The 115343-nt window shown below is 66.6% G+C and carries 108 protein-coding genes, 3 tRNA genes and 1 pseudogene (1 of these 112 cut by a window edge); 83 read left to right on the forward strand and 29 right to left on the reverse strand.

Translation table 11 applies throughout. From position 1 onward, the window contains the following. Positions 1-762 carry an alpha/beta hydrolase gene (locus QFZ33_RS08545; RefSeq protein WP_307026581.1) on the reverse strand — a complete coding sequence of 254 codons (762 nt, stop codon included), beginning with the start codon at positions 760-762 and terminating at the stop codon, positions 1-3. A gap of 53 nt (positions 763-815) precedes the next feature. Between QFZ33_RS08545 and QFZ33_RS08550 the strand changes: the two genes are divergently transcribed. From QFZ33_RS08550 to QFZ33_RS08575, 6 genes are all read left to right on the forward strand, one after another. Continuing rightward, the gene (locus QFZ33_RS08550) at positions 816-2300 is read left to right on the forward strand and encodes a YibE/F family protein (RefSeq protein ID WP_307026583.1); all 1485 of its coding nucleotides are present in this window, start codon (positions 816-818) and stop codon (positions 2298-2300) included. Positions 2301-2424: 124 nt separating this feature from the next. Further along, positions 2425-3606 (forward strand): tRNA dihydrouridine synthase DusB, encoded by a 1182-nt coding sequence (dusB, locus tag QFZ33_RS08555; RefSeq protein ID WP_307026585.1) that lies wholly within the window; start codon positions 2425-2427, stop codon positions 3604-3606. Further along, positions 3590-4903, forward strand: coding sequence for a deoxyguanosinetriphosphate triphosphohydrolase (locus QFZ33_RS08560; protein ID WP_307026587.1), 1314 nt, complete (start codon positions 3590-3592; stop codon positions 4901-4903). Before dusB ends, QFZ33_RS08560 begins: the two co-directional genes overlap by 17 nt. 73 nt (positions 4904-4976) lie before the next feature. Next, a complete protein-coding gene (gene dnaG / locus QFZ33_RS08565; protein WP_307026589.1) occupies positions 4977-6956 on the forward strand; it encodes a DNA primase in 1980 nt (659 codons plus the stop codon). Positions 6957-7068: 112 nt separating this feature from the next. After that, a tRNA-Asn gene (locus tag QFZ33_RS08570) sits at positions 7069-7141 on the forward strand. Between the two features lie 124 nt (positions 7142-7265). Further along, positions 7266-7338 (forward strand) — tRNA-Asn (locus QFZ33_RS08575). Positions 7339-7443: 105 nt separating this feature from the next. Here QFZ33_RS08575 and QFZ33_RS08580 read toward each other — a convergent pair. Together QFZ33_RS08580 and QFZ33_RS08590 are read right to left on the reverse strand one after the other, a co-directional pair. Continuing rightward, positions 7444-7851 (reverse strand): hypothetical protein, encoded by a 408-nt coding sequence (locus tag QFZ33_RS08580; protein ID WP_307026591.1) that lies wholly within the window; start codon positions 7849-7851, stop codon positions 7444-7446. A 79-nt stretch (positions 7852-7930) separates the two neighbouring features. Continuing rightward, the gene (locus tag QFZ33_RS08590) at positions 7931-9373 is read right to left on the reverse strand and encodes a multidrug effflux MFS transporter (RefSeq protein ID WP_373427245.1); all 1443 of its coding nucleotides are present in this window, start codon (positions 9371-9373) and stop codon (positions 7931-7933) included. A 179-nt stretch (positions 9374-9552) separates the two neighbouring features. On the opposite strand from QFZ33_RS08590, the gene QFZ33_RS08595 reads away from it, so the two are divergent. From QFZ33_RS08595 to QFZ33_RS08620, 6 genes are all read left to right on the forward strand, one after another. Continuing rightward, the gene (locus QFZ33_RS08595) at positions 9553-10434 is read left to right on the forward strand and encodes a phage holin family protein (RefSeq protein ID WP_307026593.1); all 882 of its coding nucleotides are present in this window, start codon (positions 9553-9555) and stop codon (positions 10432-10434) included. 56 nt (positions 10435-10490) lie between these two features. Beyond that, on the forward strand, positions 10491-11114 hold the full coding sequence (locus QFZ33_RS08600; protein WP_102970805.1) for a CDP-alcohol phosphatidyltransferase family protein: 624 nt from the start codon (positions 10491-10493) through the stop codon (positions 11112-11114). Then, complete coding sequence (locus QFZ33_RS08605; RefSeq protein WP_307026596.1) at positions 11114-12022, forward strand: DMT family transporter; 909 nt, start codon at positions 11114-11116, stop codon at positions 12020-12022. Before QFZ33_RS08600 ends, QFZ33_RS08605 begins: the two co-directional genes overlap by 1 nt. Before the next feature lie 107 nt (positions 12023-12129). Continuing rightward, positions 12130-13326, forward strand: a complete 1197-nt coding sequence (locus QFZ33_RS08610) for a glycosyltransferase (RefSeq protein WP_307026598.1) — start codon at positions 12130-12132, stop codon at positions 13324-13326. Positions 13327-13473: 147 nt separating this feature from the next. Next, positions 13474-13547: transfer RNA gene (locus QFZ33_RS08615), tRNA-Ile, on the forward strand. A gap of 137 nt (positions 13548-13684) precedes the next feature. Beyond that, positions 13685-14875, forward strand: a complete 1191-nt coding sequence (locus QFZ33_RS08620; protein ID WP_307026600.1) for an acyl-CoA dehydrogenase family protein — start codon at positions 13685-13687, stop codon at positions 14873-14875. A gap of 1 nt (position 14876) precedes the next feature. Here the strand turns inward: QFZ33_RS08620 and QFZ33_RS08625 are convergent, their stop codons facing one another. Beyond that, complete coding sequence (locus QFZ33_RS08625) at positions 14877-15410, reverse strand: M23 family metallopeptidase (protein ID WP_307026601.1); 534 nt, start codon at positions 15408-15410, stop codon at positions 14877-14879. Positions 15411-15831: 421 nt separating this feature from the next. Here QFZ33_RS08625 and rpsB point away from each other — a divergent pair, with 421 nt between their 5' ends. From rpsB to QFZ33_RS08655, 6 genes are all read left to right on the forward strand, one after another. Continuing rightward, on the forward strand, positions 15832-16755 hold the full coding sequence (gene rpsB / locus QFZ33_RS08630; RefSeq protein WP_214850571.1) for a 30S ribosomal protein S2: 924 nt from the start codon (positions 15832-15834) through the stop codon (positions 16753-16755). Between the two features lie 126 nt (positions 16756-16881). Beyond that, entirely contained in the window at positions 16882-17718 is an 837-nt protein-coding gene (gene tsf, locus QFZ33_RS08635) for a translation elongation factor Ts (RefSeq protein WP_307026604.1), read from the forward strand. 125 nt (positions 17719-17843) lie between these two features. Beyond that, positions 17844-18581: a UMP kinase gene (gene pyrH / locus QFZ33_RS08640; protein WP_190606905.1), complete on the forward strand. Its 738-nt coding sequence runs from the start codon at positions 17844-17846 to the stop codon at positions 18579-18581. A 99-nt stretch (positions 18582-18680) separates the two neighbouring features. Beyond that, positions 18681-19238 carry a ribosome recycling factor gene (gene frr / locus QFZ33_RS08645; protein WP_307026607.1) on the forward strand — a complete coding sequence of 186 codons (558 nt, stop codon included), beginning with the start codon at positions 18681-18683 and terminating at the stop codon, positions 19236-19238. Continuing rightward, on the forward strand, positions 19238-20161 hold the full coding sequence (locus QFZ33_RS08650; RefSeq protein WP_307026609.1) for a phosphatidate cytidylyltransferase: 924 nt from the start codon (positions 19238-19240) through the stop codon (positions 20159-20161). The genes frr and QFZ33_RS08650 overlap by 1 nt, the downstream gene beginning before the upstream one ends. Positions 20162-20279: 118 nt before the next feature. Beyond that, on the forward strand, positions 20280-20867 hold the full coding sequence (locus QFZ33_RS08655) for a DivIVA domain-containing protein (RefSeq protein WP_373427246.1): 588 nt from the start codon (positions 20280-20282) through the stop codon (positions 20865-20867). Between the two features lie 48 nt (positions 20868-20915). On the opposite strand, the gene QFZ33_RS08660 is transcribed toward QFZ33_RS08655, so the two are convergent. From QFZ33_RS08660 to QFZ33_RS08675, 4 genes are read right to left on the reverse strand one after another with little or no spacing between them, the layout of a single operon-like run. Then, positions 20916-22382, reverse strand: coding sequence for a sodium/solute symporter (locus tag QFZ33_RS08660; RefSeq protein WP_307026611.1), 1467 nt, complete (start codon positions 22380-22382; stop codon positions 20916-20918). A 22-nt stretch (positions 22383-22404) separates the two neighbouring features. After that, entirely contained in the window at positions 22405-22767 is a 363-nt protein-coding gene (locus QFZ33_RS08665; RefSeq protein ID WP_307026613.1) for a hypothetical protein, read from the reverse strand. Beyond that, positions 22764-23483 carry a LytR/AlgR family response regulator transcription factor gene (locus QFZ33_RS08670; protein WP_307026615.1) on the reverse strand — a complete coding sequence of 240 codons (720 nt, stop codon included), beginning with the start codon at positions 23481-23483 and terminating at the stop codon, positions 22764-22766. Before QFZ33_RS08670 ends, QFZ33_RS08665 begins: the two co-directional genes overlap by 4 nt. Before the next feature lie 60 nt (positions 23484-23543). After that, on the reverse strand, positions 23544-24740 hold the full coding sequence (locus tag QFZ33_RS08675) for a sensor histidine kinase (RefSeq protein WP_307026617.1): 1197 nt from the start codon (positions 24738-24740) through the stop codon (positions 23544-23546). A gap of 162 nt (positions 24741-24902) precedes the next feature. Between QFZ33_RS08675 and QFZ33_RS08680 the strand changes: the two genes are divergently transcribed. Together QFZ33_RS08680 and QFZ33_RS08685 are read left to right on the forward strand one after the other, a co-directional pair. After that, on the forward strand, positions 24903-25286 hold the full coding sequence (locus QFZ33_RS08680) for a DUF485 domain-containing protein (RefSeq protein ID WP_307031727.1): 384 nt from the start codon (positions 24903-24905) through the stop codon (positions 25284-25286). Further along, positions 25283-26899, forward strand: a complete 1617-nt coding sequence (locus QFZ33_RS08685) for a solute symporter family protein (RefSeq protein ID WP_307026618.1) — start codon at positions 25283-25285, stop codon at positions 26897-26899. Before QFZ33_RS08680 ends, QFZ33_RS08685 begins: the two co-directional genes overlap by 4 nt. Positions 26900-27014: 115 nt before the next feature. Here QFZ33_RS08685 and QFZ33_RS08690 read toward each other — a convergent pair whose 3' ends face one another. From QFZ33_RS08690 to QFZ33_RS08705, 4 genes are all read right to left on the reverse strand, one after another. Next, positions 27015-27623: a hypothetical protein gene (locus QFZ33_RS08690; protein WP_307026620.1), complete on the reverse strand. Its 609-nt coding sequence runs from the start codon at positions 27621-27623 to the stop codon at positions 27015-27017. 22 nt (positions 27624-27645) lie between these two features. Further along, positions 27646-28050 carry a DUF4383 domain-containing protein gene (locus tag QFZ33_RS08695; protein ID WP_307026622.1) on the reverse strand — a complete coding sequence of 135 codons (405 nt, stop codon included), beginning with the start codon at positions 28048-28050 and terminating at the stop codon, positions 27646-27648. A gap of 128 nt (positions 28051-28178) precedes the next feature. Then, positions 28179-28742: a hypothetical protein gene (locus QFZ33_RS08700; protein WP_307026624.1), complete on the reverse strand. Its 564-nt coding sequence runs from the start codon at positions 28740-28742 to the stop codon at positions 28179-28181. A gap of 159 nt (positions 28743-28901) precedes the next feature. Then, positions 28902-29375, reverse strand: coding sequence for an Lrp/AsnC family transcriptional regulator (locus tag QFZ33_RS08705; RefSeq protein ID WP_307026626.1), 474 nt, complete (start codon positions 29373-29375; stop codon positions 28902-28904). A 196-nt stretch (positions 29376-29571) separates the two neighbouring features. On the opposite strand from QFZ33_RS08705, the gene pdhA reads away from it, so the two are divergent. From pdhA to QFZ33_RS08720, 3 genes are read left to right on the forward strand one after another with little or no spacing between them, the layout of a single operon-like run. After that, positions 29572-30747, forward strand: a complete 1176-nt coding sequence (gene pdhA, locus QFZ33_RS08710; RefSeq protein WP_373427340.1) for a pyruvate dehydrogenase (acetyl-transferring) E1 component subunit alpha — start codon at positions 29572-29574, stop codon at positions 30745-30747. Then, positions 30747-31757: an alpha-ketoacid dehydrogenase subunit beta gene (locus tag QFZ33_RS08715; protein WP_307026628.1), complete on the forward strand. Its 1011-nt coding sequence runs from the start codon at positions 30747-30749 to the stop codon at positions 31755-31757. The genes pdhA and QFZ33_RS08715 overlap by 1 nt, the downstream gene beginning before the upstream one ends. After that, a complete protein-coding gene (locus QFZ33_RS08720; protein WP_307026630.1) occupies positions 31754-33202 on the forward strand; it encodes a dihydrolipoamide acetyltransferase family protein in 1449 nt (482 codons plus the stop codon). Before QFZ33_RS08715 ends, QFZ33_RS08720 begins: the two co-directional genes overlap by 4 nt. Positions 33203-33283: 81 nt before the next feature. Here QFZ33_RS08720 and QFZ33_RS08725 read toward each other — a convergent pair whose 3' ends face one another. Beyond that, complete coding sequence (locus QFZ33_RS08725) at positions 33284-33958, reverse strand: SACE_7040 family transcriptional regulator (RefSeq protein ID WP_307026633.1); 675 nt, start codon at positions 33956-33958, stop codon at positions 33284-33286. 145 nt (positions 33959-34103) lie between these two features. On the opposite strand from QFZ33_RS08725, the gene QFZ33_RS08730 reads away from it, so the two are divergent. The 7 genes and pseudogenes from QFZ33_RS08730 to QFZ33_RS08760 all read left to right on the forward strand — a co-directional run bounded on the left by QFZ33_RS08730 (position 34104) and on the right by QFZ33_RS08760 (position 42095). Further along, a complete protein-coding gene (locus QFZ33_RS08730; protein WP_307026634.1) occupies positions 34104-35711 on the forward strand; it encodes a carboxyl transferase domain-containing protein in 1608 nt (535 codons plus the stop codon). A 7-nt stretch (positions 35712-35718) separates the two neighbouring features. Continuing rightward, a complete protein-coding gene (locus tag QFZ33_RS08735) occupies positions 35719-37956 on the forward strand; it encodes an ATP-binding protein (RefSeq protein WP_307026637.1) in 2238 nt (745 codons plus the stop codon). A gap of 2 nt (positions 37957-37958) precedes the next feature. Beyond that, positions 37959-39134 carry an acyl-CoA dehydrogenase family protein gene (locus QFZ33_RS08740; protein WP_307026639.1) on the forward strand — a complete coding sequence of 392 codons (1176 nt, stop codon included), beginning with the start codon at positions 37959-37961 and terminating at the stop codon, positions 39132-39134. Positions 39135-39189: 55 nt separating this feature from the next. Further along, positions 39190-39981, forward strand: a complete 792-nt coding sequence (locus tag QFZ33_RS08745) for a CoA transferase subunit A (protein WP_307026641.1) — start codon at positions 39190-39192, stop codon at positions 39979-39981. Between the two features lie 2 nt (positions 39982-39983). Next, positions 39984-40724 carry a CoA transferase subunit B gene (locus QFZ33_RS08750; protein ID WP_307026642.1) on the forward strand — a complete coding sequence of 247 codons (741 nt, stop codon included), beginning with the start codon at positions 39984-39986 and terminating at the stop codon, positions 40722-40724. After that, entirely contained in the window at positions 40721-41248 is a 528-nt protein-coding gene (locus QFZ33_RS08755; protein ID WP_307026644.1) for a MaoC family dehydratase, read from the forward strand. The genes QFZ33_RS08750 and QFZ33_RS08755 overlap by 4 nt, the downstream gene beginning before the upstream one ends. 15 nt (positions 41249-41263) lie before the next feature. After that, positions 41264-42095 (forward strand): annotated as a pseudogene (locus QFZ33_RS08760) (HpcH/HpaI aldolase/citrate lyase family protein). A gap of 52 nt (positions 42096-42147) precedes the next feature. On the opposite strand, the gene QFZ33_RS08765 reads toward QFZ33_RS08760, so the two are convergent. Next, entirely contained in the window at positions 42148-43593 is a 1446-nt protein-coding gene (locus tag QFZ33_RS08765) for a lipase maturation factor family protein (protein WP_307026646.1), read from the reverse strand. Between the two features lie 282 nt (positions 43594-43875). On the opposite strand from QFZ33_RS08765, the gene QFZ33_RS08770 reads away from it, so the two are divergent. From QFZ33_RS08770 to QFZ33_RS08785, 4 genes are read left to right on the forward strand one after another with little or no spacing between them, the layout of a single operon-like run. Beyond that, on the forward strand, positions 43876-45297 hold the full coding sequence (locus tag QFZ33_RS08770; protein WP_307026648.1) for an extracellular solute-binding protein: 1422 nt from the start codon (positions 43876-43878) through the stop codon (positions 45295-45297). Continuing rightward, entirely contained in the window at positions 45294-46268 is a 975-nt protein-coding gene (locus QFZ33_RS08775; RefSeq protein ID WP_373427247.1) for a carbohydrate ABC transporter permease, read from the forward strand. The genes QFZ33_RS08770 and QFZ33_RS08775 overlap by 4 nt, the downstream gene beginning before the upstream one ends. 8 nt (positions 46269-46276) lie before the next feature. Beyond that, positions 46277-47179: a carbohydrate ABC transporter permease gene (locus tag QFZ33_RS08780; protein ID WP_307026650.1), complete on the forward strand. Its 903-nt coding sequence runs from the start codon at positions 46277-46279 to the stop codon at positions 47177-47179. 34 nt (positions 47180-47213) lie between these two features. Beyond that, positions 47214-48671: a glycoside hydrolase family 32 protein gene (locus QFZ33_RS08785; protein ID WP_307026652.1), complete on the forward strand. Its 1458-nt coding sequence runs from the start codon at positions 47214-47216 to the stop codon at positions 48669-48671. A gap of 47 nt (positions 48672-48718) precedes the next feature. Here QFZ33_RS08785 and QFZ33_RS08790 read toward each other — a convergent pair whose 3' ends face one another. Continuing rightward, complete coding sequence (locus tag QFZ33_RS08790) at positions 48719-49828, reverse strand: LacI family DNA-binding transcriptional regulator (protein WP_307026654.1); 1110 nt, start codon at positions 49826-49828, stop codon at positions 48719-48721. 141 nt (positions 49829-49969) lie between these two features. On the opposite strand from QFZ33_RS08790, the gene dxr reads away from it, so the two are divergent. The 10 genes from dxr (at position 49970) to QFZ33_RS08840 (ending at position 60667) form a co-directional block, all read left to right on the forward strand. Then, a complete protein-coding gene (gene dxr, locus QFZ33_RS08795; protein ID WP_307026656.1) occupies positions 49970-51184 on the forward strand; it encodes a 1-deoxy-D-xylulose-5-phosphate reductoisomerase in 1215 nt (404 codons plus the stop codon). Positions 51185-51203: 19 nt separating this feature from the next. Further along, entirely contained in the window at positions 51204-52535 is a 1332-nt protein-coding gene (locus QFZ33_RS08800) for a M50 family metallopeptidase (protein ID WP_307026658.1), read from the forward strand. An 87-nt stretch (positions 52536-52622) separates the two neighbouring features. Beyond that, a complete protein-coding gene (locus QFZ33_RS08805; RefSeq protein WP_307026660.1) occupies positions 52623-53318 on the forward strand; it encodes a MarR family transcriptional regulator in 696 nt (231 codons plus the stop codon). After that, complete coding sequence (locus tag QFZ33_RS08810) at positions 53315-53836, forward strand: hypothetical protein (protein ID WP_307026662.1); 522 nt, start codon at positions 53315-53317, stop codon at positions 53834-53836. Before QFZ33_RS08805 ends, QFZ33_RS08810 begins: the two co-directional genes overlap by 4 nt. A 25-nt stretch (positions 53837-53861) precedes the next feature. Continuing rightward, positions 53862-54155 (forward strand): YciI family protein, encoded by a 294-nt coding sequence (locus QFZ33_RS08815; RefSeq protein WP_307026665.1) that lies wholly within the window; start codon positions 53862-53864, stop codon positions 54153-54155. A gap of 39 nt (positions 54156-54194) precedes the next feature. Beyond that, complete coding sequence (gene ispG, locus QFZ33_RS08820; protein ID WP_003805892.1) at positions 54195-55361, forward strand: flavodoxin-dependent (E)-4-hydroxy-3-methylbut-2-enyl-diphosphate synthase; 1167 nt, start codon at positions 54195-54197, stop codon at positions 55359-55361. After that, a complete protein-coding gene (locus tag QFZ33_RS08825; protein WP_307031733.1) occupies positions 55324-56211 on the forward strand; it encodes a GNAT family N-acetyltransferase in 888 nt (295 codons plus the stop codon). The genes ispG and QFZ33_RS08825 overlap by 38 nt, the downstream gene beginning before the upstream one ends. A 290-nt stretch (positions 56212-56501) precedes the next feature. Continuing rightward, positions 56502-58313 carry a proline--tRNA ligase gene (locus tag QFZ33_RS08830; protein ID WP_307026667.1) on the forward strand — a complete coding sequence of 604 codons (1812 nt, stop codon included), beginning with the start codon at positions 56502-56504 and terminating at the stop codon, positions 58311-58313. A gap of 15 nt (positions 58314-58328) precedes the next feature. After that, positions 58329-59123, forward strand: a complete 795-nt coding sequence (locus QFZ33_RS08835; protein WP_307026669.1) for a sulfite exporter TauE/SafE family protein — start codon at positions 58329-58331, stop codon at positions 59121-59123. Positions 59124-59200: 77 nt separating this feature from the next. Then, complete coding sequence (locus QFZ33_RS08840) at positions 59201-60667, forward strand: pyridoxal phosphate-dependent decarboxylase family protein (RefSeq protein WP_307026671.1); 1467 nt, start codon at positions 59201-59203, stop codon at positions 60665-60667. A gap of 22 nt (positions 60668-60689) precedes the next feature. Here the strand turns inward: QFZ33_RS08840 and QFZ33_RS08845 are convergent, their stop codons facing one another. From QFZ33_RS08845 to QFZ33_RS08855, 3 genes are all read right to left on the reverse strand, one after another. After that, positions 60690-61760, reverse strand: a complete 1071-nt coding sequence (locus QFZ33_RS08845; RefSeq protein WP_307026673.1) for an aminoglycoside phosphotransferase family protein — start codon at positions 61758-61760, stop codon at positions 60690-60692. Between the two features lie 99 nt (positions 61761-61859). Continuing rightward, entirely contained in the window at positions 61860-62603 is a 744-nt protein-coding gene (locus QFZ33_RS08850; protein ID WP_307026675.1) for a VIT1/CCC1 transporter family protein, read from the reverse strand. Positions 62604-62682: 79 nt separating this feature from the next. Then, a complete protein-coding gene (locus QFZ33_RS08855) occupies positions 62683-63966 on the reverse strand; it encodes a DUF4439 domain-containing protein (RefSeq protein WP_307026677.1) in 1284 nt (427 codons plus the stop codon). A gap of 30 nt (positions 63967-63996) precedes the next feature. On the opposite strand from QFZ33_RS08855, the gene rimP reads away from it, so the two are divergent. From rimP to rbfA, 5 genes are all read left to right on the forward strand, one after another. Then, positions 63997-64614 carry a ribosome maturation factor RimP gene (rimP, locus tag QFZ33_RS08860; protein WP_307026679.1) on the forward strand — a complete coding sequence of 206 codons (618 nt, stop codon included), beginning with the start codon at positions 63997-63999 and terminating at the stop codon, positions 64612-64614. Next, a complete protein-coding gene (gene nusA / locus QFZ33_RS08865; RefSeq protein WP_307026681.1) occupies positions 64614-65591 on the forward strand; it encodes a transcription termination factor NusA in 978 nt (325 codons plus the stop codon). The genes rimP and nusA overlap by 1 nt, the downstream gene beginning before the upstream one ends. Positions 65592-65856: 265 nt before the next feature. Further along, entirely contained in the window at positions 65857-66189 is a 333-nt protein-coding gene (locus QFZ33_RS08870; protein WP_307031735.1) for a YlxR family protein, read from the forward strand. 152 nt (positions 66190-66341) lie between these two features. Then, entirely contained in the window at positions 66342-69254 is a 2913-nt protein-coding gene (gene infB / locus QFZ33_RS08875) for a translation initiation factor IF-2 (protein ID WP_307026683.1), read from the forward strand. A gap of 141 nt (positions 69255-69395) precedes the next feature. Next, the gene (rbfA, locus tag QFZ33_RS08880; protein ID WP_307026685.1) at positions 69396-69905 is read left to right on the forward strand and encodes a 30S ribosome-binding factor RbfA; all 510 of its coding nucleotides are present in this window, start codon (positions 69396-69398) and stop codon (positions 69903-69905) included. A gap of 106 nt (positions 69906-70011) precedes the next feature. Here the strand turns inward: rbfA and QFZ33_RS08885 are convergent, their stop codons facing one another. Further along, positions 70012-71133, reverse strand: a complete 1122-nt coding sequence (locus tag QFZ33_RS08885) for a ScyD/ScyE family protein (protein ID WP_307026687.1) — start codon at positions 71131-71133, stop codon at positions 70012-70014. A 226-nt stretch (positions 71134-71359) separates the two neighbouring features. Here QFZ33_RS08885 and QFZ33_RS08890 point away from each other — a divergent pair, with 226 nt between their 5' ends. Then, on the forward strand, positions 71360-73051 hold the full coding sequence (locus tag QFZ33_RS08890) for an HNH endonuclease signature motif containing protein (protein WP_307026688.1): 1692 nt from the start codon (positions 71360-71362) through the stop codon (positions 73049-73051). A gap of 49 nt (positions 73052-73100) precedes the next feature. Beyond that, complete coding sequence (locus QFZ33_RS08895) at positions 73101-73586, forward strand: nucleoside deaminase (protein ID WP_307026691.1); 486 nt, start codon at positions 73101-73103, stop codon at positions 73584-73586. Positions 73587-73592: 6 nt separating this feature from the next. On the opposite strand, the gene QFZ33_RS08900 is transcribed toward QFZ33_RS08895, so the two are convergent. Continuing rightward, positions 73593-74753: a pyridoxal phosphate-dependent aminotransferase gene (locus tag QFZ33_RS08900; RefSeq protein ID WP_307026693.1), complete on the reverse strand. Its 1161-nt coding sequence runs from the start codon at positions 74751-74753 to the stop codon at positions 73593-73595. Positions 74754-74824: 71 nt separating this feature from the next. Here QFZ33_RS08900 and truB point away from each other — a divergent pair, with 71 nt between their 5' ends. From truB to QFZ33_RS08950, 10 genes are all read left to right on the forward strand, one after another. After that, complete coding sequence (gene truB, locus QFZ33_RS08905; RefSeq protein WP_307026694.1) at positions 74825-75835, forward strand: tRNA pseudouridine(55) synthase TruB; 1011 nt, start codon at positions 74825-74827, stop codon at positions 75833-75835. Between the two features lie 2 nt (positions 75836-75837). Continuing rightward, the gene (locus QFZ33_RS08910) at positions 75838-76191 is read left to right on the forward strand and encodes a hypothetical protein (protein WP_307026696.1); all 354 of its coding nucleotides are present in this window, start codon (positions 75838-75840) and stop codon (positions 76189-76191) included. Position 76192: 1 nt separating this feature from the next. Continuing rightward, positions 76193-76648 carry a hypothetical protein gene (locus QFZ33_RS08915; RefSeq protein ID WP_373427248.1) on the forward strand — a complete coding sequence of 152 codons (456 nt, stop codon included), beginning with the start codon at positions 76193-76195 and terminating at the stop codon, positions 76646-76648. Positions 76649-77088: 440 nt separating this feature from the next. Beyond that, a complete protein-coding gene (locus tag QFZ33_RS08920; protein ID WP_307026698.1) occupies positions 77089-78072 on the forward strand; it encodes a bifunctional riboflavin kinase/FAD synthetase in 984 nt (327 codons plus the stop codon). A 69-nt stretch (positions 78073-78141) separates the two neighbouring features. Next, the gene (gene kynA, locus QFZ33_RS08925) at positions 78142-78996 is read left to right on the forward strand and encodes a tryptophan 2,3-dioxygenase (RefSeq protein WP_307026700.1); all 855 of its coding nucleotides are present in this window, start codon (positions 78142-78144) and stop codon (positions 78994-78996) included. Positions 78997-79001: 5 nt separating this feature from the next. Further along, on the forward strand, positions 79002-80258 hold the full coding sequence (gene kynU, locus QFZ33_RS08930; protein WP_373427341.1) for a kynureninase: 1257 nt from the start codon (positions 79002-79004) through the stop codon (positions 80256-80258). A gap of 190 nt (positions 80259-80448) precedes the next feature. After that, the gene (rpsO, locus tag QFZ33_RS08935) at positions 80449-80718 is read left to right on the forward strand and encodes a 30S ribosomal protein S15 (protein ID WP_214850821.1); all 270 of its coding nucleotides are present in this window, start codon (positions 80449-80451) and stop codon (positions 80716-80718) included. A 238-nt stretch (positions 80719-80956) separates the two neighbouring features. After that, complete coding sequence (locus QFZ33_RS08940) at positions 80957-83221, forward strand: polyribonucleotide nucleotidyltransferase (RefSeq protein ID WP_214851281.1); 2265 nt, start codon at positions 80957-80959, stop codon at positions 83219-83221. A 196-nt stretch (positions 83222-83417) separates the two neighbouring features. Then, entirely contained in the window at positions 83418-84761 is a 1344-nt protein-coding gene (locus QFZ33_RS08945) for a M16 family metallopeptidase (protein WP_307026704.1), read from the forward strand. 30 nt (positions 84762-84791) lie between these two features. Beyond that, positions 84792-85253: a DUF1579 family protein gene (locus tag QFZ33_RS08950; protein WP_307026706.1), complete on the forward strand. Its 462-nt coding sequence runs from the start codon at positions 84792-84794 to the stop codon at positions 85251-85253. Positions 85254-85281: 28 nt separating this feature from the next. Here the strand turns inward: QFZ33_RS08950 and QFZ33_RS08955 are convergent, their stop codons facing one another. The 4 genes from QFZ33_RS08955 to moaA form a co-directional block, all read right to left on the reverse strand. Continuing rightward, positions 85282-85563, reverse strand: coding sequence for a hypothetical protein (locus QFZ33_RS08955; RefSeq protein ID WP_307026707.1), 282 nt, complete (start codon positions 85561-85563; stop codon positions 85282-85284). 171 nt (positions 85564-85734) lie between these two features. Beyond that, positions 85735-87063: a DDE-type integrase/transposase/recombinase gene (locus QFZ33_RS08960; protein ID WP_307026709.1), complete on the reverse strand. Its 1329-nt coding sequence runs from the start codon at positions 87061-87063 to the stop codon at positions 85735-85737. 145 nt (positions 87064-87208) lie between these two features. Further along, complete coding sequence (locus tag QFZ33_RS08965) at positions 87209-87475, reverse strand: MoaD/ThiS family protein (protein ID WP_307026712.1); 267 nt, start codon at positions 87473-87475, stop codon at positions 87209-87211. Between the two features lie 3 nt (positions 87476-87478). Then, complete coding sequence (gene moaA, locus QFZ33_RS08970; protein ID WP_307026714.1) at positions 87479-88705, reverse strand: GTP 3',8-cyclase MoaA; 1227 nt, start codon at positions 88703-88705, stop codon at positions 87479-87481. A gap of 271 nt (positions 88706-88976) precedes the next feature. Between moaA and QFZ33_RS08975 the strand changes: the two genes are divergently transcribed. The 7 genes from QFZ33_RS08975 to QFZ33_RS09005 all read left to right on the forward strand — a co-directional run bounded on the left by QFZ33_RS08975 (position 88977) and on the right by QFZ33_RS09005 (position 94609). Next, positions 88977-90395 carry a molybdopterin-dependent oxidoreductase gene (locus QFZ33_RS08975; RefSeq protein ID WP_307031737.1) on the forward strand — a complete coding sequence of 473 codons (1419 nt, stop codon included), beginning with the start codon at positions 88977-88979 and terminating at the stop codon, positions 90393-90395. An 18-nt stretch (positions 90396-90413) separates the two neighbouring features. After that, positions 90414-91766, forward strand: coding sequence for a molybdopterin molybdotransferase MoeA (locus QFZ33_RS08980; RefSeq protein ID WP_307026716.1), 1353 nt, complete (start codon positions 90414-90416; stop codon positions 91764-91766). Continuing rightward, the gene (gene moaC, locus QFZ33_RS08985; RefSeq protein WP_307026718.1) at positions 91754-92248 is read left to right on the forward strand and encodes a cyclic pyranopterin monophosphate synthase MoaC; all 495 of its coding nucleotides are present in this window, start codon (positions 91754-91756) and stop codon (positions 92246-92248) included. Before QFZ33_RS08980 ends, moaC begins: the two co-directional genes overlap by 13 nt. Further along, positions 92245-92772 (forward strand): MogA/MoaB family molybdenum cofactor biosynthesis protein, encoded by a 528-nt coding sequence (locus QFZ33_RS08990; protein ID WP_307026719.1) that lies wholly within the window; start codon positions 92245-92247, stop codon positions 92770-92772. The genes moaC and QFZ33_RS08990 overlap by 4 nt, the downstream gene beginning before the upstream one ends. Continuing rightward, positions 92762-93262, forward strand: coding sequence for a molybdenum cofactor biosynthesis protein MoaE (locus QFZ33_RS08995; protein WP_307026721.1), 501 nt, complete (start codon positions 92762-92764; stop codon positions 93260-93262). The genes QFZ33_RS08990 and QFZ33_RS08995 overlap by 11 nt, the downstream gene beginning before the upstream one ends. Positions 93263-93357: 95 nt before the next feature. After that, positions 93358-94116: a 4-hydroxy-tetrahydrodipicolinate reductase gene (dapB, locus tag QFZ33_RS09000; protein ID WP_307026723.1), complete on the forward strand. Its 759-nt coding sequence runs from the start codon at positions 93358-93360 to the stop codon at positions 94114-94116. A gap of 4 nt (positions 94117-94120) precedes the next feature. Further along, entirely contained in the window at positions 94121-94609 is a 489-nt protein-coding gene (locus tag QFZ33_RS09005) for a hypothetical protein (RefSeq protein WP_307026725.1), read from the forward strand. 13 nt (positions 94610-94622) lie between these two features. Here QFZ33_RS09005 and QFZ33_RS09010 read toward each other — a convergent pair whose 3' ends face one another. The 3 genes from QFZ33_RS09010 to QFZ33_RS09020 all read right to left on the reverse strand — a co-directional run bounded on the left by QFZ33_RS09010 (position 94623) and on the right by QFZ33_RS09020 (position 97635). Next, a complete protein-coding gene (locus tag QFZ33_RS09010; RefSeq protein ID WP_307026727.1) occupies positions 94623-95858 on the reverse strand; it encodes a heparan-alpha-glucosaminide N-acetyltransferase domain-containing protein in 1236 nt (411 codons plus the stop codon). Positions 95859-95896: 38 nt separating this feature from the next. Then, on the reverse strand, positions 95897-96109 hold the full coding sequence (locus QFZ33_RS09015; RefSeq protein WP_307026729.1) for a dihydrofolate reductase family protein: 213 nt from the start codon (positions 96107-96109) through the stop codon (positions 95897-95899). Between the two features lie 194 nt (positions 96110-96303). Further along, entirely contained in the window at positions 96304-97635 is a 1332-nt protein-coding gene (locus QFZ33_RS09020; RefSeq protein WP_307026731.1) for a hypothetical protein, read from the reverse strand. 174 nt (positions 97636-97809) lie between these two features. Here QFZ33_RS09020 and QFZ33_RS09025 point away from each other — a divergent pair, with 174 nt between their 5' ends. From QFZ33_RS09025 to QFZ33_RS09060, 8 genes are all read left to right on the forward strand, one after another. Continuing rightward, the gene (locus QFZ33_RS09025; protein WP_307026733.1) at positions 97810-98229 is read left to right on the forward strand and encodes a hypothetical protein; all 420 of its coding nucleotides are present in this window, start codon (positions 97810-97812) and stop codon (positions 98227-98229) included. A gap of 9 nt (positions 98230-98238) precedes the next feature. Then, positions 98239-99075 (forward strand): carbon-nitrogen hydrolase family protein, encoded by an 837-nt coding sequence (locus tag QFZ33_RS09030; protein WP_307026735.1) that lies wholly within the window; start codon positions 98239-98241, stop codon positions 99073-99075. An 81-nt stretch (positions 99076-99156) separates the two neighbouring features. After that, on the forward strand, positions 99157-100065 hold the full coding sequence (gene dapA / locus QFZ33_RS09035) for a 4-hydroxy-tetrahydrodipicolinate synthase (RefSeq protein ID WP_214850936.1): 909 nt from the start codon (positions 99157-99159) through the stop codon (positions 100063-100065). 42 nt (positions 100066-100107) lie between these two features. Then, positions 100108-101799 carry a ribonuclease J gene (locus QFZ33_RS09040; protein WP_307026738.1) on the forward strand — a complete coding sequence of 564 codons (1692 nt, stop codon included), beginning with the start codon at positions 100108-100110 and terminating at the stop codon, positions 101797-101799. 84 nt (positions 101800-101883) lie between these two features. Beyond that, complete coding sequence (locus tag QFZ33_RS09045; protein ID WP_307026740.1) at positions 101884-104760, forward strand: FtsK/SpoIIIE family DNA translocase; 2877 nt, start codon at positions 101884-101886, stop codon at positions 104758-104760. A gap of 54 nt (positions 104761-104814) precedes the next feature. Further along, entirely contained in the window at positions 104815-105474 is a 660-nt protein-coding gene (gene pgsA / locus QFZ33_RS09050; RefSeq protein ID WP_307026742.1) for a CDP-diacylglycerol--glycerol-3-phosphate 3-phosphatidyltransferase, read from the forward strand. After that, positions 105471-105956 carry a CinA family protein gene (locus QFZ33_RS09055; RefSeq protein WP_307026744.1) on the forward strand — a complete coding sequence of 162 codons (486 nt, stop codon included), beginning with the start codon at positions 105471-105473 and terminating at the stop codon, positions 105954-105956. The genes pgsA and QFZ33_RS09055 overlap by 4 nt, the downstream gene beginning before the upstream one ends. A 192-nt stretch (positions 105957-106148) precedes the next feature. Then, a complete protein-coding gene (locus QFZ33_RS09060) occupies positions 106149-106601 on the forward strand; it encodes a helix-turn-helix domain-containing protein (RefSeq protein ID WP_003798764.1) in 453 nt (150 codons plus the stop codon). 90 nt (positions 106602-106691) lie between these two features. On the opposite strand, the gene QFZ33_RS09065 is transcribed toward QFZ33_RS09060, so the two are convergent. Continuing rightward, positions 106692-107198, reverse strand: coding sequence for a MarR family winged helix-turn-helix transcriptional regulator (locus QFZ33_RS09065; RefSeq protein ID WP_307026746.1), 507 nt, complete (start codon positions 107196-107198; stop codon positions 106692-106694). A gap of 42 nt (positions 107199-107240) precedes the next feature. Here QFZ33_RS09065 and QFZ33_RS09070 point away from each other — a divergent pair, with 42 nt between their 5' ends. From QFZ33_RS09070 to dapF, 6 genes are all read left to right on the forward strand, one after another. Continuing rightward, on the forward strand, positions 107241-107480 hold the full coding sequence (locus QFZ33_RS09070; RefSeq protein WP_307026748.1) for a DUF3046 domain-containing protein: 240 nt from the start codon (positions 107241-107243) through the stop codon (positions 107478-107480). A gap of 208 nt (positions 107481-107688) precedes the next feature. Further along, positions 107689-108741: a recombinase RecA gene (gene recA, locus QFZ33_RS09075; RefSeq protein ID WP_307026750.1), complete on the forward strand. Its 1053-nt coding sequence runs from the start codon at positions 107689-107691 to the stop codon at positions 108739-108741. A gap of 100 nt (positions 108742-108841) precedes the next feature. Then, the gene (locus QFZ33_RS09080; RefSeq protein WP_307031739.1) at positions 108842-109357 is read left to right on the forward strand and encodes a regulatory protein RecX; all 516 of its coding nucleotides are present in this window, start codon (positions 108842-108844) and stop codon (positions 109355-109357) included. 22 nt (positions 109358-109379) lie between these two features. Next, positions 109380-110930, forward strand: a complete 1551-nt coding sequence (gene miaB / locus QFZ33_RS09085) for a tRNA (N6-isopentenyl adenosine(37)-C2)-methylthiotransferase MiaB (RefSeq protein ID WP_307026752.1) — start codon at positions 109380-109382, stop codon at positions 110928-110930. 4 nt (positions 110931-110934) lie between these two features. Beyond that, on the forward strand, positions 110935-111834 hold the full coding sequence (miaA, locus tag QFZ33_RS09090) for a tRNA (adenosine(37)-N6)-dimethylallyltransferase MiaA (RefSeq protein ID WP_307026754.1): 900 nt from the start codon (positions 110935-110937) through the stop codon (positions 111832-111834). A 206-nt stretch (positions 111835-112040) separates the two neighbouring features. Further along, positions 112041-112985 (forward strand): diaminopimelate epimerase, encoded by a 945-nt coding sequence (gene dapF, locus QFZ33_RS09095; RefSeq protein ID WP_307026756.1) that lies wholly within the window; start codon positions 112041-112043, stop codon positions 112983-112985. Here dapF and QFZ33_RS09100 read toward each other — a convergent pair. Next, positions 112966-113580, reverse strand: coding sequence for a class I SAM-dependent methyltransferase (locus QFZ33_RS09100; protein ID WP_214851031.1), 615 nt, complete (start codon positions 113578-113580; stop codon positions 112966-112968). The genes dapF and QFZ33_RS09100 overlap by 20 nt on opposite strands. Before the next feature lie 380 nt (positions 113581-113960). Between QFZ33_RS09100 and hflX the strand changes: the two genes are divergently transcribed. Continuing rightward, positions 113961-115343, forward strand: partial view of a GTPase HflX gene (gene hflX, locus QFZ33_RS09105; protein ID WP_307026759.1) — the 5' portion only. It continues 195 nt past the right edge of the window; the window shows 1383 of its 1578 coding nt (coding positions 1-1383); the start codon lies at positions 113961-113963; the stop codon falls past the right edge of the window.

The following is a 115343-nucleotide window of genomic DNA, read 5'->3' on the forward strand; positions in this document are numbered from 1 at the left end:
CTAGAGGACAACGGGCAGTGCCTCGCCGGACGGGGGCAGCACCCTGTCCAGGGCTGCGGCGGACGCAGAGGACCCTGCCTCGGAAACTCCGGACTGTTCCAGGAAGGCCTTCATCAGGAACCCGGTGGCCAGCCTGTGCCACAGCCGGACCCGCCGGAACATGAAGTGCCCGGCCCCGCGGAGTGAGACGTACCGCATCTCCGCCGCTCCCGGCGCCGCGCGCCGCGCGAACCGCAGCGATGCCGCCGGACTCGTCCACCGGTCCTCGTCCCCGTGCACGATGAGGACTTTCCGTCCGGCCACTGGAGTTGCGGGAGTGGCCTCGTCGAGCCACGGAGCCAGCGCCACCACGGCGTCGACGCCCGGTTCGTCCGCCGCGCAGATGGCGGTGAGGCCGCCCATCGAATGCCCCAGCAGGTAGACGGGCACGCCGGGGTGCTCCGCGCGGATTTTGGCCAGCGCCCAACGCGCATCCTTTAGCGGGGTCATGTCCTCGCCGTTCCAGCCGCGCACGCTGTTCCGCAGGATCCAGACCTCCAGGCCGTGCTTTTTTCCGGCACCGTGCAGGTGTCGGGCGAACGGCACCATCCGCGCCGGGCTCAAGTGCCGGGCCTGGACGGGCTCAAAGCTGCGCGACTTGCCGCCATGCAGCACCAGGGCCACACCGCGGGTGGTACCGGATGGGGCCAGAACCGTCAGCACCGCTTCGTGGTCAGTTCGGCGTTGGCTCACTGCCTCATCCTCCGACACTTCGTCGTTCATTTATCAACCCTATGGCGGCCGCCGTAGAGTTCAAGCATGAGGTTTAGCTGCTGATGGGTGCAGGTCACTCCCACGGTCACACAGGGCATTCGGAGCCAACCGCTGAAGCGATGGCCGCCCGCAGGAAAGCAAACAGGATTCTGGCTGCGGTGCTAATCCCGCTGACCCTGCTGACCCTTGCGGCCATGGCGGCTCTCTGGCCCTCGGGCAGCAAGGAAGGCCTGACCCTGGCTAACCCGTATGCCGCAGCTCCGGGCGTCACTTTCGACACCGGGCGGATCCAGCGCGTCGTCACCGAGAGCTGCACGCAGGCGTCGTCAGCCGGAGAGAGCCCAGGCGGAGACACGACGGGCCAAGACGGCACGGCCCAGGGCAACACAGACGGCGGCTCGCAGTGCACCTTCGCGTTCACCGAGCCGGACAAGGGCGGCAACCCGGTCAAGGTGGTGATCAACCCGGACATCGCCAAGTCGCACGGCGTCAAAGTGGGCGACAACATCCGCTACCTGAACCTGTCCCACGCCCAGGCGGCTGCCACCGGCGCCGATGCTCCGGCGGCCCAGGGGTCGCCGTCGTACATCTTTGTGGACTTTGTCCGCACCATGCCGATCATCCTGCTGGCCATCCTCTACGCCGTCGTGGTGGTGGCTGTGGCGCGCTGGCGCGGGCTGCGCGCCCTGATTGGCCTCGTCGGCGCCTACTTTGTGCTGGGCAGCTTCATGCTCCCGGGCCTCGTGGAGGGCAAGCCGCCGCTCCTGCTGGCCCTGGTCGGCTCGACGGTGATCATGATCGGGGTGTTGTACTTCGCGCACGGATTCTCGGCGCGGACCTCGACGGCGCTGCTCGGCACCATTTTCGGGCTGGGCATCACCGCATTGCTCGCGGCCTGGGCCACTGACGCGGCGAATCTCGCGGGCGTGGGAAGCCACGACGCCGCCACGCTGACGAACATTTCGGGCAGCATCTCCATCTCCGGCATCATCCTGTGCGGCCTCATCATCTCCGGGCTCGGCGTGCTGAACGACGTCACCATCACCCAGTCCTCCGCGGTGTGGGAACTGTATGAACTCGCTCCCAACACGAGTGCGCGGAAGCTGTTCTCTTCGGCCATGCGGATCGGCCGCGACCACATCGCCTCCACCGTCTACACCATTGCGTTCGCCTACGCGGGCGCTGCCCTGCCCATCCTCATCATCGTGATGCTCTACAACCGTCCGCTGGGGGAGGCGCTGACCAGCGCCGAACTGTCCGAGGAGGTCATCCGCACGCTGGTCGGCTCCATCGGCCTGGTCCTGGCGATTCCGGTCACCACGCTGATCGCCGTGCTCGTGGTCAAGGCCACCGGCGTCCGGTCGGCTGAACTGCCCCGCCCGTCGGACGCTGGTTCCCACCCGGGCGGCCAGGCCGCCATAACGGCCGACGACGTCGACGACACCGGCGCGCTCGCGGCGGCCGCGGCGGTGGCTGGCCGGGAACGTGCCGAAGCCGACGCGCCGCCGGCGACCCGGCGGGGACGGCGTGCCGCGCCGCGTGAATGAGTACAGCGGGATTGGGCAGAGCGGGATCACGCGCAGAGGGATTAAATATCGCGGGACTGAGTGCCGGCGTCGGCATCCCACCCGGAATTCTGCCCGATTTGCCCGACTTTGAGACAATGGACGGGTGACTGTTGTAGCAACGCCTCCCGCCCCCCGGCTGGAACTTCCGCCGCTGAAACTCGGCCCCATCACCGTGCACACCCCGGTGGTGCTCGCCCCCATGGCCGGAATCACCAACACCGCCTTCCGCAGGCTCTGCCGTGAATACGGCGGCGGCCTGTACGTGGCGGAGATGGTCACCTCCCGCGCACTTGTGGAGCGCACGCCTGAATCGCTGCGCATCATCTCCCACGACGACGACGAGAAAGTCCGGTCCGTCCAGCTCTACGGCGTGGACCCGGTGACCGTGGGTGCTGCCGTCCGCATGCTGGTGGAGGAGGACCGGGCGGACCACATCGACCTCAACTTCGGCTGCCCCGTGCCCAAGGTCACCCGGCGCGGCGGCGGTTCGGCCCTGCCCTGGAAGATTGACCTCTTCACGGCCATCGTGCAGACCGCAGTGAAGGAGGCGTCCAAGGGCGGCATCCCGCTCACCATCAAGATGCGCAAGGGCATCGACGATGACCACCTGACCTACCTCGACGCCGGCCGGATCGCGCGCGATTCCGGGGTTTCCGCCGTCGCCCTGCACGGCCGCACGGCGGCGCAGTTCTACTCCGGCCAGGCGGACTGGTCCGCCATCGCCCGCCTGCGCGAGACCCTTCCGGACATTCCGGTGCTGGGCAACGGCGACATCTGGTCTGCCGAGGATGCCGTCCGCATGGTCCGCGAAACCGGAGTCGACGGCGTAGTTATCGGCCGCGGGTGCCAGGGGCGGCCCTGGCTGTTCGGCGACCTGCAGGCAGCGTTCGAAGGCAGCGACCAGCGGCACCGTCCCGGCCTGCGCGAGGTGGCCGAGGGCGTCTACCGGCATGCCGAACTCATGGTCGAAACCTTTGGCAACGACGAATACAAGGCGCTGCGGGAGATCCGCAAGCACATGGCCTGGTACTTCAAGGGCTACGTGGTGGGCAGCGAACTGCGGACGAAACTGGCCACCGTGCCCACGCTCGAAGTGCTCCGCGAACTGCTGGACCAGCTGGACACGGACCTGCCGTATCCCGGCGTCGATTCCGAAGGGCCCCGGGGGCGGGCGGGTTCACCCAAGAAACCGGCCCTGCCCAAGGACTGGCTGCTCAGCCGCCAGCTGAACGAGGACCAGTCGCGGGACATCGCCGCGGCGGAACTGGATGTGTCCGGTGGCTGAAAGCCGGTTGGCGGAAGCCCGCACCACCCCGCAGGCGCTGCCGGGCTATGAAGCCCGCGATACCGCCCGGTGGGTGGAGGAGCCGCCCAAGAGCACGTACCGCTCCGACTTCGAGCGCGACCGCGCTCGTGTGCTGCACTCCTCGGCGCTGCGCAGGCTCGGCGCTAAGACGCAGGTGGTGGCCCCGGACACCGACGACTTTGTCCGCACCCGGCTGACGCACAGCCTCGAAGTGGCGCAGGTGGGCCGGGAACTGGGCCGCGCCCTCGGTTGCGACCCCGATGTGGTGGACACCGCCTGCCTCAGCCATGACCTCGGCCACCCGCCGTTCGGGCACAACGGTGAATCGGCACTCAATGAGATGGCCCACGCGATCGGCGGGTTCGAGGGCAACGCCCAGACCCTGCGGCTGCTCACCCGTCTGGAACCGAAGGTGCTCGACCCGGAAGGCAGGCCAGCCGGCCTGAACCTCACCCGGGCCAGCCTTGACGCGGCCGCGAAGTACCCGTGGTCCGCCCTGGACGCCCCCGTGATCCACGGCCAGCGGACCAGCAAGTTCGGCGCGTATGAGGACGACCTGCCCATCTTCAACTGGATCCGGGAAGGCGCCCCGGAACGGAGGTCCTGCCTCGAAGCGCAGGTCATGGACCTGGCAGACGACATCTCGTACTCCGTGCACGACGTTGAGGACGCGATCGTGGCCGGGCACTTCCAGCTGCGGTGGATGGACAACCCGGACCACAGGGCGCGCGTAGTGGGCTACGCCAAGCAGTGGTACCTGCCGCACAACGATCCTGCCGCCATCGATGCGGCCCTCGCCCGGCTGGAAGCCACCGATGTCTGGGTGCGCGAGGCGGACGGCAGCCGCAAGTCGATGGCGGCGCTGAAGGACATGACCAGCCAGCTCATCGGCAGGTTCTGCCAGAGCGCGTTGGAAACCACCCGTGCCGTCTATGGCCCGGCGAACCTGACCCGCTACAACGCCGAGCTCATGGTCCCGGACGAGACCGTCCTGGAGATCGCGGTGATGAAGGGCCTGGCCACCACGTTCGTGATGACCACGGACCACCGGCAGCCCATCTACGAGCGCCAGCGCGAGGTGCTCCACGCCCTGGTGACGGCGCTTAAGGCCTCCGGTGACCGGCACCTTGAGCCCATGTTCGCTGCGGACTGGCGCGAAGCAGCCGACGACGCCGCCCGGCTCCGGGTGGTCATCGACCAGGTGGCATCGCTGACGGACGGCTCCGCGCTGGCTATGTACGAACGGCTCGTGGGCAGCCTGCCGTCCCTGTGGTGAGATTGGACGCACCAGTCCACATAAGGCCCGGAAGCGCTGCCCGAGGCAGTGCGCCAGAGACTAGGATTGCTTCGTGGCTGGGCTGATTAAACGGGAAGACATCGATGAAGTCCGCCAGCGCACGGACATCAAGGAAGTCGTCGACGGCTACGTCACGCTCAAGGGCGCCGGCCTCGGCTCCTACAAAGGCCTGTGCCCCTTCCACGACGAGCGCTCGCCGTCGTTCACCGTCCGCCCGCAGGTAGGCCGTTACCACTGCTTCGGCTGCGGCGAGGACGGCGATGTCATCTCCTTCGTGCAGAAGCTGGACCACACCTCCTTCCATGAGGCCGTGGAGAAGCTGGCCGCGCGGATCGGGTACGAGCTCCGCTACGAGGACGGCGGCACCGGTCCCAGTCGCGAGGAAGTCGGCAAGCGCCAGCGGCTCCTCGACGCCCACAAGATCGCTGACGAGTTCTTCCGCGCCCAGCTGCTGACAGCCGGTGCCGCCGAGGGCCGGAAGTTCCTGCAGCAGCGGGGCTTCGACCGGGCAGCAGCCGACCACTTCGGCGTCGGCTACGCACCCCAAGGCTGGGACGCGCTGCTTAAACACCTGCGCGGCCGGGGCTTCACCGATCCGGAACTGAAGCTCACCGGGATGTTCTCCGAAGGCAACCGGGGCATCTACGACCGCTTCCGGGGCCGCCTGATCTGGCCCATCCGGGACATCGCCGGCGACACCATCGGCTTCGGCGCCCGCAAGCTCTACGAGGACGACCAGGGCCCCAAGTACCTCAACACCCCGGAAACCACGCTCTACAAGAAGTCCCAGGTGCTGTACGGGATTGACCTTGCCAAGCGGAACATCGCCAAGGACCGGCAGCTGGTGGTGGTGGAGGGCTACACGGACGTCATGGCCTGCCACCTTGCCGGAATTCCGACGGCGGTTGCCACCTGCGGTACGGCGTTCGCCGCCAACCACATCAAGATTGCCCGCCGCCTGCTCTCCGACGACGGCACCGGGGGAGAGGTCATCTTCACCTTCGACGGCGATGCCGCCGGCCAGAAGGCGGCCCTGCGGGCCTTTGAAGAGGACCAGCGCTTCGTGGCCCAGACCTACGTGGCCGTCGAACCCACCGGTGCCGACCCCTGCGACCTCCGCCAGATGCGAGGTGACGCCGCCGTCCGCGACCTTATCGCCTCCCGGCGGCCGCTCTTCGAATTCGCCATCCGCGCCACCTTGCGGCGGCACAACCTGGACACCGTAGAGGGACGGGTCGCCGCGCTGCGAGAGTCCGCCCCCGTGGTGGCCCAGATCCGCGACGCCGGGCTCCGGCCTGGCTACGCCCGGGAACTGGCCGGGTGGCTGGGAATGCCCATCGAGGACGTCACAAGGGCTGTGGGGGCGGCCGCGAAGCGCGGGGCAGCACCCGGTGCCCAGGCGCCTGGGCCGCACGCTCCCGGCGCACCGGCGGGCGGACCGCAAGCCAGCGGGGCCGGCCGATCCAACAGTGCCGGATTCAACTCAGCCCCGGGGAACGGCAACAACGTGCCCGGCGTAGCGGCGCTCCCGCCGTCGGGCGTCCTTCCATCCTTCCACCGTCCCGACCCCCGCGACCCGGTGGCGTCCATGGAGCGGCAGGCCCTCGAGGTGGCGCTGCAGGAACCGGCAATGCTGGGTGGTGCGGCCTGGGAGCGGTTCGCGACAGCCCGGTTCGCCACGCCCGCCTACCAGGCCATCCACGACGCCATCCGCGCCACGGCTCCAGGCTTCTCCGGCGATGCCGTGCAGTGGGTGGAAGCGTTGCGCCAGGAGGTTCCCGAGCCGCTGCAGCCACTGGTTTCGGAGCTCGCCGTGGTTCCGCTGCCTGCGAACACCGCTGAAGCAGTGCAGAAGTACTGCCGGGACATCCTCGCCAGGCTGTTCGAGCTGCAGATCACCCGGGTGAAGGCAGACAAGCTGGGGCAGTTGCAACGGCTCGATGCCGGCGCCCATCCCGAGGAGTTCCAGCAGCTGAACCGGGAACTCATGATGCTCGAAATGGAGCGCCGGTCGCTGCGCTCCGATGCCTAGGTTGCGCCTGCCAGCGCCTCCAGGCCGGGCCGCCAGGGCCGGGTCGCCGGGACAGCAAAAACGCCGATTTCGTTTCCGGGCCGGGTATTTGCTAGGCTAGTACCCGCTTCATTCCTCCTTAGCTCAATTGGCAGAGCATTCGACTGTTAATCGAAGGGTTGCTGGTTCAAGTCCAGCAGGAGGAGCGTACAGTCCCCGTTCCGGGTTCCGGAACGGGGACCTTTTTATACCCCGGAGGGGTATTTGTGCCAGTGCTGGCGCCGATTTCCCTTTGCGGCAGAACCTTTGCTAATGTCATACCTGCTTCATTCCTCCTTAGCTCAATTGGCAGAGCATTCGACTGTTAATCGAAGGGTTGCTGGTTCAAGTCCAGCAGGAGGAGCGCACAGTCCCGCGGTTGGCCCCAGAGCCGGCCGCGGGACTTTTTTGTGTCGTCAGTGCGGTGCCAGACTTCGCGGTGTCAGCTTCGGTATCAGACGAAGCGGCGTCACACGAAATCCATCTCCACCTGGAGGAAGCGCTCTGCCTCGGCTATGGCGGCTTCAAACGCTTCCCGCTCCGTGGGGGACTTCCGCGGCTCGCGGGGGTGCCATTCGTGGGGCGAGGAGTGCACGCGCGTGAAGCCGCCGTTGGGCGGGGCATAGAAGATGCCGAACCGCTGGACGGGCCATTCGGGAGAGGTTTCGGGGGCCACCAGCAGGGCAGCATTGAAAGCCGGGTTGAACCACTGGGCTATGGGCCGGCGCCGGTCCTCGGTGAAAAGTCCCGCCGCATAGAGCGCCGCCGACTGCGCACTGGTCTGTGTGCACAGCCGGTCCCACCACAACGGCAGAATGCCGGAGTCGCACCGCTGCCACGTGGCCGGAAGCGGGGGGTGATCCTGCCAGTGGGGCACGTAACAACTTTATCGCGCAGGTACCCCAGCGAACAGATGGCCCGGCGTCGATCGCCCCGGCCTGGAGGTACGGCGCGGCTTAGGGGAAGCGGCGGGTCAGGGCCGGTTCCACGGTCCCGGATTTACGCGGTACAGCAGAGCAGAACCGACGACGGCGCCCACCAGGATGCCCAGCGCCGCGTTGCCCATCATCCTGCCGGCGAAGAAGCCGGCCACGGCGCCGAGGATGGCTCCGAGGAACAGTCCTCGGCCGTTGCGGTGGGGTTTGCGGGTCATGGTGCCAGCCTACCCGGCGTGAAACTGAGTGGATGGAGGGCACTGTCCGGGGCCGGACCACAAGCCACAGGGCGGCTGCCGCTAGGAAGATGCAGCAGGCCTGGACCGCGCCCATGGGAGTGGCGGAATTACCTCCCAGCCACCCCACGACGGGGGAGATGATGCCCGCCATCAGGAACGTGGACGCCCCGAGCAGGGACGCTGCCGTGCCGGCCTGCGCTCCGTGGCTGGCCAGGGCCAGGACCTGCACGCAGGGAAAGGTGAAGCCGGTGCCCAGGATGTAGAACCACAGCGGGACCATGACGCCCCAGAGACCGAACCCCAGCTGGTCGAACACGACGATCAGCACGGCCATCAGGAACATCCAGGCGGTGGAGCAGGCCAGGATCCACTGCGGCGGGACGCGCCTTATCAGCCGGGAGCTTGTCTGCACGCCCGCGACGATGCCCAGTGAGTTGATGCCGAAGAGGAGGCCGTACTGCTGGGGGGAGAACCCGAAGATGTCCTGGAACAGGAAAGGGGACGCCGAGAGGTAGGTAAACAGGCCACCGAAGTTCATCCCGCCCAGCATCAGCAGCCCCACGAAGATCCGGTCGGAGAAGAGCACACCGTACCGCTGCCGGGCCGTCAGGCCGGACTGGCCCCGTTTCTCCCGCGGCAGTGTCTCCCGGACCAGCACGACGGCGGCGAGGATCACGGCGGTGCCGTAGCAGGCCAGGAACACGAAGATGCCCGGCCACGGCATGACCAGGAGCAGCTGGGATCCAATGACGGGCGCCAGGATGGGCGCGAGCCCGTTGACCAGCGCCATCCGGGAGAACATCCGGACCATGGCGTACCCGCTGAACAGGTCGCGGACCATGGCCATCGCCACCACGCCGCCGCCGGCCGCGCCGATACCCATGAGGACGCGGAACACGCCCAGGGTCGCGATGTCGGTGGAGAGCGCCGCGCCGAACGAGGCAGCGATGTGCAGGGCCGTGGCCAGGATCAGCGGGAGCCTGCGCCCGAACTTGTCGCTGAAAGGTCCCACCACCAGCTGCCCCAGGGCAAAGCCGACAGTGGTGCCGGTCAGTGTCAGCTGGACGGCAGCTTCCGTGACGTTGAGGCTCGCTTCCAGGGCAGGGAAGGCGGGCAGGTAGAGGTCCACGGTGAAGGGCCCGAGGGCGGTGAGGGCGCCGAGTAGAAGGATGTATAGGAATTTCTGCCGGCGGCTGAGCGCATCGCCCGGGTTGGTGGTGGTCACAGAGAACCATCCTAGGGCTGACAGATCAGACTTTTACAGCGTTGGAGGGCTCGCCGTGGCTAATTCCAGAAGTTCAGGCTGACCCTGAATGATAGTTTTGTCAGCGGGGGCGCGCGGACGCACCGGGATCCCCCGCAGCAGCGAAAAAAATCGACGACGGAACCAGTAAGGCGGAACCTATGAGCGGGCGTCACAGCGGGCGGACCAACCAAGGACTGCGTATCACTGCGCTGCCAAAGACAGTGAAACTGGCCCTCAAACTTGCGCCGCGCCAGCTCAATGATGAGATCGCCCTGGCCAAGATCGAAGCGAAGCGCAAAGGCAAGCAGCTTGGCGTCGCCGGAGCCTTCTTCGGCGTGGCCGGCTTTTTCCTGGCACTGCTGGTCACCGGCCTGATCGTGGCAGCCATCATGGGCCTGGCCACCATCATGCCGGCCTGGCTGGCTGCGCTGCTGGTCAGCGCGGTATTCCTGCTCATTGCACTCATAGGCGGGCTCATCGGCCTCCGGAAGTTCAAGCGCGCCATGCCGCTGATTCCGGAGGACACGGTCCGCGGCCTCAAGCATGATCTGGGCATTGCCAAGGAGGGCTCGGACTTCGACGCCGCCGTGCTTGATCCCAAATCGCCCCAGGCCAAGGCCGCGGCCGAAGCAAAGGCTGCCGAGAAGGCCCGGGCCAAGGCTGATAAAGAAGCTACGAAGGCGGCTGAAGCAGTGGACATTCCTGTGGCCACCGAGCCTGAACTCCGCCGCCGGCTGAAGCAGCGCCGTGAACACCTGACCGGCGTGCGGGACGAGCTTGGCGAGGAACTGGACGTGAAGACCCAGGCCCAGGCCCTGCTCGGCGTCGCAAAGCACCGCGCCGCGGAGGGCAACGAGAAGTTCCAGGAGGCGCGCGAACGTGCCGCAGAACGCTTCGGCGCCCTGTCGGCATCGGCCCGCTCCGGGGCTTCGGAGGCCTCGCTGCCCGGCCAGTTGGGGGCACGCTGGAAGCCGCTGCTTGCCCTCGCAGCCTCAACCGCCGTCCTGCTCGCGCTGCTGCGGAAGCTCTTCAAGAGCTGAGCCTTGCCCTGAACGAAGACTGTAAGAGGCCCGCCGGCCGTGGAGAGGGAGGCCTGATGAGATTCATCGGCGCTGGTTCCCGTCCCGGCCGGCCGCATGTCGATCGCGATCTGGTCTTTACCGTCCCCAACCTCCTTACGGTACTGCGCTTCATGGGCGTGCCGATCTTCATCTGGCTTGTGCTGGCCCAGAAGGAGTACGGATTGGCCGTGCTGGTGTTGGCCATCATGGGCAGCACGGACTGGGTGGACGGCTACGTCGCCAGGCGGTTCAACCAGGCCTCCAAACTGGGGCGCGTCCTGGACCCCATCGCCGACCGGCTGGCCCTGATTGCCGTTGCGGTCACCCTGGTGATAGCCGGCGTCGTGCAGTGGTGGTACCTGGCAGCGCTGGTGGTTCCCGATGCCGTCCTGCTGGGCATGTCCCTGTTCTATTTCCGCAGCCACCCCGACCTTCCCGTCAGCCTGGTGGGCAAGGCCCGCACCGGCCTGCTGCTGCTGGGAACTCCGCTCCTGGTGCTGTCCAAGCTGTCCATTCCGTTCGCCGGAGCATGGTTGGTCGCGGCATGGGTGGTTCTGGGGCTGGGGCTCGTTGGCCACTGGATTGCTGCCTACAACTATTTCTGGGCGATCCGCCGCAAAGGGAAAATGCAGACGGCCGACGACGGCGGGAACGGCTGATGGTCTGGGTTGCGGTTTTGCTTGCGGTCATGGGCGCCTTTTGCCTCGCCTTCGGTGCCCAGCGCCAGGGCAGTGCCGTCAAGGCGGACACCGGCGGTCTTGCGCTGAGCTCCAACGGTTTCCTGCGCCTCCTGCGGAACCCCCGGTGGGTCTTCGGCCTCCTCCTGCTCTGCATGGGTATGGCGATGAACTCCGTAGCACTGGTCACGGCACCCCTCACCGTGGTGCAGCCCATTGGCGCCATCGCCCTGGTGGTCACCACCGTGGTCAATTCCAAGGACCAGGGCCTGAGTATCAATCGTGCCACTGTGGTAGCAATCACCTTGTGCGTGACGGGATCGGCGCTGTTCGTCCTGCTGGCCGTCAACGTCACGCAGGAAAGCCACCTTGTCACGCCTGAAGACGAACTAACGGTTGTGCTGCTGCTTTCCCTGGCGGTGGGCATCTTCGGCAGCCTCGCCGCCATGTTCAAACACCATATGAGCGCGTTTATTTACATCCTGGGTGCCGGCATCCTGTTCGGCTTCGTGGCCGTGCTGACCCGGATCATCGGCAAACACCTGCTGGACCCGAACGGCCTGGTCCTGCTGAACGTACCGTGGTATTCAGTGGTTGCCATCGCAGCGGCCGGGGGACTGGGGTCCTGGTTCGTCCAGAGCGCATACTCCACCGGTCCGCCCGATCTGGTGATTGCCGGTCTCACCGTGATCGACCCTATTGTGGGCATCGCGATCGGCATCACGATCCTTGGCGAACTGCGCCCCGATGTCCACGCCGTCTTGGCTATTGCCATGGGTACGGCGGCAACCCTTGCTATCGTGGGGGTAATTGCCCTTTCAAGACACCATCCCGAGGTCACCAAACGGAAGAAGGACGTTCGGAAGGCCACGGGCAGGGCGTCCCACTAGCCGGTTTTTACTGCGGACCAGGCAAGAATGTGCCGGTGCATCACGTGCCGGCACCGGCCGGTGTGGTCAGCCGCAGCCGACCACCATGACCACCAGGAGCTTTCTACGTGACCATGCCCGACGCCCAGCGTCCACTGACCATCCTTATCGCGGCCGACACGTACCCGCCACACGTTAACGGAGCCGCCCAGTTCGGCTACCGGCTGGCCAAAGGCATGACGGCTCGCGGACACGACGTCCACGTGCTGGCCTGCCGGCAGGATAAGGGCAAGAGCTTTACGGAGTTCCGCGCCGAAGCCACTGTTCACCGACTCCGCTCGCACGGCGTTTTCACGCACGAATACTTCAGGGTCTGTTTCCCGTGGGAGATCAAGAAGGAAATCAGCCTCCTGTTCGACAAGGTCCAGCCGGACGTAGTGCACATCCAAAGCCACTACATGATCGGCGAGCACGTCCTGTATGAGGCACTGAAGCGCGGCATCCGCATCGTCGCCACCAACCACTTCATGCCGGAGAACCTCAACCCGTTCCTGCCGTTTCCGCAGTGGTTCAAGGACATCATCGGGAAGATCTCCTGGAAGGACATGGGGAAGGTCATGGGCCAGGCGGACGTCGTTACGACGCCCACGCCGCTCGCCGCGAAGGCGATGCACCAGCATGCCTTCCTGCGCAAGGTGCTGCCGCTGTCCAACGGCATCGACTCCGCAGCGTATGAGCCCAAGCCGGACGAAGGCATTGAGCCGCACGAACACCCGACGGTGCTGTTCGCGGGCCGCTTGGCTGAGGAGAAGCACGTTGACGTGCTGATCAAGGCGGTCGCCGCCACCCCTGCCGACCTGAATGTCCATCTTGAAATCGTCGGCGGCGGCGAAGTGCGCCCGTCGCTCGAGGCCCTGGTGGAACGGCTCGGACTACAGAACCGGGTGAAGTTCCTCGGCCTGGCCAGCGATGACGAACTCCGTGAGGCCTACATCCGGGCCGACCTGTTCTGCATGCCCGGTACCGCGGAACTGCAGTCGCTGGTCACGCTGGAGGCCATGTCGGCATCAACGCCGGTCCTGCTGGCGGACGCCATGGCCCTTCCGCACCTTGTGCGCGATGGCGAGAATGGCTACCTGTTCACGCCGAATGACAGCGCGGACCTCTCAGCGAAAATCACCCGCATTTTCCGCTTGCCGGCAGAGGAGCGGAAAGCCATGGGCGACGCCAGCCGCTGCATGGTGGAACCCCACAGCATCCAGGGGACGCTGCAGACGTTTGAGGATCTGTACTACGGGGCAAACTACGAGGACAAGGTCGTCTAGGCTCCAGGTCGTCTGACGGCCAGCGTTGTCTGAAGTGGTCTGAAGCCCTCCGCCGGTTTGCTAGAGTGAATCTGCCCAGCCGACGACGGGCCCCTCACGGGCCGCCGCTGGCCGGGCGCACCCTCCCGGTAGTCGGGGCCGGTGCACGGGGCTATAGCTCAGCTGGTTAGAGCGCGGGACTCATAATCCTAAGGTCCTCGGTTCAAGTCCGAGTAGCCCTACCCTCAGGGCCCTGATCTGCGTCTGCGCGGATCAGGGCTCTTTCCCTTTTCCGCTGCGCTGGGATATGTTACTGACCAGTAACTATTCCGCCGGCGCCGTGTTGTTCCGCGGCTGCCGGCCACTGCGAAGGAGCGCCATGTCCGCCGTTGAAACCGACATCAACAGCCTGCCCTACGCCGACGGCGACTTCTTCTTCTTCGAACAGCTGCTCAGTCTCAAGGAGCGGGACAGGCTGGCCGAGGTCCGCTCCTTCCTGGCCCGGGAAGTGAAGCCGATTGCTGTGGACTGCTGGAACCGCGGCGAATTTCCAATGGACCTGATTCCAAGGCTGGCCGAGCTCGACCTCGTCAGCCCGGTGCGGCGCCAAGGCTACTCCAACCTCTTCGCCGGCATCGTTCACGCGGAGGTTACCCGCGCAGACACGTCCATTGCCACCTTCATGGGTGTGCACGACGGGCTTTTCACCGGCTCCATCGAAGCCCTGGCTTCCAGGGAGCAGCAGGATGCCTGGCTGCCCGACATCTACTCGCTGCGCAAGATCGGGGCCTTTGGGCTGACGGAGCCCCTGGGTGGTTCCGACGTCGCCGGCGGCACGCGCACCACTGCAAGGCGGGACGGCGACCGCTGGATCCTCAACGGTGCCAAGCGCTGGATCGGCAACGCAACATTCTCCGACTGGGTAGTGGTCTATGCGCGCGATGTGGCCGACAACCAGGTCAAGGCTTTCCTCGTGGACACGGCGCTGCCGGGGTTTAATGCAACGAAGATCGAGAACAAGATCTCGCTGCGGACCGTGCAGAACGCGGACATCACCCTTGAAAATGTGGTGATGCCGGACTTCTTCAAGCTGGCCAACGCCAACAGCTTCCGCGATACCAACAAGGTCCTGAAGGTCACCCGCCTCGCCGTGGCCTGGCAGGCAGTGGGCCAGCAGCTCGCCGCCTTCGACGTGGCCCGGCGCTACGCCGTGGAGCGGCACCAGTTCGGGCGCCCGCTGGCCTCCTTCCAGCTGGTGCAGAGCCAGCTGGTCCAGATCCTGGGGAACGCAGTCAGCTCCATGGGCATGATGGTGCGGCTCGCCCAGCTCGAGGATGCAGGCCAGGCCAAGGATGAGCAGTCGGCCCTCGCCAAGGCCTTCACCACCGCGCGGATGCGGGAAAGCGTGGCAATCGGCCGCAGCCTCCTCGGCGGAAACGGCATTGTGACGGACTTCGAGATGGCGAAGATCTTCGCCGACGCCGAGGCGATCTACTCCTACGAGGGCACCCACGAAGTGAACACCCTGGTGGCCGGCCGGGCCGTCACCGGCGTCTCCGCGATCGTCTAGGTCAGTTCAGCGGCAGCAGCACAGAGGGCCGCAGGTCCAGGATGAAGGACAGCGGATTGAGGTACTCCTCTCCGCGGCGGACGCCCCAGTGCACGCAAGGTGAAGAGCCGCAGTGGCCGGCCAGCAGGGTGCCCACCACGGCGCCCTTGGCCACGGAAGCGCCCTTCTTGAGCGTGCTCCGCACCGGTTCGAAGCTGCTGCGCAGCCCATTGCCGTGATCAATGGTGATGACGGGCCGGTCCACCACCACGCCCACAAAGCTGACGGTGCCGGACTCCGGGGCGGTGACCGGACCGCCGTCGGACGCGGATCCAAGGTCCACGCCCCGGTGCCCGCTCAGCCACGGCTTGTCCGGGAGATCGAACGGGCGCAGAACCGCCGGCCGTGGCGCAAGTGGCCAGCTCCAGCCCGATGGCGCCGGCGTAGTGGCCCGGGCGGGGGAAGCTGCTGGTAAAGCGAACGGCGCGGGTGCAGCGGAAGGTGCGGCGGCCGCCGTCGTGAGCAGGAGCAGCGCCGCCATCACATAAGCTCTCATGTTCCCAGCATGGGCGCCCGATCCGCCGGCCGGAACGGGGCCTTTGGCCTATGTGGAAAACGCCGGCCGGCGCAGCAGAACCGGTGCATTTGCCGCGGTCCGCTGTAGTACACTTGGTGGAGCAGTTTGCTGTGCCCTCAACGCATTCCATTTCGTGGCTAGCGTCAGCACGCCCCATTCAGGAGTGCGGGGGAGCAGCAGCTGACTACGCGTATCCAGCCCTCCACAACCGGTAAGCAGTTGCTTGCTGGTGCGGAGGATTGTGCCTCTTGCGGTCAGGCCCGGCAACGGTCCTGATGAGATGTGCAATGGATGCCAGGAGCTTGTGCCCTCCGGGCCAGGCTAAATAACCGTCAACTATTGGCAGGGTAAGAGCGGCCGCGGCCGCTCTCATGAATGACCTGCCGGAAGGAGCGTCGGCATGCCCGTCGTAACCATGCGCCAGCTGCTTGACAGCGGCGTCCACTTTGGACACCAGACCCGCCGTTGGAACCCGAAGATGAAGCGCTTCATCTTCACCGAGCGCAACGGCATCTACATCATTGACCTCCAGCAGTCGCTGTCCTACATCGACCGCGCCTACGAGTTCGTCAAGGCCACCGTTGCCCACGGCGGCACCGTGCTGTTCGTCGGCACCAAGAAGCAGGCTCAGGAAGCCATCGCCGAGCAGGCCACCCGCGTTGGCCAGCCGTACGTCAACCAGCGTTGGCTCGGCGGTATGCTCACCAACTTCCAGACTGTTGCCAAGCGTATCCAGCGCATGAAGGAACTCGAAGAGATCGACTTCGACGACGTCGCCGGCTCCGCTTACACCAAGAAGGAACTGCTGCTTCTGCGCCGCGAGCTCACCAAGCTCGAGTCCAACCTCGGCGGTATCCGCAACCTGACCAAGGCACCGTCCGTGCTGTGGGTTGTTGACACCAAGAAGGAGCACCTGGCTGTTGACGAGGCCAAGAAGCTCAACATTCCGGTTGTGGCCATCCTGGACACCAACTGCGATCCGGACGAAGTCGACTTCCCGATCCCGGGCAACGACGACGCCATCCGCTCCGTGAACCTCCTGACCCGCGTTGTTGCTGACGCCGTTGCTGAGGGCCTGATCGCCCGTAACCAGCGCGCAACCGGCACCACCGAGACCCCGGAAGAGCCGCTGGCTGAGTGGGAGCGCGAGCTCCTCGAAGGCAGCAAGACCGAGGAAGCTCCGGCTGCCGAGGCTGCTCCGGCCGCCGAGGAAGCTCCGGCTGCCGAGGCTGCTCCGGCCGCAGAGGAAGCCCCGGCTGCCGAGGCTGCTCCGGCCGCAGAGGAAGCTCCGGCTGCTGCCGAGGGCACCGACTCCGCGAAGTAACAACTTCATCGGGATTTCCGGGCGCTGTCCGCAGCGCCCGGGCAACTGACAGGATGGCAGCTCACCGAGTGAGCTGCCGTCCTGTCGGTCCGTACACACAAAAATTTTCTAGACAGAGGGGTTCACATGGCGAACTACACTGCCGCTGATATCAAGGCTCTGCGCGAGCGCACGGGCGCCGGCATGATGGATGTCAAGAAGGCTCTCGACGAAGCCAACGGCGACGCCGAGAAGGCAATCGAGATCATTCGCATCAAGGGCCTCAAGGGCGCCACCAAGCGCGAAGGCCGCTCCACCGCTGAAGGCCTGGTTGCTGCCAAGGTTGCGGGCGGCGTCGGCGTAATGATCGAAGTCAACTGCGAAACCGACTTCGTCGCCAAGGCTGACAAGTTCATCCAGCTGGCCGACAAGGTCCTGGCCATCGCCGTCGAGTCCGGCGCTGCTGACCTCGAAACCCTGCTCGGCACCGATGTTGACGGCAAGCCGCTGTCCGAGGTTGTCGTCGAAGAGGGCGCTATCCTCGGCGAAAAGGTCGTTGTCCGCCGCATCTCCCGCATCGAGGGCGCCACGGTCGACGCTTACCTGCACAAGACGTCCAAGGACCTCCCGGCCCAGGTCGGCGTCCTGTTCGCTGTTGACGGCGAAGGCGAAGCAGCTGCCACCGCCGCGCACGATGTTGCCGTTCACGTTGCCGCTATGGCTCCGAACTACCTCTCCCGTGAGGACGTTCCGGCCGAGCTCGTCGAGTCCGAGCGCCGCATCGCCGAGGAAACCGCAAAGGCCGAGGGCAAGCCCGAAGCTGCGATGACCAAGATCGTCGAAGGCCGCGTTACCGGCTTCTACAAGGGTGAGGTCCTGGTTGACCAGGCTTTCGCCAAGGACGCCAAGAAGTCTGTGGCGCAGGTCCTCGAAGAGGCCGGCGTCAAGGGAACCGCCTTCACGCGTTTCCGCGTCGGCTCCTAGTCTGACACGCAAGGGGGTGGCCACTTCGGTGGCCGCCCCTTTTGCATGCACCGGCCATATAAGAAATGTGAGCGCTGGCCGGATGCGCGATAACCTAGCTCAGAGTTCACCAACCGGAAGGCACCATGGAAGCCGTCAATACTCCCGTCCAGTCAGAGAAGAGCAGGCGTCGGGTTCTCCTGAAGCTGTCCGGTGAAGTCTTCGGCGGCGGCAAGCTGGGCGTCGACCCGGACACCGTCCGCGCAGTAGCCAAGCAGATCGCTGCCGCCGTTCCCGACGTCGAGGTTGCCATCGTGGTTGGCGGCGGTAACTTCTTCCGGGGTGCCGAGCTGTCCCAGAGCGGCATGGACCGTTCGCGTGCCGACTACATGGGCATGCTGGGAACCGTCATGAACTGCCTCGCCCTGCAGGACTTCCTGGAGCAGGCCGGTGTTGAAACCCGGGTCCAGAGCGCCATCACCATGGGACAGGTGGCCGAGGCCTACATTCCGCGCCGCGCCATCCGCCACATGGAGAAGAACCGCGTGGTCATCTTCGGTGCGGGCGCAGGCCTGCCGTACTTCTCCACGGACACCGTGGCCGCCCAGCGTGCACTCGAGGTGCACGCCGACGTGGTGCTCATGGCCAAGAGCGGCGTGGACGGCGTGTACACCGCCGACCCGAAGAAGGACCCGAGCGCTGAGAAGCTGGAAAAGCTGAGCTACGACGACGCACTGCGCCGCGACATCCGCGTCATGGACCAGACCGCCATGACCATGTGCAAGGACAACAAGCTCTCCATGGTGGTGTTCGGCATGGAAGGCGAAGGCAACGTCACGCGGGCCATCCGCGGAGAAAAGCTGGGAACACTGGTCACGCCCTAGTTACAGCTAGGATATTTCTAGGATGGTTCCGCCCATTGGGCGGGACCAGGATTGTGAAATGCCCCGGTTGGCCGGGGAACGAATTTCTGAGGAGAGACCGTGATCGAAGAAACCTTGCTCGAAGCCGGGGACAAGATGGACAAGGCTGTTGAGGTAGCCAAGGAAGACTTCGCCTCGATCCGGACGGGCCGCGCCACACCCGGCCTGTACAACAAGGTCATGGTGGAGTACTACGGGACCCCCACCCCGCTGCAGCAGCTGGCATCCTTCGCGGTTCCCGATGCCCGCACCATCCTCATCACCCCCTACGACAAGACCGCCCTGCGCGACATCGAGCGGGCACTGAGCGATTCCGAGGTTGGCGCCAACCCGTCCAACGACGGCAACGTCATCCGCATCACCATCCCGGAGTTGACGAAGGAACGCCGCAAGGAATACGTCAAGATCGTCAAGTCCAAGGGCGAGGACGCCAAGGTGTCCATCCGTAACATCCGCCGCAAGGCCAAGGAAACTTTGGACCGGCTTGTCAAGGACGGCGAAGCCGGCGAGGACGAGGGCACCCGCGGCGAAAAGGAACTCGACATGATCACGAAGCAGCACGTCGAGGGAATCGACGAGCTCCTCAAGCGCAAGGAAGCTGAGCTGCTCGAGGTCTGATGGGCCAGGCACAGCAGGCCCCCGGTGCGCGGGCCCGAACACGGACCCGCCAGCCAAGGCCCAACCCCACCCCTGGGGCCGGGCGCAACCTGCCGGCCGCAATCGCCGTGGGCCTCGCCATGCTCCTTGCGGTGCTCGGCGGGCTGCTCTTCCTGCCGCTTGGCTTTGTTGCCGTCGTCACTGCCTTCGCCGCCTTCGGCGTGTGGGAGGTCTTCCGCGCGCTCGAAGCGAATGGCACGCGCCTGCCCATCGTGCCGGTCATGGTGGGCACGGTGGCCATGCCGTTCTCGGCCTACTTCGGCGGGCTGGAAAGCCTGCTGTTCGCGATGCTCGCCAGCAGTGTGGCGGCGCTGCTGTGGCGGTCGGTGGAAAGCGCGACGGGTTCGTCCCGCAGCATTTTCGCCGGGGTTTTCACCCTCGCCTGGGTGCCCTTCCTGATCAGCTTTGCCGCGCTGCCGCTGCACGTGGAAGGCGGCGCCTCCCCGGTGGGGCCGTGGCCCGGCGGAACAGTGCCGGAGGGCGCGTGGCAGATCGTCATCCTGCTGCTCCTGGTGGTTTCCAACGACACGTTCGGTTACCTCGTGGGCGCCCGGCTGGGCAAGCACCCCATGGCGCCAAAGATCAGCCCGAAGAAGTCCTGGGAAGGGTTCGCCGGATCCATCGCCGGCGCCATGGTCGTCGGGATCCTGGCCAGCATCTTCCTGCTGAACAAGCCCTGGTGGGTGGGCGTCGTGCTGGCGGTCGGCATGGTGGCGGCCGCCACCGCCGGAGACCTCGCCGAATCGATGGTCAAACGCGAACTCGGCGTCAAGGACATGAGCAGCATCCTGCCAGGACACGGCGGGGTGATGGACCGGCTGGACTCGATCGTGTTCGCGTCGCCGGTGGCCTTCATGCTGTTCGTCCTGTTTTCCGGGGCCTGAGTTTCCCAGACTTGTTTTTCCCAGCAGGGGCTTCCCGGCATGTGCCTCCGGCACCCGGCCCTCCGGAACGCCCTAGAATAGTGCGGTTACGACCCGCCGAAGAAGTATCGAAGGAAACATGGTGAGAGTGGACAGCAAGCGGCAGATTCCGGCGTCGTTCGAACGCGTGGCGCGGACGGACTACGGCTACAACGCCAAGCAGGTGGACCAGTTCCTGCAGCAGGCCCGCGTGTCACTGGAGACGCCCGAGGCTGCCACCCACCCCGTCAAAAGCGCCGATGTCCGGTCCGTCTCCTTTGACCCCGTCAAGGGCGGATACTCGGCCATCGCCGTGGACGCCGCACTTGACCGGCTTGAAGACGCCTTCGCCCGCCGGGAACGGGACGACCTCATCGCCGAACGGGGCGAGGACGCCTGGCTCCGGCAGATCGGGCAGCTTTCCGGGACACTCCGCGGCCGCCTGCACCGGCCCGACGGCGAGAAGTTCCGTCGCCCGGTCAAGAAAAACGCACGCAGCTACAACACCAAAGATGTGGACGCCCTGTGCCGGGACCTGATCGGCTACCTGGAACAGGACAAGCCCCTCAGCGTTGACAACGTGCGCCGGGCCGTCTTCCGGCCTGCCGCCGGCAAGGAGGGCTACGAGGAGACCCAGGTGGACGCCTTCCTCGACCGTGCGGTCGAGCTCATGGCCGCCATCGACTGACGGCCTGGCCGCTCGGTTGGCCTGGCCGCTCGGCGTTGGCCTGGCCGCTCAGCGGTCCGTAACCAGCGGCCGCTCGGGCGTGTGCAGCCTGGTCATCACCCTGGTGATGGTCCGCGGCACCCGGGAACTGGTGGCACGCGAGGTCAGGACCATCACGGTGAAGGCTGCCGGCACGGTCCATGCGGCGGGCTGTGCCAGCCATGGCGGCGTCCCCGTTACGCCGAGCACCGTCCCCGCCGCCATGGCGCCGCCGCACAGCAGGCCACCGGTCATCATTCCGGCGATGGCGCCGGCGTCGGTCAGGCCTCGCCACCAGATGCCGAGCAGCAGGACCGGGCAGATCGTGGACGCCGTGAAGGCGAAGACCAGGCCCACGCTCCCGGCGAGGGCCAGTGAGTCCGTCATGAGCGCCAGACCCAGCGGAACGATGATCGAGACCAGGGCCGCCACCCGGAAGCCGCGCACACTGCCGCCGAGGACGTCCTGGCTGATCACACCGGCCAGCGAGACGACGAGCCCGGACGTTGTGGACAGGAAGGCGGCGAAGGCCCCTGCCACGACGAGCGCGGACAACAGGTCGCCGGCCGGGCCCCCGACGAGGCGGCTTGGAAGCAGCAGCACCAGGGCATCCGCCTGCCCCGCCCGTGCCAGGTCCGGGGCGAACAGGCGCCCGGCCAGTCCGTACGCCGTCGGAAACAGATAGAAGACAGACAGCAGGCCCAGCACGATCAGCGTGGTCCGGCGCGCCGATTGCCCGTCGGGATTGGTGTAGAAGCGGACCAGGACATGGGGCAGTCCCAGCGTTCCGAACAGCAGGGCAACGAGCAGTGAGATGCTCTGGTAGGGGCTGGCCGGATCCGCCCCACCCGGGTTCGCGGCCACTGCCGCCAGGGCTGGAGCGCCATCCTCCGCCAGGACCAGCAAAATGAAGATGAGGGGCACGGCCAGTGCCGTGAGCTTCAGCCAGAACTGGAAGGCCTGGACGAACGTGATGGAGCGCATGCCGCCGGCCACCACGGTTAGGCACACCACCACCACGACGGCGGTCGAACCGGTCCAGGACGGCAGGCCAGTGGTGGTCCGGATGGTCAGGGCAGCGCCGTGCAGCTGCGGGACGATGTAAAGCCAGCCCACCATGACCACAGCAAGGCTGGTGACACGGCGCACGGCCCGCGAATCGAGCCTGGCTTCGGTGAAATCGGGGATGGTGTAAGCACCGGAGCGCCGGAGCGGCGCGGCCACAAACAGCAGAAGCATCAGGTACCCGGCGGTGTAGCCCACGGGGTACCACAGGGCATCCGTGCCGGACAGCAGGATCAGGCCGGCCACGCCCAGGAAACTCGCGGCGGAGAGATATTCCCCGCCGATGGCTGACGCGTTCCACCAAGGCGGCACGGTTCGGGAGGCGACATAGAAGTCACCGGTGGTGCGGGAGATCCGCAGTCCGTAGAAGCCGATCACTGCCGTCGCCACGGAAACGGCGGCCACCGCCGCGATGCCCACTGCCGGATTCACTGGAGGATCACTTTCCGGAGCATTACTTTTCCCCGGCGAGGTCGCAGTAACGGGCTTCGTTCCGTGCCGCGCTGCGGATGTACAGCCAGGCGCTGATCCCGGTCACAGGGTAGATCCCGGCACCCAGCAGGAGCCAGTCGAACGGGATCCCCGCAATCCGGGTTTGCGCCAGCCCCGGTGTGGCGGCAAGCAGCAGCGGAAAGGCGCCGAGGATCAGCAGGAAGCCGCCGGCCACCACCAGGGCAAGCCGGAGCTGGGAGCGGATCAGCGAGCGGACGAACACCTGGCCGACGGCCGACTCCTCGGCGGACTCGCGCGGCTCGGCCGAGGAGCCGGCCAAACTGCGGGCTGCCGACCGGGGCGCCGTGACCCTGACGCGCGTCATGCCTGCGGCCGGATCCTGGTTGCCTCAAGTTTCTCGCGGACGGCCGGCAGGTGCCGCCGGCTGATCGGCAGTTCGGCGTCCTCGACGGAGACGCTGGGGCGGACCGCGGCGAGCTTGAGGTGGGAGACGTGGGCGAGGGCCACCAGATAGGACCGGTGGGTGCGGATGAAGCCCGCGTCCGCCCACTGCTGTTCCAGGTCGGCGAGGGGAACCCGGATCAGGTAGCTGGCATCGGCGGTGTGGAGGCGGGCATAGTCACCCTGCGCCTGGACGTACGTGACGTCGTCGCGCCGGATCATCCTGGTGGTGCCGCCCTGGTCCACGGTAATCATCTCCGGCGTGGCACCGCCATCGCGGATCAGTTCACTGATCCGGCCCACGGAGCGGGCCAACCGCTTGGCCCGAACGGGCTTCAGGAGATAGTCGACGGCCGCAAGCTCGAATGCCTCCAGCGCGCACTCCTCGTCGGCTGTCACGAAAACGACGGCGGGCGGCCGGCTGCTGCGGGAAATGGCCCGGGCGATGTCCAGGCCGGACACCGCCGGCATGTGAATGTCCAGGAAGACGGCGTCCACGGCCTCGGCTTCGAGGACACGCAGCGCCTCGGCGCCGGAGGAGGCGCGCAGGATGGTGCCGATCCTCTCGTCGCGGCCCAGGAGGAAGGCAAGCTCCTCAACTGCCGGGAGTTCGTCGTCGGCGACGAGAACGTTAATCATGGTCCTAGGTTATCTTTCGGGCCCGCTGCTTCGGCCAAAACTCGTCAGGCATCAGCATATTTAGGCATCGTGGTCCGGCTGCGACTTCGGGACCCGCATGGTGATGAGCGTGCCCTCGCCGGGAGCCGTCTCGATCACCAGCCCGTGATCGTCGCCGTACACCTGCCGGAGCCGGGCATCGACGTTCCGCAGGCCCACGTGCTCACCGTCAACGTGGCCAGCCAGCAAGGACTGCAGCTGCACCGGATCCATGCCCACGCCGTCGTCCTCGATGGTGACCTCCGCGAACGCGCCCGAATCGTTGGCTGAGATGGTGATGTGGCCTGGACCCTCCTTCGCCTCCAGGCCGTGCCGGACAGCATTCTCCACGAGCGGCTGCAGGCTCAAAAACGGGATCACCGTGCTCAGCACCTCCGGGGCGATCCGCAGGCTGACCTGTACCCGTTCCCCGAACCGGGCCCGCTCCAGCAGCAGGTACCTGTCGATGCACCGCAGCTCCTCGGCCAGCGTGGTGAAGTCGCCGTGGCGCCGGAACGAGTACCGGGTGAAGTCCGCGAACTCCACCACGAGTTCGCGCGCCCGGGCCGGATCGGTGTTGATGAAGGAGGCGATGGCGTTCAGCGAGTTGTAGATGAAGTGCGGGCTGATCTGGGCGCGGAGGGCCCGCACCTCCGCCTCCATCAGGAGCGTCCGGGAGGCGTCCAGCTCGGCCAGCTCCACCTGTGCGGCCACCCAGTCGGCCACTTCGGTGGTGGCCCGCACCAGCCCTGCGCCCGCCTGCGGTCCGAAGGCCGCCACAGCCCCCACCACGCGCGCGCCGGACCGGACGGGGGCCACGACGGCGGCGGCGACGGATCCGGACTTGGGGGAGTGGAGCTGCAGGTCGGCGGCGTTGAACACCTGGGTCCTGCCGCTGGCGAGCACGTCCGCGGCGAGCGCCATCAGACCGGGACGCAGCTCCTCGGCGGTCCCGTCCCAGGCCAGTACGCCGGATACATCCAGAATGGCCAGCGCGTCACAGCCAAGCAGGGCCCGCAGCTGGCGGCTTGCCTTGGCGGCGCCCGCTGGGTTCAAACCCGTCCGCAGGTGCCGTCCCGCTTTCGACGCGGCGTGGAGGGTGTTGTAGGTGGCCCGCTCGGCGTCGGTGCCCAGCTCGCGGAAGGAGCGCAGCACCTTGAGTCCGACGGCGACGACGACGGCCACCGCGAGCGCGATGACGGCTACGGCGGCCGCGGAGTAGAGAGGGGAGTCCGGCATGCTGCCAGCGTAGCGCGTGCCGTTTGGCGCAGCAGCGACGCCGTTGGCCGACCGGCAACGCGCAACCACTGGAATATCGGCCCGCCGCGGCGCACAGTGATGGCAGTCACATTGGCTGGTGAAGTGCGGCCGTGTGCGACTCAGTCTCAACGAGGAGGAATGATGGGTAACGACGCCCGAACCCCGGCCGCGGCGGCGTCCGCGGACTTCGAAGAAGTCCAGGCCACGCAGCAGTTCCAGGAACTGCGCAAGCGCCACCGTAGCTTTGTGTTCCCCATGGCCATCGCGTTTCTGCTCTGGTACTTCGCGTACGTCATCCTTGCCGCCTACGCCGTGGACTTCATGTCCACCAAGGTGTGGGGCAACATCAACGTCGGCATCATCATGGGGCTGCTGCAGTTCGTGACCACCTTCGCCATCACCGGCTGGTACGTCAGCTACTCGAACAGGCGCCTGGACCCGATCGCCGCGGACATCCGGCACGGCATTGAAGGCCACGAGTATGACAAGTCCGGCAGCAGCGCACAGGGCGGAGGGGCAAAATGATCACCATTCCCACAGCGGTTGACGTCGCCGCACTCAAGGACACCACGCTGCTGAACATGGGCATTTTCGCCCTGTTCGTCGCCGTCACCATGGTCATCGTTCTCCGGGCCAGCCGGAACAACAAGACGGCCGCCGATTACTATGCCGCCGGCCGTTCCTTCACCGGCTCGCAGAACGGCACCGCCATCGCGGGCGACTACCTGTCGGCGGCCTCCTTCCTGGGCATCACCGGCGCCATCGCCATCAACGGCTACGACGGCTTCATGTACTCCATTGGCTTCCTGGTCGCTTGGCTGGTGGCGCTCCTGCTGGTGGCGGAGCTGCTCCGGAACACGGGCAAGTACACCATGGCCGACGTCCTGTCGTTCCGCCTTCGGCAGCGTCCGGTCCGCATCGCGGCCGCCATCTCCACCCTGGCCGTCTGTTTCTTCTACCTCCTGGCCCAGATGGCCGGCGCCGGAAGCCTGATCTCGCTGCTGCTGGGCATCAGCGACTGGGGCGGACAGGCCCTGGTGATCATCGTCGTCGGCGCCCTGATGATCATGTATGTCCTGATCGGCGGCATGAAGGGCACCACCTGGGTGCAGATCATCAAGGCCTGCCTTCTCATCGCCGGTGCCGCCGTCATGACACTCTGGGTCTTGGCCATCTATGGGTTCAACCTCTCCAGCCTGCTGGGCGGCGCGGCCGAGGCGGCGAACAACCCTGCCGTGCTCAACCCCGGCCTGCAGTACGGCAAGACAGAAACGTCCAAGCTGGACTTCATGTCCCTGGCCCTGGCCCTGGTGCTGGGTACGGCCGCCCTGCCGCACGTGCTGATGCGCTTCTATACGGTGCCCACAGCGAAGGAAGCCCGCAAGTCGGTCGTGTGGTCCATTTGGCTGATCGGGCTGTTCTATATCTTCACGCTGGTCCTCGGCTATGGCGCCGCTGCCTTGGTGGGGGCGGACACCATCAAGGGCGCCCCCGGCGGCGTCAACTCGGCAGCGCCGCTGTTGGCCTTCCACCTGGGTGGCCCGTTGCTGCTGGGCTTCATCTCGGCCGTGGCTTTCGCCACGATCCTCGCCGTGGTTGCCGGTCTCACGATCACCGCCGCCGCCTCGTTCGCCCATGACATCTATGCCAACGTCATAGCAAAGGGAAAGGCCGACGCCGACACTGAAGTTAAGGTGGCCCGCCGCACCGTGATCGTCATTGGCATCCTCGCGATCCTGGGCGGGATCTTTGCCAACGGCCAGAACGTGGCCTTCCTGGTGGCGCTGGCGTTCGCCGTGGCCGCCTCCGCCAACCTGCCCACCATCATCTACTCCCTGTTCTGGCGCCGGTTCACCACACAGGGTGCGGTCTGGAGCATGTACGGCGGGCTCGCCTCGGCCATCATCCTGATCGCGCTGTCACCTGTGGTGTCGGGCGGTGCGACCTCCATGATCAAGGGCGCCAACTTCGCCGTCTTCCCGCTGAGCAACCCGGGCATCGTGTCCATCCCGCTGGCCTTCCTGCTGGGCTGGCTCGGCACGGTCCTGGACAAGAGGCAGGAGGACCGCAGCAAGCAGGCCGAGATGGAAGTCCGGTCGCTGACCGGGGTGGGCGCCGAGAAGGCCGTGGAGCACTAGCCGCTTTCGGTTCGTTCAAACTCCGTCTTCGGAAAGCCCAGGAGATCAGGCAGGAGCCCCCGCGCCGCGCGCGGGGGCTCGTGACGTGTTTTCGCCGCTGTCTTGGGCCTGCTACTCAAGGCGCGTGGTGGCCTCCGGTGTGTTCACCGTGCGGCACCGCGAACTGGCCCGCCGTCGACGCGGCGAGTCCCGGCGTCGTGATGGCGGCAACCAGCAGCGCTCCGGCGAAGGCGGCGGCGATCAATGGCCCCGCGCCCAGGCGGGCCGCTATGTTCTGGCCAGAACAGCCGGGAAGATCGGGGGACCTCCGGCTGAGCCACGATATGGCCGCGAGGATCATGAGGGTCAGCAGCAGGGCGGCGAGGTGGCTGACGCCCAGGCCCGCCATGCCGCTCCCTGCGCCCAGCACAATAGCCGCAATGTGCGCGGCGGCAGCGGTGGGCAGCAGGAGGGCGGAGGTCCGCGGCAGAGGGAAACGGTTCCTGCTCAGTCCGGCAACCGTCCACGCCAGCAGGGACGTGCCCCAGAGCATTGCGGCCGCGGCGCCGGCCGCCCTCACTGGGAGGGCCGGCCCGGCGGCCGCAAACAGGCTGGAGGCGACGGCGAGGTTGACCGCTGCGGCGCCGAGCCCGGCAAAGCCGGCGAAGAGCCTGACGGCATTGGAGCGGAACGTTTCCTGCGCTGCCGGGACTGCCGGGGCCGCAGTGATGGACTGGCTGCTCATCATCTTTTAGGCGCGGGGTCTTCTAGGCGCGGGCCGTGGCGGGGACCTTGTCCAGGGACAGGCCGACGCCCAGCAGCAGGACGGCGCTCGCCAGGTGGAGAACGTTGTCCGCACCGTTGAGGGCAATGATGTTCAGAGGTGAGCTGAGCAGGAACAGACCGAGGATGCCCACCAGCAGATACACCGCACCCACAGCCGTGTTGACCGTGCGCGCAAGCTGGACATCCTTGACGCCGGAGTAGAGCAGCGCGGCGCCGATGGCCAGGTGGATCACGTTGTGCAGCGGGTTGACCTCAAAGATGATCAGGTTGGAGCCTTCGGTGGAGAAGAAGCCGACTCCAGACGTCACGGCGAAGCCGACGAGTCCCACCAGCAGGTAGACGGCCCCGAAGACAGTGGCGATAAGACGGTTCGGTGAGTTGCGCATGGCCCAAATTCCTTCCGGTTGCTGGCCCGGGACAGGAGCCCTGGCCAGATTTGCGGAGCCCCGGTCAGGACTCTCGGAAGCTATTCGGGTCCGGTGTGCGCTTGGATGGGTGCGCGGTCAGATAAGGGTCAGGCCTTTGGCCGGAGCTTGATGGTGACCAGCTTCAGTTCGTCCTTGCCGGCGAAGCGGTACACCATTTCGATGTCCTTGCCCTGGCATTTGATGAGCCCGGCGACATCGGCAATGTTGTTGTCGTTCTGCGTGCTGACTTTGAGGTCGTCGTAGGCCGTGGTGCAGGACGGGTCCAGCTGGAGGCTCTTGACGCCTGACGCGAATTCCTCGCGACTCAGCTGCTCCTTGAGGCTCGGGTCCATGTAGTCGTTGTAGGCCTTGTCCGTGTCGCCGGCGATGACCAGTTTGGTGAAGCTGTCGGCGAGGTCCCCGGCCTGCCGGGTGGACCCGCCCACGAGGTTCACCAGGAGCAGGACCCCGGCGATTACCAGCAGGAGCACGCCTGCCACGATGCCCACGACGATCCAGAGGCCCTTGCGGTTGCGGGCCGGAGGCAGGCCCGGCAATCCGAACGGGGAAGGCGGAAGGGACCGCCGGCCGGATGGCCGCTGCTGGTACGGCTGCTGCGGGCCGGGCTGGTAGGGTCCGGGCTGCTGCGGGGGGAGCGGGGGATTGCTCAAGGGTGGGCCCTTTCCGGCACCGCACCAGCGGCGCTCCGACTAACGGGGCACGGCCGGCGCCCGGTCACTTTGTGGAATAGCCTATAGCGGCCCCGCGCATTTGCATCGAAACCCCAGGAACCGCGATCGTTTCCCGTCGTTACAGCCTGCCAGATGCGCTCAGTCTTCCGCCGAGTTGCGGTCAAGCAGCGGCTGGATCCGGAATGGTATCAGTTCCCCCATCGCCAGGGCGGTATCGGTTCTCTCGACACCGTCGCAGGCCAGGATCTTCCCGTTGATCCGGAAGAGGTCTTCGGCGTCCAATGCCACCACGCGCAGCAGCAGGTCGGCCGAGCCCGTGAGGCCGTAGCCCTCGAGGATCTCCGGCACTGCCGCCAGCTCCTCGGCAAGGGAACTGAGCTTTTGCTGCTGGACGTGGACCGAGATGAAAGCCATCAGCGGATAGCCCAGGGACACCGGATTGATGCGCCGCTCGAACGACAGGAAGGCGTGCTTCTTCTCGAGCTGGGCCATCCGCGCTTGGACGGTGTTGCGGGAGAGGCCGAGCTTTTGGGCCAAGGCCACCACAGTACGGCGGGGATCCTGTGCCAGGGCGGAGAGCAGCCGGGTGTCTGTGCCATCCAAAGCTTGCATAATGCGCAAGGCTAGCACGGTCTGAAGGAGCAAAACAGGGCATTGTGCTCAGTTTCCGCCGCGGTGGTTGTACCACTTGAACATTGTGAGTATGGTCACAATTAACCGGGGCAAAGGCGCCCGGGAGGCCGGAATGCGGCGGTATCACGAGTCCTGCCGCGGGATGGTTACACGACGTCAGAAGGTTGCGGCAACAGTGGTGACAGACGATGCGGGCCAGGGCGGAACAGCCGCCGGCCAGGACAATAATGCAGGGCACCAGGGTGGCGCAGGCCACAACATGGTTCAGCTGATCACCCCCGCGGGGGAGCGCGTCAGCCATCCGGAGTATGACCCCTGGGTCAGAGACGTGTCGGACGAGCAACTGTGCTCGCTCTACGAGGACCTGGTGGTGATCCGGCGGATCGACAAAGAGGCAACTGCGCTACAGCGCCAGGGCGAACTAGGCCTCTGGCCGCCGCTGCTGGGCCAGGAGGCCTCGCAGGTGGGGTCCGTGCGATCCCTGCGGGATGACGACTTTATTTTTCCCAGCTATCGCGAGAACGGCGTGGCCTATTGCCGCGGGGTGGACCTGGCGGACATCTTGCGTGTCTGGCGCGGCGCTGCCTCCGGCGGCTGGGACCCGTACGCGGTCAACATGGCCATCCCGCAGATCGTCATCGGCGCGCAGACGCTGCATGCCACCGGGTACGCCATGGGAATCCAGAACGACGGCGCCGACTCCGCGGCGATTGTGTACTTCGGCGACGGCGCCACCAGCGAGGGCGATGTCAACGAGGCCATGGTCTTTGCCGCCAGCTTCCAGGTGCCCCTGGTGTTCTTCTGCCAAAACAACCACTGGGCCATCTCCGAACCGGTGCGCCTCCAGTCCCACACCCAGCTTGTGGACCGCGGGGCCGGATTCGGCATCCCCAGCATGCGGGTCGATGGCAACGACGTCCTGGCGGTCATGGCAGCCACGCGCGTCGCGCTCGACCGTGCCCGCCGGGGCGGCGGCCCCACCTTCATCGAGGCCGTCACGTACAGGATGGGCCCGCATACGACGGCGGATGATCCCACCCGGTACCGCGACCCCAACGAACTCGAGGACTGGGCGGCCAAGGATCCGATCGGCCGGGTCCATGCACTGCTGGACCGGAAAGGCCTGTTCACCGCGGAGTTCGAAGCCGGTGTGCGGACCAAGGCTGACGCCGTCGCCCGCGAACTGCGTGCCGGCTGCGTCGGCATGCCGGATCCCGAACCCCTGGACGTCTTCAAGCACGTGTACAGCACCCCCAATTCCTGGCTGGACCGCCAGCAGGACCACTACTCCCGTTACCTTGCCTCCTTCGGCGATCCCGCAGGGGCAACACAAGAAAAAGGTGCACGCTGATGACGCAGATGACCTTTGCGCGGGCAATAAACTCCGGCCTTCGCAGATCCCTCGACAACGATCCCAAGGTGCTCCTCATGGGCGAGGACATCGGCACCCTGGGCGGAGTCTTCCGTGTGACGGACGGACTGCAGAAGGACTTCGGCAAGCACCGCGTCGTGGACACGCCCCTGGCCGAGTCCGGCATCGTGGGCACCGCCGTTGGCCTGGCCTACCGCGGGTACCGGCCGGTGGTGGAAATCCAGTTCGACGGTTTTGTCTACCCCGCGTTCGACCAGATCGTGTCCCAGGTGGCCAAGATGCATTACCGCAGCCGCGGTGCCGTGAAGATGCCCATCACCATCCGCATCCCGTTCGGCGGCGGCATTGGGTCGCCGGAGCACCACTCCGAGTCGCCGGAGGCCTACTTCGCCCACACGGCAGGCCTTCGGGTGGTCACCCCGGCCAGCCCGCAGGACGCGCACACCATGATCCAGCAGGCCATTTCCTGTGATGACCCCGTGGTGTTCTTCGAGCCCAAGCGCCGCTACCACGACAAAGGCGAGGTGGACGAGTCACTCGATCCCAATTCAGCCACGCCGATGGGCCAGGCCCGGGTGGTCACGGACGGCAGCGACGTCACGCTCGTGGCCTACGGGCCGCTGGTGAAGACGGCCCGCGATGCGGCCACGGCGGCCGCGGACGAAGGTGTCTCGGTTGAGGTCATTGACCTGCGGTCGCTGGCTCCAGTGGATTTCGCCACCGTGGAGGCCTCGGTCCGCAAGACGGGCAGGCTGGTGATCACCCATGAGGCCGGGCAGTCGGGCGGGCTCGGTGCCGAGGTCGCGGCCAGCATCACCGAGCGCTGCTTCTACCACCTGGAGGCGGCGCCCGTCCGCATCACCGGGTTCGACGTGCCGTACCCCTATTCAAAGGTGGAGATGCACCATCTTCCGAATCTTGACCGGATTCTCGATGGCGTGGACCGCGCGCTGGGCCGGCCGAATTCGCTGAGCGGGCTGGAAGGATGACCGCCACCATGATTAAGGAATTCCGGCTGCCCGATCTCGGCGAAGGACTGACTGAATCCGAAATCGTCAGCTGGAAGGTGGGGGTGGGGGACACTGTCAGCCTGAATCAGATCATCGCAGAGGTGGAGACCGCCAAAGCGGTGGTGGAGCTGCCCTCACCCTTTGCGGGTGTGATCACGGCCCTGCATGAGCAGCCGGGAACCGTTGTGGAGGTGGGCAAGCCGATTGTCTCGTTCGAGGTGCAGGACGACGCCGGTAACCAGACCGCCGCTGCCGCTCCGGCTGAGGCGGCGCTCCCCAAGAGGGAACCCAACCTCGTCGGGTACGGCGCCGTCGTCGAAAGCACCGGCCGTCCCGTGCGACGGCAGCGCACGCTGGTTGAGCCTGCCCCGCTGGTTGAGCCTGCCCCGCTGGTTGAGCCTGCCCCGCTGGTTGAGCCTGCCAAAACCAAGCCTGTCGAAACCGCGACTCCGGCGGTTGAGCCTGTCGAAACCAAGCCTGTCGACACCAATCTTGTCGAAACCAAGCCTGTCGACACCAACCCCGCCGAGCGGCCCCGTTCCACGCCGCCCGTCCGGAAGCTCGCCAAGGACCTCGGAGTCGATCTGGAGAGTGTCACCGGGACCGGCCCCAGCGGTCTCATTACCCGTGAGGATGTGCGCAATTTCGTGGGCGGCGGGGATCTTCCCGCGGCCGCCCACGGGCTGGCAGCACAGGAACTGCAGCCCGCGCCGGCACAGGGCGAGCGTGAGGTGCGTACGCCTATCAAGGGTGTCCGGAAGTTTACGGCGGCCGCCATGGTCAGCAGCGCCTTCACAGCACCCCACGTGACGGAATTCCTCACTGTCGACGTCACCCCGGTCATGGAGCTGCTGGCCAGGCTTAAGGAAAGCAAGGCCTTTGCCGGCCACAAGCTCACGCCGCTGACCCTCGTGGCCAAGGCTGTCCTGATCGCCCTGCGGCGCAATCCCGGTCTCAACGCCAAGTGGGATGAGGCCAGCCAGGAGATCGTGCAGTTCAACTACGTGAACCTGGGCATCGCGGCCGCAACCCCGCGTGGCCTCACCGTTCCCAACATCAAGGATGCGGACCGGCTGGCGCTCGTCGACTTGTCCACCGCTCTCGCAGAACTGACGGACACTGCCAGGGCAGGGAAGACCAGCCCGGAAGGCCTCTCCGGCGGCACCATCTCCATCACCAACATCGGTGTCTTCGGCATCGACGCCGGCACGCCCATCCTCAACCCGGGGGAGGCCGCGATCCTCGCCATGGGCGCCGTCCGGAAAGCCCCGTGGGAGTACCAGGACCAGGTCGCGCTGAGGCAGGTCATGACACTGAGCCTCTCCTTCGACCACCGGCTGGTGGACGGCGAGCAGGGGTCCAGGTTCCTGGCCGATGTGGGCGCTCTCCTCGCGGATCCCGGTATGGCCTTCGCGATGGCCTAGCCGCGAGTTTTCCAGGTTGCCTGCCGCTCACGCTCGGGCGGCAGGCGCGGGACCCAGCGCTGGAATACTCGGCCAGCAGGGTTAGTCGGGGAGCGGGCTGGCTGTCACCAGCAGGGCCGCCAGCGCCATGTTCTCCAGAAGCGGCCGCGCCGACCTGATGGCCATCCGACTGCCGTGGTTCCGGACGGAGTGCGGCGTGGAGTTGATCAGGCCGAATGTCGCGTGGGCGCGCATGCGGAGGTCGGCCGTGTCTGTTGTGCCATGGATGCCGGCGAGCACGTCGACCCACACTTCCACGTAACTGCGCTGCAGGGCACGTACCTGTGCCTGGTCCTCGCTGGTCAGGTTGCTGAAATCCCTGTCCTGCACCCGGATCACGTCGGGGTTGCTGAGGGCAAAGTCCACGTGGAACTGGACCAGCCGGGAGAGGGCGGCGGAGGGATCGGCGGCGTCGGCAACCACGTGGCGGCCGCCGTCGAGCAGGTCCTGGCTGACGGTGAGCAGTAACGCGCCCAGCACGGCCTGCTTTCCGGGAAAATGGCGGTACACGGCAGGTCCGCTTACGCCTGCGGCGGCGCCAAGGTCCTCGAGGGAGACCCGGTTGAACCCGTTGCCGGCGAAGAGCGTGGCCGCAGCGGACAGGAGCGCCTGCCGCCGGGACTCCTTGGCCCGGCTGCGCTGCGTCGGGCCGGATGTCTCGCGGCCGTCTGCGGCCTGGCCGGGAGAGGTGAGCTCTCCGTGATCTGTGGTGGGCACATTTCCTCCTCGGAACCCAAAGAACTCTACCAACATCCTGTGTTGGACATCACAGTTACTAGAGACTAACCTAATCTCAGTTACGAGGCACTAACCGAAATGCGGCAGGACTGCCGCCGGATGTGCCCGGGAATGGAAGCGGTCAATGGAGACACTCGCCAGCCGGCTGGACACCGCCGGCAGCGCATTCGAGGCCAACCGCCTTGCGCAGCGCGCGCTCGCCGATGAGCTGCGGAAACGTCTTGCCACGGCGGCGCTGGGCGGGCCGGAGAAGTCCCGTGAGCGGCACATGGCGCGGGGCAAGCTGCTACCCCGGGAACGGATTGACAGGCTTCTCGACGACGGCAGCCCCTTCCTTGAGATCGCCCCGCTTGCTGCGAACGGCATGTACAACGACGATTCGCCCGGCGCCGGCATCATCGCAGGCATCGGACTGGTGCACGGCCGCCACGTGCTGGTGATTTCCAATGACGCCACCGTCAAGGGCGGCACCTACTACCCCATGACGGTGAAGAAGCACCTCAGGGCCCAGGAGATCGCCCTCGAGAACCGGCTGCCGTGTATCTACCTCGTGGATTCGGGCGGAGCCTTCCTCCCCAAGCAGGACGAAGTCTTTCCGGACCGGGACCATTTCGGCCGGATCTTCTACAACCAGGCCCGGATGTCCGCTGCCGGGATTCCCCAGATCGCCTCCGTCATGGGCTCCTGCACCGCAGGCGGTGCCTACGTTCCCGCGATGAGCGATGAAACGGTCATCGTCCGCAACCAGGGCACCATCTTCCTCGGCGGGCCGCCCCTAGTGAAGGCTGCCATTGGTGAGATCGTCAGCGCGGAAGAGCTAGGCGGCGGCGACGTCCACTCCCGGATCTCCGGCGTCACGGACCACCTCGCCGAAAATGACGAGCACGCCCTGCAGATCGTCCGCGACATCGTCGCCACGCTGCCCGGGCCCGCCGCGCCCGTGTGGGACGTGGACACCGCCGTCGAACCCGCTGCCGACCCCGGCCAGCTATACGGCGCCGTCCCCACGGACGTCAACGCCCAGTACGACGTCCGCGAGGTGATCGCCCGGCTGGTGGACGGCAGCCGCTTCCATGAGTTCAAGAAGAACTACGGCCCCACCCTGGTGACCGGATTCGCCAAGCTCCACGGGCACCCCGTGGGCATCGTGGCCAACAACGGCGTGCTGTTCAGCGAGTCGGCACTCAAGGGCGCCCACTTCATCGAACTGTGCGACCAGCGCGGCATTCCGCTGCTCTTCCTGCAGAACATCTCCGGCTTCATGGTGGGCAAGGACTACGAGCAGGGCGGCATTGCCAAGAACGGCGCCAAGATGGTCACCGCCGTGGCCACCACGCGCGTGCCCAAGCTGACCGTGGTGATCGGCGGGTCCTTCGGCGCCGGCAACTACTCGATGTGCGGCCGGGCCTATTCGCCGCGCTTCCTGTGGATGTGGCCCGCCAGCCGGATCTCCGTCATGGGCGGCAACCAGGCCTCAAGCGTCCTGGCCACCGTCAAACGCGACCAGTACCAGGCAGCAGGGCAGGAGTGGTCCGCAGCGGATGAAGAGGCATTCAAGGCCCCCATCCGGCAGCAGTACGAGGACCAGGGCAGCCCCTACTACTCCACGGCGCGGCTGTGGGACGACGGCGTGATCGACCCCGCCGACACCCGCACCGTGCTGGGCCTGGCCCTCGACGTCGTCTCCCGCGTCCCGCTGCCGGAGACCTCCTTCGGCCTCTTTCGAATGTGAGCCAACGATGACTACTAGTAGCGTGTTTCGCACCGTCCTGGTGGCCAACCGCGGTGAGATTGCCTGCCGGGTGATCAGGACCCTGCGCGCCATGGGCATCCGTTCGGTTGCCGTCTACAGCGATGCCGACGCCGGTGCCCGCCACGTGCGCGAGGCAGACGCCGCCGTCCGGATCGGCCCCGCCGCGGCCGCCCAGAGCTACCTCAACATCGACGCGATCATCAGGGCATGCCAGGACACCGGGGCCCAGGCGGTGCACCCAGGGTATGGATTCCTGAGTGAGAACGCGGACTTCGCCAGGGCACTGGAGGCCGCCGGCATAGCCTTCATCGGCCCCGGGGTCGAGGCCCTGGATGTCATGGGGGACAAGATCCGCTCGAAGAACCACGTGGCCGGGTATGGCGTTCCGGTGGTCCCGGGCATCGCCGAGCCCGGCATGACGGATGAGGATCTCATGACCGCCGCCCCGGCCGTGGGGTTCCCCCTGCTGATCAAGCCGTCGGCGGGCGGCGGCGGCAAGGGAATGCATGCGGTGGACCGGCCCGAGGACCTGCCGTCCGCCCTGGCAACTGCACGTCGCGTGGCTGCGAGCGCGTTTGGAGACGACACCCTGTTCCTGGAGCGCCTGGTGACGTCCCCGCGGCACATCGAGGTGCAGGTTCTGGCCGATGCGCACGGCAACGTCATCCACCTGGGGGAGCGCGAGTGCTCCCTGCAACGGCGGCACCAGAAGGTCATCGAGGAGGCGCCGTCACCCCTGCTGGAATCGCTGGCCGACGGCGAGGCCGTCCGCGCGAAGATCGGCGAGGCCGCGTGCCAGGCTGCCCGGAGCGTCCACTACATCGGCGCCGGCACGGTGGAGTTCCTCGTTTCCGACGATTCCCCGGACGAGTTCTTCTTCATGGAAATGAATACCCGGCTCCAGGTGGAACATCCGGTGACGGAGATGGTCACCGGCATCGACCTCGTCGAGTGGCAGGTGCGCATCGCCGCCGGTGAGGTGCTCACCGTCGGACAGGACGACGTCGTTCTTAACGGCCACGCCGCGGAGGCCCGCGTCTACGCCGAGACCCCGCACCGAAACTTCCTGCCGTCCTCGGGCGAGGTGGTGCTGCTCGACGAACGCGGCGGCCTCTTGACGCCACTGGGCCGGCCGGGTCCCCCAGCGGCTCCCGGCACTGGTCTTCTCCAGACCCGGGACGTGCGCATCGACTCATCGCTGCTGCCGGGACTGGAAATCTCCAGCGACTACGACCCCATGCTGTCCAAGGTCATCGCCTGGGGAGCCGACCGCAAGGCCGCCCTCGACAAACTGGACGCGGCGTTGGAGCGGTACACGGTGCTTGGCATCGACACCAACGTGGAGTACCTGCGGCTCCTGATCAATGACGAGGATGTCCGCGCCGGCCGCTTGGACACTACGCTGATTGACCGCAAGATGCCGAAACTGGCGTTCCGGGACATCGGCGACACAGAGCTCGCGGCCGCTGCCCTGCGGTGCTGGCTTGGGGAGGCCGGTGCCAGCGGATCAGGTCCCAGGTCGCCCTGGCACAGCGCCCGGGGCTGGCGTCTCGGGGCTCCCGCGCCGTGGCGGATGAGCTTCGGCCTTCCCGGCGGTGACATGGCCACCGTGGCCGTCACGTGGCAGGGCGACGGCGCGGCCGAGACCGGCCACGCCCTGATCCGCGTCGACGACGGCCCGGAGCGGACAGTGCGGGTCCTCGGACCGGCCAGGGCGGGATTCAATGCTGACGGATCCGACGTACCCGGACTCGACGTCATCGCACTCGAGGTGGAGGACCAGCAGCACACGTTCGCCATCGGTGTGTCCCGGGAGAACCATTCCGACGGCGACCATCGCCGGAAAGCGCGGCCGCGGCACGTTTACGTGGGCAGCGGCGGCTGGTCCTGCGGGTTCGAAGTCCTCACCCGGGAGTCGCGCCTGGAACGGGTGCTGGCCGCCGTCGAACGGGAAGAGGGCGCCGCCGATCCGGAGGTCCGGTCACCCATGCCGGGGACCGTCGTCTCCGTTGCGGTGCACGACCGAGATCCGGTGTCGACGGGACAGGTGCTGCTGTCCGTGGAGGCCATGAAAATGGAACACCAGCTCGTTGCCGAAGTCTCCGGCACAGTCCATATCACCGTCGCCACCGGTGACCTGGTCAAGGCCGACCAGGTCGTCGCCACTATTCACGCGGCCGGCGCCGCAACACAGGATCCAACAGATGAACGTAAGGAGGCCTAGCCATGGCCGATTTTGACCTCAGCGAGGAATACCAGGACCTCAGCAAGACCGTCCGCGAATTCGCCGACGAGGTGGTGGCGCCCGTCTCGGCCAAGCACGACGAGGAGCACAGTTTCCCCTACGAAGTGGTCTCGCAGATGGCGGACATGGGCCTGTTCGGCCTGCCGTTCCCGGAGGAGTACGGCGGGATGGGCGGCGACTACTTCGCGCTGGCCCTTGCGCTGGAACAGCTGGGGCGGGTGGACCAGTCAGTTGCGATCACGCTGGAGGCAGGGGTGTCCCTTGGCGCCATGCCCGTCTACCGTTTCGGCACCGAGGCGCAGAAGCAGGAGTGGCTGCCGCTGCTCGCGTCCGGAAAGGCGCTCGCCGGCTTCGGCCTGACCGAACCGGAGGCCGGCTCGGACGCAGGCGGCACGAAAACCATGGCCCGGCTGGAAGGCAGCGGAGACGCAAAAAACTGGGTCATCAACGGCAACAAGGAATTCATCACCAACTCGGGAACGGACATCAGCAAGCTGGTGACCGTCACCGCCGTCACGGGCCAGCAGGAGCGCAAGGACGGCAGCATCAGGAAGGAGATCTCCACCATCCTGGTGCCCACCGACACGCCCGGCTTCAAGGCCGAGAAGGCGTACAACAAGGTGGGCTGGAACGCTTCGGACACCCACCCCCTGACGCTGCGGGACGTCACCGTTCCAGAGGCGAACCTGCTGGGGGAGCGGGGCCGGGGCTACGCCAACTTCCTTTCCATCCTGGACGAAGGCAGGATCGCCATCGCCGCCCTGGCCACAGGCGCTGCGCAGGGCTGCGTGGATCTTTCGGTCCGTTACGCCAAGGATCGCAGCGCGTTCGGGACCAATATCGGCAAGCACCAGGCCATTGCGTTCAAGATCGCCCGCATGCAGGCGCGCGCCCATACGGCCCGTCTTGCTTACTACGATGCGGCCGCCCGGATGCTCGCCGGCAAGCCGTTCAAGACCCAGGCGGCCATAGCTAAGATGGTCGCAGGCGAGGCGGCCATGGACAACGCGCGGGATGCCACCCAGGTATTCGGCGGCTATGGCTTCATCAACGAGTTCACCGTGGCGCGCCACTACCGGGACTCCAAGATCCTGGAGGTCGGGGAGGGCACCACGGAGGTCCAGCTGATGCTGATCGCCCGGGAACTGGGGCTGTAACAGGCCCGGTGGCCGTGTCTGTCGAAAGTCTGTGGAGACGCCGAAAGGATCAACGATGATTGACAAGGTTGTTGCCAGCGCTGACGAAGCGGTCGCCGACATATCCGACGGCGCGTCGCTCGCCGTCGGGGGTTTTGGCCTGTGCGGGATCCCGGTGGCGCTGATAGACGCCCTCCATCGCCGTGGCACCACGGACCTGGAGACTGTCAGCAACAACTGCGGCGTGGACGACTGGGGCCTGGGGATCCTCCTCCGGGACGGCAGGATCCGCCGGACTGTCAGCTCGTACGTAGGGGAGAACAAGGAGTTCGCCCGGCAGTATCTCGCCGGCGAACTGGAGGTGGTCCTGACCCCGCAGGGCACCCTGGCGGAGAAGCTGCGCGCCGGCGGCGCCGGCATCCCCGCTTTTTACACCAAGGCGGGCGTGGGGACCCAGGTGTCCGACGGCGGTCTGCCGCAGAAATACGACGCCGACGGCGGCATCGCCATCGCATCCCCGGCGAAGGAAGTTCGGACCTTCGATGGCGTCGACTACGTTTTGGAGGAGTCGCTCACCCCCGACTTCGGCCTGGTCCACGCCTGGAAGGGCGACCGCCACGGGAACCTCGTCTTCCACGCCACGGCCATGAACTTCAACCCCCTTTGCGCCATGGCGGGAAAGATCACCATCGCGGAGGTGGAGGAACTCGTGGAGCCGGGGGAGTTGGACCCCGAACACGTCCACCTGCCGGGCATCTTCGTCCAGCGGGTGGTGGTGGTGCCCGAGTCCGAGAAGCGCATTGAGAAGCGGACGGTCGCATTGTCTGCGGCGGGAACCGCCGGCATCACCGAACAGGCAGGAGCGTAGCCATGGACCTGAACAGCGCGATGGGGCAGCCGCCCCGCCCCGAGGCCGTCCGTCCCGAGTACCGCCGGGCTGCTTCCTCACACCCCGAGGGCAAAGGCTGGACCCGCAATGAGCTCGCCGCCCGGGTGGCCCAGGAGCTGAGCAACGGCCAGTACGTGAACCTCGGCATCGGCATGCCCACCCTGATCCCCAACTACATCCCGGCCGGCGTTGAAGTGGTCCTGCATTCCGAGAACGGCATCCTCGGCGTCGGGCCCTACCCCGGCGAGGACGAGGTGGATCCGGACCTCATCAACGCCGGCAAGGAAACTGTCACCGTCAACAAGGGCGCCGCGTTCTTCGACTCCGCGCAGTCCTTCGGCATGATCCGCGGCGGGCACGTGGACGTGGCCGTGCTTGGCGCCATGGAGGTGGCCGCGAACGGGGACCTCGCCAACTGGATGATCCCCGGAAAGATGGTCAAGGGGATGGGTGGGGCCATGGACCTGGTCTTCGGAGCCAAGAAAGTGATCGTGATGATGGAGCACGTGGACCGCAGCGGGAAACCGAAGATCGTGGATCGCTGTTCGCTGCCCCTGACGGGCAAGGCGTGCGTGGACCGCATCATCACCGACCTTGCCGTCCTCGATGTCACGCCCGACGGCCTGATCCTGCGCGAGCTCGCCCCCAACGTATCGGTGGAGGATGTTGCCGCGGCCACCGGGGCGGACCTGTTCGAGGAAGACCAGGAACTCACCGTATGAGCGCGGTTTCGACAGGCTCAACCACCGGCGGTGCCCGGGTCGTCGAGCAGCGCGGACTCTACTTCGAGGAACTCGAGGAGGACGTCGTTTACGCCCACCGCCCCGGGCGGACCGTCACGGAGACGGACAACGTGCTGTTCACCACCATGACCATGAACACGCAGGGGCTGCACCTGGACGCGGCCTGGAGCGCGGGCCAGCCCTTCGGCCAGCGGCTGGTGAACTCCATGTTCACGCTGGCGACGGTGGTAGGGCAGTCCGTCGGCCAGCTGACCCAGGGCACCATCATTGCGCAGCTGGGGCTGACGGACGTCTCCTTCCCGCACCCGCTCTACCACGGTGACACGCTCTACACGGACACCGTCATCACCGGCAAGCGGCTGTCCGGGTCAAGGCCGGGGCAGGGCGTCGTCACCATGCAGCACACCGGCCGCAACCAAGACGGAACGGTGGTGGCGCTGGCCACGCGGAGCTGCCTGATGTGGACGCGCGAGGCACATATAGAGGCGCAGCGGGGCAAATAATCGGACAATGACTGTATGACTTTTGTGATGGGCCCTGCCCTGCTTTTCTGCCCTGCCGACCGCCCCGAACGCTTCCAAAAGGCCGCCGAGCGCGCCGACGCCGTCATCCTGGATCTTGAGGATGCCGTGGCGGCGCCGGACAAGCAGCGGGCCCGGGGCGCCATCCTCGCCCAGCTCGGGGGCTCCGGCGACGGGCCGGAACTCGACCCCAGCCGGACCATCATCAGGATCAACCCGGCCGGCACTGAGGACTTCGAGAAGGACCTGCACTGCCTGGCGCACACGCCCTACCGCAGCGTCATGCTCGCCAAGGCAGAGAGCGCGAGCCAGCTCCGGGCCCTGCCGGACTTCCACGTGATTGCCCTGTGCGAGACGGCCGCGGGCGTAGTCCACGCCCCCGCCATTGCCGCCGAACCCAATGTGGTGGCCATGATGTGGGGAGCGGAGGACCTTCTCGCCTCCCTTGGCGGCACCTCCAGCAGGAACGACGACGGCGGCTACCGCGCTGTTGCCCTGCACGCCCGCTCCGCTGTCCTCCTGGCAGCGGGCGCAGCCGGCAAGCAGGCCGTGGACGCGGTCTACGTGAACATCCCCGACCTTGACGGGCTCGCCGCGGAGGCCCGGGACGCCGCTGCCTCCGGGTTCGGCTCCAAGGCCTGCATCCACCCCAGCCAGGTGGCCGCCGTCCGGGCCGCCTACGCACCCTCGGGCGAGGACGTGGCCGCTGCCACGCACCTGCTGGAGGCCGCAAAGGAAGCCGGGACCGGCGTGTTCCAGTACCAGGGCCCGGATGATCGACGGCCCCATCCTCCGGCACGCGGAGTCGGTGCTCCGCAGGGCCCGGTAGGTTCCACAGCGCCCGGTAGCCCGCCGTCGTCCTCGTTATATTCCGGACGCCATCATTTCCGTGCCCGCAGGGAGATGGGCGGGATCGCCTCGTACAGCGGTGTCCGGACCCAGCGCTGGCCTGTCTCCCGGAACTCCGCCCGGGTGGCGAAGCGGTATAGGTAGGTGCGTGCGCGCACCCAGCGGGGGCGTTCGCCGCCGAACGGGTCATGGCGCAGCAGCCGCAGCATCGCTGCGTCTGCCTCGAGCAGCTTGCCCAGGAAGGCGTAGAACCATTCCTCGTGGACGGTGCGCAGGGGCAGGAACCACATGAGCCAGTCCAGCCGCAGATGGTAGGGCGCCCACTGTCGGGGCAGCCTGTGCACCTCGCCCGGTTTTCCCTTGAAACCGTACTCGCGCCAGTCGGCCGCCTCGTCCGGATCCTCGTCCAGGGTGCCCTCCACCGCCACCTCGATGCGCTGCTTGGTCACCGTGCCGAACGCGCCGTAGGTGTTCACCAGCTGCCAGCGGTTGAAGCTGGCGTTCATCAGCTGGTACTCGGAGAACAGGTTGCGGATGGGCCAGTAGCTGAGGACCACCAGGAGCAGGGACACGGCCAGCGTGATGAGGAGCCACCACAGCGGCGTCTCCCCGGTGGTGTGCCATTCCAGCGGAATGAATGGCAGTACCGCGTGCGCCACGGGATCGCTGACGCCGGCGAAGGCGAGCACGATCGCAATCCAGTTCAGCCAGGCGAAATTGCCGCTGGCCACCAGCCACAGCTGGGTGAAGATGACGATGCCCGCCGCAATGCTGCCCAGCGGCTGCGGCGCGAAGAGGAAGAACGGCACCACCAGCTGGGCGAAGTGGTTCCCCACCACCTCCAGCCGGTGGAAGGGCTTCGGCAGCAGATGCGCCTGCCGGCTTAGGGGGCCGGGCATCGGCTGCGTCTCGTGGTGGTAGTACAGGGCGGTGAGGTCGCGCCACTCCCGGCCGCCGCGGATCTTGATCATGCCGGCACCGAATTCCAGCCGGAACACCAGCCAGGCCACGAGGATGAGGATGGTCCTGGGCGGATGGGTCTGGTCCGATCCGAGGAAGGCCACTGTGAAGCCGGCCTCCAGGAGCAGCATCTCCCAGCCGAACCCGTAAAACGTCTGGCCCACGTTGACCACCGACATGTACAGCAGCCACAAGGCCAGGAAAGCGATCAGCGGCAGCCAGGGCGGGCCGAGCTGGGGGAGGCCGAGGACCAGGACGCCGGAGATGACCAGCCCCACGATACATACGGCCCGGAACAGCCGGTCCGAGTAGCGCCAGCGGAACAGCGTGGGCCTGCGCATCCGGCTGAAGGCCTTCAGGTAATCCGGTACAGGAAGGAGTCCGCGCTCGCCGAGGAGCGCGGGGAACTGGTTGAGGGAGGAGAGGAACGCGACGAAATAGAGTGCGGCGACGCCGCGCTGCAGCACCTGCCGGGCGAATTCATAGTCCGGCGCATCGAACCACGCGGCCCAGTCCACGGGCACCACGTTACCCCGGCCCGGATGCGCGTCAAGGTGTGTGCTCGTCCAGGCGGGAGCCAATGGAGGTAGGGCGCCACTTCGTTGTGCGCAAATCAGACAAGGACAAGGGCCAGCCATCAGTCCACGACGCGAAGCGGGGGAGTGACGGGGGCTAGGCATGTAGGAAGTCAGCATCGGCGCGGACGTCTTCGGTGGCTGGTGCGGCGGTTAATTGTGAGGCTTGACACGTGTTAGGCCGGCCATCTACAGTTCCTAACACGTGTTAGGAAGGAAAATGACATGACCGGAGCCACAAACGGGCACCTGCGGGAGATCACCCGTCGTACCGCCCTTGGTGCCCTCGGCGCGGGAATTATCGGAGCGACCGTGGCATCGTGGCCGCGTCTCTCCGGGACCGACATTCCAGGCCGCGGGGACAACAGCCTCAGCATCGCCATCATGGGCACCGCCGCGGACGCCGCCGCCCGCCAGCGCGCCATCGACGCTTTCACCCGACTCCACCCGGAGATCAAGGTCAAGGTCCAGGCCATCCAGGCCGTGGATTGGAAAGACTTCTTCACCAAGATCCTCACTATGGTGGCCGCAGGGACACCACCGGACGTGGTCTACGTGGCCACCGAAGGCGCCCAGCTGTTCGCGGAAAAGCTCGCCCACCCGCTCGACGAGTACGTGCGCCGCGACGCCGCGGACATGGCCGAGTTCTTCGACGACGTCCACCCCAGCCTGGTTGAGGCCTTCATGTACAAGGGCAGCCTGTACCAGCTCCCCATGGACTGGAACGCGGCCAACATGTACTACAACACCACCGCATTCGCCCAGGCCGGACTGGAGCGCCCGGCGGATGACTGGACCCACGTGGACTTCCGCAACAGCCTCGCTGCCATGCGCAAGGCCCGCACCTCGGACTTCACGCCCTACTACTGGACCAACCGGCTCTTCGGCGGTGTGGTGCCGTGGCTCTACGCGAATGACACCAGCTTCCTGAAGGAAACCAGGTCCGCCGGCGGGGAGTGGCTCTGGGACGGCTTCTACGCCAACGATCCCTCCCGAGGCCTCCGCTCAGGCGGATACCAATGGCTCGAGCCCAACGCCAACGACGACCGTGTGTTCGAGTCCTTCGATTACCTCCGCGGGCTGGTCAAGGACGGGCTCGGTGTCCGCCCGGAGGAAGGCGGCGGCAGCTCACTCGTGGGGCTATTCGCCTCCAACCGCATTGGCACCACGCCGGCCGGCGGCTACTGGGTCCAGGGCCTGCACGAGGCCGGGATGGGCGAAAGTGATTTCGACGTCCAGTTCTTCCCGCGCTGGAAGACCCAGCGCCACCAGTTCGGCACCGCCGGCTACGCGATCATGAAGACCGCCAAAGACAAGGACGCCGCCTGGGAGTGGATCAAGTTCAGCTCCAGCCGTGAGGCGATGGAGCTGATCTTCCCGAACCCGATCACCACGCCGGCGCGCCGCTCCATGGTCAACGAACAGCTCTATGCCGGCAAGGGACCCGCGCACTGGAAGGTCTTCTACGACACCCTGGACCGGTTCCCCACCTCCGGCCCCATTCCTGCACCACCGCAGCAGGCCGCCGTCGAAACGGCCCTGATGAAGAACGTATCGCTGGCTGTCAGCGGCGACGAGCGTCAGCTCAAGCAGGCCCTCGCCTCCATGCAGCGCGACCTTGAACTGGCCTTGAGGAGGCAGTCATGAGCACCACCACCCGCCGGCCGGCAGGGCAGTCCGGCAAGGGGGCAGCCGGCAAGGCGATGCCTGCCGCCACAGCCGGAAGAAACGCCACCGCCAAGTCACGGCAAGGCCAGCGCTGGCTGGCCTGGATCTTCCTGGCCCCCACCATCCTCGGAATGGGCCTGTTCACGCTGATCCCAATCGTGGCGTCCGTGGTCCTCGCATTCTTCCGCTGGGACATCATTTCGGCGCCCACTTTCGTGGGCTTCGACAACTTCTCCGAAGTCGTCCAGGACCCCACCGTCCGGGTGTCATTCCTGAACACCATCCTGTTTGTGGTGGTGGCCGTGGCCCTCCAGTTGGGTCTTGCCCTCGCGCTGGCCATCATGGTGCAGGAGAAAATGCCGTCCTGGTTGCGCGTGTTCTTCCGCTCGGCGTTCTTCTTCCCGCTGATCCTGTCCGCTGCGTCGGTTTCCATCTTCATGCGGTATCTCTTCAATGAACAGTTCGGCGTGGTCAACTGGTTCCTGTCCCTCGTAGGCATCCCCGCCGTCCCGTGGCTGACCACGCCAGGCGGGTCCGCCGCCGTCGTGATCCTGGTCTACGTGTGGCAGAACTTCGGGTTCTCCTTCCTGCTGTTCATCGGCGGCCTGGCCTCCATTCCCGTGGAGACATACGAAGCGGCAGCGATCGACGGCGCCACCGGCTGGCGCAAGCACCTGCACGTGACGCTGCCCCTGCTCAGCCCCACCACGCTGGTGGCCTCGGTGATGGCCATCATCAGCGCCCTCCAGGTGTTCGACCAGCCCTACGTGCTGACCCGTGGCGGCCCCGGCGACTCCACACGCACCGCCGTCATGGTGATCTTCGAATCGGCCTTCCAGCGCCTCGAGTTCGGCCAGGCGTCCGCCATCGGCGTTCTACTCACTCTGATCATTATGGCCATCACGGCCGCGCAGTTCCGGCTCAGCAAACGATTCGTCTTCTACCAGTAAGGCCAGCCATGACAACCACAACAGACCACGGCCTGGCTGGGCATTCCCCCAGGCTTTCCGAAGGCCTCCCGGAAACGGCATCCAATCGTCGCAGGTTCAACTGGAACTTCGCCTTCCGCATCGTTCTGCTGCTGCTCGCGGCCGCCCTGACGCTGGGCCCGGTGCTGTGGACCCTGTCCACATCGTTGCGGTCGCCGTCGGAATCCTTCAAGCTGCCGCCGTCGTTCATCCCGTGGAATCCGGACTTCACGTCCTACGGTGAGGTCTTCCAGCAGCTGAACATCTTCCTCCTCGTCCTCAACAGCGCCCTGGTGACAGGGCTGATCGCGGTGGGTCAGATGGTCTCCGCAGCGCTGGCAGGCTATGCCTTCGCACACCTGAAGTTCCGCGGCCGCGGCGCACTTTTCTCGATCGTATTGGCCACCATGATGGTCCCTGTACAAGTCACGATCGTGCCCGTCTTCATGCTGATCCGCGGCATGGGCCTTTCGGACACGCTGCTGGCGCTGATCCTGCCGGCCATTCCGACGGCGTTCGGCACCTTCCTGATGCGCCAGTACTTCATGGGGCTCCCCGCCGAGCTCGCCGAGGCCGCCTCGATCGACGGCGCCTCGCCCTGGCGGACGTTCCGTTCCGTGTACGCGCCGCTGGCGATGCCCGGCATGGCGATCGTGGGAATCCTCGCGTTCAACTTCCACTGGAACGAGTTCTTCCGCCCGCTCATCCTGACCATCTCCGAACAAAACTTCACGCTCCCGCTCGGACTGGTCTCGCTCCAGGGCAACCTGGGAACCGGCAGCATCTCCGTGGTGCTCGCAGGCGTGGTCCTGTCCATGATTCCGGCGCTGGTGGTCTTTATGTTCGGCCAGCGCGCACTCCAGGACGGCCTCACGGCCGGCACCGGAAAATAACCCTCCCATTCCTGAATACTGAAAGGCCCCCTCCATGCCCTCCCCGGACCTCGCCGCCGTCCGCTTCGCCGACGTCGCCGCCGCCCACACCGACCCCGCCTTCCCGCGGTTCCACCCGCGTCCTGCCCAGGGCTGGATCAACGATCCCAACGGCATCAGCCACATCAACGGCCGGTACCACGTGTTTTTCCAGTACAACCCGGACTCAGCCAGGCACCACAGGATCGTCTGGGGCCACGTGAGCTCAGCCGACCTGGTGCGCTGGGAAGAACACCCGGTGGCGCTGCGCCCGCAGCACGGCGGGCCGGATGAGTACGGCTGCTGGACCGGTGTGGTGACGGACGACGGCGGTGTTCCCACCGCGGCGTACTCGGGCGTCCGCGGCGACGGGGGTCACTCCCAGGTGGTCATCGCCCGCGGCACGGAGGACCTGGTCCAGTGGGAACAGTCCGGCCACGTGGCGGCCTCGATGCCGGCCGACGGGGAGGTCATTGCGGTGCGCGATCCGTTCATCTTCCGGTTCAACGGCAAGCGGTACGCCATACAGGGCGCCGGCCTCGCCAGCGGGAACGCCGCACTGCTCCTGTACACGGTGGAGGACATGTCCGACTGGAAGTACCAGGGTGTCTGGCTGACCTCGGAGAACCCGGTGGCCGCCGAATCCACGCCGGCCGAGATCTGGGAATGCCCGCAGCTGGTGCGGGTGCCTGATTCCTCCGGTGATTTGGGGTTCGCGGGAGATGCCTCCGGCGAGTCCTCTGAAGATTCCGGGACCTGGCTGATGATGTTCTCGCTTTGGCTTTCCGGTGACGCCCACGAACACGCCAACGGCGTGGGTCACCTGGTCGGTTCGCTGACCGAGGACCCGGAGACCGGGCTGCCGGTCTTCACCCCACGCGGCGGCGGGAAGTCCGACCTCGGGCGCGACTTCTACGCTCCCCAGATCGTGGCGCTGGAGGACCGCGCCCTGCTGTGGGGCTGGGCCAATGAGGGCCCGGGCCGCGACGGACGCCGCGGCCGCAGCCAGGACGAAATTGACGCTGCCGGCTGGGCGGGTGTCCTGACCTTCCCGCGTGAACTCTCTGTGGTCGACGGCGCCCTTGCCGTCAGCCCCGCCCCGGAAATCGACGCCTACCGTGGAGCGCGGACGGCCAGCCAGGCGGGCGGATCTATTGTGCTGCCTCCGTTTGCCGAGGCCTTGGTGACTGCGGGCGGGGCTGGTTCGGAAGGTGCGGGTGCTGGCGGGGACACCGCCGTCGAACTCCTGCTCGTGGGGGACGGCAGCCGCCAGACCGTCTTCAACGGAACCATCGCACCGGGCGAGGAACTGCGGGTCTTCGTGGATGCCTCGCTGGTGGAGGTCTACCGGGCCGGTTCGGTGGCCACCACACTGCGTGCTTACCCGGCGGCGGGGGAAGAGTGGCAGCTGCACATTCCTACCGGTGCCTCCGCCGATGTCTGGGAACTAGTGCAGGCGCCGGCCCAGGGCTGACTTCGCATGCGGACTTAGTCCCAGCCGGGCCTAACGTCCGGCCGGGCCTAACGTCCGGCCGGGAGCGGGCCGGTGGAATCCCGGACCACCAGGCGGCAGGGGACCATCGTCTCGGCCTGCGCGGAACGGTTGGTGCTTGCAGCGGCGGCGGGGCTGGTACCCGGCCCGCCGTCGTCGTCGTTCTTTCCATCCGGTGCAGACTCCACCTCCGCGAGGAGCGCCGTCATGGCGGCGGCCCCCATTTCCCGGAGCGGAAGGGCCATGGTGGTGAGCGCCGGGACCATGGTTTTGGCGATGCGGAATTCGTCGTCGTAGCCCATGACGGACACATCCTGCGGTACGTTCAGCCCCAGCCGGTAGCAGGCCAGCACGACGCCGATGGCGAGACGGTCGTTGGCGCACAGGATCGCGGTGGGGCGCGTGGCCGGATCCACACCGTCGAGGAGCTTCATGGCACCGTGGAAGCCGGCGTCGGTGTCCCAGCCAACCTGGAGAACACGGTCCTCATTCACGGGGACGCCGGCGCCGCCAAAGGCCTCTCGGTAGCCCTCGATCCGGCGGGGCGCGGCGGGCGTCAGGGAGTCCCCGGCGAGGAAGGCGATGTCCCGGTGGCCGAGGGCCATGACGTGCTCGGCTGCTTCCCGACCGCCCCTGACCTCGTCCGGGATGACAGCCGGAAGGCCGGCATCGGGGCGGTCGTCGAAACAGTTGGCCAGGATCGACGGGACCCGGGCCATGTTCGGCGGCACGTGCAGGGGACGCAGGCCCACCGTCACGTACATCAAGCCGTCAACCTGCCGGTCCAGCAGGGTTTCCACTGCGCTTTCGTCACGGGACTCGTCCAGTTCGGTGTCCATGACCACCGTGACAAAGCCGTGCGACCGCGCCACAGCGTCTGCCCCGGCGATGATGTTGCCGTCGAACGGGCTGGTGACCACCTGGTCCGACACGATCCCGATGACCCGCGACCGCTGATTTCGCAGGCTGAGGGCGATCTTGTTCGGCGAGTAATTGAGGGCGGCGGCTGCTTCCCGGATGCGCTGCTGGCTTTCGAGGGCCACGTTGCCATCGCCCCGCCCGTTGAGCACGAGTGACACAGCGCTGCGCGAGACACCTGCCAGCTTGGCGACGTCCAGTGCGGTGGCCTTGCGGTTCATGGGCTGGTCCTCTAGTGGGAAACTCTCTGTTTTGCTGCAGTCTACCTAACTCGTGTGAGCTTGGCGCCCGCGTGCTGCTGCTCTTCGGGTGGGTACCCGCTGCCAGACCGACTGCGGTCAGCGGTGCGGGATACTTAAGCCATGCAGACTTCCGGCTCCAGCCGTCCAGACAGCCAGCCGCGCACCGTCGTCATTCTCGGATCCACCGGTTCCATCGGCACCCAGGCGATTGACGTCGTCGACGGCGCCCCGGACCTTTTTGAGGTTGTGGCGCTCAGCGCCGGGGGCGGCAATCTCGAACTCCTCGCCCGGCAGGCCGTGCACACCCGGGCCGCCGCCATCGGCATCGCCGCAGGTGACCCGGGGCGCCTGCGGGACCTGATCAACGACGCCGCCAGGTTAGCCGGGGTGGGTCAGTACCGTCCCGAGATCATCGCCGGCCCCGACGCCTCGGCCAGGATCGCCGCCGTGAAGGCGGACGTGGTGCTCAACGGCATCACAGGCTCGATCGGCCTGGCGCCAACCCTCGCCGCGCTGGAGTCCGGGGCCACGCTGGCGCTGGCCAACAAGGAATCCCTGATCGTTGGCGGTTCGCTGGTCAAGGCCGCCGCCGCGGAGGGGCAGATCGTTCCGGTCGACTCCGAGCACTCCGCCATCGCCCAGTGCCTGCGCTCCGGGACCGCCGGAGAAGTGGACAAGCTCATCCTGACCGCCTCGGGCGGGCCCTTCCGCGGCCGGACCCGCGAACAGCTCTCGGCCGTCACGCCGGAGGAGGCGCTGGCCCACCCCACCTGGGACATGGGCCTGATGGTCACCACCAACTCAGCCAGCCTGGTCAACAAGGGCCTTGAGGTCATTGAGGCGCACCTGCTGTTCGACATCCCCTTGGAACGGATCGAGGTGGTGGTCCATCCGCAGTCAGTGGTCCACTCCATGGTGCAGTTCGTGGACGGTTCCACCATTGCCCAGGCGTCGCCGCCTGACATGCGCCTTCCAATTGCGCTTGGCTTGGGCTGGCCGCACCGGGTGCCCAGCGCGGCGACGCCGTGCGACTGGACGCAGGCCACCAGTTGGACGTTCGAGCCGCTGGACGCCGGCGCGTTCCCCGCCGTCCGGCTGGCCAAGGACGCGGCGAAACAGGGCAGTACCTACCCTGCAGTGTTCAACGCCGCCAACGAGGAAGCCGTCATGGCTTTCCATGCGGGACGAATCCGGTTCACAGACATCGTGGATACGATCGAAGCCGTCCTCAGCGAGCATTCGGGTTCCTCCGGGCTAACGGTCGGAACCGTGCTCGATGCTGAGACGTGGGCACGTGCGCGCACCCACGAACGTTTAGCAGTGAGCAGTCTCTAGGAAGCAGCAGATCTGAAGCATGAGTCCCGTTATCCTCTTTATTCTTGGTGTCGTCTTTGTGGCGGTCGGCATCGCGGTATCCATTGCGCTGCATGAGGTGGGCCACCTGGTGCCGGCCAAGCTGTTCAAGGTGCGAGTCACCAAGTACATGATCGGCTTCGGACCCACCATCTGGTCGACCAAAAAGGGCGAGACCGAGTACGGCTTCAAGGCGCTGCCTCTGGGCGGCTACGTGTCGATGATCGGCATGTACCCGCCCAACAAGGAGGACGGCTCGGTGCGCCCGTCCAGCACCGGCATGTTCCAGACGCTGGCCAGCGAGGCCCGCTCCATGGCCCATGAAGATGTGGGGCCGGGGGACGAGAACCGCGTGTTCTACCGGCTCCCTGTCTGGAAGAAGATCATCATCATGCTGGGCGGGCCGGCAATGAACCTGCTGATCGGCCTCGTGCTCACGGCCGTGCTGCTCATGGGGTTCGGCATCTCCGAGCCCACCACCACCATCGCCGACGTCTCCAAGTGCCAGGTGAAGGCGGGGGAGTCGGTCGACCCAAACTCCGCCGACTGCAAACCGACACCGGCAGCTGCGGGGCAGCTCAAGCCCAACGACGTCATCACCGCCTTCGACGGAAAAACCGTTACCAGCTGGGACCAGCTCACGGGCTGGATTCGCGCTTCTGCGGGCAAGGAAGTGTCCATCACTGTTGAGCGCAACGGCTCGCCGGTGACCAGCACCGTCACCCCTGTTCTGTCGGCACGCCCAGTCGTCGGTCCGGATGGGCGCCAGGCGAAGGACGACGCCGGAAAGCTCCTGTACCAGGACGTTGGCTTCCTGGGCATCGGTGCGCAGACCGCTCTGGTTCCCCAGCCGGCGTCGTCCGTCCTGCCCATGGCGGGGGAGAACATCAGGCAGGTTGCCGGGGTGGTCCTCAATCTGCCGGCCCGGGTGGTCGGAGTGGCCAAGGCGGCCTTTAGCGAAGAACCCCGCGACCCCAACGGCCCCATCAGCGTGGTGGGCGTGGGCCGCGTGGCGGGCGAAGTGGCCGCCATGGAGGAAGTGCCTGCCCAGGCCCGGCTTGCCGCCTTGGTGGGACTGCTTGCCGGGCTGAATTTTGCCTTGGCGGTCTTCAACCTGATCCCGCTGCTCCCGCTCGACGGCGGGCACGTCGCCGGCGCACTCTACGAGGCAGTGCGGCGGCGGGCGGCAAAGCTGCTCGGCAAACCCGACCCCGGCGCCTTTGACATCGCGAAACTGCTGCCGGTGACCTACGTAGTGGCCGCACTGCTCATGGGAATGGGTGCGCTGCTGATCTACGCGGACATCGTGAAGCCGGTGAATCTCTTCGGATGATACCTGGTGCTAAACCTTGATTGACTGATTACTAAAAATCAGCTTCAAATGATTGATTTTCGAATATAAGCCGGATACGGTTTCTGTATGTACGTTCTGACCATCGACCAGCGTGGCAGCACCAGCGACGTGGACCGCGTACCCGAGCTCCTCGGCGACCTCGGCAGCCATCCTGGCGTCCGCTTTGAACGCTCTGTCGGCGACGAAGTACAGGGCGTCCTGCAGGACCCGGCCCTGGTGGTCGACGTGGCCCTGCACGCCCTGCGAAGCGGGCACTGGTACGTCGGAATCGGCGTCGGCCCGGGAACCCTGCCGCCGGACGCGAGCCCGCGCGAAGGGTCCGGCCCCGCCTTTGTCGCTGCTCGCCGGGCGGTGGAGCGGGCCAAGTCAGCCGCGAGCCATGTCCCCGCGGCCGTGGTTGCCGGAAGCCGCGAGCACGAGGCCGTCGTGGCGTGCGCAAACGCGGAGGCGGTGCTGCGGCTGGTCGGCGGGCTGGTGCAGGCACGGACCGAGGCCCAGTGGCGCGTGGTGGATGCCCTCCGTGCGAAGAGCGGTGCAGCCACCGAACAGGGCTCCGGACGCCACGGACTCCAGAAACAGGTTGCGCGGGAGCTGGGAATCACCGAACAGTCGGTGAGCCGGGCCGTCCTCCGGTCGGGCTGGCAGGAAGAATGGGCGGCAAGGCCGGCGGTGGAAATGCTGCTGGCAACCGCCCACCGCCTCGTCCTTGAGAACCTCACACCTGGAGCCCAGGACGGCGACGACAACCGAGGAGAAGCGTGAACGCAGTCTGGATCGCAGCCGCCCTGCTGACGGCCGGATTCGTGGGCTGGCCTGTCACGGCCCTGGTTTTCCGGCTGGCCCGCACCATCGACGACAAAGCCGATGCCGCCGCCAGCGCCGGCAGGGACGGCGCCGACGACCCCTCGGCCGACGTGACGGTGGACAGCCCCGCTGCGGCGGACAGCCCGGCAGGGGACAGGGTGAATACAGTGAACGGCGACATCACGGTGGACGCCGGTGGTGCTGCCGCGCCGGAACCCGGAGGCGAGGCGTCGGCCAAACGGATCCTCCGGGGCGGGGCCATCATCGGCGTGCTCGAGCGGCTGGCAGTCTGCCTTGCCATCCTGGCCGGGCAGCCCGTGGCAATCGCCTACGTGGTGGCCATCAAAGGCCTGGGCCGGTTCGCGGAACTCAAGGAAACGCCGGTGGCAGCGGAGCGGTTCATCATCGGCACCCTGGCCTCCATGCTGTGGGCGGCGGGAGTTGCCGCCTTCACGAAGGTCGTGCTCCTCGGCTAGCCCGGCCGCGGGATAGGGTATCTCTATGACTGTTTTTGCTGTTGAGTACGTATACGACGCCGAGTCCTCCGAAACGCGCGCGGCCGCCCGCCCCGCCCACCGCGAATGGACTGCAGGACTCGCGCAGGACGGCAGGCTTCTGGCCAGCGGACCCTACGGCGACGGCGCAGGTGCCCTGCTTATTTTCAAGACGGCCGACGAAGCCGCACTCAACGAGATCCTCCGGCAGGATCCCTTCGCGGCAGCGGGCGTCATTTCCGGCACGCGAACCACCGAATGGGCCCCCGTGACCGGTCTCCTGGCTGAGCACGCAGCCTAGCCGCCCCGCACCACCGATTTTCGAATTCAAGGAGTCCACGTGACCTCGGTCAGCCTGGGAATGCCATCCGCACCACCGCCCGTCCTTGCCCCGCGACGCAAGACGCGCCAGATCAAGGTGGGCTCCGTCGGCGTCGGTTCCGATTTCCCCATCAGCGTGCAGTCGATGACCACCACGCCCACCACGGACATCAACGCCACGCTGCAGCAGATTGCCGAGCTGACCGCTTCCGGCTGCGACATCGTCCGCGTGGCGTGCCCGTCCGCTGATGACGCGGAGGCGCTTCCGATCATCGCCCGGAAATCGCAGATCCCGGTCATCGCCGACATCCACTTCCAGCCGAAGTACGTCTTCGCGGCCATCGAGGCCGGCTGCGCGGCGGTGCGCGTCAACCCGGGCAACATCCGCAAGTTCGACGACCAGGTCAAGGAGATCGCCAAAGCGGCCAAAGACCACGGCACGTCCATCCGCATTGGCGTGAATGCAGGATCGCTGGAACCGGGCATCCTGAAGAAGTATGGCAAAGCCACCCCGGAGGCCTTGGTCGAATCCGCGGTCTGGGAAGCCTCGCTCTTCGAGGAGCACGGCTTCCACGACTTCAAGATCTCCGTGAAGCACAATGACCCGGTGGTCATGGTGGCGGCCTACGAGATGCTGGCCGAAAAGGGCGACTGGCCGCTGCACCTGGGCGTCACTGAGGCCGGCCCCGCCTTCCAAGGAACCATCAAGTCGGCCACAGCCTTTGGCGCCCTCCTCTCGCGCGGCATCGGCGACACCATCCGCGTATCCCTGTCTGCCCCTCCCGTCGAGGAGATCAAGGTGGGGAACCAGATCCTGCAGTCGCTGAACCTGCGCCCCCGCAAGCTGGAAATCGTCTCGTGCCCGTCCTGCGGGCGCGCCCAGGTTGATGTCTACACCCTCGCCGAGCAGGTCACCGCCGGCCTCGAGGGGATGGAGATCCCGCTGCGCGTCGCCGTCATGGGCTGCGTCGTCAACGGTCCGGGCGAAGCACGGGAAGCTGACCTCGGCGTCGCCTCGGGCAACGGCAAGGGCCAAATATTTGTGAAGGGCGAGGTCATCAAGACTGTCCCCGAGAGCCAGATTGTTGAGACACTGATCGAAGAGGCCATGCGTATCGCGGAAGAGATGGGGGAGGCCGATGGCGAAGATGCTGTCAAGGGTAGCCCCGTGGTTAGCGTCTCATAAGGACGGCGCAACGCCGGACGGCGCCACCGTCCGGGTACTGGGTGTTGGGGACACCCGTCAGCTGCGCGAACTGGCCGGGACCGATCCCGTCGCCAACGTGTTCATCCTGGCGCACCTGGAGTCAACAGACTCTGCCGCGCCCACCCCGGGCGGAGCCAACGTCCTGGGCGTTTTCGACGACGACGTTCTGGTTGGCGCCTGCTGGGCAGGCGCCAACCTTGTTCCCGTCCAGCTCGACCCCGAGCTGGCCGGGCCGGTGGCTGCTGCGGCCCACCGCTCCGGGCGGCGGTACGCGTCGATCTTCGGGCCGGCCGGCACGGTCCTTGCCCTGCACCGCCACCTTGGAGAGCTGGGCCACCTGGCTCACGAGGTGCGGCCCGACCAGCCGCTCATGACCATCACCGGCCCCCCGGCTGTTGAGCCGAACTGGCAGCTGGGATACGGGCAGTACGCAGATTTTGACGCCATCCTCCCTGCCTGCGCGGCGATGTTCGAGGAAGAGGTTGGCTATTCGCCGTACCTCGGCGGCCGCGATTTCTACAGCCGCCGGGTGGCGGGCCTGATCCGGCAGGGACACTCCCTGGTCCACCTGAAGGACGGCGAAGTCGTGTTCAAGGCCGAGCTGGGTGCAGTGACCGCCGAAGTCACCCAGGTCCAGGGCGTATGGATGAACCCCAGCCGCCGGGGACTAGGGCTGAGCGCCGGCTACATGGCGGCCGTGGTGCTGCTGGCCCAGAAAATGGCTCCCGTCACCAGCCTCTACGTCAACGACTACAACTCCCGGGCGAGGGCCACCTACGAACGCGTGGGCTTCCGGCAGGTGGGGACCTTCGCTACGGTTCTCTTCTAGCCGGTTGCCAAAGCCGCACCGGTCACGCTGGATTTGGAATCGGTGACGGCTATCACATAGGTTCGTTCTAACCGTGTTTTCGGACCCGGTGGTCTTTCTAGAATCAGCGGCATGACCGGCCGCGGAGCCACGCCGCCACAGGGATGACCGGCCGTGAACGGCCAGGGGCTTCTCCTGCGGGGCGTGGTTTTCCTGTTCAGCTCCCACAGGGCCCGGAACCTGTACTGCTGCCCAGCCGGTAGATTAGTACCCAGACAATCAGCACTTCCCCCAGAAACGGACACGTACCCGTGGTTCTTCGACTCTCCAAGCTTTTCCTGCGCACCCTGCGTGAAGACCCCGCTGACGCCGAGGTTGCCAGCCACCGGCTGCTCGTGCGCGCGGGATACATCCGCCGCGCGGCTCCGGGCATCTACACCTGGCTGCCGCTGGGACTGAGCGTGCTGCGCAAGGTGGAGCAGATCATCCGGGAAGAGATGGCCGCCATCGGCGCCCAGGAAGTTCACTTCCCCGCACTGCTTCCCAAGGAGCCCTACGAGGCGACCAACCGGTGGACCGAGTACGGCGAAGGGCTGTTCCGGCTGAAGGACCGCAAGGGCGGGGACTACCTGCTGGCCCCCACGCACGAGGAGATGTTCACCCTGCTGGTCAAGGACCTGTACTCCTCGTACAAGGACCTGCCGCTGAGCCTCTACCAGATCCAGAACAAGTACCGCGACGAGGCACGTCCCCGCGCCGGCCTGCTCCGCGGACGTGAGTTCATCATGAAGGACTCCTACTCATTCGACGTCGATGACGCCGGCCTGGACGCGAGCTACAACGCGCACCGCGCCGCCTACCTGAAGATCTTCGAGCGGCTGGGCCTGGAAGTCATTCCCGTCACGGCCACCGCAGGCGCCATGGGCGGGTCCAGGAGCGAGGAATTCCTGCACCCCACCGACATCGGCGAGGACACCTTCGTGCGCTCGGCCGGCGGCTACACGGCGAACGTCGAAGCCGTGACCACGGTGGTTCCCGCGGAAATCGACTTCACCAACGCCCCGGCCGCCCAGATCCGCGATACCCCGAACACTCCCACGATCGACACGCTGGTGGCTGCCTCCAACGAGCTCGTGCCGCGCAGCGAGGCCGACGGCGGCCCCTGGACTGCCGCTGACACACTCAAGAACGTTGTTCTCGCCGTCACCCTGCCCACCGGGGAGCGCCAGATCGTGGTGCTCGGTGTCCCCGGCGACCGGGGTGTCGACCTCAAGCGCGTCGAGGCCAACATCGGCGCCTACCTCCCGGTCGCCGGCGAAATCGCCGTGGAAGCCGCCGGCGAGGAGGACCTGGCCCGCAACCCGCTCATCGTCCGCGGTTACCTCGGCCCGGGCATGTCGCTGGGCGCACCGCTCCTCGGCCTCGAAGGCGCCGCCAAGCTCCTGTACCTGGTGGATCCGCGCGTCGTCAGCGGCACCGCCTGGGTGACCGGCGCCAACATGGCCGGCAAGCACGTCTTCGGCCTGGTGGCGGGACGCGACTTCACGTGGGATGGCGTCATCGAGTGCACCGAGGTGCGCGCCGGCGATGAAGCCCCGGACGGCTCGGGACCGCTCGAAACGGCCCGCGGCATCGAGATGGGACACATCTTCCAACTGGGCCGCAAATACGCCGAAGCGCTGGAACTGAAGGTCCTGGACCAGAACGGCAAGCAGGTGGTGGTCACCATGGGTTCCTACGGCGTGGGCGTCACCCGAGCCGTGGCCGCACTGGCGGAATCCAACCACGACGCCAAGGGCCTCGTCTGGCCCCGCTCCGTGGCTCCGGCCGACGTGCATGTCGTGGCCGTCGGCCGCGGCGAGGAAATCTTCGCCGCCGCTGAGCAGCTCGCCCTCGAGCTTGAGGCCGCAGGCCTGGAAGTCATCTACGATGACCGGCCCAAGGTTTCCCCGGGCGTCAAGTTCGGCGATGCCGAGCTTGTTGGCGTGCCCACCATCCTTGCCGTCGGCCGCGGACTGGTCGACGGCGTCGTCGAAATCAAGGACCGCCGCAGCGGCGAGGCTGAGAACGTGGCCGTGGACAAGGCCGTTGACTACGTGGTCAACGCCGTCCGCAGCAACTGACGCCCGACCCTCTCAGTGGTTTCGGGGTTTGAGTCGATCCAGCTCGCCACTATCGTCCTGATAGTGGTGGCTGGCTTCTCCGCCGGCTGGGTGGACGCCGTCGTGGGCGGCGGCGGCCTGCTGCAGCTGCCGGCGCTGTTGCTCGTGCCAGGGATCACCCCGGTGCAGGCACTGGCCACCAATAAGATGGGCTCCATTTTCGGCACCACCACCAGTGCCGTGACCTACTACGGCCGCGTCCGGCCCGACCTTCGGACGGCCGTGCCGATGGCCGCGATCGCGCTGGCGGGCAGCTTCGGCGGTGCGCTGCTGGCCACCCGGCTGCCGGCGGAGGTGTTCAAGCCGATCATCGTGGTGGCCCTGGTTGCCGTCGCGCTGTTCACGGCACTTAGGCCCGACGCCGGCCACCTGACCGTGCTCAGGCACGACGGCCGCACGCACTACGTGGTGGCCTGCGCCATCGGCGCCGTGATCGGGTTCTACGACGGCCTGATCGGGCCCGGCACCGGATCGTTCCTGGTGATTGCGCTGGTTTCGGCGATGGGGTACGCCTTCCTCGAGGCCAGCGCCAAGGCGAAAATCGTCAACATGGCGACGAACGCCGGGGCACTTATATTTTTCCTCCCGCACGGGTCGCTCCTCTGGGGAGTCGGCCTGCTGCTGGGCGCAGCGAACATGGCCGGGGGCTACCTCGGGGCGCGCACCGCAGTAAAGCAGGGGAGCAAATTTGTGCGTGTGGTGTTCCTCGTTGTGGTTTTCGCCCTGATCGTCAAGCTCGCCTTGGACGTCTGGCAGGAGAACTTCGCCTGAGCTGGCTTCTCGGCTGAGCCAGGTTTCCGGCGGAGCTAGTTCTCGCGGGCGGTCCCGGGACGGCGTAGCATGCCTCTATGTCAGCCGGCGCGGAACCGTACAGGGACGCCCTGGCTGCAGCCGTCCGGCATGCGACGCGCTGGCTGGAAAGCCAGCCCAGCCGCCGGGTAGGTCCGCAGCAGGCAGCCCGGGAACTCGCCGCAGCGTTCGACGGAGCGCTGCCCCACTCCGGCATGCCCCCGGCAGACGTCGTGGATTACCTGGCCAGCCACGCCGAACCGGGCCTCATGGCCATGCCATCCGGCCGCTTTTTCGGCTGGGTCATCGGCGGTACCCTCCCGGCTGCCATGGCGGCCGATTGGCTGGTCAGTTCATGGGACCAGAACTCGGGGCTCCGCTACGCCACGCCAGCCATTGCCGCCATTGAGGACGCAGCCGGCCACTGGCTGCTGCAGCTGCTGGGCCTGCCGGAGGAATCCGACGTCGGCTTCGTCACCGGAACCACCATGGCCAACTTCACCGGGCTGGCGGCCGCACGGTGGCGGCTTCTGAAGGACGCCGGCTGGAACCTGGAACGTGACGGACTCTTCGGCGCTCCGCGGATCCATTGCCTTGTGGGGGAGGAACGGCACGAGACGGTGGACCTCGCGCTGCGCTACTTGGGAATGGGCAGCCCCACCGTGGTTCCGGCCGACAGCCAGGGACGCATCGACGCCGCGGAGCTGGACTGTGCCCTGAACCGGATCGCGCTGAAGCATGCAGCAACGGATAGTTCAGGCGCCGCCCAGTCTGGCGTACCCCAGGGTTCGGGGCCGGCCGCCCAGGTGCTGGTGTGCCTGCAGGCGGGAAACCTCCACTCCGGAGCCTTCGACCCCTTCGCCCCAGCCATCGCGGCGTCCAAGGCACACGGCGCCTGGGTGCACGTGGACGGGGCCTTCGGACTCTGGGCTGCGGCCGTCCCGGAGCTCGCAGGGCTGACCGCTGGCGTGGAACGGGCCGACTCCTGGGCCACAGACGCGCACAAGAGCCTTAACGTCCCGTACGACTGCGGCGTCGTCGCGGTCCGGGATGCGCAAGCGTTGCGCAGTGCCATGGGGCTGCACGCCAGCTACCTTCTCCAGGATGCCGACGGCTTGGGTGATCCCAGCCAGCGGGTTCCGGAGCTTTCCCGCAGGGCAAGGGGAGTGCCCGTGTGGGCTGCGCTGAAGTCCCTGGGCAGGGACGGCGTTGCCGAACAGATCCGCCGCCTTGCCACATCCGCTGCCCAGCTCGCGGAACAGCTCACGGCCATTGACGGGGTGGAAGTCCTGAACGACGTCGGCTACACCCAGATCACCGTGGCCTTCGGCGACGACGCTACAACCCAACGCGTGGCGGATCGGCTCATCGCCGACGGAATGGTGTGGATGTCCGGTTCCCGTTGGCATGGCAGGGGCGTGGTGCGGATATCGGTCAGCAACTGGACCACCGACGCCGATGACGTCACCACCGCGGTGGATGCGGTGCGGATGGCCCTCGAAGCCGTCCGGTTGGGCGGGTCCTGACGGCCCTGTGCTCTCCGGGGCCCTACGACGGCGATGTGTTCATGGCATCCTCGCCGGGTTCGGGCAAGTCGGGCGCTGCGGGAAGCCCGTCCAGCGTCTGGCCGGCAAGCGTGCTGGCCACCCATAGGGACCGGGCCATGTCACCGCCGTGCCCTGGCCTCGAGGCGTAGTGCAGGGCGTTGTCCACCTCCCTGGCCAGGCTCCACTGCCGGGCCACTTCCGGGTCCAGCCCTGCCGCAAGGCTGAAGTCATGGCACCTTGCCAGCAGGCCGCCGGCGGGATCCGATGCCGGCAGGTCCGGGATCCGGTTCCAGAGCACGGGAGCCACCGCGAATTCCGCCTCGCCCACCATCGGCTGGGGGTCGATGGCGGCAAAGCCGTCGGCGACAGTCTCCCCGGCGGAACGGTTCCCTGCCGCAGAGTTCGCTGGGGAGTCAGACCTGGCCAGAATGTTGAGGTAGTGGAAGTCCGTGTTGACCAGGACGTCCTCCGAGGAGCGGCGGCCCACGGCGCCTCGGGTCTGGCAAACCTCGAGTGCTGCCTCCAGCAGCCACCGGGGAAACGGGCGGCCCAGCTGTTCCCAGTCGGCGGGCAAGTCGTCGCTCCACTGTTCCGCACGGGCGGCAACGTGCAAAAATTCCTGCCACTGCGGCCGGCCGTCGGGCACGAGGCTCAGCTCCCGCATCAGCCCGCCCCACACCTCAATGGCGGTGTCCATCGGCTCTGTCCGGAGCGACCTGCCCGCATCCAGGCGCTCAAGGAGCATTGAACACGTTCCGGCGTCGGAGGCCAGCAACTTTACCGCGCCATGGCCGTTCCACAGTGCCAGCGCATGGCGTTCAACGAGGGCTTCATCGTGCGGAAAGGCCACCTTCAATGCTGCGGCCGATCCCGCCGCGCGGACCGGAACCACAACCGCGCCGTGTCCGCACCACGGAAACGCTCCCGGTTCCAGATCAAGCTCAAGCTGCCACTGGTCGAGCCGGCCGCGGATCATGTCAGGAAGGGACGCCAGCCAGGCCCTGCCGGCGCTGCTGCGGGAGTAGCGGCGCGTCAGGTCCGGGGGGATGGGAACGTCTGCTGGCCGGCTCACAGCTCCAGCGTAGTGGAGCGGGCCTTGCGGATCGGGTAGGCCGGACAGCTCCTGCCTGCACGATGCCGCTGGCACCCCTAGACGATGCCGGTGGCACCCCTAGACGATGCCGCTGGCGCCGAGCAGGTTGCCGATAGTGAACGTCGCGGCCAGGGCGAGGCCGCCACCCACCACCACGCGTCCGGCCGCCCGGGTCTTCGAACCGCCGCCGATCCACGCGCCCACGGCGCCCGTCACAGCCAGGGCCAGCAGGACTGCTCCGAAAGTCACCGCAACGCGAATGTTTTCAGGAGGCAGCAGGATGGCCAGCATCGGCAGAATGGCCCCCAGGGTGAAGGCGATCGCTGACGCAAAGGCGGCATGCCAGGGGCTCACGATGTCCTGTTCGTCGATATTGAGCTCGGCGGATAGATGTGCAGCCAGGGCGTTGTGCTCTGTCAGTTCCCGCGCCACATTCTGGGCGGTCTCCTCGCTAAGGCCCTTGCTCCGGTAGATCGCGGCGAGCTCCAGCAGCTCCTCTTCCGGTTCCTCGTCAAGTTCGCGCCGTTCCTTCTCGATCAGCGCTTTTTGGCTGTCGCTCTGGCTGCTGACGGAGACGTACTCGCCCAGGGCCATGGATATGGCACCGCCCACGAGTCCGGCAGCACCGGCCGCGAGGATGGGGCCGTTGTCACTGGTCGCACCGGCGACGCCCACCACAATCGCAGCGACCGACACGATCCCGTCGTTGGCTCCGAGGACACCGGCACGCAGCCAGTTCAGGCGGTGCACGATGTCGTTGCCGTGGGGCTCGTTGGCGTGCTGCCCCTCAGGGGGCAACGCAGATCTGTCCGCTGAATCCATGGCTCCAGCAAACCACTTTGAGGCAGCCGGCTGCCAGTGGGATGTCTCCGGCCGACCCGTGCTTAGGGTTCGGCGGGTGTTACGCTGCGCCGCCGTCGGTCTGGCGCGGTGAGGGCGCAGGCGGTTCCGGAAGCTCCGGCAGGAGCGCGGTGTCCAGCACAATTCCGGGTACGGGGCCGGGATCGGACCCCCAGCGCGTGGTCCGCTGGGCAGCCGCGACCAGCGAGGAGACAGCCCACCGCCGTGTCTCACCCTCACTCAGCGCCACAAGGTCGCCGTAGACCGGGAGCGTTCCGGCTTCAAGGCTGGCCAGCCCCGCAGCCGGCTTCTGCAGGAACGAGGTGCCCAGGGTGTAGCCCGGTTCACGGGGGGGAACGGACACGCAATGAGCGCGGGTGTAGGCCTCGGCCTGGCCAACGAGGGTTTCATGCGTGGCCAACAGGGCCCTCGCCTGGTCCGCGGCCGGCGCGGCCAGGCGCGTCAGCGCCACCTGGTAGCCGTACACCGTCTCAACTTCTGTCCGGACCACCCGGTTCAGGGCGGCAGCGAGCGTGGCGCTGTCAGACGGTTCCGCTGATTTGGTGGACTGGCCACTGTTGCTTGGCTGGGCGTCACCGCCTGCCTCGGCGCTGTTGCCTGATTGGGCGCTACCGCCTGAGGGGCTGGTAGCGGAGCACGCCGTGGCCGCGTTTCGCTGCGTTGTCGCCGGCGCTGAAAGGGTAGGCGGCGGCGTCCCGGCAACCTGTGCCAGCGTCGTCGCCTGAAGCAGCTGAGCGGTTCCTACCGCGGCGAGCAGGCGGGCCATCCCGCCGTCGGCCTTCTCCGCATGGACGAGGCGTTCCTTGCCGCTCTTGGACAGTGCAGCGATCAGCGCGGGCAGCGTGGCCGGTCGCGACGGTGCTGACCCCGATGACGCTGTGGCGGACGGACCGGCGGTTCCCGGCGCCCCTGCCGTTGAACCTGCGCCGGCCGCTGAAGTGGCGGTGGCGCCGCCCGGAAGAAGGAGCGCCCGTGCCTGCGTAGTCAGCAAAGTCACAGTGTGGGAAAACAGCTGCCGCCGCGCGCCGGACGACCCGTCCGCGAGCTGCTGGCTTGCAGCCCTCAGGTCCAGGGTTTGAGCGAGGGCGGCGGCGCGCGCCTGCTCGGAGAAAGGAGGAGCTGCCGGTGCCGGGGATTCCCGCGGAACCAGCGCAAAACCGAGGCTCAGCACCAGGAATGCGGCGAGTGCCAGCAGGCCATACCGGAGATAGCTGGCCGTCCTTCTTTTTCGCCCGCTGTCGTCATTCACAACAGACCATGTTGTCACGGCCGCGTGGAAGTCCGTGCACCAAGCTGCCCGGAAAATCGCTACGCTAGTAGTCACAACATCATCTAACGGGAGGCGGCCGGCATCGTGAGCAATGCAGAAGCCACGACTTCATCAGACCGGACCGACGCGGGAAAGGCTGAACCCGCGGCTGTCCACAATCCCGAGGCTGAGCGCCTCCGGGCGCTGCTGGCGCCCGCGGTCCAGTCGCACCGGCTTTACCTCGAGGATGTTGCCATCCACATCGCAGGTTCCAACCGCGTGGTCCACGTAGTGGTGGATCTGCCGCAGGAGGAAACGGGAGGGGTGGGCCTTGACGTCATCGCAGACATCTCCAAGGAGCTCTCCGACATCCTGGACAGCGACCCCGGCACGGACAGCCGTCCCTATGACCTCGAAGTTTCATCGCCCGGCGTGGGCAGGCCGCTGACCGAGCCCCGGCACTGGCACCGCGCCCGCGGCCGGATGGTTGCGGTCAACGTGATCCAAGGCGAGAACGTTACGGGCAGGATCAGCTCCGTTGACGATGCCGGCGTGACCCTCGTTCCCGAAATCGCCGTGAAAAAGGGCATGAAGCCCAAGCAGGGCGACCCCGTAAAACTTCCTTTCGACAAGATCCGCAGCGGAAAAGTCGAAATTGAGTTCAGCCGCCTCGACGAGGCCGGTCTGGAAACTGAGCACAATGGACCTTCTGAGGAGGCCTGATGGATATTGACATGAGCGCGCTGAGACTCCTGGAGCGTGAGCGCGAAATCCCGCTGGATCTCCTCATCCCCACGATCGAGCAGGCCCTGCTCGTCGCATACCACAAGTCACCGGGCGCCTTCGAGAAAGCCCGCGCGGAGCTGGACCGCAAGAGCGGCCACGTGACCATCTGGGCCACGGAAATCGACGATGACGGCGCACCCATCGGCGAGTTCGAGCACACGCCGGCCGGGTTCGGCCGCATCGCCGCCAGCACCGCCCGGCAGATCATCCTGCAGCGGCTGCGCGACGTTGAGGACGACAACGTCCTGGGCGAATTCAAGGGCCGCGAGGGTGAACTTGTTGCCGGGCTGATCCAGCAGGGCAACAACCCGCACATGATCCAGGTGAATCTGGGCAGCGTGGAAGCCCTGCTTCCTCCGCCCGAGCAGGTGCCGGGGGAGAAGTACCTCCACGGGAACCGGCTGCGCGCGTACGTGATCGACGTGCACCGCGGCACCAAGGGCCCGTCCATCACCCTGTCCCGTTCGCACCCGGGCCTGGTTCGGAAGCTTTTCGAACTGGAGGTCCCCGAGATCGCCGACCGCTCCGTGGAGATCGTCGCCCTGGCCCGCGAAGCCGGGCACCGCACCAAGATCGCGGTTAAGGCAAACACCCAGGGCATCAACGCCAAGGGCGCGTGCATCGGCGAAATGGGTTCGCGCGTGCGGGCGGTCATGACCGAACTGAACGACGAAAAGATCGACATCGTTGACTTCAGCGAGGATCCGGCCACCTTCATCGCCAGCGCACTGTCGCCCTCGCGTGTGAATTCAGTCACCATCACGGACGAGGCCACCCGCTCGGCCCGCGTCGTGGTGCCCGACTACCAGCTCTCCCTTGCTATCGGCAAGGAGGGCCAGAACGCCCGCCTCGCCGCCAAGCTGACGGGGTGGCGCATCGATATCGTCTCCGACGCCGCCGCTCCCCGCGGTTAGCGCTGCGCCGGACGGAGACCAGACCGTCCGGTCACAAGCCCTGACCTCGACCGATCTGCCCGTCCCCGCGGCGGGCAGTTTCGATTTCCGGTTTCGAGTATGGGGCCTGTCAGGGGCTAGAATAGAACGTGGCCGCGCCTAGCGGCCGGCATCAGCGTGTTCGTGCGCCCGGGTTCCTGCCGCAAGCAGGTCCTGCCGAAAGGCAGTGAAGGGTGGCCGGGCAGGCAGATAGGTACAGGCAGGAAGATACTCGGCAGTGGCACATGTGCAACAACTCGGGAATCAGCCGCAGCGTACCTGCATCGGATGCCGGAAAAAGGGGCCGCGGTCAGAGTTGCTCCGGCTCGTCTCCGACACCGGCGGTTCGTCCGCCGTCGTGGTGGATGAACGACGCCGGATGGCTGGCCGGGGTGCATGGCTGCACCCCAGCGAAGCGTGCCTGGCCCTGGCGGTCAAGCGGCGAGCCTTCGGGAGGGCCCTCAACGGGTCAACCGGAACCGCCGCCGTCGAACGCCGGATAACGGCAGGAGCGCACGCTGCGGACGTCCCGGCGTCTGCAGTACCAACCGTCCAACCTGAAAGCGGGTCAGAAATCTGATGGAAACCCGATGAGTTCCCAGCGATGAGCGCGTAACGATGACAACTTTGTTGCGCTCTGCAATGGGCCTTTCAGCTGTAAACGCAGCGGGGGCCCGCAGTAAGAAGTAGACGGTTCGTGCCTGGCTCGGTGCGGACCGAGACAGGAGAAATGTGGCCAAGGTCCGCGTACATGAGCTTGCAAAAGAGCTCGGTATTACTTCCAAAGATGCAGTAACCAAACTGCAGGAACTGGGCGAATTTGTTCGCTCCGCCTCTTCCACCATTGAGGCCCCCGTGGTGCGGAAACTCCGCAACGCGTTCCCGGCTGCCGCCGCTTCGAAGTCCGAAGCTCCCGCAGCCGCCCCCAAGTCCCCGGCCAAGCCGGCGGAATCCCGTCCCGCGCCGGCTCCCGGCCCCGCTGCCCCCAAGGCTGCGGCGCCTGCTCCGGCTCCGGCTCCCGCACCGGCACCGGCCCCCAAGGCCGAGGCGCCTGCAGCTCCGGCTGCTCCCGCAGCTCCGGCTGCCTCGGCGCCTCCGGCTGCCTCGGCGCCTCCGGCTGCCTCGGCGCCTGCTGCGCCCTCCACTGGTGCCAAGCCGGGAGCACGTCCCGCGCCCAAGGCTGAGACTCCCTCGCGTCCGGGCGGCGCTCCGCGTCCCGGTGGCCCCCGCCCCGGCAACAACCCCTTCGCCACGTCCCAGGGCATGCCCCGCGGCCGCGGTGGAGACGGCGACCGTCCGCCCCGCCCGGGCAACAACCCGTTTGCAACTTCCCAGGGCATGCCCCGTCCCGGCGGCGGCCGCACTGACGGCGAGCGTCCCGGCGGCCCGCGTCCGGCAGCCGGTGCAGGCGGACCCCGCCCCGGCGCTCCGCGTCCCGGCGCTACGCCCGGCCCGCGTCCTGCGGCTGGCGCAGGCGGCGCCCGTCCCGGCGGTCCCCGCCCGGGTGCTGGTGGAAACCGGCCCACGCCTGGCATGATGCCTAACCGCACCGAGCGTCCCGCACCTGCAGGTGCCGGGCGTCCCGGTGGCGGCGGCCGCGGTCCCGGCGGTCCCGGCCGTCCCGGCGCTCCCGGTACCGGCGGTCCCGGTGGCGGCGGCGGTGCTCCGGCCGGCGGTGGCTTCGGCAAGGGTGGCCGCGGTCGCGGTGGCACCCAGGGTGCGTTCGGTAAGGGCGGCGCTGGCCGCGGCAAGCAGCGCAAGTCGAAGCGCGCAAAGCGCCAGGAACTTGAGCAGATGAGCGCACCGTCGCTGGGTGGCGTGAGCGTACCCCGCGGCGACGGCAACACCGTTATCCGGCTGCGCCGTGGCTCCTCCATCACGGACTTCGCTGACAAGATCGAGGCGAACCCCGCCGCACTGGTTACCGTGCTCTTCCACCTCGGTGAAATGGCAACGGCAACCCAGTCGCTGGACGAGGACACCTTTGCCCTGCTCGGCGAGGAACTCGGCTACAAGCTGCAGGTCGTTTCGCCCGAGGACGAGGAGCGCGAGCTGCTCTCCAGCTTCGACATCGACTTCGAAGCCGAGCTCGAAGCCGAAGGCGATGAAGACCTCGAGGCTCGTCCTCCGGTAGTCACCGTCATGGGTCACGTTGACCACGGTAAGACCCGCCTGCTGGACGCCATCCGTAATTCTGACGTCGTTGCCGGCGAGCACGGTGGCATCACCCAGCACATCGGTGCCTACCAGATCAGCCACGAGCACGAGGGTGCGGTGCGCGACATCACCTTCATCGATACCCCGGGTCACGAAGCGTTCACCGCCATGCGTGCCCGTGGTGCGAAGGTCACGGACATCGCCATCCTGGTTGTGGCAGCGGACGACGGCGTAATGCCGCAGACCGTTGAAGCCCTCAACCACGCCCAGGCGGCGAACGTGCCGATCGTCGTGGCCGTGAACAAGATCGATAAGGAAGGCGCGAACCCGGACAAGGTCAAGGGCCAGCTCACCGAGTACGGTCTGGTTCCCGAAGAATACGGTGGCGACACCATGTTCGTTGAGGTCTCTGCCCGCCAGAACCTGAACATCAACGAACTGATCGACGCTGTGCTCCTGACCGCCGACGCCGCGCTGGACCTGCGGGCCAACCCGGACAAGGCCGCCCGAGGCATCGCCATCGAAGCGAACCTGGACAAGGGCCGCGGTTCCGTGGCCACCGTCCTGGTGCAGTCCGGTACCCTCGCGGTCGGCGACACGATCGTGGCCGGCACGGCCCACGGCCGCGTCCGCGCCATGTTCGACGAAGACGGCGACGCCCTCGACGTCGCGCTGCCGTCCCGTCCGGTCCAGGTCCTCGGCCTGTCCAACGTGCCGCGCGCCGGTGACACCTTCCTGGTGACCTCCGACGAGCGAACGGCCCGCCAGATCGCCGAAAAGCGTGAAGCCGCTGACCGCAACGCCCAGCTGGCCAAGCGCCGCAAGCGCATCAGCCTGGAAGACTTCGACCAGGCCGTCGCCGAAGGCAAGATCGACACCCTCAACCTCATCCTCAAGGGTGACGTGTCCGGTGCCGTGGAAGCCCTCGAGGACGCGCTGCTCAAGATCGACGTCGGCGAAGGCGTACAGCTCCGCGTCATCCACCGCGGTGTTGGTGCGATCACGCAGAACGACGTCAACCTGGCAACGGTCGACAGCGCCGTCATCATCGGCTTCAACGTCAAGCCTGCCGAGCGTGTTGCCGAACTGGCAGACCGCGAAGGCGTGGACATGCGCTTCTACTCCGTCATCTACGCAGCAATCGATGACATTGAGCTGGCCCTTAAGGGCATGCTCAAGCCGGAGTACGAAGAGGTCCAGCTGGGCACCGCCGAGGTCCGCGAAGTGTTCCGTTCCTCCAAGTTCGGCAACATCGCAGGGTCCATCGTTCGCTCGGGCACCATCCGACGCAACACGAAGGCCCGCATCAGCCGCGGCGGCAAGATCATCGGCGACAACCTCACGGTGGAGACGCTCAAGCGCTTCAAGGACGACGCCACCGAGGTCCGCACGGACTTCGAGTGTGGTATCGGACTTGGCTCGTACAACGACATCACCGAAGGCGACATCATCGAGACCTTCGAGATGCGCGAGAAGCCGCGCGTCTAAGCGGTTTTAGCGTTACAGGTGCGGGGCCGTTGGATTTTTCCGGCGGCCCCGCCCCTTCGCTGGACCCCACAATCGCTACGCGCTGACGTTGTTCCATGCGTTGGCGCGCCCCAGTTTTCTATTTCCATCCAGGAGGATGTCATGGCTGATCCGGCACGCGCTGCCAAGTTGGCGCAGCGGATTAAGGTTGTTGTTGCTGAGGCCTTGGGCCGGAAGGTGAAGGATCCCCGGCTTGAGGGGATAACTGTCACTGATGCCCGCGTGACCAATGACCTGCAGCATGCCACTGTCTACTACACCGTGTTCGGCGACCAGGCCGTGCAGGCTGATGCCGCCAAGGGGCTGGAGAAGGCCAAGGGCGTGCTGCGGCAGGAAGTGGGCCGGAACATCACCGTCCGGCTGACGCCTACGCTGGAGTTCGTCGCGGACCAGATTCCTGTGAACGCGTCCAACCTCGAGGAGCTGCTCCGCACCGCGAAGCAACGCGATGCCGAGGTGGCGGAACTGGCCAGGAACGCCAAGCCCGCGGGTGAAGCCGACCCGTACAAGAGCGACGTCCAGCCGGACGTGGAAATCGACGAAGACGACTTCGACGAAGAGGGCTTCGACCTCGCGGATGACGACGCCATCGACGAGGACCGGAACCGCTAACGTTGCCGGTTCTGCGCCGCAGAGCTCATGCCATCATGCACTGAACGGGTGCGGCCGGATCTAATCAATCCGGCCGCACCCTTACTTTTTTGCTGCCCTTACTTTGCTAATCGTCGAGTGGGGCCTTCACGACACGGCCGTCCGGCGCCGCGTTCGGTGCCGGCAGGGAGTTGACCGTCGCGTAGATGGTCTCGCCCCTGATGTCGACGTCGGCCGTGAGCACTCCCGGAAGCACCACCGTCTGCTCCCTTGAATGTGCAGACAGCCTCAGCACGCCCTTACCGAACAGGGACGCGACGTACACATGCCCGTTGTCGTCCATGTCCAGGCCGGTGGGTGACATCACGTCATCGGCGAACAGCTTGACGCGGCCGTTGTGGGGATTGACCTTGTACACCGCTCCGCGGGCACCCAGTGCCGGGTCCTCAGGTCCGCCGGGCAGCACGGAGACGTAAAGCCAGCCGTCCGGTCCGCGCTCGACGTCGGTGGGCACGGGCTCGAAGCGGTAGGTGTGGCCGGCGATGCAGCCCGGAAGTTTCAGGGCCGCGGCCTCCTTGGCGGTGAACGTGTGCGGCCGGGCCGGCAGCACGGCTACGGTTTCAGCCTCGCCTGACTTTACGTCAACCGAGACGATGCTGTTGGCCCCGGCGTCGGCAACGTAGATGGTGCTCCCGTAAACCTCGATTCCATAGGGATGCGAATCGATGTGGCCTTTGTAGGAGACCTCCACGTCCTTCGGCAGCTTGGCAGCACAGGCGGCGGGAAGGTCCTTGAAGCCGTAGCTCGTGCCGCCGTCCGCATTGTGTTTCACTTCCAGGGCAGCGAGGTCGCCGAAGGTGCGGTGCTTGCCGTCGGCGCCGATGCTTCTGATGTGTCCGGCCAGCGGCCTCGGATCCATGGGGCCGGCGCCTTGGCTCTCGGCCAGGTAAATGGTGCGGCCGCCGCGGTCGCTGCCGGCCACGTCCCAGGCTGCGTTTCGGTAAACCATCGACTTGCTGCCGTCCCGGGCTATTTTCGTCAGCTTCCCCGCGAATTCCTCACTGACCAGAACGGAACCGTCCGGTCCGTCGCTGAGATGAAGCGGGCTCAGCAGGCCTTTGGTGAGCACGGTCGGTGCGGACTGGCTCCCTGCTGCCTTGCCTGCCGGGGCTGCATGGACCGCCGGGGACGCCGACAAGAGGAGTGAGGCAGCCGCGACAGCCGCCAAAAGTGCTCGTTGCTTTTCCATGCCGTCTCCAATGTCTATGGTGCGCATCCAAAACATTGAGACCGATATGTGGTCCGAAAATCGGGTCCCCCGACGCGCGTATTCTAAGCCCGGCTTTCGGGGCCTGTCGATGGGCCGGTGCTGACTTCGGAATGTCGCGTCGGGCTGTGGATTAGGACTATTCAAAAAAGTTCCGGGTGCTTGCCGACAGGGCTAATAATGTCAGCCCCCTCACCAGACTGGATCCATGGAAGCCATTGGTGGACTCGCCGATCACCGGGCCTTAGGGCCCGGTGCAGGCGTGTGGGCTACTGCCGGTGCCAACGCTCTTCGGAGCCTTCCTGTTGACGGCGACGCCCGCGTCCGCGAGGCAGCCGTGGTTGGTCAGGCCCTGGCGCTGCTGTCAGCGGACGCGATCACCGCCGAGGACGCTGCGTTGTGGGGTTTCGGGCAGGCCGCGGATTTCGCGGACCGGCTCGAGGAGCTCTCCCGGAGGGTCGAGCACCTGCAGGTGATGGCCGCAGGGGCGGTGGACCGGTCCCGCACCGCAGCGCTAACTGCTGCCGCATCACCCCTTGTCCCCGTCCCCGTTACTGACCCCTCGCCGGGGGATGACGGGTCCCGGAACAGTGTCGACTTCCTTCAAAGAAGGCTGCGGATCAGCTCCGCCGAGGCCCGACGCCGGATCGGACTGGCCGACTCGGTCCTGCCCAGGGCAGGGTTCGGCGGCCAACAGCTCCCGCCCCGCTATGAAGAACTCGCCGCCGCGGGCAGCACCGCCCAGATCAGCTTCCGCGCCGCAACCACCATCACCCTGGCCCTGGACCGGGCCCGGCATTTCACCACCCCGGCCCACACCGCCGAAATGGAACACGCACTGACCCGCACCGCCATCAGTAACGACGCCGACTTCCTCACCCGGGTCGCCAAACACTGGATTGAGGCGATCGACCAGGACGGGACCGAACCATCCGAAGCGGCCCTCCGGCAAATCCAGGGGGCCTTCGTCCGCCGGCCCAAACACGGACTGCAGCATCTGGAAATTTTTGCCACCGCCGAACAGTTCGAAACCCTCACCACCGCCATGAACACCGCCACCAACCCCCGCACCCCAACACCCAGAAACGGCCCTGGGGCTGACGGGACCGGCAGTGACGGGACCGGGGCTGACGGAACCGGTCCCGACGGGACCGGTGGTGACGGGCGCGCTGAACCGGCCAGCCTTGCCGGCTGGGACACCGAAGGCCTCCCGGAGGTCTCCCTGGACCACCGGTCGCAGGGCCAGAAACGGCTCGACGGGCTCGTCGGCGCCTGCCAAACAGCCCTCACCACCGACACCCTGCCCGCCAACGGCGGACACCGGCCCCAAATCCTGGCCACCATCAACTACCGCGACCTCCTCGCCGAACTCCAACAACGGCAGGACCATCAAAAAGCGCAAGACGCACAGTGGGCCCGGGACACTCAAGAACCGCATCCCGCCTACACCGGCCGGACCGGCGGCGGAACGGCCCTGTTCGCGTTCAGCGGGCCCGTGAACCCTGCCACCATCCGCAAAATCGCCTGCGACGCCGACATCATCCCCATAGTGCTCGGCACCGAAGGACGCGTCCTGGACATCGGCCGCGCCTCACGGATCTTCCCGCCCCACATCCGCAAAGCCATCACCGCCCGCGACCAGGGCTGCGCCTTCCCCGGCTGCACCATCCCCGCACCCTGGTGCGAAGCCCACCACATCACCTACTGGTCCCGGGGCGGAACCACCGGCACCGGCAACGGCGTCCTGCTCTGCAGCCATCACCACCACCTCATCCACAAAGAGCGGTGGCACATCGAAGTCACCGGCGGGGTCCCCTGGTTCAAACCCCCGCCGGAACTCGACCCCCAACGAAAACCCCGCCGCAACAACTACTTCCACTCCCGACCCCAAAAGGAATGAACGTGAGCTGGCAGTCCCGCATCACCATCCGGCTGGCTATGATCAGACCATGCGCCCCCACCCATCTGCTGCAGACGTGACCGTATACCTGACCGAGGCGGTGGCACTGGCCGAACGGAATGTCGCGGCCGGCGGCGGGCCCTTCGGCGCGCTGGTGGTTACAGCTGACGGCACCGTCCACGAAGGGGTCAATCGGGTCACCCGGGACAACGATCCCACCGCCCATGCTGAGGTGGTGGCTATCCGGACCGCCGCCAAGGAGACCCGGAACTTCGACCTTAGTGGCGCCGTTCTGTACGCCAGCTGTGAGCCATGCCCGCTGTGCCTCGCTGCAGCGCTCTGGGCGCGGATCGACCGGGTGTATTTCGCGGCCGACCGGCACGGCGCAGCCGCCGCGGGATTCGACGACGCCGTCTTCTACGAATACTTCGGCGGCACACGGCCCGAACTGTTGCCTGTCAGCCATACCCAGGTCCCGACGTCGGGCGCCCCGTTCGATGCCTGGCGCAGCAGCGCCGAACGCACCGACTACTGATGCTCGCTACCCGGCGAGCCTGCGGGGGAGCCTCTTGACGCCCTCGACCAGATCGCTTTGGTCCCCGCACAGCGCAATCCGAATCCAGCCCTCGCCGATGGAGCCAAAGGCGGTTCCGGGCGCAAAGGAGACGCTGGCTTCGGTGAGGAACTGCTTGACCCAGGCCCGGACATTTCCGCCGCTCACGTGCGAGACGTCCGCCCACAGGTAAAACGCCCCCTGCGCGCTCAGGTAGGGAATGCCCTTCTCGGCCAGCACTGCCGACGCCGCGTCGCGGTTGGCGCGGTAGTGCGCGTGGGCCTGCGACACATAGTCCTGCGGACCGGTCAATGCGGCGAGCGCCGCATACTGGGACGGCGACGCCACGCAGGAAACAATCGCCTCCATGACGTTATTCATCCGCTGCTCCAAGCCGGGCGGGCAGATCAAGGCCCCGATGCGCAGGCCCGTGAGCCCATACGTCTTGGACAGCGTCAGCGACGTGAACACCCGTGCCTCGCCGGGCTCGGTGCTGTCGAACCGGGCAGGACTCACGTGCGGGACGTCGAACGTGAAGGCCTCGTAGCACTCGTCCGAGATGATCCACAGGTCATGGCGGCGGGCCAGTTCCACCAGTTCCCGGGTCAGATCTTCACGGAGAACGGCGCCCAAAGGGTTCGACGGCGAGTTGAGCATCAGCACGCGCGTCCGGTCCGTGATGAGCGCCTCGATGTCCGCGATCCGGGGCTGGAAACCTTGGCCGGGATACAGGGGATACTCCACGGGCACGGCATGCAGCAGCCGGCTGGTCATGGCAAACGTGGGATAGCCCGGATTGGGGATTAGGATTTCATCGCCGGGAGCAAGCAGCAGGCTCATGGCAAAGTGCAGGCCCTGCTGGGCGCCGTCCACCACATAGACTCGGTCAGCTCCGATATCTACGCCGGACTGCTCCCGGAATCTGGTGGCGAAAGCCTCCCGGAGCGGTGGGATACCGGCGTTTGGAGTGTAGTTGGTCTCGTCACGGTCCAGGCATGCGATACCCGCATCCAGGACATGGCGGGGGAGCGGGAACCCGGGCTCCCCGATGCTCAGGATCAGCGCCCCAGGGGTGCGCCACGCTGCCTCGGTGATCTCGCGGATCTGGTTCACGGGTACGTCGCGTATGTGCGCGGAAAGCTCGGGCATGACTGCCATCCTAGTGCCGGCCCCGGCAGCGTCTCCGATGAGCGGGCCACGTGCCCGATATACTGATAGGCGTGCTTTCTGGACTGGTTATAGTGGACAAGCCGCAGGGATGGACCAGCCACGATGTGGTTGGACGGATGCGGAGGATAGCCGGTACCCGGAAAGTGGGCCACGCGGGAACGCTGGATCCCATGGCCACCGGAGTGCTGGTGCTCGGCATCAACAAGGCCACTCGGCTCCTCACGTACATCGTGGGCACGTCCAAGACCTACACGGCCACCATCCGGCTGGGGGAATCCACCATCACCGATGACGCCGAAGGCGAGGTTGTCAGCCGGGCGAGCGCGGCGTCCCTGACCGAGGACGCCATCCGCTCCGGCGTGGAGTCCCTAACCGGGGAGATCCAGCAGGTGCCCAGCAGCGTCAGCGCCATCAAGGTCAACGGTGAACGCTCCTATGCCCGCGTCCGTTCCGGGCAAGATGTCCAGCTGGCCGCCCGGCCGGTCACCATCCACCGCTTCGACATCCACGGAATCCGCCGGGACCAAGCCACCGGACACGATACAGATGTCATGGACGTCGACGTGACGGTGGAATGCTCCTCGGGCACGTACATCCGTGCCCTCGCTCGGGACCTCGGTAACTCCCTCGGCGTCGGCGGGCACCTGACCGTATTGCGTCGCACCAACGTGGGACCGTACTCGCTGGACCAGGCACGCACCCTCGAGCAGCTCGCCGAAGACCTCGAAATCCTCGAGATGTCGCAGGCGGCCAGGGCGCTTATGCCCAACCGGGAGTTGAGCGCAGACGAAACCACTGAGATTTCCTTCGGCCGGCGCATCCCGGCCGGACCCGCTGCGGGCACACCGGCAGCCGCAACAGCGGAAAAGCCCGCAGCCGCGTTCGCGCCTGACGGATCGCTTGTGGCGCTGCTCGCGGACAGCGGAAGCTTCGCCAAACCCGTGCTGGTCTTCGCCCCGGGAACGGGACCCGGCGGCTCCAACAGTTCCGGCACAGGCGGTTCCGGCGCAGGCGCCGGCGTTCCTGACGGTTCGGGTGCCGATGGCGGCGGGCAGGCCTAGCGTTGGACGCCTATTTCTACATCATCCTGGGCGTCGGCCTGCTGTCCACGCTCATCTGCGTGGCGGCCGGCATCATGAAGAAGGCCCCGAACGACATCACCATCCTCTCGGTGGCCGCCGTCGAACTGGCCCTGTTGGTCTACCTCGTGGGCTCGATGGTGCGGGTCATCGCGGGGGAGCAGATCGCGGGAGAGGCCTGGGAATTCTGGGGCTACCTCGCCACCGCGCTCCTGCTGCCGGTAGCTGCAGTGTACTGGTCCATCCTGGAACGGACCCGCTGGAGCAACTTTGTCCTGGCGGCCGTCGGCGTTACCGCCCTCGTCATGGCCGCCCGCATGAATCAGATTTGGTACTGAAGTGGAAGAAGCACACAACGTGACTGATACGTCCAAGCACACCGGCAAGCGCCCTGCCGACACGAGGAACACCGGTCCCGGCCGGCTCCTCATCGCCGTCTACGCCATCTTTGCGATCTCGGCCACCGCGCGGGCCGGCTACCAGATCCTCACCAAGTTCTCCGAAGCCCCGCTTGCCTACCTGCTCTCCGCCTTCGCCGCCGTCGTCTACGTGGTGGCTACGGTGTCGCTGGCCAAGGCTGGCCGCACATGGTTCAAGGTTTCCCTGGTCGCCGTCCTGGTGGAACTGGTCGGCGTCATTGTCGTGGGGGCGCTGAGCCTGTTCGACTCCGTGCAGTTCCCGCACGAAACCGTGTGGTCCGCGTTTGGCCGCGGCTACGCCTTCGTTCCCTTCATCCTGCCGATTCTGGGCCTCATCTGGCTTTACCGACGGCGGCCCGCGGCCCCTGCGGCCTAGGAAGCTGTTCCGGACTGCCGATGCGGGACACGGCCGGTGCAGGAATGCGGCCGGTCTAGTGATCCTCCCGCCCTGATCTCCCTGGTGCCGGACCGGACTGCGTGGATGGTTCCTGATCCTGCTCCGTCAGCGGAGCCTGCTGCGGCTGCGAACCGCCGCCAAGAATGCCGCGGGTTCGGTTCAGGAGGGCCTGCGGTTAGAACGCCAATAAAACTCAGGAAGCTCAGGGCAGTGCTGCCCGGGCCGCCGCCTTTGCATCCTAGCGGGGCGTGCCTGCAGACGGTAGGCCCACCGGGCTGCCCCCCAGCGCGGTTCGCCAGGTCACCTGCCCCGCCGTGACCCGGGGCGTCCGTGACCGGCAGGGATTGCGGGTAACCTTAGAGAGTTCCGGCCCCGGCGCGCCGGAAGCAAGTTCTGGCAGGCAGTAAAAGGCGAGGTTGATGGTCCACATCTGGAATGATCCGACCGAGGTTCCCGAAGACTTTGGTCCTTCCGTTGTCACTATCGGCAATTTCGACGGCGTCCACCGCGGCCACCAGCAGGTCCTGTCACAGCTCATCAGGACCGCGCGGCTGAACAACGCCAAGTCGGTTGCGGTGACGTTCGACCCCCACCCGGCCCTGGTCCATAGGCCGGAAAGCGCGCCCGAGCTGATCATGGGCCTGCAGGACAAACTCCAGGCCCTCGGCGAGCTCGGACTGGACGCCGTTCTGGTCATGAAGTACTCCCTGGAGCTCGCCAGCCTTACCCCGGAAGAGTTCGTCGGTTCGGTTCTGGTGGACAGCCTCCACGCCAGCTACGTTGTCATCGGCCACGACACCCGCTTCGGCAAGGGCAACTCCGGGGACCTGAACACCATGCAGGATCTGGGGGAGAAGTTCGGCTTCGAGGTGCTGGTGATCAGCGAGTTCGGCTCGGAAGGCTTCCCGCTGCATGACGACGGCGGGACGGACCGCCGCTGTTCCTCCACCTGGGTGCGCGAAGCGCTCCGGGAGGGAGACGTCGGCACCGCCGCCGCGGTCCTGGGCCGCGCGCACCGAATGCGGGGCGAGGTGGTCCACGGAGCCGCGCGCGGCCGTGACCTCGGTTTCCCCACTGCCAACCTCTCCAGCGACGCGAGCGGCCTGATTCCGGCGGACGGCATCTACGCGGGCTGGCTCGTGGACGAGGCGGGGACGCGCTGGCCTGCCGCCATCTCCGTTGGCTCCAACCCCACTTTCGACGGCGTGAGCCGCCAGGTGGAGGCGCACGTCATCGACAGGCCCGAAGAGCGCATCGAGGACTTCGATCTGTACGGCCAGACAGTAGTAGTGGAGTTCGTGGCCAGGCTCCGTGGCATGGTGGCATACCGTGGGCCTGAAGCCCTCGTGGAGCAGATGCGCCAGGACGTCCTGCAGACGCACGACATCCTGCTCAAGCGCTGACCCGCCTGCACCCCTGGGTCTGCAACACACAGTCCCGCATCACACAGTCTTGGCAAGGAAGGCGACGCTGTGACCGTAGAGAAGAACACCAGGAAACTGGACAAGGGCATTGTGCGTGATTTCAGTTCCCGCATGAGTTACGCGTCCTACCTTCAGCTGCCCACGCTGCTCAGCGCCCAGCAGCCCGTCAGCGTCCCGGAACACCATGACGAATTGCTCTTCATCATCCAGCACCAGACCACGGAGCTGTGGCTGAAGCTGGTGCTCCACGAGCTCCGCAGTGCCGCCCAGTGGCTGCGTGCCGATGATCTCGGTTCTGCCCTGAAGGGCATTGCGCGGGTCAAGCACATCCAGAAGACCCTCACCGAACAGTGGTCCGTCCTGGCCACGCTGACACCCACCGAGTACGCGGAATTCCGCGGGTTCCTGGGCAATTCATCCGGATTCCAGTCCAGCCAGTACCGTGCCGTGGAATTCGTGCTGGGCAACAAGAACAGGAAGATGCTTCCCGTCTTCGAATCAGACCCCGAAGCCCACGCCCTGCTGACCGAAGTCCTGCACGCGCCAAGCATCTACGACGAATTCCTCGCGTACCTGCACCGCCAGGGCTTTGACGTTCCCGAGGAGGTGCTCAACAGGGATGTGACCCGGGCGCACGAGTTTGAGCCAGGGCTGGTGCCTCTCTTCAAGCACATCTACGAAAACGCCGCGCAGAACTGGGGAGCGTACGAGGCGTGCGAGGAACTCGTTGACCTGGAGGACAACTTCCAGCTGTGGCGGTTCCGGCATCTGCGCACCGTACAGCGCACCATCGGCATGAAGACGGGCACCGGCGGCTCCACCGGAGCGGCGTTCCTGCAAAAGGCCCTTGAGCTGACGTTCTTCCCGGAGCTCTTCGCCGTGCGTACGGAGATCGGACAGTGACCGCCCTGGATGGCGCGGGTAACCTGACCGCCCAGGCAAGCGAGGCCCTGCTTCAAAAGGCCACGCGCCTCGATGCCGAAGACGGCCTGGCCCGGTACCGGGACCTGTTCGTCGGCGCGGACAGCGAGCTGTCCTACCTCGACGGAAACTCCCTGGGCCGCCCGCTCAAGCGGACCGCGGGTGACATAACCACCTTCATCCAGGAGGGCTGGGGCGGTCGCCTGATCAGGGGCTGGGACGAGGAATGGCTGGACATGCCCCGGGCCATCGGCGACCAGCTGGGGCGAGCGGTGCTGGGCGCCGCCGCCGGCCAGACGATCATCGCCGACTCCACCACCGTGGTGCTGTACAAGCTGATCCGGGCAGCCCTCGCCGCCGTCGGAGATCCGGCGCGGACAGAGATCGTGGTGGACACGGACAACTTTCCCACCGACCGATACCTCGTCGAGGGCATCGCCAAGGAGGAGGGGCTGACGCTGCGCTGGATCGAGGCGGATCCCGCCTCCGGTGTCCACCTCGATCAGGTGAGGGAGGCCGTGGGGCCGGCCACCGCCGTCGTCCTCCTCAGCCACGTGGCCTACCGCTCGGGTTACCTTGCGGACCTGCCGGCCATCACGGCGGCAGTGCACGACGCCGGCGGGCTGGTGGTCTGGGACCTGTGCCATTCCGCCGGGTCAGTGGAGCTCCAGCTGGACGCCTGGAACGTGGACTTTGCCGCGGGCTGCACCTACAAGTACCTGAACGGCGGGCCGGGCTCGCCCGCCTTCGCCTACGTCAATGACCGGCACCTGCCCGGACTCGCGCAGCCCATCTGGGGATGGATGGGCCGGAAGGATGCGTTCGAGATGGGGCCCGGCTACGAACCGGCCGCCGGTATCCGCGGTTTCCTGAGCGGCACGCCGGCCATCTTCGGAATGATCGCCATGGGCGGCACTCTGGACCTGATTGAAGAAGCCGGCATGGCCGCCGTCCGCGAAAAGTCGCGGCAGCTCACCGCCTATGCCCTGGAATTGCACGATGCCTGGCTCGCGCCGGCCGGCGTGAGGCTTGCCACGCCGCGGGATCCAGACCGCCGCGGAAGCCACATCACCGTTGACCATCCCGCCTTCCGCGAGGTGACTGCGGGGCTGTGGGAGAAGGATGTTATCCCGGACTTCCGGGCGCCCCAGGGGATCAGGATTGGACTTTCGCCGCTGAGCACCGGTTTTGCCGAACTTCACCGTGGCATGGCGGCCATCCGCGACCTGCTTCAAAATGCCTGAACCACAACCCCGAGCAGCGCTGTTGCCGTTTCGACAAGATTGCAACACGCCCGGTAAACTAAGCGGTGGATCCGGCTGCAGTCCGTGGTTGCTGGATCCTGCCTGTTCGGAATCTTCTTCGGAATACCGTCCGGCACCCCCGGCAGTGAGTTACTGACTCGGGCCTCACGGCACATCTCTAGGAGTTATTGTGGCACTTGACGCCGCCGTAAAGCAGTCCATCATCAAGGATTTCGCAACGTCTGAGGCCGACACCGGTTCGCCGGAGGTTCAGATTGCGGTTCTGACTCAGCGGATCAAGGATCTGACTGAGCACATGAAGGAGCACAAGCACGACTTCCACACCCAGCGCGGTCTGCTGGCCATGGTTGGTCGCCGCAAGCGCATGCTGACTTACCTGAAGAACACCGACATCGCCCGCTACCGTTCGCTCATCGAGCGTCTCGGCCTGCGCCGCTAGTCTGGTTTGGAGGCGGCCCTTTCCTCCGGAACGGGCCGCCTCGTCAGTACATAAAAACTAAACAGGAGGATCAACCGCATCACGCATTCGCGGTCCTCGGTAGTGATCCCCGGGAAGCTTCGCTGACTGAAGCAAGCCCGTGGGTCTCGATCGATGACCGGGTGCAGGGCCAGTAGACAGATGCTGGCTGGGTTGATGCGGCTGGACTTCCGTCAAATAAGAAACGGAGGTGACTCTCTTGGAGGGTCCCGAAATCCAGTTCTCAGAAGCAGTTATTGACAATGGCCGCTTTGGCAAGCGTGTAATCCGCTTCGAAACCGGCCGCCTTGCCAAGCAGGCAGCCGGCGCAGCCATGGTGTACATCGACGAGGACACCGCGCTGCTCTCTGCCACCACCGCCGGCAAGCACCCGCGTGAAGGCTTTGACTTCTTCCCCCTGACGGTGGATGTCGAAGAGCGCATGTACGCCGCCGGCCGCATCCCGGGCTCGTTCTTCCGCCGTGAAGGCCGCCCGTCCACGGAAGCCATCCTGGCCTGCCGCCTGATGGACCGCCCGCTGCGCCCCGCGTTCGTCAAGGGCCTGCGCAACGAGGTCCAGATCGTCGTCACTGTCCTGGCGATCAACCCGGACGAGCTCTACGACGTCGTGGCAATCAACGCCTCCTCGATGTCCACCCAGCTCTCCGGCCTGCCGTTCTCCGGCCCGATCGGTGGCGTCCGCGTTGCCCTCGTCGCCGACGAGCAGGGTTCGCAGTGGGTTGCCTTCCCGAAGCACTCCCAGCTCGAGAACTCCGTGTTCAACATGGTCGTAGCCGGTCGCGTTGCCGGAGACGACGTCGCCATCATGATGGTCGAAGCCGAAGCCACGGACAACTCCTGGAGCCTCATCAAGGAACAGGGCGCCACCGCCCCCACCGAAGAGGTTGTTTCCGAGGGCCTGGAGGCTGCCAAGCCGTTCATCAAGGCACTCTGCGAAGCGCAGCAGGACCTGGCCGCCCGCGCGGCCAAGCCCACCGTCGAGTTCCCCGTCTTCCTGGACTACCAGGACGACGTCTACGCCGCCGTCGAGGCTGCTGCCGCGGAGAAGCTCACCGCTGTCTTCCAGATCGCTGACAAGCAGGACCGCGACAACGCAGCAGACGAGCTGAAGGACGAGGTTGTTGGCTCCTTGGCCGGGCAGTTCGAAGGCCGCGAGAAGGAGCTGTCTGCAGCTTTCCGTTCCGTGACCAAGCACGTGGTCCGCCAGCGCATCCTCAAGGACCAGATCCGCATTGACGGCCGCGGCCTGACGGACATCCGCCAGCTCACCGCCGAGGTCGAGGTCCTGCCCCGCGTTCACGGCTCCGCCATCTTCGAACGTGGCGAAACCCAGATCATGGGTGTTACCACGCTGAACATGCTCAAGATGGAACAGCAGATCGACTCGCTGTCGCCGGTCACGCGCAAGCGCTACATGCACAACTACAACTTCCCGCCGTACTCCACCGGTGAGACCGGCCGCGTCGGTTCCCCGAAGCGCCGCGAAATCGGCCACGGTGCCCTGGCCGAGCGCGCGCTCGTGCCCGTGCTGCCGTCCCGCGAGGAGTTCCCGTACGCCATCCGCCAGGTGTCTGAGGCCCTCAGCTCCAACGGCTCCACCTCGATGGGCTCGGTCTGCGCCTCCACGCTGTCCATGCTCAACGCCGGTGTCCCCCTGAAGGCCGCCGTTGCCGGCATCGCCATGGGCCTGGTCTCCGACCAGGTGGACGGCCAGACCCGCTACGCCGCCCTGACCGACATCCTCGGCGCCGAAGATGCCTTCGGTGACATGGACTTCAAGGTTGCCGGTACCTCCGAGTTCGTCACCGCCATCCAGCTGGACACCAAGCTCGACGGCATCCCGGCATCCGTGCTGGCGGCAGCACTGAAGCAGGCCCGCGAGGCCCGCCTCCACATCCTCGAGGTCATCAACGCCGCGATCGACACCCCGGACGAGCTCTCCGAGTTCGCTCCGCGCGTTATCGCCGTCAAGATCCCCGTGGACAAGATCGGCGAGGTCATCGGCCCCAAGGGCAAGATGATCAACCAGATCCAGGAGGACACCGGAGCGGACATCTCCATCGAGGACGACGGCACCGTCTACATCGGCGCCACCAACGGCCCGTCGGCAGATGCCGCCCGCTCCGCGATCAACGCCATCGCCAACCCGCAGGTTCCGGAAATCGGTGAGCGCTACCTGGGCACGGTCGTCAAGACCACCACCTTTGGCGCCTTCGTTTCCCTGACCCCGGGCAAGGACGGTCTGCTGCACATCTCCGAGCTGCGCAAGATCGCCGGGGGCAAGCGCGTGGACAACGTCGAGGACGTCGTCTCCGTGGGCCAGAAGATCCAGGTCGAGATCACCAAGATCGACGACCGCGGAAAGCTGTCCCTGTCCCCGGTAGTGGCTGAAGAGGAAGGCGCCGGCGACGCCGAGCGCGTCCACGCTTCAACTCCTGCAGAAGGCTCGGACGCTTCCGAGTAGTTCCAGGCTCCGGCTAGCTGCGTGCTGCCGGAACCGATAAAGGCGGGGCCGTTGGTTGTACCACCGGCCCCGCCCCTTTTAACCCACCCCAAAACCCGCTTGCGGCGGCAAAACAGCCCACGTCAGAGCCACGCCGACGGCGGGGCCCGCTGGTACGATTGCAGGCAGATTTGGCTCCGCTTCCCGAAAGGCCTTGATGACTGTCGTACCCCTGCCGCTGGAGCAGAACCACCCCGGCGACACCCTGATCCACGGAGCCGACGGCGGTTCGGAAGTCCGCCGTTCGGTCCTCCCCGGCGGGGTCCGCGTCCTGACAGAGGCCATGCCGGGGCAGCGTTCGGCCACCATCGGGTTCTGGGTGGGGGTGGGATCCCGCGACGAGGCCCCCGGGCAGCACGGCTCGACGCACTTCCTTGAGCATCTGCTGTTCAAAGGCACCAAGAGGCGCACCGCCCTTGAGATCGCTTCCGCCTTTGACGAGGTGGGTGGTGAATCCAACGCCGCCACTGCGAAGGAGAGCACCTGCTACTTCGCCCGCGTGCTGGATACGGACCTGCCGATGGCCATCGACGTCATCGCGGACATGATCACCGGCGCAGTGCTGGACCCCGCAGAGATGGAGCAGGAGCGGGACGTCATCCTCGAGGAAATCGCCATGGACAGCGACGACCCCACAGACGTCGCCCATGAACACTTCGTCGCTGCCGTGCTCGGTACCCACCCGCTCGGGCGGCCCATTGGCGGCACTCCGGACGCCATCCGCGCCGTGGCGCGCGACTCCGTCTGGGACCACTACCGCCGCTACTACCGCCCGGACGAGCTTGTGATCACCGCCGCCGGCGGCCTGGAGCACGACGTCGTCTGCCGGCTTGTGGTGGATGCCCTCCACTCAGCAGGGTGGTCACTTGAGTCCGGGTCGGCTCCCGTGGAGCGCCGCTCCACCGAGCGCGCAGAGATCACCGGCACCGCGGGCCTGCACGTGGTCACCCGCCCGGTGGAACAGGCCAACATCATCATGGGCTGTCCCACCATCGTCGCCACCGATGGGCGCCGCTACGTCATGAGCGTGCTGAACGCGGTGCTCGGGGGCGGAATGTCATCACGGCTGTTCCAGGAGATCCGCGAGAAGCGCGGGCTCGTGTACTCCACATACTCCTTCGCCTCCTCCTACGCCGACGCCGGCTACTTCGGCATGTATGCCGGCTGCACGCCCACCAAGGTGCGCCAGGTCCTGGAACTCCTCGGCGCCGAACTCGACAGTCTCGCGGCCGGCGGCATCTCCGAAGAGGAGCTTCGCAAGGCGGTCGGGCAGCTCTGCGGCGGGATCGTCCTGGCCCTCGAAGACACCGGCTCCCGCATGTCGCGGCTGGGCCGCGCCGAGCTGGTCTCCGGTGAATACCAGGACATCGACGAGACCCTGCGGCTCATCAAGGCCGTGACGGCGGAACAGGTCCAGGAGCTGGCCAGTGAGCTGGCTGCGGCCCCCCGGACCGTGACGGTGGTCGGTCCCTTCGACGAATCGGAAACCTTCGGGCTCTGAATCCACAGAACTTCCGGCGTAGGAGGAATGATGGACCAGCCGCTACCGGGCACAGCGCACGAGGCGCTCGAGATCTTCGTCGGGCGCTGGCTGGGAACCACCGAGCTGGCTGCCTCGCCGTGGGGTCCGGCACGCACCGCCACCGCGGAGGTGACATTCACCCGCGCCGCCGGAGGGTTCGCCGTCGTCCAGTCCTACCGCCACACCGAAGCCGACGGCACGCACTTTGAGGGGCACGGGGTCTTCACGGTGGATCCCGACCATGACGAAACGCTCTGGTATTACGTTGACAGCATGGGCCGGCCCCCGTCAGCCCCGGCCCGTGGCGTCTGGCACGACTCGACCCTCACGGTGGAGCGGCACAGCGACCGCGGCACCGCCCGGCACACCTTCAGGGTGGACCAGGGCGTGCTGACTCACACGGCCGAACTGCGGCTGCGGGAGGCCCAGGACTTCCAGCCGTTCATGACCTCGATCTGCCACCGCGCCTGAGCCGCGTTGCGAGCCAACTACGCGGTGGTCAGCCCACCAGCTCGATGACCCGGGTCTGCGGGGAGCCGGACAGGGCCGGAGCGGCGTCGGGGGAGTTCCACACATTTTCGCGCAGCTTGGCCAGGAAGCCTTCAGCCTGGTCACGGCGCTCGAAATCCAGTTCCACCACGATGGACCGGTCGTCCTCCACCGGGCGGCCGATCCGATGGGCTACGACGCCGGAGCCCGCACGGTCCGCGGGATCACGGTCAAAGGCCGCCTTCCACGTGTCGAAGTCCTTGACGGCGTGCTCAATCTGCAGGGTGAACATTTCCGGTCTCCTTTGGGTTGCCCCGGCTCCATTCCTGGGGCGCTCCATTCCCTGCGCGGTCCATGTCCGGCGCGGTGAAATGGCGAGGTAGTGCCATGGTAGGTCCGGTCATCCGGCGGTGCCACCACCCAACTAGGTCGCAGTTCAAGGCGTTCCCAGCGCTGTCATGTCTCAGGACCTCGTGGACACTTCCTGTCTCAGGACTTCGTAGACATTTGATGTCTCATGGCTATGTGGACACTTCGTTCTCTGGCGTTGGCTGGCGGGCTTTGAGCGTCGGGTAGATGCTCCGTTTCTTGCGGGCTCCCCGGGGGTTGGCTGCGACCCCTGAGGGTTTGCCGTTGCCGACGTAGGGAGTGCCTTGGGCCGGCCGGCGGTGGCTGATGATTTCGGTCCCTTGCGCTCCGAAGAACATGATGACGGCATCGTCGTAGAGGATATGGACAGTCGTTCCGATGTGTTCATTGCCCAGTTTGAAATGGGTTCCCAGGATCGTCGCGCACCCGTTCCGGTCCACTGTCCGTTGCGCGCTTCGCCGGCCACGGCCGGTTCCGGCGGGGCGGGCGGGGGTGTCTTCGGGGTGGCGTCCCAGGCTTCCCGGGGAGTCAGGCCGGGAGGCAGGCCCTGATGTTCACGTTCGTTGTTGTAGTAGAGATCGAAGGCATCGACCTGTAATTGCAGGACGGGCATTGATGGCGCCGGCGGCTGCCGGTGCAGGTATCTGTGCAGGGTCTGATGGAAGCGTTCGTTCTTGCCCTGGGTGGTGGGCTTATAGGGTTTGCCCGTGATCGGCTCGATGCCCCTGGCTTTGAGGAATTCGACCAGCGCGCCGGTGCGTCCGCGGCGGGTGGGGTTCAGGGCCGAGCCGTTGTCGGAGAGGAATTTCTGCGGTGCACCGTGGCATTCGATGGCCAGCGTGACGACGGCGATCGCGGCGGCACTGGTTTCCCCGGTGGCCACCAGGGACGCCAGTGCCAGACGTGAATGGTCATCAATGAGCTGGAAGATCGCCACCTTCCTCCCGTCGGCGAGCTGCCACTCGGTCGAGTCGATCTGCCAGCACGCATTGGGCTGGGGATAGACGAACCTTTTGTAAGCGCTTCGCGGCTTCTTTCTCGGCTCCGGCACCACGACCCCGGCCCGGGCAAAGATTCTGGCGACCGTGGCCCGGGACGGCGGCCTAAAGCCCTGCCTGGAGAGCTTTGCGATGACAGAGAGCGGGCCGTGGTCCAAGCCCAGTTTCTTGAGCTCCGCCCGGGCACCGAGCAGCAGATCCACCATGCCCGGTGCAGTCGCGGTCGGCATCGTCGAGGGAAGCGTGGGCCTCTTCTCCAGCGCTTTCACCGGCCCGACCTCAGCGGCCGCCGCCCGGACCCGGTAGAACCAGGCCCGGGAAACATTGTGCTTCCTGCAGAATGCGCTCACCGCACCCCTGGGCGAATCCTCGGACCATGTCGCAACAGCATGCCGAATCCTGATGTCCGGCTGGGATTTACTCATGAACAGCAGCAAACCCGCAGCCCAAGTGTCCACGAGGTCCTGAGACAGAGTGTCTACGAAGTCATGAGACAGAACTGTCCATTAAGTCATGAGACTCCACAGGCGTTCCCAGCGCTGGAACGCCCTGATCTGCTACACAGTTGGGTTAGCCGCCGGCGAAAGGCGGCAGGACGTCCACCACGTCGCCGTCGGCCAGGACGGTGGTCCGGTCCCGGACGGCTACCTCGTTCAGCAGGAAGCTGCTGCGGGCCAGGATCCTGTCCAGCGGCGGCGTCCCGGCCGGAGGTTCCGGACGTTCGACGTCGAGCACGGCGGCCAGGAGGGACTCCACCGTGGATCCGGCGGGAAGTTCGAAGCGCTCTTCATCCATACCTGCCGCGGCGCGTGCGGCAGCGAAGTATCGTACGTTCAAGGATTAGCCTCCGATGGCGCTCATGCTGCGGTCCGGCTGGACGAAGTCCGGAGCGTCGAGTCCCACATGGTCCATGCCGTGGGCTTTGGGTTTCAGCCACATGGCATCCTGCCAGCGTTCGGCGAGTTGCTCGTCGCTGGCCCCTTGCCTCAGCAGGCCGAGCAGGTCGAATTCCTCGCGGGAGAAGAGGCAGCTCATGATCTTGCCTTCCGCGGTGATCCGGGTCCGCCGGCAATCGGAGCAGAACGGCTCGGTGACCGAGGCGATGATCCCCACAGTTCCCAACACCGGGCCGTCCGAATCGGCCGCGCCGGCTGCATCAGTGGAACCGGCTGCATCAGTGGAACCGGCTGCATCAGCGGAACCGCGTGCATCAGTGGAACCGGCGGTCCGGCGTCGTACTTCGAAGCGTTCCGCCGGTGCGCCGTCCCGGGCACGCGGATCCGGGCTCAGCACGAACTCCTCGGAGAGGAGCTCGCGGATCTCGGCCGCCGTGATCATGTTCCGGCGGGTCCAGCCGTGGTCGGCGTCCAGCGGCATCTGCTCAATGAACCGCAGTTCGTAGCCGCGCTCCAGCGCCCAGGCGAGGAGGGATGGCGATTCGGCGTCGTTGATGCCCCTCATCAGCACGGCGTTGAGCTTAACCGGTCCCAGGCCCGCAGCCCAGGCGGCGTCCACCCCGGCGAGTACCCGGTCCAGGAAGGGCCGCCGTGTCAGTTTAGTGAAGGTTTCCTCGTGCAGCGAGTCCAGGGAGACGTTGATGCGCGTCAGCCCGGCGGCCTTGAGGGCTGCAGCCTTCCGGTCCAGCCCCACGCCGTTCGTCGTCATGGAAATCGGAAGCTCGGGGTGCGCCTGGCGCAGGGCGCCAATAATGTCGGCGAGGTCGGCCCGGACCAGAGGCTCTCCACCGGTCAGGCGCAGTTCGCGCACGCCTAGCAGGTTCACACCGATGCCGACGATCCGCACGATTTCCTCGCCGGTCATGACTGCCTGCTTGGCTAACCACTCCAGCCCCTCGGCCGGCATGCAGTAAGTGCACCGTAGGTTGCATTTGTCCGTGAGCGAGAGCCGCATATCCGTAGCTCTGCGGCCATAACGGTCCGCGAGACCGGCGGGAGCGTCGGCCGGACGGGCGGGGACCCCTGCCAGGCGGGCAGCGGAAAGGGGCTGCGGGCCGGAATTGGGTGCGCCTCCTTCGGGGAGCTGCGGCATGCCAAGCTGAACACTCATAAGTTCAGGCTACGCCACCCCGGGCCGCCGATCACACCCGCCTCTTTCCGTGACCGGCGGCTGCGGCTGCGGGACCGGAGACAGAGCGGTCGCCGGGGATGACGGCAGTGCCGGAATGCTCTGCTGAACCTATGCTGGAAGGGTGAACGGGTCCTATGAACCAGACCGGCACCGGCGCCCGTGGGCGGCGGCCGCAGGCGTGGTGGCAGCCGGCACCGGACTCGTCGCGAGTGAACTCATCGCAGGCTTCGTCAGTCCTTCACTTTCCACAATGACCGCCCTGGGCGGCGCCGTCATCGACGCTGTTCCGCCGGGCGTCAAGGACTGGGCCGTTTCCCTCTTCGGCACAGCGGACAAGCTGGCGCTGCTGGCCGGCATGGCGCTGGGTATCGCCGCCTTCGCTGCCGCGGCAGGCGTCCTCGAGCTGCGCCGGCGCTTCGCGGGTGCGGCTGTCTTTGCAGTCTTCGGTGTCGTAGGCCTGGCCGCGGTCCTGACGCGCGCCCAGGTGACCGCCGCCGCCGTCTTCCTTCCGCTGCTTGCGGCCGGGATCGGGATCGCGGCGCTGATGAAGCTGGTCCGGCGCTTTACTGCCGCGCGGGGCGGGGAGACTGACCCGGGACCGGCCCGTCGGGGCTTCTTCCAGCTGCTGGGAGGCACCGCCGCCGGCGTCCTGGTGGGCGGCGCCGTCGTCACCGTCTGGCGGGGCGGGGCCGCCGGCGTCAACGAGGTCCGCCGGACCCTGCGGCTGCCCGTGCCGCAGTCCCCGGCGCCGCCCGTTCCGGCCGGCGCTGACATCGGACTGGCGGGAGTCACACCGCTGGTCACACCCAGTCCCAACTTTTACCGCATTGACACGGCGCTGTCCGTTCCGGTGCTTGATTCCCGCGAGTGGAGGCTCAAGGTCACCGGCCTCGTGGAACGGGAGGTTGAGCTCACCTTCGAGGACTTGCTGGCGAAGCCACTGATCGAGCGGCACGTGACCATCGCGTGTGTGTCCAACGAGGTGGGAGGCGACCTGATCGGCAACGCACGCTGGCTGGGCTGGCCGGTGCGGGAGCTGCTGGCGATGGCCGGCCCCAGGCCGGACGCGGACATGGTTCTGTCCCGAAGCTCCGACGGCTTTACGGCCAGCACCCCGCTGGAGGTGCTCACCGACCGCCGTGATGCGCTGCTGGCCGTGGGCATGAACGGCGAGCCGCTCCCGCTCGAACACGGCTTCCCCGTGCGGATGATCGTCCCCGGGCTGTACGGGTACGTGTCCGCGACCAAGTGGCTCACCGAAATGAAGGTCACCAGGTTTGCCGACGACGTGGCCTACTGGACGCCGCGCGGCTGGTCAGAACGCGGCCCCATCAAGATCTCATCCCGGGTCGACGTGCCCCGGAACGGAGCCTCGGTACCGGCCGGGAACGTGGCGTTTGGCGGCGTGGCCTGGGCGCAGCACACCGGAATCGGCAAGGTCGAGCTGCGCGTGGACCACGGGAGCTGGCAGCCCGCCCGGCTCGCGCCGGGCATCTCGGTGGACACCTGGTACCAGTGGCAGCTCGGCATTGACCTGCAGCCCGGGCAGCACGAGGTCCAGGTCCGGGCCACGGACCTCAAGGGCACTGAACAGACGGAGGAACAGCGCTCGGTGGCGCCGGACGGTGCCACGGGCTTCCACACCATTAGAGTGGACGTGAAAACGTAGCCCACCTAAGGCCGGACCATGCACAGCCCTTCGCAGCCGCACGGCAATGCCGCCGTACGATCCGCCGCAACTGACGCCGGCGCTGCCGCCGCCACGGACGCCAGCGTCCGCGAGCACAGCGCGCACGAACAGAACACCCACGATCACAGCGCCCACGATCACGGTACCCACAGGAGCGCCACGGATCACCGGCGGGCGGTCAGGGAGCTCCTCGAACCGCTGCTGTCCCCGGAGCGGGCCGAAAGGCTTCCGCTGGTTCAGGCCCTGGGCCGCGGGCTGGCGGAGGACGTCATTGCTCCGCTCAGCCTGCCCCCGTTTCCGAACTCCCAGATGGATGGCTTTGCCATCCGTTCCGCGGACGTGCCCGACGGCGGCGCGCGCCTGCGCGTCGCGGCCCCGGTTCCGGCGGGCGCACATCCCGCCCCCCTGCAGCCGGGCACCGCTGCCCCGATCATGACCGGTGCCATGGTCCCGGCCGGGGCAGACGCCGTCGTACCCATTGAACAGGCCGGCCCCTCCATCTTTCCCGCCGCTGGCGAAGAGGCTGAGGTGAGGCTGCCGGCCACGGCTGCCGGGACGTTCATCCGAGCCGCCGGAAGCGACATCGAGTCCGGCCAGCAGGCCCTGGCCGCCGGAACCTGCCTGGGTCCCGCGCAGCTGGGCCTGCTCGCGGCGCTGGGGTTGCCGGAGGTCCTGGTCAACAAGCAGCTGTCCGTCCTGCTGGTCACCACCGGGGATGAGGTGGTGGAACCCGGGGAACCGCTGGGCGACGGCAAGATCTACGACGCCAACGGCACCATCCTGGAGTCTGCGCTGCGGCAGGCGGGACTTGCCGTGACCAGGGCCGGCATTTCCGCCGACAGCCCGGACGCCCTGCGGACGCTGCTGCGCACCCACACGTCCGCGGTGGACCTGATTGTCACCACCGGGGGAGTCAGCAAGGGGGCGTACGAGGTGGTGCGGCAGGCCATGGACGGCCAGGACGTCGCGTTCCAGCACGTCGCCATGCAGCCCGGCGGCCCGCAAGGATTGGGAACGTTCGACGGCGTCCCCCTCCTTGCGTTTCCGGGGAACCCCGTCAGCTGCCTCGTCTCCTTTGAGATGTTTCTCCGTCCGGTGCTGGGCGAACTGTTTGGCGCCCCGGCGCCCAGGCCCGCAGTCCGGGCAAAACTGGCTCAGCCGCTGTCTTCCCCGGCCGGCAAGCACCAAGTCCGGCGCGGGTCTTTGCAGGCTGACGGCACAGTCCGGTTGCAGGGCGGCGAAAGCTCGCATTTGGTGCAGGCGCTGGCCCACTCCAACGCCTTGGTACACGTGCCAGTCGGCACTGCCGCTCTCGAGGAGGGCGCCGAAGTGGAAGTATGGATGTTGTGACTGCAGAAAATGACCACGGCGCCCTGACCCACCTGCGCCGTGACGGCACGGCCCAGATGGTGGACGTCTCAGAAAAACCGGAAACCACGCGCGAGGCCACGGCCACGGCGACGGTCCGCAGCACCGCCGAGGTCCTCGCGCTGCTTGGCACCGGCGGCCTGCCCAAAGGCGACGCGCTGGCCGTGGCCCGGGTTGCCGGGATCATGGCGGCCAAGAAAACCCCTGAACTGATCCCGCTGTGTCACCCGCTCCCGATTTCAAAGGTGACGGTCGACTTTGCACTCGGGCCGGAGACCGTGGACATCCTGGCCACGGTCAAGACCCGGGGTGTGACCGGCGTCGAAATGGAGGCCCTGACGGCGGCCTCGGTGGCGGCGCTGAGCGTCTACGACATGATCAAGGCCGTGGACAAGCACGCTGTCCTCACGGACATCAAGGTCCTGGCCAAGAGCGGCGGCAAGAGCGGGGACTGGGCCCTGTGAGCACCCCCGACTCCACAACCAGGGCACCGCACGTCCATGGCGAGGTGCACGGCCGCAAGGCCGGCGTCGTGATCGCCTCAACGCGCGCCGCGTCCGGCATCTACCAGGATGAGACCGGGCCGGTCATCACCGACTGGCTCACCGAACACGGCTTCGTGCCGTATCCGGTCATGGTGGTGCCCGACGGTGAAGCGGTGGGCGCGGCGATCCGCGCGCTCCTGACCCAGGGACCCGCCGTCGTCATCACCAGCGGCGGCACCGGCCTGAGCCCGGACGACCGCACGCCGGAAATGACGCTACCGCTGCTGGACCGCGAAATCCCCGGCATAATGGAGGGCATCCGCCAAGCCGGAACGGCCAAGACGCCGCACGCCATGCTCAGCCGCGGACATGCCGGTGCGGCCGGCCGGACTTTCATCATCAACCTGCCCGGATCACCCAAGGGGGTCATGGACGGTCTGTCCGTCCTGGACCCGGTGATCGGGCACCTGTGCGACCAGTTGGAGGGCGGACATGGCCACTGAGGCTTCGTTCGAAGTAGTAACCGCGGTGCTCAGCGCCGAGCCCATCTCCGTGGACCAGGCCATCGCCGCCGTGGAGTCGGAGACCGCCGGAGCTGTGGTCAGCTTCAGCGGCGTGGTCCGGAACCACGACGGCGGGAAGCCGGTTGACCGGCTCAGCTACAGCGCCCATCCGACGGCCCGGAGGGTGCTTGACGACGTCGTGGCGCAGCTGGTGGCCGAACAGGCCGCAGCGGCTGGAACGGAGGGTGCCGGGCCGGATGGCGCAGGTGGCGCTGGTGCGGCTCCTCCCGTTCGGATCTGGGTCGCGCACCGGGTGGGGCCGCTGGAAATTGGCGACCCGGCCCTTGTCTGTGCGGTAGCGGCCGCCCACCGCGGGCAGGCCTTCGCCGTGTGCTCCGAGCTGGTGGACCGGGTGAAGGCGCAGGTGCCGATCTGGAAGGAACAGTTCTTCAGCGACGGCACCGTCGAATGGGTCGGGGCAGGGGAATAAGGGCCAGCAGCGCCGGGGTAAACGCCGTCCGCGCGTGAGGTAACGCATGTGCTCCGGTTCCGTCCGGCCGCCGCCCGAACGGTAGTGTTGAAACCATGACCCAACAACTTCCTGTCGCCGTTCTGGGCGCAAACGGGCGCATGGGCGCCGAGGCTGTGAAAGCTGTGGAGGCCGCTCCGGACATGGTGCTCGTCGCCGCGCTGGGACGCGGTGACTCCCTCGATTCCTTGCTCGACGCCGGTGCCCGGTACGTCGTGGACCTCACCGTTCCGGAAAGCACCGAGGAGAACGTCCGCTTCGCCGTCGAAAACGGCATGCACGCCGTGGTGGGCACCACGGGCTGGGACCTGGGCAGGCTGGAGTCGCTGGAGACTCTGCTGGCCGGCCACCCGGAAGTCGGCGTGCTGATTGCGCCCAACTTCGCCCTCGGCTCCGTGCTCACGTCGGCATTTGCTGCCACGGCGTCCAAGTACTTCGAATCCGTGGAGATCATCGAACTCCACCACCCGGACAAGGTGGATGCGCCCTCGGGTACTGCGGTGCGCACCGCCCAGCTGGTGGCAGCGGAACGCGAGGCGGCCGGCGTCGGTCCCAGCCCGGACGCAACAACAACTGAACTGGCCGGAGCCCGCGGCTGCGAGGTGGACGGCGTGCGCGTGCACAGCGTCCGGCTCCGCGGGCTCGTGGCCCACCAGGAGGTCCTCCTTGGCGGGCCGGGGGAGCAGCTGACGCTCCGTCATGATTCATTCGACCGCGCCTCGTTCATGCCCGGTGTCCTCCTGGGTGTCCGCAACGTTGCCGCCCATCCGGGCCTCACCGTAGGCCTCGACGGCTACCTCGACCTGGGGCTGTAACGCAGTGAAACCGCTACTTGGCTGGCTGAAGACCAACCGCACCAAGATCTGGGTGGGCGCGGTGACGCTCCTGCTGGTCTTCTATCTGGTGGTGTCCCTCCAGCGATCGGTCCTGCTGCTGACCGATCCCGAGCCCGTGGCCAAGGCCATCGGCGCGGCCTATCTCGTGCTGCCGGTGATCGGCGCCTGGGCCTTGATCCGAGAACTCCTCTTCGGCGCCCGGACCGAGCAGATGGCACGGGTGCTTGAGGCCGAGGGCGGCCTGCCGGAGGACAACCTGCCCCGCACGCCGGCCGGCCGGATTATCCGGGCTGCGGCGGACCAGGAGTTCGAGAAATACCGCGCGGAAACCGAAGCGGCCCCGGACGACTGGCGCTCCTGGTTCAGGCTCAGCTGCGCCTATGATGCGTCGGGCGACCGGAAGCGGGCACGTTCTTCCATGCGGGATGCCGTGCGGCTGTTCCGCGCCTCCAGCGACGCTGTGGCGCGCTAGGCGGGCAGCCGGTCTACCGGATCCTTGCCGGTTGGTGGCGGCCCACCTGGTTGGCGGCGTGTCCGAGCCATTCCAGCGGACCGCGCCATTTCAGGATCGCGAAGACCATCCCGATTACCACGGCCAGCGCCGCGTGGGCGAAGTACATGCCGTCCTCGGTCCACCCCACAGGCAATGGCTTGAGATGGAACGACGCCACCACGCACACATGGGCGGTGTACAGCGTCAGCGTCATGGCGCCGGGTCCGCGGAGCGGAAGCAGCAGGTCCAGCGCCAGCCACTGTCCCAGCCTGCCCACCAGAAGGCAAAGGCCGACGACGGCGGCCGCCACGCCGCTGGTATGCAGCAGGTCCAGCGTGGTTCCGGAATGTGGCGCGCTGCTGGCCAGCCACCACCACGATCCCTCCTGGCGGACGCCGGCCAGATTGACCTGCAGGAGGCTGTCCAGCGGATAGTTGGGGTCCGTGAGGATGTCCTGCAGGGCGGCGCGGCCGCCCCATCGCTCCATCGCCGCCGTGCCCAGGACCTTGGAGAATGCCGCCACTGCAGTGCCGCCGAGCAGCATCAACACGGGAACTATCGCCGTGGTCAGCGCGAGCCTGCCAATGATGAGACCCACTAACAGATACGAAATCCACTGGAACACCGGGTAGTACCCCGTCAGGAACAGGTCTCCAAGCAGCTGGCCCGAGGTGGTGAGGTCCTCCCACCCCGGGTTGTGGTTGAGCTGCAGCGGCGGATCTGCGGCCATCAGCCACGGCCGCAGCAGGAAGGCAACCAATGGGGACAGCAGGACCCAGCCCGCTGCCCAGGCGCACAGGGCCTTCAGCCGCAGCCCGATGAACGGCAGAACGCACAGGAACAGCACGGCGTAGTGCACCAGGATTACCGCCACGTTGACGTCAAGTCCGCCGAGCGCGAGCCCGACGACGGCAATTACCAGGGCGCGCATCGCGATGCCGCGCCGCGCCGCGTTCAGTGCCGGTCCGTCAAGAGGCTGTTGCTTGCCGGTGGACAGGGCGAGGCCGATTCCAGCGAGCACGGCAAACAGTGCGGCGGCACGGCCGGAGAATGTCAGGCCCACCCAAGTTGGAGTCAGGGCGGCATTTGACTCGAAGGTCGGGAGCAGGTGGGTGGCCATCATGCCCAGGAGGGCCAGGCCGCGGGCAGCGTCGATGCCGGCCAGTCGGACGCCTGTTGCGGGCCCCTTCGCTGTTTTGGAAGATGCAGCCGTGCTCCGCGAGGTCATGATGTGATCGTCTCACATTGGCAATGGAGCACTGATTTTCATGAACTGGGGTCGCTCGCGTAGTTAAGCGCAACCATGCCGTTGCCGAATGACCGCGTCCCTTCGGGCCTGAGGCGCATCCGGACATCGGGGTCTTCGAACAGTGGCCGGCCCTGCCCCAGAACCACAGGATGGACGAGGATCCGGAACTCGTCTATCAGGCCCAGCCGCATGAAGTCGATCAGGCCCAGCCGCATGAAGGTGGCAGCCAAGTTGGCGCCGCTAAGGGCGCTGTCACCGCCGGGCTGGCCTTCAGTTCCGTGATCTGTTCTGGCACGACGTCGTGAATCACCGTAGTGTTCCAGTCGGCCTGACTGAGGGTCCGTGAAAACACGAATTTCGGCATCTCGCGCGCGTGGTTCTCGGTTGGCCGCAGGGCGTCCTCCGCGAGAGAATCCCGTTGAGCTTAGAGCAATAGGGCCGGCGGCCCGGTCCCGTCGTCCTCGGGCGCTTCGAACCATGCCCGGTCGTGGCGATACCGGAACGCGAATCCGTTGTATCCGGCAGGTCGCAGGTCGATCGTGTCGAGCACGCCCGCTGCCGGGCGCTCGGCCTTGTCCCAGGCGGGGACAACGACTCCCGGCTCAGCTTCCCGTGCGAGTCCAATTTCAGGGAAGCTGGCGTCGACGTATCCGGCGCGTGCCCGGAGGGGTATTCCCGTGTAGGTGCGGCCGGCAAATCCATACAGCAGCAGCCGATTCTCGTTCGGCCCCGACCGTTCCGGCAGATCGGACTGCTCATCCCACAGCCAGGATTCCGCGGCCATCTCTGCAAACTCCGCCGCGGACAGGTCATTAATCCTGTCTATTCCATGGAGCGGGCAGTAATCCGAAGCGTGCACGCCCTCCTCAGGGAGGTGGTCGTCGGCATCCGGAAAGGACCGGCGGAATTCCAACACGCAGATGCATTCACCCGACGCGGCATCCTTCACGGGTACCAGCCCGGACGCGTCATCCACGAAAGGCCATGGCGGCACCAGACCCGCCCCCGATGGAACCTCCCAGACGAGGCGCTTCCCCACCCGACTCATGGCGAACAGCCGCCAACCATGACTCACCACAGTGGCGATGGCCAGGATGCTGAGTGCGGCCGCCGCTGCTGCAAACGCGCTTGAGGATGTTTTCTCGGCCATCTCCTCATAGGTTCGACCGAGTTCAGTGGGAAGCGCCGCGAGAGCAACTACCCAACCAGCACCGGCCGTGGCAACAAAGACGAGGGCCCTGATCAGGCCGCGGCGAAGCGCCCGCTTGCTGGCTTTCAGTGCGTCGGAGCCCACTGTGGCAGTGCGTCCTGTGGCTGACGACTGCGCCAGGGCGCGGACTGCGCGCAGCTCGCGCCATGACCGGGAGGCTACAGCCAGGGCCAGCACGGCCCCGGCCGCAGAGCCGAGCCACCACACCGGGGCGGAGGCGTAGCGGTCCAAGGTGTGGGGCACGGCTGCGAAGCCGAGGACCAATGGTGCTGCCACGACGGCATACCGTCCCAGCATCCAGCCAAGGACACAGAAAGCTGAGGCGAGAAGAATGCTCGCGATGCCCATCATGTCGATGAAGCGGAAGGCTCCGTACCAGGAAGGTTCATCGAAGGATTCCCAACCACGATCGGCGATGAGGGCCGCGGCTGTCCCGAGTAAGCCCGTGAGCCAACCGAGAATCGTCAGTCTCCGGGAAGAAATACGCTTCGGGAGTGCGGCCCATGCCCGGGTTTCCGGGCGCACGATGGCACTGCTAAGTGTCAACAACCGATCCTTCCCGCGGCCTGATTCACGTTGATCATTCCACGGTCAGTGGCCGCTGGTATCACCACTGTGCGTTGCGGCCCTGCCACACGCCGGGATCACGGGTGCAATCCCGCATGATCGCGAGTTTCCCCGACCCTTGCATTCGAATATATGTTCGAATATGATTTCGGCATGAAGAAGTCATCAGGGCGTTTGCCGGGTCCCCAGTCGGCAGCTCACCAGGCGGGAGGGCGCGCGCTTGGCGGAGGCCAGCTCAAGAGCGTTGCGCCCAAACCTCATGCGCTCAGAAGTGACGCGCCCAAGGGCGACCCGCTGAAGGCAATGAGCCCTGGCGTCGTGGACTACCTGTTCCGGCAACTCGTGGCGGGGGAGCCGCCCGAGGACGTCCAGTGGAACCGGGAAGGCATTGCGCTCTCCGTCCAAGGGCCCGGGGCAGAGCTTGCACGCCGGCTGTCCGAAACGGATCTCGATGCGCTGACGCCCACGGAGCTGTTCCACTACGTCAGGGCTGCGCAGCGCCTTTCCCAGTGGGCCGAGTCGTTGCGGGAGGCGGCTGTGGAGCGTTACTGCTCGGGTCCGGAGTCCGCCTAGGATGGGCTCGTGACTGCACCCCTGACGGTCTCCGCCATCCAGTACGCGGCCTTGGGCGGCGGCATCCACGCCAATGTGCCGGAGCATGTGCGCCTCATTGAGGACGCCGACTCGCACGGTGCCAGACTGGTGTTGTTCCCCGAACTGTCCCTCACGGGGTACGACCTGCCGTTGCTTCGCGGCGGCGACCAGTTCCATGCGGGGGACCAGTGGGTGGCGCCAGGGGACCACCGTTTGGACCCCGTCCGGGAGATCTGCCGCAGAACCGGGATCACCGCCGTCGTTGGCGCACCCTTCCGGGAGCCGGACGGCACGCCGCGGCTCGCATCCCTGGCCGTCCACCCGAACGGCACAGAAGAGGCTGGCTTCAAGACGCACCTTCACGGCGACGAGCAGTCCTTGTTCGAGGCAGGGCCGGGGTATGAAGCAGGGCCTGGGTCCGAACATGGGCAGAGGTTCGGAGAAGGGCAGGGGCTCGAAGCAGGGCAGGAACCGCTCCTGCTGGACGTGGACGGCTGGAAAATTGCACTGGCCATCTGCTTCGATGCTGCCCATCCCGCGCACTCCGGCGCTGCCGCCGCCGCCGGAGCTGACGTGTATGCCGTCTCGGCGCTCTACACGCAGGAGGAAGGCCACCGGCTGGGGCTGCATCTCGGAGCGCGGGCCATGGACAACCGCATGTACGGCGTCCTTGCCAACCTGGGTGGCCGTACGCCGCTGGGTCCGTCCTGCGGACTGAGCGGTTTCTGGGGGCCGGACGGGCTGTCGATGCAGCAGGCGGGCGGTACCGGAACGGAAGTGGTCACCGCCGTGCTGCGGCGGGGTTCGCTGGAGAGGTACCGATAGCCAGCCTGCTCGCCGCAATTTGACGATCATCACGCGGTGGCCATTGTCCTAACCTGCACGTGACAGGGTAACGTTTTTCCCATGGCTGACACTTCCGCGAACCTTCCTGCCCTGGGCACCCTCCTGACCGCCATGGTTACCCCGTTCACGATGGACGGCAAGGTCGATTACCAGCAGGCCGCGGAACTGGCCAGCAAGCTCGTTGACGACGGCTGTGACGGCCTGGTTGTCACCGGAACCACCGGCGAGACGTCCACCCTCACCGACGAGGAAAACCTCGGAATGTTCCGCGCCGTGATGGAAGCCGTTGGCGGGCGTGCCGCCGTTATCGCTGGCACCGGAACCAACGACACCGCCCACTCGGTGCACCTGTCCCAGGAAGCCGCCAAGCTGGGCGTCGACGGCCTGCTGATCGTCACGCCCTACTACAACAAGCCCAGCCAGGCCGGCGTCCGGGCGCACTTCGAGACGGTCGCATCCGCCACGGACCTGCCCGTCATGCTCTACGACATCCCCGGGCGGTCCTCCATCGAGATCGCGCCGGACACCATGATCCGCCTCGCCCAGCACCCGAACATCGTGGCCGTCAAGGACGCCAAGGCCGACTTCGCAGCAGCAACCCGCGTTCTGGCTGAGACCGACCTTGCCTTCTACTCCGGCGACGACGGCCTGACCCTGCAGTGGATGGCCCTGGGCGCCGTGGGCCTCGTGGGTGTCACCACGCACGTCGCCACCCGCCGCTTCCGGGAGCTCATCGACGCGATCAACGCGAACGACCTCGGCACGGCCCGCAAGATCAACTTCGAGCTTGAGCCGGTAGTGCGCGCCACGATGACCCGCGTCCAAGGCGCCGTTGCAGCCAAGCAAATTCTTAAATGGCAGGGAGTCCTGCCCAACTCGATTGTCCGCTTGCCCCTCGTGGAGCCGGACGAAGCCGAGATCGAAACCATCCGCGAGGACTTGGCGAAAGGAGGGCTGGTCTTTTCCTGACGGACTGAGACCGGCACTCTTCCGTCTGGAAAGAAGTGCATTATGACCCAAGTAGCCCTCCCCGGCCTCGTTACGCCTCCCAGCCTTCCCCAGGGCACCCTGCGGATTGTTCCGCTGGGCGGGCTCGGCGAAATCGGCCGGAACATGGCTGTGTTCGAAATCGACGGCAAGCTGCTGGTCGTCGACTGCGGCGTCCTCTTCCCCGAGGAAACCCAGCCCGGCGTTGACCTGATCCTGCCCGATTTCTCCTACATCGAGGACCGGATCAATGACATCGTGGCCGTGGTCCTCACGCACGGCCACGAGGACCACATCGGAGCCGTTCCGTACCTGCTGCGGCTCCGCAACGACATTCCGCTCGTGGGATCGCAGCTGACCCTCGCGCTGATTGAAGCCAAGCTGCAGGAACACCGGATCAGGCCCTACACGCTGTCCGTCACCGAGGGGCAGGTGGAGCAGTTCGGTCCCTTCCAGTGCGAGTTTGTTGCGGTCAACCACTCCATCCCGGACGCCCTGGCGGTCTTCATCCGCACGGCCGGCGGGACGGTGCTGCATACCGGTGACTTCAAGATGGACCAGCTGCCGCTCGACGGCCGCATCACCGATCTCCGGCACTTCGCCAAGCTGGGCGAAGAAGGCGTGGACCTGTTCATGTCCGACTCGACCAACGCCGACGTCCCTGGATTCACCACCGCGGAGAAGGAGATCGGCCCCACGCTGGACCGGCTCTTCGGCCAGGCCACCAAGCGCATCATCGTGGCGTCGTTCTCATCCCACGTGCACAGGGTGCAGCAGGTCCTGGACGCCGCGGCCAAGCACGGCCGCAACGTCGCCTTCGTGGGGCGTTCCATGGTGCGGAACATGGCCATCGCCGCCAAACTCGGCTACCTGCACGTGCCGGACGGCATCGTGGTGGACCTGAAGAACATTGACACGCTGCCGGACAACCGGGTGGTCCTGATGTCCACCGGCTCCCAGGGCGAACCCATGGCCGCGCTCTCACGCATGGCCAACGGCGACCACCGCGTGGTGGTGGGCCAAGGCGACACCGTCATTCTGGCGTCCAGCCTCATTCCCGGCAACGAGAATGCCGTCTTCCGCATCATCAACGGCCTGCTGAAGCTCGGCGCCGACGTCATCCATAAGGGCAACGCCAAGGTTCATGTGTCCGGCCATGCCGCGGCGGGGGAGCTCCTCTACTGCTACAACATCCTCGAGCCGCTCAACGCCATGCCGGTGCACGGCGAAACCCGCCACCTGATCGCCAACGGCAAGATCGCGGAGGAATCGGGAGTTCCGGCCGCAAGCATCCTGCTGGCAGACAACGGCACTGTGATCGACCTTCACGACCACCGCGCCGACATCGTGGGCCAGGTGGAGGTCGGCTTCGTGTACGTGGACGGCTCCAGCGTCGGCGAAATCACCGACGCAGACCTCAAGGACCGCCGCGTTCTGGGCGATGAAGGCTTCATCTCCATCATCACGGTCATCAACAGGGCAACCGGCAAGGTTGTCTCCGGGCCGGAGATCCACGCTCGCGGCGTCGCCGAGGACGACTCGGTCTTCGACGACATCATTCCCAAGATCAACGCCGCACTGGAGGAGGCTGTGCTCAGCAACGCTGACCACACTAACCACCAGCTGCAGCAGATCATCCGCCGGGTCGTTGGCACGTGGGTCAACCGCAAGCTGCGCCGGCGCCCCATGATCATCCCGGTGGTCCTGGAGGCCTAACTGCCGGTGCCCGGGGGCTGAACACAGCCCCCGGAAGGCCCGGAAATCCGCTGTTCGCGGCCGCGGTGGAGTACCGTGGCAGATATGGCCACTCGTACTTCCCCCGCGCCAAAACGTGCCCCCAGCAGTAAAACGGGCGCATCCGCAGGCCGCAGCGGCTCGCCGGCGGCGAAAACCGGCCGGGCCGGATCGTCCGCCGGCAGCGCCCGCACGCGCCAGCTTCCCGCCGTCGAACACCGGCAGCCCTGGCTGCTGCGGGTGGCCGGCGGGGCCTGGCTGGGCATCGGGCATCTGGTGGGCGGGGGAGTGCGCCGGATCGGCCAGGACGTCAGCGACATCGCACCCGAAGACCGCCGTGACGGGGCCGCCCTGTTCAACCTGGCCCTGGCGGTCTTCATCGCCACTTTCGCCTGGTGGGGTTTCCGAGGCTGGTTCCCGGACGCCGTCTACGCCGTGGTCAACGGCACTTTCGGCTGGATGTCGCTCGTCCTGCCGCTCATGCTCTTCGTGTGCGCCTGCAGGCTGTTCCGGCAGCCTGTAGACGGCCGCGGAAACAACCGCGTGGGAATCGGCTTCCTCATCATGACGTTCGCAGGGTGCGGCATCGCGCACATTGTGGGCGGCCAGCCGACCGTCAGCGAGGGCTTCGACGGGCTGCGGCAGGCGGGCGGCATGCTGGGCTTCCTGGCGGCCTCGCCGTTGGCCGCCATTCACCCAGCTGTCCCGGTGGTCCTGTACGGGCTGCTGGCCTTCGTGTCTGTCCTCATCGTGACGGCCACCCCGTTCGGCGCCATACCGCGGCGGTTGCGCGGCGCCTATGAGCACCTGATGGGCATCGACCTTCAGGAGAACGACGGCAACGCCCACGACCGCAGCTACCTGTACGAGAACAGCCCTCCCGCCCCGAAGAAGAAGCGCAAGCGGCTCTTCGGCAAGGATGAGGAAGCCGATCCCCGGCTGGAAGGCTACGTCGGAGACGAAGCCTTTGAGCATGCCGTGGTCGACGACGACGAGCCGTCACCGGAGGCAGGCAAGGGGCGCCCTGCTGTGGCCCCCGGAGTCCGGCGGCCCACGCAGGCGGAGATCGCCGTCGAGAAGATCAAGGCAGCCCAGGGACTCGGCGCCAAGGGCGCCGACGCCGAGAACGCCACCGAGGCCATTCCGCTCGTGACCCCGGGTATGGCCGGTTCGGTGGCTGCGCCCGCTGCTGCCGTGCAGGTGCCGTCCAAGCCAGTGGCGCCTGCACCGCCGCCCACACCGATTCCGCAGCGCACGGAGCAGCTGTCCCTCGCTGGCGATGTCACCTACACGCTGCCGTCGTCCGACGTGCTCACACCCGGCTCCATTCCCAAGGAACGTACGGAGGCCAACGACGCCGTCGTGGCCGCCCTGACTGACACGCTCCAGCAGTTCAACGTGGATGCCACTGTGACCGGTTTCAGCCGCGGTCCGACTGTGACCAGGTACGAGATCGAACTGGCGCCGGGCACCAAGGTGGAGCGGGTCACCGCGCTGTCCAAAAACATCTCCTACGCTGTCGCCTCGAGCGACGTCCGCATCCTCAGCCCCATTCCCGGTAAGTCGGCCATCGGCATCGAGATCCCCAACACGGACCGCGAGACCGTGTCGCTGGGCGACGTCCTGCGCAGCCAGAACGCCCGCCGCACGGACCACCCCATGGTCATGGGCGTGGGCAAGGACGTCGAGGGCGGCTACGTCGTGGCCAACCTGGCGAAGATGCCCCACCTGCTGGTGGCCGGTGCCACCGGTGCCGGTAAGTCCTCGTTCGTGAACTCCATGATCACGTCCCTGCTGATGCGGGCCACCCCCGACGAGGTCCGTATGGTCATGGTGGACCCCAAGCGCGTGGAGCTCACCGCCTACGAAGGCGTGCCGCACCTCATCACGCCCATCATCACCAACCCCAAGAAGGCTGCCGAGGCGCTGCAGTGGGTGGTCCGTGAAATGGACGCCCGCTACGATGACCTGGCCAACTACGGCTTCAAGCACGTCGACGACTTCAACAAGGCAGTGCGCGCCGGCAAGGTCCAGCCGCCGGTGGATTCCAAGAGGGTCATCCGGCCCTACCCGTACCTCCTGGTGATTGTGGACGAGCTTGCCGACCTGATGATGGTGGCACCGCGGGACGTGGAAGATTCCATCGTCCGCATCACGCAGCTGGCCCGCGCGGCCGGCATCCACCTGGTGCTCGCCACCCAGCGCCCGTCCGTTGACGTGGTCACCGGCCTCATCAAGGCCAACGTGCCGTCCCGCATGGCCTTCGCCACCTCATCCGTGACGGACTCCCGCGTGGTCCTCGACCAGCCCGGGGCGGAGAAGCTGATCGGACAGGGTGACGCGCTGTTCCTTCCCATGGGTGCCTCCAAGGCGATGCGTGTGCAGGGCGCTTGGGTGACCGAATCCGAGATCCACAAGGTCGTTGAACATGTGAAGGGCCAGCTCCAGGCCGTCTACCGTGACGACGTCGCACCCGAGGCCCAGAAGAAGCAGATCGACGACGACATCGGGGACGACCTCGAAGTGCTGCTGCAGGCCACGGAGCTGGTGGTCACCACCCAGTTCGGTTCGACGTCCATGCTGCAGCGCAAGCTCCGCGTCGGGTTCGCAAAGGCAGGCCGCCTCATGGACCTGCTCGAATCACGTGGCGTTGTTGGTCCGTCGGAAGGCTCCAAGGCGCGCGATGTGCTGGTCAAGCCGGACGACCTTGCCGCGGTGCTGGCCGCGATGAAGGGCCAGGAGGCTCCGGCCACGGCCGATTCGCAGACCGCCGCGCTCAGTGACAACGCCAACGCCAACATCGCGCAGGGTGGCTACGCGGAGGACCTCGTTGCCGCGGACCTGGACAACCGCACCCAGAGTGTCGAATACTACGACGGCGCCGACAGTTCCGGCGACGACGAGGACGGTTCCGAGGACGCCTGGTCCCTCACCGGCCGGTAGTCCTAATGACGATCAACAAGAAAGCGGTAGCGCCGAAGACGGTAGCCTAGAAGGGTGACTAGCACCGAAGCGACCGCGGCCGGCTCCAACAGCTCCGGGATCTGGAATCTTCCCAACATCCTCACGATGCTCCGCATTGTGCTGGTGCCGTTCTTCGTGTGGTTCCTCATGGCCGATGCCCCGGGCCTGCGAAGCGAGTCCGGCGGGTGGCGCTGGGCAGCCGTGGCGGCGTTCGCCGTCGCGATTTACACGGACAAGCTCGACGGCGACATCGCCCGCAGCAGGGGACTGGTCACCGACTTCGGCAAGATTGCCGATCCGATCGCGGACAAGCTGCTGACCGGATCCGCCCTGGTCATGCTGTCCGTCCTGAATGAGCTGCCCTGGTGGATGACGATCGTGATCCTGGTCCGTGAGTGGGGCATCACGGCGCTGCGGTTCTTCGTGATCCGCTACGGCGTCATCCCGGCGTCACGCGGCGGCAAGCTCAAGACGGTTGTCCAGACGGTGGCGATCTTCCTCTACCTCGTTCCGCTGGCATCCATCGCACCGTGGCTGACCTGGGTGGCCTTCGGGGTGATGCTGGCAGCCGTGCTGATCACCGTCTGGACCGGCGTCGAATACGTCGTGCAGGCACTAAAAGTCAGGTCGGAGGGGCTGCGCCGGCGGGCTGCGGACCTTGGCCAGCACGAGAACGAGGAGGGCAAGCCGTGACGAATCTGCACCGGATCGCCGGGGAAGCCGTGGCTGCGGCCGTTGGGCGCGGCGTCACCGTGGCCACCGCGGAATCACTCACCGCAGGAATGGTCGCCGCTGTACTGGCCGACACCCCAGGGGCGTCCGCCATGCTGCAGGGCGGCGTGGTCTCCTACAGCAACACCGTGAAGCGGGACGTCCTTGGCGTTCCGCAGGACCTGCTGGACGCCGTCGGATCGGTGGATGAAGCAGTGGCTGCCGCCATGGCCGAAGGCGCCCGGCGAGTCTGCGGCGCCGACCTCGCCGTCTCCACCACCGGTGTGGCCGGCCCTGACGCGCACGACGGCAAAGCGGTTGGAACAGTGTTCGTGGGCGTCGCCACCGCGGACCGAGTGCAGGCCTTTCCCTACAGCTTCCAGGGCACCCGGGCAGAAATCCGCGGGCTGGCCTGTGGCGCTGCTTTGGAGCGGCTTCAGGAGGCACTGGCTGCGTTAAGCTGAGTTTTCCGGCTACGCTGGCTTGGCCCGCTGACTGCGCTAAGCTACCCGGAGTAACGTTGCCGGGAACAAAAAGTGAATCCGAATAGTTGTCACATTGTGTCGCCTCTCCCTGAGGGAGGCGCCTAGGATGAAGAGAACATATGCGGTTTGCGTCACAGTGAACCGGAACCACGAGGGAGCAAGGCGATACAGATGGTAAAGCAGCCCGTGTCCGTAAACGGCGTTGTCCGCTGGAAGGACGTGGGCCTCGCCGATCAGGCCAAGAGCGAACAGAAGGAGCGCAAGATGGTTGTACTTCGTCACGAAATCGGTGATGTACTGCGCGATGTCCGCCAGCGTCAAGGGCGTACCCTCCGCGAAGTCTCGCACAGCGCCCGGGTGTCCCTGGGTTACCTGAGTGAAGTGGAACGCGGTCAGAAGGAAGCTTCCTCGGAACTCCTGTCCTCGATCTGTTCGGCGCTGGATGTTCCGCTATCCAGCATGCTCCGTGAGGTCAGCGACCGCGTCGCTGTCGCTGAAGGCGTTGCCGTGCCCGACACCGTCCCGCAGGAATTCTCCCAGCGTTACGGTCGGGACCTGGAGCGTGACCTGAGCAGCGAGCTTAACAACGAACTCGCCACCGAAATGCTCTCGGGCGCCCGGTAACGGAACCCGGAAATCCGGACTCAATAGCAACTGCGAAGGCCTCCGGCAATCTGCCGGAGGCCTTCGTCGTGCCCTGAAATAAGTCTTAGTCTAGGCGCCGTCGCGGGGGAATCCGTCACGTTCGTACGTGGCGTTGAGCTTGGCCATGTAGGCGGCCAGCGCCTCGAGGTCCTCCACCGGCCATTCGCCCAGGCGTTCCCGGAACACCTGCCGCCGGGCATCCTGCACCTGGTGCATCTTCTCTTCGCCCTCGGCTGTGAGTCTGATCGTTTGCGCCCTGCCGTCCAGCGGGTCGGCTTCCTTGAGCACCAGGCCGATGTTTTCAAGGAACGCGATTTGCCTGCTGACGGACGGCTTGCCGACGCCGATGCAGGATGCAAGCTCCGTGAGGCGGATGGGGCCGCTTTTGCGGATTACGGTAAGCAGTCCGTAGGCGGCCGGCTCCATGTCCGGGTGGACCTCGCGCGACAGTTGCTGCGAAATGGACCGGGCCCGTCGCCAGAAAAGACTGATCTGGTGCTCCACATTGGTCAGTGCCGTATCAAGCGTGTCCTCGAAGGGGGCAGCGGCTCCGGGGGCTTCAGCGGGGTTGCTCATGGCAACCATTCTAGAGTCAGCGTCCGTGAGAGACTGTATTGAGTGAGGATTAGTGATTTCTGGCGGCTGATGGACGACGAATTCGGGGCCGGCTACTCGCGTGTACTGGGTGGCTCCCTCGTCCTTGCCGGAGTCGGTGGCCGGACGGCGAACCAGGCCCTCGCTGCGGGCGTCAGTCCCCGTGACATCTGGCTGGCGGTGTGCGACGTGCAGGACGTCCCCGAGGAGCGCCGTCTCGGCCGCGATATCAAGCCCCGCCACAATGGCGCAGACCTGGTCTGAGCAACTCCCGCCCGGCTTGGGAAACTGCTGACACGCCGACCGATTGTTCGAATATCTGTTCGGGTGCGACTATGCTTTTTGGCAGCGGGTTATCCACATACGTACGCCTGCCCGGTAAGAATGTCAGCGGGTAAAGCTAGCGTCGGTGATGACAGACAAAGGGCCCCAGAGGCCCCTCCAAAGCGAGAAAGTATTAGAGGTGTGAATCATGGCCGCAGCCCCGGATCGCCAGAAGGCGCTCGACGCAGCACTTGCCCAGATTGACAAGCAGTTCGGCAAAGGCTCGGTCATGCGCCTGGGCGACGAAGTCCGTGCGCCCATCGAGGTCATTCCGACCGGCTCCATCGCCTTGGACGTCGCCTTGGGAATTGGCGGCCTGCCCCGCGGCCGCATCGTGGAAATCTACGGACCGGAATCCTCCGGTAAGACCACGGTTGCCCTGCACGCCGTCGCCAATGCCCAGCGCCAAGGCGGCATTGCCGCCTTCATTGACGCCGAACATGCCCTGGATCCCGAATACGCCGCAAAGCTGGGCGTCGACACCGACGCACTGCTCGTGTCCCAGCCGGACACCGGCGAGCAGGCTCTGGAAATCATGGACATGCTCATCGGTTCCGGCTCCCTGGATGTCGTCGTCATCGACTCCGTGGCAGCCCTGGTGCCGCGAGCGGAAATTGAAGGCGACATGGGCGACAGCCACGTCGGCCTGCAGGCACGCCTCATGAGCCAGGCCCTGCGAAAGATCACCGGCCGGCTGAGCCAGACCAAGACCACAGCCATCTTCATCAACCAGCTGCGTGAAAAGATCGGTGTGTTCTTCGGTTCACCGGAAACCACCACCGGTGGTAAGGCGCTGAAGTTCTACGCCTCCGTGCGTATCGACGTCCGCCGCATCCAGACCCTCAAGGAGGGCGCGGACTCCGTGGGCAACCGCACCAAGGCCAAGATCGTCAAGAACAAGATGGCCCCGCCGTTCAAGATCGCCGAATTCGACATCATTTACGGCCAGGGCATCTCCCGCGAGGGCGGCATCATTGACATGGGCGTGGAGCACGGCATCATCAAGAAGTCCGGGTCATGGTTCACCTACGACGGCGACCAGCTCGGCCAGGGCATGGAGAACTCGCGCCGCTTCCTGCGCGACAACCCGGAACTGGCGGCCGAGCTCGAGCGCCTGATCAAGGAAAAGCTCGGCGTCGGCGTGAAGGCCCCGGCCGAGTCCGAAGCTTCACCGAAGCTGAAGGCCGTTGACGGCTTCTAACAGACGCCGGTCTTCCTCGGCCTTCGCCAAGGCCGGAGGGGACCGGCAAGCAGGACCCGGCCCCGATCCGGATGAGGACCGGGAGGCGGACCCGGCGTCGGTGGCGCGCGCCATCGTTCTTCGCCAACTGACCGCGTCGCCCAAGAGCCGCCTGCAGCTTGAACGCAAGCTGGCCGAGCGAAACGTGCCGGAGGACGTCGCCGCGGCCGTGCTGGACCGCTTCGAAGAGGTCCGGCTCGTCGACGACGCCGAATTCGCGGACATGTGGGTGCGGAGCAGGTCGCAGTCGCGCAGGCTGGCGAAGGGAGCCCTGCGCCGGGAGCTCGCGGACAAGGGCATTGACCCTGACACCGCGGCCTCGGCCCTGGAGCAGCTCAGCGACGAGGACGAAGAAGCCGCCGCGCGCCACTTGGTGGAACGCAAGCTTCGGCCGGGGACGGACCTGACTGACCGGGCGGAACGCGACAAGACCACACGGCGGCTCGCGTCCATGCTTGCCCGCAAGGGGTACCAGCCCTCGCAGGCTTTCCGGATCGTGGGGGAGGTCCTGGACGCTGCAGCCGGCGGCGCTGCATCCGACGAGGACACTTACGAGGCCGCCGCTCACTGGGAGTGAGCGCAGCCGGTACCCTTAGTGGGTGAGTCTGACCTATCCTTCCCCCGCAACCGGCACCGAAAACGACCCGACTGGTGACGCCGCTGTGCCCCGCACCTACCAGGTGCGCACCTTCGGCTGCCAGATGAACGTTCACGACTCCGAGCGCATGGCGGGCATGCTGGAAGCCGCCGGTTATGTACCGGCGGACGGTGCCCAGGCTGACGTTGTCGTCTTCAACACCTGCGCTGTGCGGGAAAACGCCGACAACAAGCTCTACGGCAACCTCGGCCAGTTGGCCCCCATCAAGGCAGCCAACCCGGGGATGCAGATCGCCGTCGGCGGCTGCCTCGCCCAGAAGGACCGCGAAACCATCCTGAAGAAGGCGCCCTGGGTCGATGCCGTCTTCGGCACGCACAATGTCGGCGCCCTGCCTGCACTTTTGGACCGGGCGCGCCACAACAACGAGGCGCAGCTGGAAATCCTCGAGTCGCTGGACGTCTTCCCATCCACGCTGCCCACCAAGCGCGACTCTGTCTATTCGGGTTGGGTGTCCATTTCGGTCGGCTGCAACAACACCTGCACCTTCTGCATCGTCCCAGCCCTGCGGGGCAAGGAAAAGGACCGCCGGCCGGGGGAGATCCTTGCCGAGGTCCAGGCGCTGGTGGACGACGGCGCCATCGAAGTGACGCTCCTGGGCCAGAACGTGAACTCGTACGGGGTGGAGTTCGGAGACCGCCAGGCCTTCTCCAAGCTGCTGCGCGCCTGCGGCGAGATCCCGGGCCTGGAACGGGTACGTTTCACGAGCCCCCACCCGGCCGCGTTCACCGATGACGTCATTGACGCCATGGCCGAGACGCCCAACGTCATGCCGCAACTGCACATGCCTCTCCAGTCGGGATCGGACAAGGTCCTGCGTGACATGAAGCGTTCCTACCGGTCGGCGAAGTTCCTCGGGATCCTGGACAAGGTCCGCGCCAAGATGCCGCATGCGGCGATTTCCACGGACATCATCGTCGGTTTCCCGGGGGAGACGGAGGAGGATTTCCAGGCGACCCTGGACGTCGTCGAAAAGTCACGGTTCGCCACGGCCTTCACCTTCCAGTATTCCAAGCGGCCTGGCACGCCCGCCGCGGACCTGCCGGACCAGCTGCCCAAGGCGGTGGTGCAGGAACGTTTTGAGCGACTCACTGCGCTCCAGGACCGCATCGCGGCGGAAGAGAACGCCAAGCAGCTGGGACGCCGTGTCGAGGTCATGGTCACCGCCCAGTCCGGCCGGAAGTCCGAGGAAACCCACCGCCTCTCAGGCCGTTCGCAGGACCAGCGCCTTGTCCACTTCACGGTTCCCGAGGGCGCACCTGCCCCGCGTCCCGGAGACCTGGTGACAGTGACCATTACGGCAGCGGCCGCCTTCCACCTGGTCGCCGATCCGGCCACCGCAGCCGACTACTCCCTGCGCCGGTCCCGTGCCGGCGATGCCTGGGACAGGGCGCAGGCCGACTCCTGCGGCGTGCCGGCGCCTGGCGCAGCGGGGGCTGCGGGCAGGACCGGCGTGTCGCTTGGCATGCCGTCACTCCCGGTGCGGAGCCGCTGACCCGGTGGCGGGCCAACCCCCCGTCATAGCGGTTGTCGGCCCCACCGGTTCGGGCAAGTCCGACCTCGCCGTCGATCTTGCCCTGGCCCTGGACGGCGAGGTGATCAACGCCGACGCCATGCAGTTCTACCGTGGCATGGACATCGGCACCGCCAAGGTCACCGAGGCCGAACAACGGGGCGTCCGGCATCACCTGCTGGACATTTTGGACGTGACGCAGGAGGCGTCGGTATCCGACTTCCAGCAGCAGGCACGGGACTGCATCGCGGACATCCACCGCCGCGGCAAGCGCGCCATCCTTGCCGGCGGGTCCGGCCTGTATGTTCGCGCCGCCCTCGATGTGCTGGACTTCCCGGGAACCGATCCGGAAATCCGCACCCGGCTCGAACAGGAGAACGCCGCCGAAGGGACTGCGGTGCTGCTGGACCGCCTCCGGGCCGTGGATCCCGTCTCCGCCGGGCGCCTCGGCGACGCCCGCCGCATCATCCGCGCGCTGGAGGTGTTCGAACTGACGGGACGCCCGTTCAGCTCCTTCATGCCAACCCGCGAGTACCATCAGCCGGCCATCCAGATCGGGCTGGAGGTTGACCGCGAGCAGTTACGGGACCGGCTCGCTGTCCGCGTCCATCGGATGGTGGAGCGGGGGCTGCTGGCGGAAGTCGAAGGGCTGGACGCCCAGGGCCTTCGCCGCGGCAAGACCGCACCCCGCGCACTGGGCTACGCCCAGTTCCTCAAGGTGCTCGATGGCGAAGCGGATGTAGCGCAGGCAGCCGAGGAAACCATCGTGGCCACCAGGCAGTTCGCCCGCCGGCAGCTGACGTGGTTCCGGGCCGACCCCCGCATCAGCTGGCTGGACTGGCAGGACCCCGGGCTCGCCGCCAAGGCAGCCGGCCTGTGCCGCTGAGCCAGCGCCCAACGCACTTGAAGAAATAGGCTTATGACTCTCGCAGTTGCCACCAAGCCAAAGAGCGCCCCGCAGCGAACCCGTACCGTTGTGATTGTTTCGCTGCTGGGGGCGACGCTTTTCTGGGCCGGCAACTACACCCGCGGCCGGCCAGGTGGATCCAAACCGTTTTTCTGGCGCCGCTGGCGGGCGGGTAACCTTGAACCATGAATGAAACCCTTGCAGAAACAGCCCGGCCCGCCGGCACCACACTGAGCGGACTGCGGTTTTCCAAGGGCCACGGAACAGGCAACGACTTCGTCCTGGTCGCTGATCCCGAGGGCGTGCACGCCGTCTCCGCGGAGCAGGTCGCCCAGCTGTGCGACCGCCACCGCGGCATCGGCGGTGACGGCCTCATCCGCGCCGTGCCGTCCCGGCTTCTTGACGAGGGCCGGCAGATTCTTACCGAAAACCCCGACGCCGAGTGGTTCATGGATTACCGCAACGGTGACGGTTCCCTGTCGGAGATGTGCGGCAACGGCGTGCGCGTGTTCGTCCACTTCCTCCTGGCCGAAGGCCTGGCTGAGCTGCCTGCCGGCGGCTCGCTGACCATCGGCACCCGCGGCGGCGTCAAGACCATCGTCCGCACAGGTGACGGCTACGCCGTCGACATGGGCCCCTGGGAGTTCATTTTCCCGGACGAGGCAGCGGCCCGCGCCATGGATTCACTGGTTAGCGCCGACGGACTCGAGGTGCCGCGGCCGGCGCTGTCCGTCAGCATGGGCAACCCGCACACGGTCGTCGCCCTGGCCGAGCTGTCCGAACTCCGGGACACCCGGCTCTTCACCGCCCCGCACGTGGACCCGGCTCCCGCCAATGGCACCAACGTCGAGTTCGTTGTCCCGGCCGAGCCGCTGGTGCACGACGGCGTGGGCACCGTGACCATGCGGGTCCACGAACGTGGTGTCGGCGAAACGCAGTCCTGCGGCACCGGAGCATGTGCGGCGGCGGTGGCCATCCGTCACTGGGCAGGGCAGGGTGCCCCGGACGCCTGGCAGGTGAAGGTGCCGGGCGGCGTCGTGGGCGTGAAGTTCTTCACCGTCGCCGGCGGCCGCGAGCACGTTGAGCTCAGCGGCCCGGCAGCGATCGTTGCTACCGGGACGCTTTCCTGACCCGCAGGATCCGGAAGGATTTGGACGTGTTTTCCCGCGTCACCGTGAAGGAGCCATCCAGAACCTCCGCCAGCCAGCGCTGAAGCGTATCCGAGCCCAGGTTCTTCTGCACCACCAGCCAGGCCGAACCGCCCGGCGCCAGCCTCGGCAGCCAGAGCAGCAGGAGCGAGTGCAGTTCATCCTTGCCGATCCGGATCGGCGGATTGGACCAGATGGTGTCGAAACGGATTTCCGGGTCCACATCCTCTGGCGTGCTGGCAGCGACGTTGCTCAGCCCAAGCAGTTCAGCGTTCCCGTTGGTGAGCGCGATGCATCGTTCATTGACGTCCACGGCGTAGACCTGTGCGTGCGGTGCCCGCAGCGCCATGGTCAGGGCGATGGGTCCCCAGCCGCAGCCGATGTCGAGCAGGTTCCCCTGCGGGGAAGGAGCGGGAACCTCGGCCAGCAGGATGGCCGTCCCCTTGTCGATCCCGTCCGGACTGAAGATGCCGGACGAGGTCTGCAGCTTCCGCGTTTCACCGGCCAGTTCCACTGTGAGGGGCTTGCGGGTAAACGGCCCCGCAGGTGAGGCGCTGAAATAGTGGGCAGACTCCATAACTGGCCAGATTAGTGGGCTGCCCGCCCGATGGGAAACCGGCCGATCGGAAAGCCGGCCGGCCGTTCTGGTATCCTTGAAGGCATGTTCCTGATTTTTGAGTAGCCGGTACTTCTTTTTGCCCGCGGCCTTTAGCCGCCGGCGCCGGCCCATGGCTCCCCTCCAATGCGACGCAGGTATTGCCCTTTGCAGGCACGCATCTTCCGCACGAGCGCAGCCCGAACAGCACTCAATCAGACCGCTTCCCGCCGGCCATGCCTGACGTCTGCCGGCATTTCAGGAGACCCTCCATGACCCCTCGTAGTCAGCCCAGCGCGAATACCACCGCCAAGGGCGGCAATCAGCACTATTCTGAAGATGCAGAACCTTCAAAGGAGACCATGACCAATCAGCAAAATCCCGGATCCGAGCCAGTGGCCCAGGACATGAGCCCTGAGGAGATCCAGGCTGTCATCGACCGGATCCTCGCCAAGGACGTCCCGGCCAAGAACGCCGCACCTGCCAACGGCAGCCGCGCCGACAGCCAGGGCGTTTTGGGCAAGGCGCAGGCCATCTCGCATCTCGCCGACGAGCACAGCACGTTCGACGGCGACCAGCAGGACCTCGAGGAACGCCGCGCACTGCGGCGTACTGCCGGGCTGTCCACCGAACTCGAGGACGTCACCGAAGTCGAATACCGGCAGCTGCGCCTGGAACGCGTTGTGCTCGCCGGCCTCTGGAGCGAAGGCACGCTGGCTGATGCCGAGAATTCGCTGCGTGAACTCGCCGCGCTGGCGGAAACAGCGGGCTCGGAAGTCCTCGACGGACTGGTCCAGCGACGCGCCAAGCCGGACCCCGGCACGTTCCTTGGTTCCGGCAAGGCCCTTGAACTCAAGGACGTGGTGATGTCCACCGGCGCTGATACCGTCGTGGTGGACGCCGAACTCGCCCCGTCCCAGCGGCGCGGCCTTGAAGACATCGTCAAGGTGAAGGTCATTGACCGCACGGCGCTGATCCTAGACATCTTCGCCCAGCACGCCAAAAGCCGTGAAGGCAAGGCTCAAGTGGAGCTGGCGCAGCTCGAATACCTCCTTCCGCGCCTCCGCGGCTGGGGTGAATCCATGTCCCGCCAGGCCGGTGGCCAGGTGGGCGGCGCAGGCGCCGGCATGGGCTCGCGTGGTCCCGGTGAAACAAAGATCGAACTGGACCGGCGAAGGATCCGCACCCGGATGGCCAAGCTGCGGCGCGAGATCGCCGCGATGAAGCCGGCACGGGAGACCAAACGGGCCAACCGCCGTCGTAATGAGGTCCCGTCAGTGGCCATTGCCGGATACACCAACGCCGGGAAGTCCTCGCTGCTGAACCGCCTTACCGACGCCGGCGTCCTGGTGGAGAACGCCCTGTTCGCCACCCTGGACCCCACCGTCCGCAAGGCCGAGACCTCCGACGGCGTTGGCTACACGCTGGCCGACACCGTGGGTTTCGTCCGGTCCCTTCCCACCCAGCTGGTGGAGGCCTTCCGCTCCACCCTTGAGGAAGTGGCGGATGCAGACCTGATCCTGCACGTGGTGGACGTGTCGCACCCGGACCCGGAAGGCCAGATCGCCGCCGTCCGGTCGGTGTTCGCCGAGGTGGACGCCCGCAAGGTACCCGAGATCATCGTCCTGAACAAGGCGGACGCCGCCGACCCGTTTGTGGTGGAGCGGCTGAAGCAGCGCGAACCGAGGCACGTGGTGGTTTCGGCACGCACGGGGGAGGGTATTGCCGAGCTGCTCAAGGCCATC

This window comes from Arthrobacter globiformis (genome assembly GCF_030815865.1).
In the GTDB taxonomy this organism is placed as follows: domain Bacteria; phylum Actinomycetota; class Actinomycetes; order Actinomycetales; family Micrococcaceae; genus Arthrobacter; species Arthrobacter globiformis_B.

Excerpts from the sequence above, each read along its gene's own strand:
- QFZ33_RS08775 (WP_373427247.1), top strand. The coding sequence starts at position 45,294 with ATGAGCACCACCACCCGCCGGCCGGCAGGGCAGTCCGGCAAGGGGGCA.
- QFZ33_RS08980 (WP_307026716.1), top strand. The coding sequence starts at position 90,414 with ATGCACAGCCCTTCGCAGCCGCACGGCAATGCCGCCGTACGATCCGCC.
- QFZ33_RS08650 (WP_307026609.1), top strand. The coding sequence starts at position 19,238 with ATGGGCCAGGCACAGCAGGCCCCCGGTGCGCGGGCCCGAACACGGACC.
- QFZ33_RS08800 (WP_307026658.1), top strand. The coding sequence starts at position 51,204 with ATGAGTCCCGTTATCCTCTTTATTCTTGGTGTCGTCTTTGTGGCGGTC.
- QFZ33_RS08600 (WP_102970805.1), top strand. The coding sequence starts at position 10,491 with ATGAGATTCATCGGCGCTGGTTCCCGTCCCGGCCGGCCGCATGTCGAT.
- QFZ33_RS08785 (WP_307026652.1), top strand. The coding sequence starts at position 47,214 with ATGCCCTCCCCGGACCTCGCCGCCGTCCGCTTCGCCGACGTCGCCGCC.
- QFZ33_RS08625 (WP_307026601.1), bottom strand. The coding sequence starts at position 15,410 with ATGAGAGCTTATGTGATGGCGGCGCTGCTCCTGCTCACGACGGCGGCC.
- nusA (WP_307026681.1), top strand. The coding sequence starts at position 64,614 with ATGGATATTGACATGAGCGCGCTGAGACTCCTGGAGCGTGAGCGCGAA.
- QFZ33_RS08750 (WP_307026642.1), top strand. The coding sequence starts at position 39,984 with ATGGACCTGAACAGCGCGATGGGGCAGCCGCCCCGCCCCGAGGCCGTC.
- QFZ33_RS08770 (WP_307026648.1), top strand. The coding sequence starts at position 43,876 with ATGACCGGAGCCACAAACGGGCACCTGCGGGAGATCACCCGTCGTACC.
- QFZ33_RS08890 (WP_307026688.1), top strand. The coding sequence starts at position 71,360 with ATGGAAGCCATTGGTGGACTCGCCGATCACCGGGCCTTAGGGCCCGGT.
- QFZ33_RS08840 (WP_307026671.1), top strand. The coding sequence starts at position 59,201 with ATGTCAGCCGGCGCGGAACCGTACAGGGACGCCCTGGCTGCAGCCGTC.
- QFZ33_RS09045 (WP_307026740.1), top strand. The coding sequence starts at position 101,884 with ATGGCCACTCGTACTTCCCCCGCGCCAAAACGTGCCCCCAGCAGTAAA.
- dapA (WP_214850936.1), top strand. The coding sequence starts at position 99,157 with ATGGCTGACACTTCCGCGAACCTTCCTGCCCTGGGCACCCTCCTGACC.
- QFZ33_RS08685 (WP_307026618.1), top strand. The coding sequence starts at position 25,283 with ATGATCACCATTCCCACAGCGGTTGACGTCGCCGCACTCAAGGACACC.
- pyrH (WP_190606905.1), top strand. The coding sequence starts at position 17,844 with ATGGAAGCCGTCAATACTCCCGTCCAGTCAGAGAAGAGCAGGCGTCGG.
- QFZ33_RS08895 (WP_307026691.1), top strand. The coding sequence starts at position 73,101 with ATGCGCCCCCACCCATCTGCTGCAGACGTGACCGTATACCTGACCGAG.
- QFZ33_RS08545 (WP_307026581.1), bottom strand. The coding sequence starts at position 762 with ATGAACGACGAAGTGTCGGAGGATGAGGCAGTGAGCCAACGCCGAACT.
- rbfA (WP_307026685.1), top strand. The coding sequence starts at position 69,396 with ATGGCTGATCCGGCACGCGCTGCCAAGTTGGCGCAGCGGATTAAGGTT.
- QFZ33_RS08825 (WP_307031733.1), top strand. The coding sequence starts at position 55,324 with ATGCTGTCAAGGGTAGCCCCGTGGTTAGCGTCTCATAAGGACGGCGCA.
- moaA (WP_307026714.1), bottom strand. The coding sequence starts at position 88,705 with ATGAGTGTTCAGCTTGGCATGCCGCAGCTCCCCGAAGGAGGCGCACCC.
- QFZ33_RS08955 (WP_307026707.1), bottom strand. The coding sequence starts at position 85,563 with ATGTTCACCCTGCAGATTGAGCACGCCGTCAAGGACTTCGACACGTGG.
- QFZ33_RS09100 (WP_214851031.1), bottom strand. The coding sequence starts at position 113,580 with ATGGAGTCTGCCCACTATTTCAGCGCCTCACCTGCGGGGCCGTTTACC.
- QFZ33_RS08960 (WP_307026709.1), bottom strand. The coding sequence starts at position 87,063 with ATGAGTAAATCCCAGCCGGACATCAGGATTCGGCATGCTGTTGCGACA.
- QFZ33_RS08730 (WP_307026634.1), top strand. The coding sequence starts at position 34,104 with ATGGAGACACTCGCCAGCCGGCTGGACACCGCCGGCAGCGCATTCGAG.
- QFZ33_RS08605 (WP_307026596.1), top strand. The coding sequence starts at position 11,114 with ATGGTCTGGGTTGCGGTTTTGCTTGCGGTCATGGGCGCCTTTTGCCTC.
- QFZ33_RS08655 (WP_373427246.1), top strand. The coding sequence starts at position 20,280 with ATGGTGAGAGTGGACAGCAAGCGGCAGATTCCGGCGTCGTTCGAACGC.
- QFZ33_RS08755 (WP_307026644.1), top strand. The coding sequence starts at position 40,721 with ATGAGCGCGGTTTCGACAGGCTCAACCACCGGCGGTGCCCGGGTCGTC.
- QFZ33_RS09065 (WP_307026746.1), bottom strand. The coding sequence starts at position 107,198 with ATGAGCAACCCCGCTGAAGCCCCCGGAGCCGCTGCCCCCTTCGAGGAC.
- QFZ33_RS08805 (WP_307026660.1), top strand. The coding sequence starts at position 52,623 with ATGTACGTTCTGACCATCGACCAGCGTGGCAGCACCAGCGACGTGGAC.
- rpsB (WP_214850571.1), top strand. The coding sequence starts at position 15,832 with ATGCCCGTCGTAACCATGCGCCAGCTGCTTGACAGCGGCGTCCACTTT.
- QFZ33_RS08670 (WP_307026615.1), bottom strand. The coding sequence starts at position 23,483 with ATGATTAACGTTCTCGTCGCCGACGACGAACTCCCGGCAGTTGAGGAG.
- QFZ33_RS08720 (WP_307026630.1), top strand. The coding sequence starts at position 31,754 with ATGACCGCCACCATGATTAAGGAATTCCGGCTGCCCGATCTCGGCGAA.
- QFZ33_RS08560 (WP_307026587.1), top strand. The coding sequence starts at position 3,590 with ATGTGTCCGGTGGCTGAAAGCCGGTTGGCGGAAGCCCGCACCACCCCG.
- QFZ33_RS08885 (WP_307026687.1), bottom strand. The coding sequence starts at position 71,133 with ATGGAAAAGCAACGAGCACTTTTGGCGGCTGTCGCGGCTGCCTCACTC.
- QFZ33_RS08780 (WP_307026650.1), top strand. The coding sequence starts at position 46,277 with ATGACAACCACAACAGACCACGGCCTGGCTGGGCATTCCCCCAGGCTT.
- QFZ33_RS09060 (WP_003798764.1), top strand. The coding sequence starts at position 106,149 with ATGGTAAAGCAGCCCGTGTCCGTAAACGGCGTTGTCCGCTGGAAGGAC.
- QFZ33_RS08695 (WP_307026622.1), bottom strand. The coding sequence starts at position 28,050 with ATGCGCAACTCACCGAACCGTCTTATCGCCACTGTCTTCGGGGCCGTC.
- QFZ33_RS08665 (WP_307026613.1), bottom strand. The coding sequence starts at position 22,767 with ATGACGCGCGTCAGGGTCACGGCGCCCCGGTCGGCAGCCCGCAGTTTG.
- QFZ33_RS09040 (WP_307026738.1), top strand. The coding sequence starts at position 100,108 with ATGACCCAAGTAGCCCTCCCCGGCCTCGTTACGCCTCCCAGCCTTCCC.
- QFZ33_RS08675 (WP_307026617.1), bottom strand. The coding sequence starts at position 24,740 with ATGCCGGACTCCCCTCTCTACTCCGCGGCCGCCGTAGCCGTCATCGCG.
- tsf (WP_307026604.1), top strand. The coding sequence starts at position 16,882 with ATGGCGAACTACACTGCCGCTGATATCAAGGCTCTGCGCGAGCGCACG.
- QFZ33_RS08850 (WP_307026675.1), bottom strand. The coding sequence starts at position 62,603 with ATGGATTCAGCGGACAGATCTGCGTTGCCCCCTGAGGGGCAGCACGCC.
- QFZ33_RS08815 (WP_307026665.1), top strand. The coding sequence starts at position 53,862 with ATGACTGTTTTTGCTGTTGAGTACGTATACGACGCCGAGTCCTCCGAA.
- QFZ33_RS08595 (WP_307026593.1), top strand. The coding sequence starts at position 9,553 with ATGAGCGGGCGTCACAGCGGGCGGACCAACCAAGGACTGCGTATCACT.
- dapB (WP_307026723.1), top strand. The coding sequence starts at position 93,358 with ATGACCCAACAACTTCCTGTCGCCGTTCTGGGCGCAAACGGGCGCATG.
- QFZ33_RS08900 (WP_307026693.1), bottom strand. The coding sequence starts at position 74,753 with ATGCCCGAGCTTTCCGCGCACATACGCGACGTACCCGTGAACCAGATC.
- QFZ33_RS08735 (WP_307026637.1), top strand. The coding sequence starts at position 35,719 with ATGACTACTAGTAGCGTGTTTCGCACCGTCCTGGTGGCCAACCGCGGT.
- QFZ33_RS08945 (WP_307026704.1), top strand. The coding sequence starts at position 83,418 with ATGACTGTCGTACCCCTGCCGCTGGAGCAGAACCACCCCGGCGACACC.
- QFZ33_RS08950 (WP_307026706.1), top strand. The coding sequence starts at position 84,792 with ATGGACCAGCCGCTACCGGGCACAGCGCACGAGGCGCTCGAGATCTTC.
- moaC (WP_307026718.1), top strand. The coding sequence starts at position 91,754 with ATGGATGTTGTGACTGCAGAAAATGACCACGGCGCCCTGACCCACCTG.
- recA (WP_307026750.1), top strand. The coding sequence starts at position 107,689 with ATGGCCGCAGCCCCGGATCGCCAGAAGGCGCTCGACGCAGCACTTGCC.
- QFZ33_RS08790 (WP_307026654.1), bottom strand. The coding sequence starts at position 49,828 with ATGAACCGCAAGGCCACCGCACTGGACGTCGCCAAGCTGGCAGGTGTC.
- QFZ33_RS08995 (WP_307026721.1), top strand. The coding sequence starts at position 92,762 with ATGGCCACTGAGGCTTCGTTCGAAGTAGTAACCGCGGTGCTCAGCGCC.
- QFZ33_RS08550 (WP_307026583.1), top strand. The coding sequence starts at position 816 with ATGGGTGCAGGTCACTCCCACGGTCACACAGGGCATTCGGAGCCAACC.
- QFZ33_RS09025 (WP_307026733.1), top strand. The coding sequence starts at position 97,810 with ATGAAGAAGTCATCAGGGCGTTTGCCGGGTCCCCAGTCGGCAGCTCAC.
- QFZ33_RS08620 (WP_307026600.1), top strand. The coding sequence starts at position 13,685 with ATGTCCGCCGTTGAAACCGACATCAACAGCCTGCCCTACGCCGACGGC.
- dapF (WP_307026756.1), top strand. The coding sequence starts at position 112,041 with ATGAATGAAACCCTTGCAGAAACAGCCCGGCCCGCCGGCACCACACTG.
- QFZ33_RS08920 (WP_307026698.1), top strand. The coding sequence starts at position 77,089 with ATGGTCCACATCTGGAATGATCCGACCGAGGTTCCCGAAGACTTTGGT.
- QFZ33_RS08690 (WP_307026620.1), bottom strand. The coding sequence starts at position 27,623 with ATGAGCAGCCAGTCCATCACTGCGGCCCCGGCAGTCCCGGCAGCGCAG.
- QFZ33_RS08705 (WP_307026626.1), bottom strand. The coding sequence starts at position 29,375 with ATGCAAGCTTTGGATGGCACAGACACCCGGCTGCTCTCCGCCCTGGCA.
- QFZ33_RS08680 (WP_307031727.1), top strand. The coding sequence starts at position 24,903 with ATGGGTAACGACGCCCGAACCCCGGCCGCGGCGGCGTCCGCGGACTTC.
- QFZ33_RS08740 (WP_307026639.1), top strand. The coding sequence starts at position 37,959 with ATGGCCGATTTTGACCTCAGCGAGGAATACCAGGACCTCAGCAAGACC.
- dxr (WP_307026656.1), top strand. The coding sequence starts at position 49,970 with ATGCAGACTTCCGGCTCCAGCCGTCCAGACAGCCAGCCGCGCACCGTC.
- QFZ33_RS09010 (WP_307026727.1), bottom strand. The coding sequence starts at position 95,858 with ATGACCTCGCGGAGCACGGCTGCATCTTCCAAAACAGCGAAGGGGCCC.
- QFZ33_RS08745 (WP_307026641.1), top strand. The coding sequence starts at position 39,190 with ATGATTGACAAGGTTGTTGCCAGCGCTGACGAAGCGGTCGCCGACATA.
- QFZ33_RS08975 (WP_307031737.1), top strand. The coding sequence starts at position 88,977 with ATGACCGCCCTGGGCGGCGCCGTCATCGACGCTGTTCCGCCGGGCGTC.
- QFZ33_RS08715 (WP_307026628.1), top strand. The coding sequence starts at position 30,747 with ATGACGCAGATGACCTTTGCGCGGGCAATAAACTCCGGCCTTCGCAGA.